This is a genomic window from Sodalis sp. dw_96, from assembly GCF_018449575.1.
In the GTDB taxonomy this organism is placed as follows: domain Bacteria; phylum Pseudomonadota; class Gammaproteobacteria; order Enterobacterales; family Enterobacteriaceae; genus Acerihabitans.
In genome coordinates, this window is record NZ_JAAVUT010000010.1 from 114,309 (window position 1) to 204,082 (window position 89,774).

Sequence of the window (89,774 nt, forward strand, 5' to 3'; positions counted from 1 at the left end):
GTGCTGGATGACGCCCCGCTGGCGAAGATGAATGCGGATAGGGTCCGGCGGGTTTTTCAGCCAAAGGTCTGCGGCGCCTGGAATCTCCACCGCGCCACGGCCGATCGGAAACTGGAGATATTCGCGCTCTTCTCTTCCCTATCGTCGGTTATCGGCACCCCGGGCCAGGGGGCTTACGCCGCGGCCAACGCCTTTATTGAGGCGTTGGCCCGCTATCGGATAGTCAAAGGACTTCCGGCGGCGGCCATAGCCTGGGGACCATGGCGGGGCGGTATGACCACCCGCCTTGACCCGGCGCACCGGCGGAGGTTCGCCGATGCCGGCCTGGGTTTGCTCGATCCGGGCGACGTCATGGCGTGGAGCGTCCGGCGCCAGATACAGAACGCGGCACATCCCATCGTGGCGGATATCACCGCGCCTGACCTGGAAAAACTCCTTGGCCGTGGCCTTACTCCCCAAGAGATCCCAGGGGAAATCACCCGGCGGACACAGGACACGCCGGATATCGTTTGTACCTTGGCGGCGCTCCCATCACCCCAGGCGCGGCATGTGGCCGTCCTGCAATTTTTGCTGCGGGAAATCGGCAAGATGGTCACCGTCGGGCCCCTGAGGGAGGATATGCCGTTGCATTCCCTGGGACTGGACTCGTTGACCGCCGTCGCCATCGTGCAAAATATTCGCAGCCAGACCGGCTTGCCCATTCCCATCGCCCTGCTTTTCGACAGCGATAATGTGCGGGAGGCCGCCGTAAAGCTTGGGTGCATTCTATGGCCGGATGATAAATGAACTCAAAGGAGTGAGCCAACTCATGACAGAACGTCACTTTACTCAAAAACAGCCGGGAGCGGTTAACGCAAAATACAGCGGTGCCCCCCCTGAATGTGAGCCTGCTCTCCGGGAACGCTTTTTAGGCGAATACCCTATCAGTGAGCAGCAGAGATCGTTATGGTTTCTTTCCCGCCTCGCGCCGGACGACGCCTCCTACAATATCGGCCTTGCCTGCCGTTCGACGGGGGAGCTGGATTTTGCCGCCCTGCGCGACGCCATGCAGCGTCTGGCGGGCAGGCATGAGGTGTTGCGCTGCGCCTTTGCCGATGAGGCAGGGGTGCCCAAAGTGATTATCAAAGACGATCTGCGCCCGGCAGTGGATTTTTTCGATCTGCGCGAACGGACGGCGGACCTACGGGATGAGGCTGTCCACGGTTATCATCAAAAACCCTTTGATCTTGTTCGGGGCCCTTGCATCCGGCTGGGCCTGTTTCAATGCGACGAACGTGAATATCTTTGGCTGCTGGGCATTCATCACATTATTGCCGACTTCACCACCCTGGCTCTGGTCATGGACGAACTGGAGGCCTTATATATCGCCGAGACCGGGGGAGATGCCGATACCGCTGTCCCGGAGGGGCGTACCTTTGAAAACTTTATCACCGAAGAACGACGCTATCTTAACGGCGGCGGCTCATCGGCCGCCAAAAAATTCTGGTCTGATCTTTTGGCCTGTCCGCCGCCGCCCCTCCAATGGCAAGGGGTGCAGGATGGCGGAGCGCGGGGAGGAGTCTCGGTATTTTTCACGCTGCCCGGCGAACTTAGCCGGCGGCTCACATTATGTTCACAAGAGTACGGCGTATCGCTATTTGCCCTGATGCTGGCGGCATGGGCGGTTTTTGTCGGGCAACGCACCCTTTCGACGGATATGGTCATCGGCGTACCGGTTTCACGGCGCGACGGTGATTTCCAGCAGACTCTCGGCTGCTTCTTTAATATGCTGCCGCTGCGGCTGTCTATCGCGACCGCCACCTTCAAGTCGCTAACCGCCCAGGTACGCAAGGCATTAGGCGCGGCCTTGGAACATCGTCATTATCCGTTTGGCAAAATCATCGAGGATCTGCGGATTCCCCGCGATCCGCATCGAAATCCGCTGCTGCAAACCACGGTCAATATGCCCGGTTCGACCCAGATGCCCCGGAGCGGCGGTTTGATGCTGGGGGATGACGCGCTGAGCGTCACCTGGGGGAATCTGACGATGCGACCGTACCCTTTACGCCAACAGGAAGGGCAGGTGGATTTGGCGCTGGAATTCGCCGAAGGCCCGTCGGGACTGACCGGCGTTATCAAAGGCCGTAGCGCACTGTTTTCCCGGTCAGATCTTGAGCGGGCGGGGCAGGATTACCTCACGACGGTTCAGCGGCTTATCACCGCCCCGGATGATAATGTGATTGTCGAAGAAGATCCCACTGCTGAAAGCCAGCGGGTTTTTGACGCGATCAATCCTCGGCAATGGGTCGCCCGCGCTGAAGACGACATCGTCAGCCGCGTCGGCCGCTGGGCGCGGGATCAGGGCGATACCGTCGCTGTCACTGATTCTTCAGGGAGCACGACCTATGGGCAGCTGTGGCGGGCATCCATGGCCATAACGCGCCGGCTTGCCCGCTCCGGCGTCGGACCCGGCCATCGTGTCGGCCTGGGCATGGCCCCGGGAGCCGAAGCGCTGGCCGCCATGCTTGCCATTATGCGTACCGGCGCCGCCTACCTGCCCCTGGAACCCATGAACCCCCCGGCGAGAATTCAGGAAATGGCCCGCACCGCCGGTGTACGTGTAATAGCGATCGCCGGTCAGCAACACCGGGCGGCGTTCGCCGGACTTTCCTGCGAAGTGCTGGATATCCAAGAAAAGCCTTCCGCGCCGGACGCCGACCCGGTACCGGCTCATGCCCCGGACTCGGCGGCGCGAGACGACCGAGGACTGACTCAAGACCCGGAGCCGGCGGCGCGAGACGATGAAGGACTGACTCATGAAACGGCTCCGGCGGCACGTGACGAGGCTCATGCCCCGGAGCCGGCAATGGCGGTTGGTGAGGCGCCGAATCGCGCCGCGCCGGGCTTGACGGCCTATACCCTGTTTACGTCGGGATCCACCGGCAGCCCCAAGGGAATAGACGTGCTGCACCGGAATGTCACCGCCTTTCTCGATGCCATGGCGGAAGAGATTTTCTTACCCGCCGGGCAAAAGTGGACCTGGTTTCATGCCCCCAGCTTCGATCTGTCGGTTTGGGAAATCTGGGGCTGTCTGTGTTCCGGCGGCGAACTTATCGTTATATCCCCCGAACTGAGATCCCGTCCCGATGCGCTATTGACGTTTATCCAGCGGTCAAAAGCGCAGATTGTATCCCTGACGCCTTCGGGCCTGCGAGGTTTACTGCCCGAGGTACTCAGGCGGAAAATCGCGCTGCCGGTGCGTCATTTTATGATTTCCGGCGAAGCGTTGCCCGGCAGGATTGCTCGCCTTTTCCTTACCGGCGAGACAAAAATGTGGAACCTCTACGGCCCGTCGGAAACCACGGTGTTCGCCATGATTGAACAGGTCACCGCGGATTTGACCCGCTACGATACCGTGCCCCTCGGCCGACCCCTGCGTTTTGCCACGGTGGCGGTATTGGATGAGCGACTCCGGCCGGTGCCCGTGGGTGAGTCCGGGGAAATCTGTATCGGCGGTCTGGGTGTCAGCCCGGGATATGTCGGACTGCCTGAATTGACCGCTGAACGCTTTGTCATCGATCCTTTCGCCGCCGGAAGCGCCAGAATGTACCGCAGCGGCGATCGCGGCGTTTGGGACGGGCAGCGGCTTCATTATCTGGGCCGCATGGACCAGCAGATCAAACTTAATGGCTATCGAATTGAAATCGGCGAGATAGAAAACGCTCTCGGCGGCTACCCGGCGGTGACAGAGGCGGCGGTGCTGCTTGAAGAGGCTGCCGGCGGCGGTCAGTTGACCGCCGTCATGGTGCTTGACTCACCCTTCACCCAGGTAATGGAGCGGGATTTGCGCCGGTTCCTCGCCGGCCGGCTGCCGTTCTATATGTTGCCGGGGCGACTTCTGCGGGCGGAATCACTTCCCCGTAACGGCCATAATAAACTTGACCGAAAAAAACTGCATGAAGAGGTGGCCCAAGGCCATTTTAACGTCTCGGCGGCGGACGACGCCGGGACGGCAGGGGACGACATGCCGCTGCTGTCCGCTCTGCAGGACATATGGTGCGCGGTGTTGGGCCGCGGGGCGGTGGGCATTGACGATGTTTTTTTCGATATCGGCGGCAATTCGCTGACATTGATGCAGGTCTTTTCACGGCTCGTGATCCTGCCGGAATGCAGCACCCTGACCCCGGCCGATCTTTTCCGTTTCCCCACCATCAGATCCTTGGCCGCGCAACGGGCCACGGCGCCCGTGGCGGATCGGAGCGTCGGCCGGGACGCCGCACACCCGGGACCGGCGTCGCTGGATGCCATGGCGGCGCGGCGCAAAAGGGCACGGGACAACCCATTTTAAAGGACGACATATCATGGACGATCACGCCATTGCCATCATCGGCATGACCCTTCGGCTGCCCGGGGCGGACAGCTTGCCCTCGCTTTGGTCAAATCTTGCCGGCGGACGGGTATCTATCCGGCATTTTCAGCGGGAACATTGCGCCGCGCGGGGCATAGAAAGCCCGCTGTTTGACCATCCACGCTACGTTTTCGCCGACGCCGCGCTGCCGGATATCGACCTGTTCGACGCGGATTTTTTCGCCTTCAGCCAACGTGAGGCGGAGTTGCTCGATCCCCAGCAGCGGATTTTGCTGGAGTGCGCTTGGGAGCTACTGGAGACCGCCGGTTATGGCAATCCGCTCCGGCGTCCGCGCATCGGCGTTTATGCCGGCGCGTCCATGAACACCTACCTGCCGAATGTCATCGGGTCCCGCTGTGATTTGATGTCTCTGGCGGGCACGGAAATAATGCTCACCAACGACAAAGATTACCTGTGCGGCAGGATTTCCTACAAACTCGGTCTCACCGGTCCCAGCGTGACCGTGCAAACCGGCTGTTCCACGGCGTTGAGCAGCATTCACTGTGCGGTGCAAAGCCTGTTGGGCGGCGAGTGCGACATGGCATTGGCGGGCGGCGTCTCGGTACAGGCGGTGCTGCGGCCCGGTTACCTGTACGAACCCAACCTGATGTTCTCGCCGGACGGCATGTGCCGCCCCTTTGATCACGCCGCTTCGGGTACCGTCTTCGGCGATGGCGCCGGCCTGGTGGCGCTGCGGCCCTTAGGCGATGCGAAGGCCGCCGGCGACACTATTCTGGCGGTGATCCTCGGTTCGGCGATGAACAACGAAGGTGACGGCCGGCTCGGTTTCACTGCTCCCGGGGTTTACGGTCAGAGCCGGTTAATCGCGGAAGCCCAGGGAGTCGCGGGGGTTGGCCCGGAGGATATCGGCATGATTGAAGCGCACGGCACCGGCACCGCGTTAGGCGATCCGGTGGAATTTGCCGCGCTGCGGGAGGTATTTCGCACTATCGGGCGTCGGGCGGAACGCTGCGCGCTGGGTTCGATTAAAGCCAATGTCGGGCATTTGGCGGCGGCGGCGGGCATTGCCGGACTGGCCAAGGTGGTCCTGGCGCTGAAACAGGCCATCGTCCCGCCGCACCCGACCTTCAGCCGTGCCCATCCCTCCCTCGGACTGGAGGAGAGTCCTTTTATCATCAACCGGAAGGCCGAGCCATGGCCCCTGAGCGGGACGCGGCGCGCCGGCATCAGCTCCTTCGGCGCCGGGGGCACCAATGTCCATATAGTGCTCGCCGAGGGGCCGCCCGCCGTGGCTAAACGCGCCGGCGCCGGGCTGCGGGCCATCCCGCTCAGCGGCAGCGATCCCGACAGGCTGAAAGAACTCGCCGCCGACATGGCCAGGCATCTCGTTGAGCAGCCGGATATCAGTCTGGACGACATTTACGTTACACTGTCACATGGACGGCGGATTGAGGCCTGTAAAACGCTGCTGTATGCCCATGACCGGAGCGAATTGATCGCGCAGCTCAACGAGGGCGCTTTTGAAATCGCAACGGACGTCGCGGCTCCGCGCCTGATCTTCATCATCGGCGGCGATGTATCTTATGTCACCGCGGCCAATCATCCGGTTTTCAATCGGGAATTGACGGCCCTGCTTGAGCGGTTGAATGAACACCACCCGGCGCTTATCACCCGGCAGGACGTGTTGGACAAGGGTAACGCCGAGGGTGAGCCCTGGGGCCTGGCGCAGGCGTTGGGCAGCCTGGCTTACCTGCTGATGTGGCGGTATGTGATTGCCACGCCGTTGCTTATACTCGCCCAAGAGGATAGCGACGTCAGAGCGGGCGGGATGTTTTCCGTCGCCGATATGGTCCGGGCCATTGCCGGTTCGCCGCCTGGAACGACTGCCCAACCCCGTCATCCGTTGCCGCCAATGACGGATTTGCACTCTTTCATCGGGGATTATTTGACGCAATCGGCCTTCGGGTCCGACAGGGGAACATCCCACCAGGCCGGTTTTTTTTCGCCACGGCTGATCAACGAAGGCGATCGGGTGTTCATCCCGGCGCACCGGGGAGAATTTTCCACGCTGGCCCTGACGCTCTGCCGGGATCGGGGGGCGGAGGCCGTCCACGGCCCCTCGGCCAGCGATATGCCGGCCATGCTGCGCTGTGCGGGCGCCCTGTGGCGCAGGGGTGTGAATATCAACTGGCATAACCTTTGCCATTATCCCGATGCCGGGCGTGTACCTCTGCCGGTCCAGCCGTTACGGCGTCACCGGTGCTGGTATCAACCGGAGCCGGATGAAAAAAACGTTCTTTTCCGCCCCGCGACGTCTGTTGCCGAAGCGTTTTCCCCCTTGGCCACAGACGACCGGCCGCGCCTGTATGTGGAAAGATGGCGTCGCACCGGGCGTTGCGCCGCACAGACCGGTATCAGCGGCCCGTGCCGAAGGCTGATGATAGCCGACCCGGCCTGCCGGTTTGCTTCCCCGCTGATGGATGCGCTGAAAAACCGGGGCGGGCATATCACCAGGGCAACATTGGGCCCCGCTGCGGTTACGGGTCCCGACGAATTCCGCGTGGACCCTCATGACCCTCTGGCCGCCGACCGGCTGGCCGACGTTCTGCTCAAAAATAATCTGATGCCCGATCACCTGTTACTGCTGTTTGGCGACGTCGGGACGGGGGAGGTGACCGACGCGTCGCCCGATGTCGTTTACGTTTTGCTGGAACTGGCCAAAGCGTTTTCACAACACCGCCGGACGCCGCTGCACATCGACATCATCGGTCCGGGTTTTGCCGATGCGCCGGGGAGCGGAATCCTTTGCCCGGAACGCGCCGCCGCCTGGGCGGCATGCCGGTCTCTGATGCAGGAAATCCCGCATATTGTATGCTGCTGCATTGATGTGCGTGAACAACCAGACCACCTTGATGTGCGGGACGTCATGGCGGAATTAACCGGCGCACATCGTCCCTCCATCGTCGCCTTGCGTCACGGCTGGCGATGGGAACGTTATGCCGAGACGCTTCAAAGCGCCGCCGCGCCGACGGACTGGCAAAATCTCACCTGCCTGGTTACCGGCGGACTGGGGCGGGTGGGGTATCAGCTGGCGCGTTTTCTGGCGGTTAATTATCACGCCAAACTGCTTGTCCTTACCCGCACGCCGTTGCACAGGCTGCCGGAGAACGATCGGCGTCAGGAACGGCTGCGGGAACTGAGGTCCGTTGCGCCGGCGGTGGAGGTCATCCACGGGGATATTGCGGATGTCGGGCAGGTTGCCGAGGCCGTCGAACGGGCGGAACAACGGATCGGCCGAATAAACTGCTTTATCCATGCCGCCGGCGTTTCCGGCCCGGCCACGCTGCATTGGGTGCAAAAGTCCACCCGGGAGCAGTGGCAAGGGCTGATGCGGCCGAGTTTTATCGGCGCGTCGGTACTCCATGCCCTATTGGGCCGCCGTCCGCTCAGGTTCGGCTGTTTTACCTCGTCGCTGGCGGCCTATGCCGGCGGATTGGGACTGGCGGCCTACGCGGCGGCTAACGAAGCCTGCGCTTCTTTTGCCCTGCGTCACGGACGCCGGCATCCCTACCTGTGCATCGATTGGGCGGGGTGGCGGGGGTGGGATACCGGCGGCAGCTTAAAATACAGCGCCTCCCGCGACCTTCCGTTAACCGCCCCTGAAGCCGCCGCCGCCTTCGGCCTCTGCCTGGGCAATATGCATCAGGGCCGGTTGGCTGTTTCCATCAGTCCGCCAATCGGGTTTAAGGACTACAGCGCCCCCCCGCAGGGGCCGGAGCAGGCCCCAGCGGGCGCAAGCGGTGATTCTTCTATCGGCGCGGGTGATGTTAACTGTTCTTCTGCCGCCGCGTTGGCTGATGCCAACGGATCTTTTTCCATCGGCCCGGCTGACGTCACCGAAGCCCTGATAGTGATTTGGCGCGACCTGCTGCACTGCGAGGTGGATAACAATGCGAACTTTTTTGATTTGGGCGGCGATTCCCTGGTGGGCGCCGAGCTGGTGCACCGGATAAACGCGCATTTCAACATCATGCTCACCATGGTCGATCTGTTTGAGGCCGCCGCGGTGGAATCCCTGACGCCGAAAATTGTCCGGGCTTTAGCGGCGGCGCTGCCGGCGCGGGAGGCCGGGCGGAGCGAAACCGGCAAAGGAGACGGGGCATGACAGGGGGCAATGATCATTATCTCACCCGTGGCGATATCGCCGTCACCGCCGTCGCCGGGCGTTTTCCCGAGTCTCCTTCGCCTTTGGCGCTTTGGCGGTCATTATTGGCCGGAGGGGAGCTTATCCGCGATTATCCGGCCCGCCGCCTGCCCGACGGGAGGTTGTTTTCCCCTGCCGCCGGGGAGTGTTATGTGCCCCGCGGCGCGTTTCTTGACGATACGGATGCGTTTGATTACGGATTTTTTCATATCACCCCCAGGGAGGCGGTGCGGATGGATCCGCAGCAGCGCATTTTTCTGGAAGTGTGCCATGCGGCGCTTGAATCGGGGGGGTATGGCCGTGGCAGCGACGCGGGCATCGCCTCGGTGTTCGCCGGTAGCCGTAAAAGCGGCTGGGAACCCTATTTGCCCGCCGCTGCCGACGCCACCGATGCCATGCTGGCGCTGGGAGGCAATTGTCCGGATGCATTAGCATCGCGCACCGCCTACAAGTTGAACTGCACAGGTCCGGCGGTCAGCGTCGCGACGTTCTGTTCCGGATCGCTGGTGGCGGTTCATCTGGCCTGCCAAAGCCTGCTGGCTGGCGAAAGCGACCTCGCCATCGCCGGCGGAGCCTGTATCCGTTTTCCTTCCCACCAGGGGTATGTTTATCATCGCGGCGGTATTTTATCCGTCAGCGGACGGGTCCGCGCTTTCGATCAAACCGCGGACGGCACGCTGTTCGCCGATAGCGTGGCCGTCATCGTGCTGCGCCGCCTGGAGGACGCCCAAGGCGCCGGTGAGCCGATATTGGCGGTAATCAAAGGCTCGGCGGTGAACAATGACGGCGCGCGGCGGGCCGGGTACAGCGCGCCGGCGGTGGACGGGCAAGCGTCGGTCATCCAGCGTGCGTGGGATCGCGCGGGCATCACGGCCGATAGGATCGGCATGATTGAAGCCCACGGTACCGGCACCGCCATCGGCGATGCTATCGAACTCAGGTCGCTGCTTCGGGTTTTCGCTCCCGCGGCGGCCCGTGCCTGCGCGCTAGGTTCCCTTAAAACCAACCTGGGCCACGCCGATTGCGCCTCCGGCATAACCGGGCTGATTAAGGTCATTCTGGCGGTCCAACAGGGTATTATTCCGCCGACGCTGAATTGTTCCCGGCCGGTGGACGGATTGACCGGTGCGCACTCGCCTTTTTACCTGCCTCGCGCAGCGTGTCAGTGGGATGCTGCCGACGCGCCCCGGATTGCCGGCGTCAGCTCATTCGGTATCGGCGGCACCAACGCCCATGTGGTGGTGGCTCAACCCCCGGCCTATGCGGCGGGCGATGCCGGCAAAGAACCTGTTCATCTTTTTCCCCTCAGTGCCCGCGGTCCCGGGACATTACGGCTCCTGGCCGAAAATTTGCGTACATACCTGCTCGCCCACCCCCGATCGTCCGCCGATGATGTGGCCTACACCCTTCAGCGCGGCAGATATGCTCTTCCGGTGCGGCGCATAGTCCTCGCCCGGGACGTGCCGGGGCTCCTTTGCGGATTAACGCAGGCGGGGGCGGTGATTGTGGCCAGTGACGGCCCCGTTGATGAAGCTTATCTGGATATGGCCACCGCCTGGCAGCGGGGACGGGAGGCGGACTGGTCGCGTTTTTATACCGGCGAGCGGCGCCTTCGGCTGCCTCTTCCCACCTATCCGTTTGACCGCGGCCGGCTTGGCGGCGACATGAACGGACCGGCTGTATAAGCCTTTGAACGAGTTAAATATAAGGAGTCTCTATGGAAAGCGTAATCTCCATTGAACGGGAACTGGTCAACCTCTTTGCCGCCGCGTTCGGCCTGACCAAAGATGAATTGGATACCGCCACGCCGCTGGTGGAAATGGGCGCGGATTCCCTGCTGCTGTTCGACGTTGCCGACGCTGTGCGGCGGCGTTACGGCGTACGGCTGACGGTCAGGCAATTCTTCGCCGATATCCCCACCATCGGCCGGGTGGCCGAGTACATCTCCCGGGCCGGCGCCGTACCTGGGTGCGATAATGACGAAGCGGCTGTGGAAATGAATGCCGGGGCTGATGCGGAGCCACCCTCTGAATCCGGCGCGTGCTCCCCTCATCTTGCAGCTTTACCCCCTGAAACAGGGTTACCTCCCGCAGATGATGCGGTAATACCATATAACGTCGGTATGCGCTCCATTGATGCTGCCGATTCGGCTGCCGGCACGGTGAGCTATTTCTCTCCCGAGGTGATTTTGCCGGTTCATGGGAGAGCTCATGCTCCAGGCACGATGTCATCGCCACAAAATTTTTCCGCCGGTTCCGAGGCTACCGTGCCCTTCCGCTGGCTGTCGCGCACTCCGCCGCCGTCCGAGACCGCGGCCCGGCGGGACTATCTAGCGGGCTTTATTCCGCGCTATACCGGCAAAACTTCCCGATCCAGGCAGCACGCCGCCGCTGTTCGCCGCATCATGGCCGACAGCCGTTCAGGTATCGGGTTTAAACCCTCGGTCAAAGAGATGCTTTACCCCCTGGTGTGCGACACCTTCGGCGGCGCGGAGGTAGGGGATATCGACGGTAATGGCTATGTCGACATGACCATGGGTTTTGGCGCGCACCTGTTCGGCCATCAGCCGGATTTTATCATCAGCGCCCTGCAAGAACGCCTGACGCACTCCTTTGGATTGGGAACCCGCAGCGAAACGGCACTCACCGTCGCTGGATTGATTACCGAACTCACCGGAATGGATCGGGTGGCCTTCGTCAACAGCGGCACCGAAGCCGTGATGAACGCCGTTCGCGCCGCCAGGGCTTATACCCGACGGGATCATCTGGTTATCTTTACCACCAGTTATCACGGCCATTGGGACGCTGTGCTGGCGACCCCTGGCGACTTTCCCTGCGCCTATGGCGCGCACGCGCTCTCGGTGGGGATACCCCAGAATATGGTGGCCGATGTGTCGGTACTGGCGTTTGGCAGCGAAGCCGCGCTTGAATTTATTGAAAAACACCGCCACCGCATCGCCGCGGTGATGGTGGAGCCGGTACCGACCCGCGACCCCAGGCTGGCATTGCCTGATTATCTGCGCCAGTTGAGAACGATAACGGCCAGTCACGGGATTGTGTTGATTTTCGATGAGATCGTGACGGGATTCCGGGTGCATCCCGCCGGTATTCAGGGGTTGTACGGCATCAAGGCGGATATCGTCACCTACGGCAAAACCATCGGCGGGGGCATGCCGCTCGGCGTCATTGCCGGCCGGGGTAATACCCTTGATGCCATTGACGGCGGCGTCTGGTCTTTTGGCGACGACAGCTACCCGGCGACGGAAGCGACCTTCTTCGGCGGCACCTATTTCCAGCATCCCCTCTCGATGGCGGCGGCCCAAGCCACCTTAACGGCGATCAAGGGGCAGGGCGTTGAATTGTCTCAGGCGCTGGCGAAAAAAACCGACGGGCTGGTGGCGCGGCTGAATCAGCTATTTCGTGAACGCCGTGTGCCAATAACGGCGTGCTCATTCAGCTCATTTTTTCGTTTGATACATCGAGAGAACCTCGACCTGCTTTATTATAATCTTTTATTGCGAGGCATCTATATTTGGGAATGGCGCTGCTGGTTTCTCTCCGCCGCCCATGCGAACAGCCATCTGGATAGGGTGGTTAACGCCTTTCGCGCCAGTTTGGATGAACTGGCGGAATACCGGCTGTTGCCGAACATGACCGACCGGCAAGAGTGATGCGCTCTTCTGCCTAAATAGATTTCTGACTAATAATGGAATGATATATATAATACACGGAGGTTTTATCTATTAATTAATTACTTATTTTGTTCGTTGAGTATTAAATAAATATTGCTTTGTGGACTTAATACCTTATTATTTCCTCATTTTTTCGCCGTATTGGAATATGGCTGTATCCAACGCTGCCTGCAATATTCTTGCGAATGAAATTACTGTCTTTATTATATTAGGTGAATTTGATGCAATCTTCCAGAAGGTGGCTGGTACTGTCCATCGTTTCAGTCGCCTTGGTGCTTGTCACTGTGGACATGACGGTACTTTATATCGCGCTGCCGCAGCTGACTCACGATCTTGCCGCCACCGCGGCCGCCAAACTCTGGATAGTGAATATCTATCCGCTGATTGTTTCCGGCCTGCTGCTGGGCGCCGGTACGCTGGGGGACAGATTCGGTCACAAAAAACTCTTTATGCTGGGTTTGGCGGTGTTTGGCCTGGCTTCATTGACGGCGGCCTATTCCGGCTCCCCAGAACGGCTTATCGCGGCCAGGGCGCTGTTGGGAGTGGGAGCGGCCATGATGATGCCCGCCACCCTGGCCATTATCAGACTGGCCTTTCCCCAAGAGAAGGAGCGGGCGATGGCTATTGGCATCTGGTCCGCGGTGGCATCCGGCGGGGCGGCGGCGGGTCCGCTGGTGGGCGGAGCGCTGTTGGAATATTTCTGGTGGGGTTCAGTCTTCCTGATCAATGTTCCTATTGTCGTGCTGGCGCTGCTCGTGGCAGGGTGGTGTGTTCCCGCCGACTCGGCCGATGGGAGCCGGCCATGGGATCTGCCGGGATCATTGCAGGTGACGATGGCCTTACTTTCCTTGGCATACGCCATTAAAGAATTTGCCAAAGCCGCGCCTTCATACGGTTATCTCCTGGTGGCGATGGGGGCGGGCATCGGGTTGCTGGTCATCTTCATCCGCCGGCAGCGGCGTAGCCGGCATCCGCTCATCGATTTCTCTATTTTTCGCACACCGCTGTTTACGGCCGCCATCATGGCGGCGATGATTTCATCCGCCTGTTTGATGGGCATCGATCTGGTCCTCAGTCAACGGCTGCAACTGGTGATGGGATTGACCCCGCTGCAAACGGGGCTCTTCTTCCTGCCGCTCTCTTTAGCGGCGATTATCGGCAGCCTGCTGGCCGGGTGGTTATTGCCCCGATTAACCGGGCCATGGCGATTTCTTATTGTGGCGCTGTTGCTCTATAGCCTCGGCGCGGCCGGATTTCTCTTCTGCTACGATGCGCCCATAGCGAGCCAGCTGGTATGCCTGCTGCTGTTGGGTGTGGCGGTAGGGGCTACCACTACCAGCGTGTCTAATTTCATTATGCTGAACGCGCCTCCCGAGCGCGCCGGCATGGCGGCCTCACTGGAGGAAACATCTTATGAGCTGGGCGCGGCGATGGGGATCACGGTAATGGGCAGTATCATGTCGGCGGTCTACAGCGACTCGGTGGGGCCGTCCCATGGGGCGGATGTCCGCGACAGTCTGGATCTGGCGTTGATGGTGGCCGAAAGCCTGCCGCCGGACGCGGCGGCGGCAGTCAAATTGCTGGCCAGATCCGCCTTCGACCGGTCATTTTCAGCCGTCATGGGAACGGCGATGACCGTTTTGCTGGTGACCGCCGTGCTGGTCTGGCTCAGTGCCCGCGGCCGGCATCCGGATAGGGCGGAAAGCCCTTATGACGTCGAAAGCCATTGATTGGGGCCACTGAACCCGGTACAAGAACACTGAATACGCTATTCATCGTTTTGCCGATGTTCAAGCAGGGTCATCATTTGATCCATCACCAGATTAAAGAGCTGTTTGCCCAACGTCGCCGATGAACCGGTAGTCCGCGACAACACGCCCTGGGTGGACGCCGAGGCGCGATCAAGGGGGAGCCGGTAAATTCCCGCCATGGGGGGCGAGGGGTGATCCGGCCGTTCCGACCTGACCAGATCGGGATGCAAATACAGCATTAAACTGGTTTCAGTGATGCCCGCATGTTCGGCGTGCCAGCCGGGGAATTCAGGCAGATTGGCCGCTATCCAAGCATCGGGCACCAGGCTCCACCAGCTGAATGCCGTCACCGCTCTATCGCCAAGGGCGCCGTTGCCGTTGAGTTCATCGATGGCCTCGAAAATAAAGGCCTCGTTTTCGTAATGTCCGTTGATAATCACCAGGCGTTTGAACGGCAGACGGCACAGGCCGGCAAGGGTGCGTTGCAGGTAACGGGTAAAGGTGGCGCCGTCGATATATATCGTGCCGGGAAACAGCAAACCGCCGCCGCTTTGTGGCAACGAGCGTGCGGAGAAGGGCTGTACCGGCAGATAAAAGCCATCGATCATCGCTGCCAGGCGGTGGGACAACGCCTCCGGAATAAGACTATCGACGTTTAACGGCAAATGCGGACCGTGCTGTTCAATCCCGCCGATAGGCCAGATCAGGGTCTTGCCCGCCACCGCCCGTTCGATCTCCGCACTGGTCAGTTCCGCCAATGCTTTAGCCGCCACGAATTCCATATCAAATATCCTCCTCTTGACCAGGGACTGCCGGCATGGCGCCCGTTATTGATCGGTATTCATCGATAATGCGTTTTAGCGTCTTGCCGCATTTGTAATGCAATGCGGTATAAACCTGGACGGCATTGGCGCCCGCGAGAAGATAGTCCAGCACATCGCCACCGTTTTGGACACCGCCGGAGCCGAGAATGGGTAATGTGATCCCCTTTTCCCGCAGACGGTATATCGCCGCCAGGACGAAAGGTTTAATACCCGCCCCGGAATAACCGCAAGGCCCACCCAAGGCGGGCTGTCGGGTGACCCGATCAAAAGCCAGGCCGGAAAGGGTATCGCTCAGGGTAATGGCCTGTGCACCGCCGGCGACGGCGGCCTCTACCCGATTCACTAATTCATCTCCCAGAGCAAGTTTTACCGAAAATGGCGCATCGGTATGGCGGCGGACGGCATCGGCGTAACGATAAACCCGATCGGGAGTATCTTCATCGGCGGTAATATCATGGGGACAGGAAATTCCCAGTTCCAGCGGAGCGTCGGTTACCGAGGCGATTTGCCCGGCCATTGCCGCCAGCGCCGCCGGGGTCTTGGCATGCACGGAAACGATAAGGGAAAGGTTTTCCTCGGCAAAGGCCTTCAGCATGAGCAGCCATTGATCCACTGGCCGTTTTGAATAGGTGGTGTTATTCAACATGCCGGAACCGATATGATAAATATTTTCATCATGAGTATCGATGGGAGCGGGATACAGGGTTTTGGTGATTACCGCACCGGCGCCAATGTCGGCAAACTGCCGAATAAGCTTTTCACGATCCGTCAGCAGACCGGAACCCACGATAACAGGATTATTCAAGCGTAAATTCAGAAGAGATGTTGTTGTTAACTGATCCAAGTTTTATTCGCTCCCTTAGGTGATGAAACTGTTTGATACAATAGCGTATTGGAAAATAGCGTTTAAAAATGAATGAGAACGAATGTGGATTTTCAATCCCTTCAGCGGTAAATTTTATTATTACCACATGAAACAAGATCAAGGATTTGGTTAAAAAAACAGGGGTCGGGGTTTTCAATAAAAAAATGGTCTCCCGGCACGGTGACCAGATGAAAAATGTCGGTCGTCAACGCTTTCCATTGCTCCATGGAGGCTTGCGAAGCGATATTATCCCGTTGGCCGCGGAATCCGTAAATAGGAATGGGCAGTTTGTATAACTCCTCCGGCATCCAATTGAGACATAACTCAAAATCTGCCCGGATGATCGGCAGGAAGAGTGAAGCCAGTTCCGGGTGCTGTAAAATTCTCCGTGATGCGGGGTTAAACCTTGCCATAACCGCCAGAGTTTGCGCATCGCTTAATCCGTTCATGAGGGGAATAAGGGCGCGGTCTGCCGGGCAGGCCGCTGAACAAATCATCAGTGATGCCGGCTGCCGCCCGGGGACCAGGCACAGCTTCTGCGCCAGCCGAAAGGCAATCCAGCCACCCATACTCGTGCCGAGCAGAGCAAAACGGGTATTAAAAAAACCGGTCAGCTGGGACAGGATAAGATCGGTTAACTTTTCCATATCCACCATCGGCGGTCGGCCAATGTCTCTTCCCCGTCCCGGCAGCCCGGCCGGATGCAGCTTGACGCCGGGTAAAGCGCTTTGCCAGCGGCGATAAAAATCGGCGCTTGCGCCGGCATAAGGCAAACAGATGAGATTAAGCTTGGCCGGATCGGGCCGGTCCTTGAACATCATGTCCACCTCCTTGTTCCGGCAAGCAGCCGGTTTTCACGGCGGCAATCACTTCCCCCACATCCAGAGCAATCATCTGCAAGGGCTTGGCTTTGCGGTTAAGATCCCGGCTGGAAACTCCCGTTATCGTGCCGGCATCCACCAGGTTGACGATACGGCTGCGGGAGAGATTGAGCTTTTTCGCTAAAATCGCCACCAGACGTACCTGGATAGGGTATTGGAGCTGTATATCGACCTCGAGCCGCGGCGTGCCGGGAAAAGCGGTTATTTCATGGCCGTCCACATCAAAATCCGGCGGCGGTCCCAGAACATTATTGGTGCGCATCAACGCATTGTAATCAAATGCCCGGCGGCATATCTCCTCCTGGTCGTTAGCCAGGAAACGTTCATATAATGCTTGATCTATTCTGCTAATATTTACCCTGGAAACAATATCAATATTCCATGTATATTCACATATTTCGCATTTATAAATACTCCATATATCCAGGACTTTTTTTTGCGCATTCACGCGAAACGTTCCACCGGGGAAAAAATGACGTTTTAAGGCACACCGCGGACAACGTCTGATGAGTGCCTGAAATCCAATAGGCCTGACCAGCCATTGGACACATCCATGTGTCGGAATCAACCCGCACCTCGAATATAAATAACATAAACAAATCGATATTACACAACCGAATTGGCAAATACAATAAATTTAATTTTTAAGGCGGCGGTATTCAGATTCAATATTCTATTTATAGATGCTTCGGTAACGGGTTAATCTATTAATCATAAAGCCGATAAAATTAAAATAACGTTTATATTTATGTCGTTGTTCAATGACAATATATCATTAACAAAAATGACGATGGGATATTAACACTGCTGGAATTATGTCATTAATCTTCGGGAGAGCGCGCCAATGAGGTCGAAGCGGGCGTGGGTTTTTCACCCGTAAATGCCCCATGGCACGTTAGGTCCGCCAACACTGAATCTGAACCAAGCGTGTTAAAGGGAGACCGTGTTTGCTGAGGCCGGGTCGAAGCGGGCGTGGTTTTTCCGCCCGCCGGAGTAGCCGTCTTCCAAGTCAACAACTTTGACAGGGGCTCGCCCACCGCAGCCCAGGCCCGCTGCGCCCGGGCCAAACCACACTAATTTATCGCGGTCTTAAGCTGCTTTACCCAGCTCTCGACCCGCTCGGCGCTCAGATCCGACTGATTATCCTGATCCAATGCCAACCCGACAAAAACATCCTCTTCCAGCGCGGCGGACGCGGTAAAAACATACCCGTCACGCGGCCATTCACCGATAACCGTCGCGCCGGCATCCGCCACGATATCGTACAGTTCACCCATGGCGCTGACAAAATTATCCGGATACGCCTCCTGATCCCCCAGGCCGAACAGCGCCACGGTTTTACCGCTTAAATCCGCCTGCGCCAGCGTATCGGCAAACTCCGCCCATGACTCGCTCTGGCACTCCGCCTCCAGACCGGGCAATTGCCCTTCGCCCAAGGTCGGCGTCCCCAGAATAAGCACCTCATAAGCCAGTAAATCATCAATGGTCGCCCGGTTGATATTAACCGGTTCCGCCGCCTCGCCGTCAAAATGCTGGTGAATCAGCTTGGCAATCTTGCGGGTTTTACCGGTGTCGGTGCCAAAAAAAATGCCGATTTTAGCCATAATACGCTCCATAATAGGTTACTAAGCTCCCGAGATTCTCGAGCTTGCCGCTTTGCCGCAACTCGAAATCTATTGGGTATAAAAAAATAAAAAATCCGTTGTCGGTTCAGACGGCGCTAATCCGCATCGTCATCATCCTCACTGTCTTTTCTGGCGACCGGCAAATAAATCTCCACCCGATCCCCTTCGCTCACCGGCGTATCCGGCGCGCATAAACGACCGTATATTCCGGTACGGTGCGTATCGAGATCCAAATAAGGAAATAATTGCGGCAGCGGCGAGGCCAGGATGGCTTCCCGTACCGTCACCGGCCCATCAAGCTTCATTTGGATGCAGCGGCCCTGGGCGCCGTTAACGTGAGCTACGGAGAATTTCATCAATGACATCCCCCGGCGGGTTCACGGGCCAGCTCAACCGCGCTGGCGCGCTGGGTTAAACGTTTTACCAGCCGGATGCCGCTGAGCAGCATGCCCATCACCACAAATCCTCCCGGCGGCAGCAACATCAGCAAGAAGCCCCGGTAACCCGGCAATAAATGCATCTCGAGAAATTTAAAATGGCTGCCCAGCAACAGCGACGCGCCGCTGAATAACGTGCCGCTGCCGAGGATTTCCCGCACCGCGCCGACGCTGGTGAGGCCCAGGGTAAAACCCAGTCCGGTGGAGAGTCCGTCCAGCGCCGCCGGAATCACCTTGTTATGGGCGGCAAAGGCCTCGGCCCGTCCCAGCAGGGCGCAGTTGGCGACGATAAGGGGGATAAACAGCCCCATCACCTTATGCAGATCGTGCATCCAGGCGTTCATGGTCAAATCCAGAATCGTCACCAGCGAGGCGATGATGGAGATATACACCGGGATGCGAATCTGGGTGGGGGTGATTTTGCGCAGTGCCGACACGATGAAATTCGAGCAGGCCAGCACCATGGCGGTCATCAGTCCCAATCCCAGCCCGTTGGTGGCGGTGGTGGTGATGGCCATCAGCGGGCACAGGCCAAGAATTTGCACAAAGGTGACGTTATTGGTAAAAACGCCGCTGACCATAATGTCCCGCAGCAACGGCTCAGGGCTTACGCTCATGTCCGGCGACGGCGGCCGGCTGTTTTCACCCATAACGTCTTCACGTTCACTCATGGTTTTTTCACTCATTGGGCAGGCTCCTGTTTGCCAAGAAATTGCGCCCGGTACTGGCGATATTGCAGCAGGTTTTCATGTACGCCCTTGACCACCGCCCTTGGCGTAATGGTGGCGCCGGTAAAGGCATCAAATTGGCCGCCGTCTTTTTTCACATGCCACTGCTGTTCGGTGAGATTGCCAAGGGATTTGCCGTTGAAGCTCAAAATCCACGGACTGCGGCTCAACTCGATGGCATCCCCCAGCCCCGGGGTCTCTTTATGGCTGATGACCCGAACGCCGGTGATGGACCCGTCGGCGGCGATGCCGGTAAGCAACTGGATAGGTCCGCCATAACCCTGGGTGACGCTGGTGAGGATGATCCCGCTTGGCCGGCCTTGCAGGCTGGCGCGGTAAAAATGCACCGACTGGTCGCCCATGATCAGGGTCTGTTCCGCGTCCGCCAGCGCATTGTCGTAGCCCGAAGCGGGGAAAACCTGCGACAGCATGCCCTGGGTATCCTCTTTTTCACGCTGGATAATCTGCCCGTGGGTCAGCCACCAGCAGCCGGCCACCAGCAAACAGACAATCAGGGTAAAAGCCCCCAGTAAAAAGGCCTGGGTAATGGGACTTTCCCGTTTCGGTATCAATAAGGTCAACCCCCGGCTTACCATGGCAGCCTCCCGCCATAAACCTGATTCCGGGGCAGGGCCGCCCTATACAACCCGTCGTCACCCATGACATTCATGATGATTTCTCCTTTCCGCCCACGTAGCCATAGGCTTTTGGCTGGGTATAGTTGTCAATCAGCGGGGTCACCGCGTTCACCAGCAGCACGGCGAAGGCCATCCCCTCCGGAAAATTGCCGAAGGCGCGGATGCAATAGGTAATAAAGCCCGCCAGCGCGCCGAAGATCAGCCGGCCGCGTACGCTGCCGGGTCCGGTAACCGGATCGGTGAGGATATAAAACGCTCCCAGTATCAACCCGCCGCTGGTTAACTGAGCCAACGGCGGTACGATGCCGGTGGGGGAGATAAGCCAATGCAGGGTGCCGGGCACCAGGCAGCCGAGCAGCGTCGCCACCGGAATATGCCAGCTGAACACCCGCTGCCATATCAGCCACAGTCCGCCGGCCAGCAGCAGTAAAAAGGAGGTTTCCCCCAGGCTGCCGTTGCGGTTTCCCAGCAGGTTGGCCAGGAGATGCAAGTGTTGGTGGCCGCTTTCCTTAAAGCCGCCCAACAGGGTGGCGCTGGTGACCCCGTCCACTCCCAGGCGGTAAAATGCACCGTCGTAAAAGGCGGCGGGATCCACCCAGCGGGTCATTTCCACCGGGAAGGCAATCAATAACACCACCCGTGCCAGCATCGCCGGATTAAACAGGTTTTGCCCCAGCCCGCCGTAGATATGCTTGCCGAACACAATGGCGATGAAGCTGCCCAGCGCTCCCAGCCACAAGGGGGCATGAGGCGGCAGGCTCAGGGCCAGGATCAGGGCGGTTAAAATCGCCGCTCCGTCCAGCGTATGGCCCTGGGCGTTGGGGTTGAGCTTCAGACAAAGGGCTTCACATACCAACGCCGTAAGCAGGCAGCAGAAAATCAGCAGCACCGACTGGGGGCCGTACTGCAAAAACGCCAGTATCACCACCGGCAACAGGGAGATGTTCACCCGGTACATCAGCGTATCGACACTAAGACCCTGATGGGCGTGCGGGGCGGTTAGCATGAGGGATCCTCCGGTGTCGTGGCGGCCCGGCGGGAACGCCGGGCCGGTTTGGCGGCCAGCGCCGCCGCTTTTTCGGCCGCTTCTTTGGTCAGCCGCGCCTGTCGATTGGCGCTGTTTTGCCTAGTGCGTTCCAATTTTTCTTCCTGCCGTTTCAACAGCCGAAGCTGTTGTTGTCCCCAGTCAAAGAACTGGGTCAAGGGCAGCGCCGCCGGACAGACATAGGCGCATGATCCGCACAGCAGGCAGGCATTCAATCCCTGCTGCTGCGCCTTGGCGAAACCGTCGTTCTTCAGTTCCGCGAACAGGGTCAGGGGCGCCAGACTCATGGGACAGGCATCCAGACAGCGGCCGCAGCGCAGGCAGGCGCTGGGCTTGGTTTGCGGCAATTCGTCCTGGGTCAGCAGCAGCAGTCCGCTGGTGCCTTTATTAATGGGGGCATCCAGGTCGTCCACGGCGCGACCCATCATCGGCCCGCCCAGCACCATGCGGGCCGGCTGGGTTTTCAGCCCGCCGCATTGCCCGATAATCTCCTTGATCGGCGTACCGATGGGCACCAGGAGATTGCCCGGCTGCTCAATGGCCAGACCGCTGACGGTAATCACCCGGTGGGTCACCGGCTTGCCGAAGCGTACGGCATGGAAAATCGCGATGCAGGTGCCGACGTTCTGCACCAGGACGCCCATTTCCGTGGAGCGGCGATTTTGCGGGATTTGCCGGCCGGTCACCGCCTCGATCATTTGTTTGGCCGACCCGATGGGATAAAGGGACGGCAGTATCACCACTTCGATGTGATCTTCCTGCCGGCAGAGTTCGTCAAGCTTGGCGATGGCTTCGGTTTTGTTGTCTTCGATGCCGATATAAACCTGCTTGGCCTTGGTAATGGTTTGCAGATACCGGATACCGCCGATGATAAACTCCGCCTGCTCGCGCATCAGCCGATCGTCGGTGGTGAGATAGGGCTCGCACTCTCCGCCGTTAACGATCAGGGTTTCAATGGGATAACGCAGGCTCATCCTGATTTTATCGGCGGCGGGGAACATGGCGCCGCCCATGCCGACAATGCCCGCCTGTTCGATAAGCGACAGCATGGTTTCAGCCTCGCTTAATCCCTCGGCGGCGGTTAACCGGGGCGCCGGCGCCTGTTCGGCGGAGACCTTAATCTTGATACAGCCCTGATCGCCGGGGGTAACCGACGTCACGACGCCGGACAGGGCGCTGTGCACCGGCGCCGACATCCGCTCGCGTGCTTCGGCAATCAATTGACCGGCGGCCACGCTCTCGCCCTCCGCCACGATCGGCACCGCGGCGGGACCGGTATGCTGGCGTAACGGAATAATAAGCTGGCGCGGAGTCGCCAGCGGACGAATGGCGATTTCGCGGGTCAGGGATTTGTGGCTGTAAGGACGGATACCGCCATGGGGTTTCATCCGGGCGTTAAACATAAGAAGCCTCGCGGATAGTGATGCGGGGTTTGGCCGCCGTAGGCGTCAGCAGGGGATCGGCCCGCAGCTGTATCGCTTGTTGCGGACAGGCGCTGAGGCAGGCGGCGCAGCCGGTGCAATCCTCGGCGAGAATGCCGTGCTGCTGGCGGGTGGCGCCGATAATGGCATCGAAATTACATTTTTTCTGGCAGCGGCCGCAGCCGTCGCAGAACTCGGAACTGATCATGGCCACCATCGGTCCGTCGTCGTCGGCGCCGTCCAGAGGCACATCCAGCAAAGCGGCGATGCGTTTCGCCAAGGCCGCGCCCCCCGGCGTGCAGGCGCTCACCGCCGCCTCGCCGCGCACCATGGCCCCGGCCGCCTGTACGCAGCCGGGAAATCCGCACTGGCCGCACTGGCCGTTAGGCAGCAGCGCCACCACCGATTCGATGCGCGGGTCTTTGTCCACCTTGAAATAAATCGCGGCGAAACCCAGTAAATAACCGATGACCATGCCGATGGCGGGAACCGCCAGAACCGGTAATATCGCATTCATCATTATCTCCTTATCCCGCCAGTCCGGCAAAACCGGTAAAGGCCAGCGCCAGGATGCCCGCGGTGATAAAATTTATCGGCGCGCCGCGAAACAGCAGCGGAGAGGAGGCGTTGCTTTGCCGCTCCCGCAGACCTGAAAAGATCACCATCACCAGGGAATAGCCCAGCGAGGAACTGAAACCGAACACCACGCTGTGCAAAAAACTCAGATTATCGTCCAGCACCAGCAACGCCACCCCGAGCACCGCGCAGTTGGTGGTGATAAGCGGCAGGAAAATTCCCAGGGTGCGGTACAGGGCCGGGCTCTGTTTGGCCAGGAACAGCTCCAACAGCTGCACCAGGGACGCTATCACCATAATCAGCGAGAGCAATCGCAGATATTCCATACCCAGCGGCACCAGGATCCAGTGATAGATCATCCAGCCCAAACCGGCGGACAGGGTGATGACAAAGGTGGTTGCCATGGACATCCCCAGCGCCGAATCCACTTTATTGGTCACGCCCATAAACGAGCACAGGCCAAGAAAGCGCGACAGAACGATGTTATTCACCAGGCCATTGGCCAGAACAATCAGCAAAATCTCTTTCATACCCTTCCCCGACAGCCAAATACTTCTTCACAGAGGTATTGCGAAAGCTGTGCCACAACGCATCGCGCAAAAAATGGGCGATTGTAGTGCAGGATCGTGCTTCATGCTGGCGCGTGCAGGGAGTGTGTCGCGGGAACAAAAAGCGCGGGACAGGGGCAAAAGGGGATTTTCTGGCCCAAAACCCCTGTTTAGATCAATGTTTGTGTCGGTTTTTTGTCGGCAGGTATCAAACTTGCACAATTTACATTGTTAATTGCGCTTCATGTCATCCTGTCGTGATACCTGACAAATTGTCGTGAAACGCACAGCAGATTTTTGACCCAGATCACGCAGGAGTTTTTATGCGTTTACCTTTATTTGATGAGACTTCGCTGCTGGAAAAAACCGCCCACGCGCCGGCATTGTCGGCCCTGCGCCCGGCTCTGTTTTATACAGCGGTGGAGCAATCATCGGTGGCTATCTCTATTACCGACCCCCAGGCGAACATTGTCTACACCAACCTGGCTTTCCGTCAGTTGACCGGCTACAGCGAAGCGGAGCTGACCGGTATAAATCATAATCTGCTGGCCAGCCGCCAGACGCCGAAAAGAAACTACCATGAAATGTGGAACTCCATCACCCAAGGTCTGTCCTGGACCGGGCAACTGATCAACAAACGCAAGGACGGCAGCCTTTATCTGGCTGAGGTCAGTATATCTCCCATCTTTAGCCCGGACGGCCAGATTGAGCATTATCTCGGCATGCATAAAGACATCAGCGACAGCTATGCCCTGATGCAGCGTTTGCGCAATCAAATGTCCCTCATTGCCGCGGTGCTTAATAATGTGCCGGCGCCGGTTATCGTGCTGGATGAGCATGACAACATCGTGATGGATAACCTGGCCTACAAAACCTTATGCGCCGACTGCGGCGGCGGTGAACTGCTGGCGGAACTCGGTTATCCCGCCAACAAAGCCCGGTTGGCCGAAGGCGAGCGCGTTTCGCTGAATATCTGCGGCGTTACCCGTACCTTCGGCATGAGCATCTGGCCGCTGTCGGAGGTAAATGAAGAGGTCAGCCGGTTTTTTATCAATGTCGCGCCGCCCCGTACCCTTATTACCCTAATCGATGACAGCGAGCGACAGCGACAGCGTACGCAACAGCGTCTGGAGCAGCTTAAACACCGCCTGGCGTCCGGGAAACTGCTGGCGGCGATCCGTGAATCCCTGGATGCAGCTATGGTCCAGCTAAGCGGTCCGCTGAATATGCTGGCCGCCGCCCGGCGTCTTAAGCCGGATGACGAGATGCATCCCGGCCTCGACGCCGCCTGGCAAGAGGGCCAACAGGCGTTGGCGCGGCTACAGGCCTGCCGTCCGTCACTGGTACAGGAAGAAAATGATTTCTGGTCGGTGGGAGATATCTTGCAGGATCTGTCGGATCTTTATCTGCCGCGCATCCGTGGGCTGGGCAAGCTTAACTGGCAGTGCCGTCCGGAAATATTGCTGGGCTGGGGACAGCGTCACCAGGTGTTGGCATCCCTGAGCCTTTGGCTGGATCGCTGCCTGACACTGGCGGGAGAGCATCCTTCCACGCCGCTTACCATTACCATCAGCGCCTATGCGCAGGACAACGCGTTCTACTTCGCCCTGCAGGATAACCTGTCGCTGCATCCGGTCCAGACCGTGGTCCAGCCGCAGACGTTCACCACGCCGGGACACGGCATGGAATTGCGGTTGATACAAACCCTGATCGGTAATCATCAGGGCATGATTGATATCCATACCCAGGCGGAGGGCGGGACGCATCTGACCCTTCGCCTGCCTTTGCCTGCCAAGCTGTTCAGGCATCCGGTCATAGCAGGAGAATCCTAATGAATCATCTCCCCACCTCCGAACACGTTTCGCGGCGTTTTGATCTTTCACAGCAGTTTACCGCGCTACATAAAATCAGCGTGGCGCTGAGCCGTTCACTGGACATGGGGCAGACGCTCCAGTCTATGATCCAGGCTCTGTATGAACACGCTTTTATGCAGTACGGCATGGTCTGCCTATTTGACAAAACCCGTAGCGCTTTATTTATCGAAGCGATCTACGGCGCCGACAGTGAAGTGGTGAAGGGATTCAAAAATGTGCGCTACCGTATCGGCGAGGGCATACTGGGGACGGTAATGAGCCAGCAGCGTTCGCTGGTGCTGCCCCGGGTGTCGGACGACCCGCGCTTTCTTGACCGGCTTAATCTTTATGATTATAACCTGCCGTTTATTTGTGTGCCGATTCCCGGTCCTGACGGCATCCCCCTCGGGGTGCTGGCGGCGCAGCCGATGGAACTGCACGAAGACAGGTTGCCGGCCAGCACCCGGTTTCTGGAAATGGTGGCCAACCTGATTTGCCAAACCGTTCGGCTGGTGGGGCATATGAGCGTCGAAACCGAGGCCCTGCGCCAGGAGCGGGATACCCTGCGCCGTAAGGTCAAGCATCAGTACGGCTTTGACAATATGGTGGGTAAAAGCCAGTCCATGCGGCAAATTTTCGATGTCATCCGCCAAGTGGCCAAATGGGATACCACGGTATTGGTGCGCGGCGAGAGCGGCACCGGCAAAGAGCTTATCGCCAACGCGATTCATTATAACTCGCCGCGCACTCTGGAGCCGTTCGTGAAATTCAACTGTGCGGCGCTGCCGGATACCCTGCTGGAAAGTGAATTGTTCGGCCATGAGAAGGGCGCGTTTACCGGTGCGGTGCGCCAGCGTAAAGGACGTTTCGAACTCGCCGACGGCGGTACGCTGTTCCTGGATGAAATCGGCGAAAGCAGCGCCTCTTTCCAGGCGAAATTGCTGCGCATTCTGCAAGAGGGCGAGATGGAACGGGTCGGCGGCGATACCACCATTAAAGTCAATGTGCGGATTATCGCCGCCACCAACCGTAATCTGGAAGAAGAGGTGCGTGCCGGTAATTTTCGCGAAGATCTCTATTATCGCCTGAATGTGATGCCCATCAGCCTGCCGCCGCTGCGGGAAAGGCAGGAGGATATCGTCGAGCTGGCGCAATTTTTAATCGCCAAACTGTCGGCCAAGCAGGGACGTGAACTGCGGGTCAGCGACGGTGCGCTGCGTTTGCTGTTGAGCTACAGCTGGCCCGGCAACGTGCGCGAACTGGAGAACTGTCTGGAACGGGCGTCGGTCATGTCGGAGGAGGGATTGATCGACCGTGACATTATTTTATTCAACCACAGCGAATGCGCCGCCATGTCCGCCCAGGGGGCGCCCCACGGGTTGTCTCAATCTTCGCCGCATTCGGAGTCCCAGGGGGACAGCGATATGGACGACCGGCAACGGCTTATCGCCGCACTGGAAAAATCCGGCTGGGTTCAGGCCAAGGCCGCCCGTTTGCTGGGCATGACGCCGCGTCAGGTCGCCTACCGCATTCAAATTCTTAATATCAATATGCATCGGTTATAAAAAAAGCAACGGTTATAAAAGAGACGTTCCCCGCTGCCGGTATCCGGCGGCGGGGGACGAATATCCCCAGCTAAACGTTGTCTGGTTTATTATCGTACTCTATATCAATTAAATCATATCAACTAAATAAAGAATCACTCATATCAATTATGTTTAAAACTGCGCATTGTTTGAAAGACTCCTGGTAAAAAAGTGTCTATTCATGACAATTCCTGTTATCCTATCCAGAGTAAGCGCAGTGATTTTTCAAAGATAACACCCTCTAAAATAAACGAATGTAAACTTAAAGAATCAAAAATAGATTTTTATGACACTAATTAAAAATAATATTAATTTTTTATTTTCATAAAGTCAGACTATTTAAATTGAACCAGGTAATAAATAAGTTGAAGCATATATTTACTCTTTTGCTGCGAAAAATATATCCCGGCCGGCGTGATTATCCGGCCATTCCGGCAGGCGCCGGGGGATATTTTTTCCCGGCCACCTATCTGCTGTTTGCCGCCTATTTTCTTATCGGAATATTCGGCCGGTTTCCCTGGAAGGCGGATGAGCCTTATTCGTTCAGCATCGTCTGGAACATCCTCCGGCAGGGGGAGTGGCTGGTGCCTTATGTGGCCGGCGACCCTTTTTTGGAGAAACCGCCGCTGATGTTTTGGCTCGGAGCGCTGTTCGCCAAGGCGTGGCCGGGGACGGCGGCATACGAATCCTCCCGCTTGGCGGTGGTCCTGTGCATCTCGGTGACGGTGGGTTCGTTGTTATGGGCGGCGGCATGTCTGCATCGCGAACGGCAACGGGGGCGGCGATGCCCGCTCCCCCTGATGCCGACCCGGGCGGTCTGGCAACTGAGCGCCCTGGCTTTGCTGGTGGGGACGCTCGGCCTGGCGGAGCATGTGCATAAATTTACCGCCGACCTGGGCCAGATGGCCGGCGCCGCCCTGGCGCTGGCGGCACTGGCGGCCGGCATTGCCCGCTGCGCCGTGCCGGTAGAGAGCACGCCCTTGTCGTTGCCGCCGGGAAAGGTGCCTGGGAACAACACCGCCGGTGGCGCCGCGCCGGTAGAGAGCACGCCCTTGTCGTTGCCGCCGGGAATAGCGTTTGGCGCCGGCACGGGTATCGCCTTTCTGTCCAAGGGATTGCTGGTGGCGGGTATCGCGGGCCTGTCCCTGATGTGCTGCCTGGCGTTATTGCCGGCATTCCGGCGACGCGGCGGCCTGAGATTCGCCCTGGCCGCCTTGCTGGCGGCGCTGCCGTTTGCGCTGCCTTGGCCGCTGGCGCTCTACCTGCGGGAACCGGAGCTGTTTATGCAGTGGTTCTGGGTGAATAACGTCGGCCGCTTCGCCGGTTTTACCGAGCTGGGCGGGCATGATAATCCCCTCTCCAATCGCCTGCTGTCGCTGATGGCGGGCGGGGCGCCGCTGTCGTTTTTGCTGCTGGCCGGGCTGGCGGGGGCCGCGGTCCGCACGGTATCCGGCCGCTGTCGGCGTCAGCGATTATATCGCCTGTTGCACCGCCGCCCGGCCTATGCGGCGGTGCTGATCTTCCTGACGGTCGGCCTGGGCACCTTGATCTCTTCCGCCTCCATGCGCGGTATTTATCTGCTGCCGCTGTATCCCGCCATGGCATTGGCCGCGCTGCCCCTGGTAGTGCGGCGGCATCGCCGCGGGACTGAATTCGGCGTGAGGTTAATGCGATGGGTCGGGATAGAACGAAGCGGGTTGGGGCGAACAGTATTGCAATGGTCAACCGGGGGGCGTACGGCCATGGAGCGGTCGGCGCCACGGCGAACGGAACCGCGTTGCGCGGCGTTGTGTCGGATAATAAACGCGCTCTGCGTCGCGCTGCTGGCGCTTATCCTTATTACCTGGCACCAACTGAGCCGCCACGGGGAGCCCTTGTTGTTGCGAATGCTCTGGCCGGGGGTGGGGCGGGTGTTTCCCCAATTCTTTATGCTGCAGACCCATTGGCTGTTGCAAGGGGCGGCGGTGGCGCTGGTTGTCCTCTGGTGGCGGGTTATCCGCGCCCGGAATGAAGTCCGGCTGCTGATGTCCTGGTCCGCCGGGCTGGCAATGCTGTGGGTGACGGCCTTTTTATTGCTGATGCCGTGGTTTGACGCGGCGCGCAGCTATCGCACCACCTTTCAAGCCCTGACGCCCCTGGTTATTCAGGGGAATTGTCTGTCCACCGACGGACTCGGCGAGTCTGAGCTGGGACTGCTGCATTATGTCACCGGCCGGGCCGGGACCCGAATTTATGCCGGCTGGTCAGGTGAAGGTGACGGCGTCACGTTTAACGATTCCTCCTTGCGCTGTAACCTGCGGCTGGTACAGGATTCACTGAAAAATCCGGGTAAAAATCTCCCGCCGGACTGGCGTGAAATCTGGCGGGGACACCGCCCGGCCGACGCCAACGGATTTATCCTCTACCGTCGTAACGGCGGTGATATCTCAAGTCGAGACGCGGGTAGCCTCTCAGATCAAGACGCGGGTAGCATCTTAAGTCGAGACAAGTGCGGCATGTCAGGTCGAAGCGAGAATGATCTCACACGTCGAAACGGGAGCGACAGTTAAGGGCGGCTGGTTTTGTCGTATATAAGACAATGTCGGCAACGGGGGGTTGAACAACACAGGGCCGCCAGCGGTCGGCGTGATCCAACTATAAGAAATATAAGCTATTAAGCCCCCGGATTTCCAGGCATGGCATTTGCAATATGACAGCTATATGTCGTAATGCAAAAGGCGGTTTACATGGCATCTTGTCACTCCTCAGATAATTCGGGCTGCGGTGCGTCCGGTGGAGCGGAATTAACGCCGCTCCAGGCGGAAAAAGTAGCACAACATCCCTGTTATTCCCGCTCCGCCCATCATCGTTATGCGCGCATGCACCTGGCGGTGGCCCCGGCCTGTAATCTGCAATGCCACTACTGCAACCGTAAATATGATTGCAGCAATGAATCCCGGCCGGGGGTGGTATCGGAAGTCCTTTCCCCCGCCCAGGCGATTGCCAAGGCCCGCCATGTGGCCGCCGCCCTGCCGCAGTTGGCGGTTATCGGCATCGCCGGTCCGGGGGACCCGCTGGCGAATATCGCCCGCACCTTCAATACTCTGGAAGGGTTGCGCACGGTGCTGCCGGATATCAAACTCTGCCTGTCCACCAACGGCCTGGCGTTGCCGGAGGTAGTGGATCGACTGGTGGACGTCGGTGTGGATCATGTCACGGTAACGGTCAACGCCCTGGATGTGGACATCGCGACACAAATTTACCCCTGGCTGTGGTTCGACGGCGAACGCCTGGAAGGGAGGGAAGCGGCGGCGCTGCTGCTGGCCCGTCAGGAGGAGGGTATCCGCAAACTGACCGCCCGGGGCATTATGGTCAAAATCAATTCGGTGCTGATCCCGGGCATCAACGATCGCCACCTGCCGGCGGTAAGCGAGAAGGCCCGTGAATGGGGCGCCATGTTGCACAACGTCATGCCGTTGATTTCCCGGCCGGAGCACGGCACCGTTTTCGGTTTACAGGGGCAGCGGGAGCCCAGCGCCCAGGAAGTCGCCGAGGTACGAGCCAACTGCGGCATGTCGATGCCGCAAATGGCCCATTGCCACCAATGCCGGGCGGATGCCATCGGTATGCTGGGTGAAGATCGCAGCCAGAGTTTCCCGCTGTCGGCGATACCGAAAACCGCCGAGCCCTATCTGCCGGTCATGTATCAGCGGGCGCAGATCCAGGCCGGCATCGCCACCGCCGGGGAATCCGAGTCCGCTGATGCCTGTTTGGTGGCCGTCGCCACGCGGGAAGGGGTGCTGATCGACGAACATTTCGGCCACGTACAGCGGTTCCAGATTTACAGCGCGTCGGCGGCCGGCGTGAAGCTTATCGGGGAGCGGTTCACCCCGCCTTTTTGCACCGACAAGACCGAATGCGATGATGAAGTCAGCCGGCATGAGCAGCGGCTTGATGCGGTGGTGGCATTGCTCGCGGATGTCTCCGCGGTGTTTTGCGCTCGCATCGGCATGAGCCCCTGGCAGCGCCTGGAGCAGGCCGGCATCGAGCCTTGTGTATCCGGGGCCTGGCAATCGGTCAGCGAGGTCATTGAGTTATGGTGGCAACAACACCGACTGTTGCCGTCCCCCGCAAAAGACCGCAAGGGGGTGGCCTGATGGTTAAACGACCCACCGAGAATCTGCTGCACGCACCGGCGGAAATCTGGTTGCGGCGCTTAATGATAAACCACCTGGAAGGCCGGGCGCGTTTCCCCGCGGATATGGGCTTGCCGTCCGCCGCTTACCGACAGTTGGCGCAGCGGGTGTTACTCGCTCCCGTTCCCCGCTCGCACGCCCTGCGCCAACAGGACGATTTACTCACCCTGCTGCAACATTCCCGCAGGCCGGAACGACAGGGACTGGCGGAGTGGCTGCAACAATATATGGTGCCCCGCGGCGCGCCGTTAAATCAGCTCATCGCCGGCGGCTCCCTGGGTTTTAATCATCTTTGGCAAGACCTGGGGCTATCGTCGCGGGAGGAATTACGGGAATTGATGACCGACTGCTTCCCGGAGCTGGTGCGCATGAACCATCGCAACATGCGGTGGAAGAAATTTTTCTATCGCCAGCTGTGCCTGGCTGAATCCGGCGAAATCACCTGCCGTTCGCCAAGCTGCGAGCAATGCGTCGAGCAGGAAACCTGCTTCGCCCCGGAAGACTAAGGGGCAACCGTCACTCGCGATCACCGAACGTGACAACAAGCGAGCCAAAGTCAACCTTTGCCACAGTGAGCGCGTATTAAAGGGAGAGCGTGCTGATGGGGTCGAAGCGGGCGTGGTTTTTCCGCCCGCCGGAGTAGCCGTCTTCCAAGTCAACAACTTTGACAGGGTCTCGCCTGCTCCTTTTATTCTATGGCGGCCGTTTATGCATCACTTCAAGCCCAAACGGGGCCCGGTCAGGACAGGATACTGGATCGTAAACACGCCGTGAATACGTCCATGTAGGCTCGATCCGCGCCATCCCTGGCGCGGACGGTTTACTCTTCCAGCATCCTGTCCCTCCCCATTAACTTCATGCACATTGGCCAAATCGAACCCGTGGCCGGGCCCGCCGCACACGGGCCAGAACCGCTATCCCTGCGTCTTACCCCATTCCACCATCATGGTCAGCAGCGCCTTAAGCACCGGCTGCAATGACTCCGCCCGTTCCGGCAGATAATCAAAGGGGATCTCCTCGCGCATATAATTGCACTGCGCCAATTCCAGCTGCACCGCGTGCTGCCGGGCATGGGGCTGACCGTAGGCCCGCGTAATATATCCCCCCTTAAAACGCCCGTTGATAATATAGCTAAAGGGTTGCCCCTGACAAAAGGCGCTTAATTTTTCCCCCAGGGACGAAGCGCAGCTCTCACCCTGATTGGTGCCGAGATTCAGGTCCGGCAAAATGCCGTCAAACAGACGCGGAATCACCGAGGCAATGGAATGAGCATCGAAAAGCAGCGCATAGTCATGACGGGCCTTGATCTCACTCAAACAGTCCTGAATTTTCCGATGGTAGGGATGCCAGATTTCATCCAGATAACGTTTGCGTTCCTGCGGCGAAGGGGCCTTCCCCTCTACAAAGGTCGGGGTGCCGTTAAACAGCGTATCGGGATACAAACCGGTAGTGGCGGTAGCGTAAAGAGGTTTATCGTCCGGCGGTCGGTTAAGGTCGATAACCATACGCGAATAATTCCCCACTAAAATATGGGCGCCCATCTCACGGGCGAAATCGTACAGCCTGGGAATATGCCAGTCCGTATCCGACAACGGCCGGGCCGCCTCGCTAAGACCCGCTTCCACCGCCGGCGTCAGTTTGGTGCCGGCGTGGGGTATGCTCACCAGTAACGGTATCGTCCCGGGTTCATAACTGAAAGCATCTTGAATTTGCATTCCTTGAGTCCTCCTGATTAAGACTTTACCAGCATCTATACCCGTCATCTTTCAAGTTGCAGGCGCGTTGGCTGCGCTCGTTCACCCAAATCACTTACTTCAGTAAGCTCATCGGGGTTCTCTCGCTTGCCGCCTTCCTGCTACTCGAAATCTATTGGGTATAAGATTATTATCGGCGACGTTCGCCACGATATACCACGGTGACCGGCATTTGTCCCCCCAGCCAGTAGGCCAGCTCCGCCGGATGCTTCACCGGCCAATGCACGAAATCGGCCATCTTGCCCGCTTCCAGCGAGCCCAGTGTGTCCCCCAGCCCCAGCGCGCGGGCGGCGTTAAGGGTAACGCCCGCCAGCGCCTCTTCCGGCGTCAGGCGAAACAGGGTACAGCCCATATTGATCATCAAACGCAACGAACAGGCGGGGGAGGTACCGGGATTGATATCGCTGGCCAGCGCCATCGATACGCCGTGCCGGCGAAACAGCGCCACCGGCGGGTGTTGCGTTTCACGCAGCATGTAGCAGGCCCCGGGCAGCAGCACCGCCACCGTGCCGGATAACGCCATGGCGCGGGCATCGTCCTCGGTGGCGTACTCTAGGTGATCCGCCGACAGCGCCCGCCAGCGGGCCGCCAGCGAACTGCCGCCCAGGGAGGATAACTGTTCGGCGTGCAGCTTCACCGGCAATCCCGCCTGGCGGGCGGCGGCAAACACCCGAGCGATTTGCTCCGGTGAAAACGCCAGATGCTCGCAAAAACCATCCACCGCGTCAGCCAGACCAAGGGCCGCCACCTCCGGGATCCAGCGCTCGCACACCAAATCGATAAATTCATCCGCCCGGCCCCGGTATTCCGGCGGCAGCGCATGGGCGGCCAGAAAGGTGGTACGCACCTGGATGGGATATTTTTTGGCAATCCGCCGGGCCACCCGCAGCATTTTTATTTCATCGTCCAGGGTCAGGCCGTAGCCGGATTTTATTTCAATGCAGGTCACGCCGTCGGCCATCAACATGGCCAGCCGGGCTTCCGCCGTCGCCATCAGTTCATCTTCACTGGCGGCGCGGGTGGCGTTCACCGTGGAAAGGATACCGCCGCCGGCGGCGGCAATGTCGGCATAGCTGGCGCCGTGGAGCCGCTGCTCGAATTCCAGGCTGCGATTGCCGCCGAACACCAGGTGGGTATGACAATCGACAAACCCCGGCGTTATCAAACCGCCGCCGAAATCATGCCGCGCCGCGCCAGGGGCCGCGGGCAGGTCGGCCCGCGGGCCGACCCAGGCGATACGCCCTTTCGCCACGGCGATGGCGCCGTCTTTTATCAGGCCGTAATGGCCCTGATGTAACGTCGCGACGTCGGCGCCCAGCCAGATACTGTCGAATTTTAGTGTTGCAGGCATTGCCGGTTCCCCTCTCAAACAGTCAGTTCAGTTAAGCAATAAAGCTGCCAAAAAGTTGATAGCGCGTTCCGGGATAGAGCAGGCGCGCCGACGTCACCACTAATTTGCCGAACCAGGTGCGGCGATGAATCAGCAGGCAGGGCTCGTTATCCGCCAACTGCAACAGCTCCCGCTCCCGGGCGCTGGCGCACACGGCCTCCACCCGATGCTCCCCGGCGGTAAGCGGGGCGGCTTGCGTCAGATAAAAATAGGGGGTGATTTGGCTAAAATCCTGCGCCAGATAATCCGGGGCGGTCAGCGGATTGACGCAGCGATCTTCCAACTGCACCGCGATATCATTTTCATAATGCACAATCATCGAATGGAATAACCGCTGCCCGGGCTGGATACCCAGCGACAACGCTTCCTCGCCGGTGGCGGCGCGGGCGGTCAGCTCCAGCAGCCTGCTGCTGTGGCGATGGCCGCGGGCGGCTATTTCATCGGCGATGTTCCGCACTTCCAGCATGGCGGTTTGCGGTTTAAGCTCGGCGACAAAGGTGCCGACGCCCTGCATACGCAGCAGGTATCCCTCGCTGGTGAGCTCCCGTAAGGCCCGGTTGATGGTCATGCGGCTGACGCTCAGCTCCGCCACCAGCTCGCTCTCCGAGGGGATCCGTTGATGCGGTATCCAGGTGCCGGAGCGAATCTGCTGGACAATGGCTTGCTTGACCCGCTGGTAAATCGGCGCGGGGGAATCACTCATTATGGCGGACAATTGTGCTGCAGACTGTATTTCAGTCACTTTCCAACCTCGTGATGCGGGATCATAATAAAACAGTTTACTGTTAGATTAAGCGTATGTATATGTATAGACAAGTGGATAAGCATTTCGTCTGGATGACCGCATTACCAACCCTTATTTTTAACCTGAACCGGAAACCGCCATGCCCGTTTTTTTTGCTTCCCGAGCGCTGTTGGCGCAGGGATGGACCCACAATGTCCGTCTTACCGTCGATTCACAAGGTATCATAAAAACCGTCGAATTCGACGCCTCGTCCACGGACGCTGTCTTGCTCTCCGGCCCCGTTCTGCCGTCCATGCCCAATTTGCATTCCCATGCCTTCCAGCGCGCCATGGCGGGTTTGACGGAAGTGGTGGGGGACCCCCAGGACAGCTTCTGGACCTGGCGCGATGTGATGTACCGCATGGTGCGGCAACTGACGCCGGATCAGGTGGGGATTATCGCCCGCCAGCTCTATATTGAAATGCTGAAGGGCGGTTACACCCAGGTGGCGGAATTTCATTATCTTCATCACGACGCCCAGGGGCAATCCTATGAGAACCCGGCGGAGATGGCGCTGCATATCAGCCGGGCGGCGGTGGAAAGCGGTATCGGACTGACCCTGCTGCCGGTGCTCTACAGCTATGGCGGTTTCGGCGCCCAGCCGGCCCAGGAAGGGCAGCGGCGCTTTATCCAGCAAACCGAAGGTTATCTGCGTCAGCAGCAGGTGCTGATTAAACATCTGGCGGGTCTGGATGGCCAAAATCTCGGGGTGTGCTTTCATTCGCTGCGCGCGGTGGATGAACGGCAGGTAGCCGAGGTGTTACAGGCGTCGGGACCGGATTTGCCGGTGCACATCCATGTGGCGGAACAGGAAAAAGAGGTCAGCGACTGCCTGAGCTGGTCAGGACAAAGGCCGATTCAATGGCTGCTGGATCATTTCCCGGTGGACGATCGCTGGTGCCTGATTCATGCCACCCATATCGACAGGGCGGAATTAACCGCCCTGGCCCAAAGCGGCGCGACGGCGGGCTTGTGTCCCACCACCGAAGCGAATCTGGGGGACGGAATTTTCCCCGCCACGGATTACCTGGCCCTGAATGGCCGCTGGGGCATCGGCTCCGACAGCCATGTCTCCCTTAACGTGGTGGAAGAACTTCGCTGGCTGGAGTACGGACAGCGCCTGCGCGATCAGCGGCGCAACCGTATCGCCGGCGCGCGGCACAAAGCAGTGGGGGATACGCTGTATCTCGGCGCCCTGCAAGGAGGCGCCAAGGCCTGCGGCGCGCCGTTAGGACAACTGGCCCCGGGATATCGCGCCGACTGGCTGGTGCTGGATGAACGGGATCCCTATATCAGCACCGCCGCCGACCCGGCACTGCTCAATCGCTGGCTGTTTGCCGGCGGACCGGGGCAAATCCGGGATGTGTTTGTCGGCGGACGGCAGCTGATAAGCGACGGGCATCACCGGCTTGAGCAGGAAAGCGCACTGGCTTTCGCCGAGGTATTGCGGGATCTGCGTCAGGAGGCTTTATGAGCCGGCCGCTGCGTTTCTCTTTCGATGAACTGCCGGTAAGCCGCTGGCGCAACGGCGGCGGCGAAACCCGGCAAATCGTCAGCTGGCCCGCGGCGGAGCTGTTGCCCGCCGACGGCGGACCGCTGCCCGCTATTGACGATTTTGCCTGGCGCGCCAGCATTGCCACCATCGACCGGGACGGCGGTTTTTCCGCTTTCCCCGGCGTTGACCGCAGCATAACCCTGCTGGAAGGCAACGGCGTGGTTTTGCATGGGGTGCAAGGCGCGGCCCATGCATTGACACAGCCGGGAGAACCCTACGCCTTCGCCGGTGAGGAGCCGGTTAACGCCGTGCTGGCGGGAGGTCCCAGTCGGGATTTCAATATCATGACCCGGCGTCTGGATTGGCGGGCCGCGGTGGCGCGAATGGATCATGAATTCCCGCTGCCCGCCGGTCACAGCGGCGTGCTGTATGTCCTGGCGGGTAAGTGGCGCCTGCTGGGTGAAAATGATGAAAATAAGGCGGCGGACGACAAGCCGCTGGCGGCGCGGGACGGCTATTGGTGGCACCACCTGCCGTCGCCCCTGGCGCTGCGTCCGCTGTCAACCGGGTGCCTGGCGCTATGGGCGGATATCACCCCCCGGTAATACGTTCACCAAAAGGACGCAAAACACTGCATGATTTCAGTGCGCGACGCGTCATTTTGGTACAGGCCGACGAGATATGGACGCGGCGACAGGCGGTAAGCAAGTCAAATCGGGGTTCCGGCAGCGGCGGGGCGAGATTATAAGGCGCCGCGTCCGTTGACGCCATTCTGGCATAAGCTTTGCTTTGGTTTAGGAACCGGGTCTTGTATAGACAAGTCAATGTGCGTCGCAAGGCCTGGCTTTTAGACGGCCATCTTGACCGCCTGCCAACTCAGGAGTGGGATATGAACAGTGTCGGTACCGGAAAATCATTCGTAGGTCGCGTAAACCTCCTGGCCCTGGTTATGGGCCTGATATTGACCGCGCCGGTTATGGCGGCGGATACCCCGGTGGCTATCGGCCTCTCCGGCTGGACCGGCTTCGCGCCGCTGACCCTGGCGGATAAAGCGGGAATATTCAAACGCCACGGCCTGGATGTCACGCTGAAAATGATCCCGCAAAAAGACCGGCACCTGGCCATTGCCTCCGGTGACGTGCAATGTGCGGGCACCACCGTGGAAACCTATATCTCCTGGAACGCCAACGGCGTACCCATCACTCAGATTGTCCAGCTGGACAAATCGTTCGGCGCCGACGGCCTGGTGGTACGCAACAATATCAACAGCATAAAAGACCTGAAGGGCAAAACCGTCAGCGTCGATGCTCCCGGAACCTCGCCCTATTTTACCCTGGCCTGGATGCTGGATAAAAACGGCATGAGCCTGAAAGACGTCAAGATAACCACCCTGGCTCCGGACGCGGCGGCCCAATCGTTTATCGCCGGCAGCAACGACGCCGCGATGACGTATGAACCCTATCTCTCCTCCGTGCGGAAAAACCCGGCCAAAGGCAAAATTCTCGCCACCACCCTGGACTATCCCATGGTGATGGATACCCTGGGCTGTACCCCCGCCTTCCTGAAAAAGAATCCCCAGGCCGCCAAGGCCCTGGTGGAAAGTTATTTCGATGCGTTGGATATGATCAGGAAAGAGCCGGATAAATCCAATGAGATCATGGGTGCGGCGGTGAAAGAGTCCGGCAAGGCCTTTGCCGAGGAATCCAGCTACCTGCGCTGGCAGGATCGCGGGCAAAACAAGACATTCTTCAACGGCGAGATTAAAAACTTCGAACAGGAAGCGGCCAATCTGCTGCTGCAGATGAAAGTCATTCGTAAAATACCGGATCTCAACACCCTCTATGACGCCAGCTACGTTAATCAATAAAGGGGCGCATCATGTCCGTTGATAAGGATATCGCCGCTCTGGCGGCCAAAGAGCCGGCACCGCTGCCGGCGGCCAGGCAAATCCGCCACAACCCGCTGCTGGTGCCGCTGCGGCCGGTCTCTTCCGGCCAACGTTGGTTCCTCGGCATCAGCTTTTTTGTGCTGTTTTTCGCTTTTTGGGCTCTTGCCACCTTCGGCGGCGGGGTGTCGCCGACCTTTCTGGCCGACCCGGTCACCATGGTGCATGAAGGTTATCTGTTGTTCACGGAATACAATTTTTCCCTGGATATCGGCATGACGGTCATGCGGGTACTGGGGGGCTTTATCCTGGCGGCGGTGCTGGCGGTACCGCTGGGCATCATGATGGGCTCTTACAAATTGGTGGAAGCCTTTGTCGAGCCTTTTGTCTCCTTTTGCCGCTATCTGCCGGCGTCGGCGTTTATTCCCCTGCTGATCCTCTGGGCCGGCATCGGGGAAACGCAGAAAATACTGGTGATTTTCATCGGATCGTTTTTCCAGATCGTGCTGATGATCGCGGTGACCGTCGGCGGGGCGCGGCGGGATCTGGTGGAAGCGGCCTATACCCTGGGGGCCTCCAGCCGCAGCATTGTGCGCCGGGTGCTGATACCGGGCGCCGCGCCGGAAATCGCCGAGCTGCTGCGTCTGGTGCTGGGCTGGGCCTGGACCTACGTTATCGTCGCGGAACTTATCGGTTCCTCCAGCGGTATCGGCCATATGATTGTGGACAGCCAGGCGTTGCTCAATACCGGGCAAATCATTTTCGGTATTATCACCATCGGCTGTATCGGTCTGTTGTCGGATTATTTATTCAAGGCGTTTAACCGCCGTCTGTTTGCCTGGAGCGTGGCGCCATGAATCTTTCAAACAACCACGCCTCGAACTACGGCAAACTCAACATTCGCCAGGTCGCCAGGACCTTCACCGGCCCGAAGGGCCAGCAGACCCAGGCATTATTACCCATCGATTACCGGGTGGAGGAAAACGATTTTATTACCATTCTCGGCCCCTCCGGCTGCGGTAAATCCACCCTGTTGCGCATTATCGCCGGCCTGGACCGGCCGAGCGCCGGCGAAGTGTGGCTGGACGGCGGTCTGATTGACGGTCCGGGAGCGGATCGCGGCATGGTTTTTCAAAGCTATACGCTGTTTCCCTGGCTGACGGTGGAGCAGAATATCTGCTTCGGCCTGCGGGAAAGGGGCCTGGGCAGCGCCCTGCAGCGGGAGCGCTGCGATTATTTTATCGCCAAGGTCGGGCTGCGGGGATTTGAGCAGCACTTTCCTCGTCAACTGTCCGGCGGCATGCAGCAACGCACCGCCATTGCACGCGCCCTGGCCAACGATCCGAAGGTGCTGCTGATGGACGAACCCTTCGGCGCCCTGGATAACCAGACCCGGGTGCTGATGCAGGAGCTGTTGCTCAGTATCTGGGAGTCGTCGCGCAAAACGGTGCTGTTTGTCACCCACGATATCGATGAAGCGATTTTCATGGCCAATAAAGTGGCGATTTTCAGCGCCAGGCCGGGAAGAATTAAAACCGAGGTGGCGGTGAATTTTCCCCATCCCAGGGATTATACTTTGAAAACCACCGCGGAATTTATGGCGCTGAAAGCGCGCGTCACCGAGGAAATCCGCAGCGAAACGCTGCAAAGCCAGACCGGCTGAGGTTGAAAATCGGGGTGGTCCGTTATGCCGCGGCGGCCTCGGTATCCTGATTATGTCGGACTGCGTTTGGCTGACCGGGCCAAAACGTAATGTCCTGGGGTCGCGGAAATCGCGTTAAAACGTAACGCGCCGGAGCGTTCTTTTTTATAGATATAAAAGCGGCTTTACTTGTATAGACAGGAATAGATTATGCAATCTTTATTAACATTGCGCCCTTATCGGCTGGTGCCGGGTGAAGTGGACCTGGCGGCCCTCAGGGCGATTTATCAAGGGGAAGTGGTGCTTTCCCTGGATCCCTCCGCCTGCGAGGCCATTAATCAGGCACAGCGTACGGTGCAGAACATCCTGGCCACCGGCGAGGTGGTCTACGGCATCAACACCGGTTTCGGTAAGCTGGCGCAGACCCGCATTCCCGCCGAACGGCTGGCGGAATTGCAGCGTAATCTGGTTTTGTCCCACAGCGTCGGCACCGGCAATCTGCTGGAAGATAACGTGGTGCGCCTGGTGATGGCCTGCAAAGTGGTAAGCCTGGCGCGCGGCCATTCCGGCATCCGCCTGCCGGTGGTGGAGGCATTGCTGGCACTGTATAACGCCGGCGTGATGCCCTGCATTCCGGCCAAGGGTTCGGTGGGCGCCTCCGGAGATTTGGCGCCCCTGGCGCATATGTCGCTGATGCTGCTCGGTGAAGGACAGGTAAGGGTAAAAGGCCGCTTGATGAGCGCGGTGGAAGGCTTGGCCCTGGCCGGCCTGACCCCGGTGGAGCTGGCGCCGAAAGAGGGATTGGCGTTGCTCAACGGTACCCAGGTTTCCACGTCCCTGGCGCTGGCAGGCCTGTTTGAAGCCGAACGCTGCTTCGCCGCGGGTCTGGTGGCCGGCGCGTTATCCTTGGAAGCCATTAAAGGCTCGGTGAAACCTTTTGATCCCCGTATCCATCAGGCGCGCGGGCAGTCCGGCCAGATTGCGGTGGCGCAAGCGGTGGCGGCGATGCTGGAGGGCAGCGAGATCGTGGTTTCCCATGTCAACTGCGGCCGAGTGCAGGATCCCTATTCAATCCGCTGCGTGCCGCAGGTGATGGGGGCCTGCCTGGACAATCTGGCTTTCGCCGCGCGCACGCTGCGCATCGAAGCCAACGCCGCTTCCGATAATCCGCTGGTGTTTACCGATAGCGGCGAGGTGATTTCCGGCGGCAATTTTCATGCGGAGCCGGTGGCGTTCGCCGCCGATATCATCGCCCTGGCGGTGGCGGAAATCGGCGCCATTTCCGAACGGCGTCTGTCGCTGCTGCTGGATACCGGCCTGTCGGGTTTACCACCCTTTTTAATCAACGAGGGTGGCGTAAATTCCGGTTTTATGATTGCCCAGGTCACCGCCGCCGCCCTGGCGTCGGAAAATAAATCCCTGGCGCATCCCGCCAGCGTCGATAGTTTGCCCACCTCGGCCAACCAGGAAGATCATGTGTCCATGGCCACCTTCGGCGCCCGTCGCCTCGGCGATATGTGTTTTAACACCTCGGTGGTGGTAGGCATCGAAGCCATGGCCGCCGCCCAAGGCATTGATTTCAACCGCCCGCTGCGAAGCACGGCGCTGCTGGAAGAGCAGTTGACCGCCATTCGCGGGCGGGTGGCGTTTATGGAGCGCGACCGGCTGCTGGCCCCCGACATCGAGGCCATGCGCCTGTGGGTAGCGGAGTTCAGCCTGCCGCCGGTGGTGGAGTCGCTATTGCCCAGCTATCAAATGACGTTTTGAATATCATCGTTAATTTTAAGCCATGAAAATGAAGGAACCCGTAATGAAAAAAGATTTCAGCCATGCCGTCGCCCGTCCGGTCAGCGCCCCCCGCGGCACAGAACTGACCTGTAAAAACTGGCTTATCGAGGCCCCGTATCGCATGATCCAGAATAACCTCGATCCGGATGTGGCGGAGCGCCCGGACGATCTGGTGGTGTATGGCGGTATCGGTAAAGCGGCCCGCAACTGGCCCTGTTTTGAAGCGATTCTTGACAGCCTGCGCGAACTGAACGAAGACGAAACCCTGCTGGTGCAGTCGGGCAAGCCGGTAGGGGTGTTCCGCACCCACGTGGACGCGCCGCGGGTGATGATAGCCAACTCCAACCTGGTGCCGCACTGGGCGACCTGGGAACATTTTCACGAGTTGGATCGGGCGGGACTGATGATGTACGGCCAGATGACCGCCGGTTCCTGGATTTATATCGGCGCCCAGGGCATCGTGCAGGGCACGTTCGAAACCTTTGTCGAAGCCGGTCGCCAGCATTACGGCAGCGATCTCAAGGGCAAATGGATCCTCACCGCCGGCCTGGGCGGCATGGGCGGGGCGCAGCCGCTGGCCGGCGTGCTGGCGGGGGCCTGTGTCCTGGCCATTGAATGCCAGGAATCCCGCATTGATTTTCGTCTGCGCACCCGTTACCTGGATCGCAAAGCCTACAGTATCGACGAAGCGCTTAACATGATCGAAACCGCCTGCCGCCAGGGAGAGGTTATTTCCGTCGGCCTGCTGGGCAATGCGGCCGAAATCATGCCGGAACTGGCGAAACGCGCCGCCGCCGGCGGACCCCGTCCCCATATCGTTACCGACCAGACCTCGGCCCACGATCCGCTCAACGGCTACCTGCCGGCGGGCTGGAGCCTGGAACTGTGGAACCAGGCCAAGAAGGCGGATCCGGAAAAAGTCATCAAGGCCGCGCGCCAGTCCATGGCGGTGCATGTACAGGCTATGCTGGAATTCCATAAAATGGGCGTGCCGACGGTGGACTACGGGAATAATATCCGTCAGGTGGCGTTTGAAGAGGGCGTGGAAAACGCGTTCGATTTCCCCGGTTTCGTGCCGGCCTATATTCGTCCGCTGTTTTGCCAAGGCAAAGGTCCCTTCCGCTGGGTGGCGCTTTCCGGCGATCCGGAAGACATCTATAAAACCGACGCCAAGCTCAAAGAGCTGTTCCCGGATAATACGTCACTGCATAACTGGCTGGATATGGCCCGTGAGCGCATCGCTTTCCAGGGCCTGCCGGCGCGGATTTGCTGGCTGGGTTTGGGGGAACGTCATCTCGCCGGTCTGGCTTTTAACGAAATGGTGCGCACCGGCGAATTGAAAGCCCCCATCGTCATCGGTCGCGATCATCTCGACTGCGGTTCCGTGGCCTCGCCGAACCGTGAAACCGAAGCCATGCGCGACGGCTCCGACGCGGTGTCCGACTGGCCGTTATTGAACGTCATGCTCAGTACCGCCGGCGGCGCGACCTGGGTTAGCCTGCACCATGGCGGCGGCGTCGGCATGGGCTTTTCACAGCATGCCGGCATGGTCATCGTTTGCGACGGCAGCGAAAAGGCCGACGAACGCCTGGCGCGGGTGTTGTGGAACGATCCGGCCACCGGCGTTATGCGCCACGCGGATGCCGGTTATCCTGAAGCCATCGCCTGTGCGGAAAAATATGGACTTAAACTGCCGATGATTGGATAGTAAATCCATGAGAACGCAGCAAGACAGGAAGGCCACCGTGGATGTTCATCATCTTGCTTTTCCGGCCCGCGTAGTCCGCGGCGCCGGCGCTATTAATCAACTGGGCGCCCTGTGCGCCGTTCTGGGCCGGCGCGCCATGGTCATCGGCGGCCGTCGTGCCCTGGCCTCAATCGAACAGGCGGTGTTCAGCCAGTTGGTCACCGCCGGCGTAACGCTGGCGGCCATGCAGTGGTATGGCGGTGAGTGCAGTGAAACCCATATCAACCGCCTGGGCCTGGAAGCGAAGGCTGAGGGGATCGATGTCATCATCGGCGCCGGCGGCGGCAAGGCTATCGATACCGCCAAGGCGGTGGGGGCCTCCCTGGGGGTGCCGGTGGTGACGCTGCCCACCATTGCCGCCACCTGCGCCGCCGTGACGCCCTTGACCATTCGGTATTTCGACGACGGTCATTTCCGGGATTTGTTTCCTCTGCCGCAGGCGCCGGCGGCGGTGGTCATCGATACGCAATTATTGGCGCTTTCCCCGCTGCGCTGGCTGGCGGCGGGGCTGGGGGATACGCTGGCCAAATGGTATGAATATCGCTCCATCGCCCATCCCGCCGGTCTCAACGGACTGTCGGCGTCCGCCAGCGCCAATAGCCGGATTTGTTATGATCTTATCCTGCACTACGGAGAGGCGGCCTGCGGCGCATTGACCGAAGGGAAACCCACGCCGGCGCTGGAACAGGTGGCGGATGCCATTTTTATCTTTGCCGGCCTGACCTCCATCATGGGCAGCGGCGCTCACGCCTCGGCGGCCCATGCCATTTATGAAGGGTTTACCGTTAACGACAAAACCCGCCATTTCGGCCATGGGCTGCTGGTGGGTTACGGTAATCTTTGTTTACTGGCGCTGGAGCGGCGCGGTGATGAAGAGCTGCTGGCGGCGGTCCGCCTGGCGAAGGCCTGCGCGGTGCCGACTAGTCTGGCGGAAATTTGCGATGATTTGACCTCCACCGAGCTTGACGCCATTTGCCGATCTTCCGTCGAGGCTCCGGACATGGCCAATATGCCCCATACCGTCAGCGCCGACGATGTCCTGTCGGCCATGATACGGGTGGATGCCTTTGCGGCCATGGCCCGACGATAAACGTTTTGCCGGCCAAGAACCGTGCGGATAATCTGGCGGGCATGGCCTGACGATAAACGTTTCCCGGTCATGAACGTGTAGATAATCTGGCGGCCATGGCCTGACGTTCATCAGCCGTTTTTCCCTTTGCGGGAAAATAGCACCACCGACACAATAATCAACGCGGCCCCGGCGATCATTTTCGCCGTCGGCCGCTCATCAAACAGCCACCAGGCGAACGCAATGGCATAGACCGGTTCCAAGGCAAAAAACACCGATGCCGAACGCGCCTTGACAAAGCGCAGACTGGTCACCATTAAGCTGTGTGCCGCGCCGGTACAAAATACCCCCAGCAGCGCCAGGTAAAACCAATCCATCGCCGCCAGTTGCGGCAGCGCCCGAAAGGCGAACGGCAACATCAGCAGGGATATCACGCCGTTCTGGCACAATGCCGCCTGCACCGGGCGGACGGTAGCGGCGGTGATGCGGTTGCACAGAATCAGGCAGGCCAGCAGCGCGCCGGAAAGAATACCCCATAAAAACCCCAGGGTACTTTGGCTGCTGAAGTTGAAGGACGGACACACCATGATAAGTCCCAGGCAGATGACGCCGATAAGCAACGACTCCCGCCAGGTGATGCGCTCGCGAAACGCCAGGCCTTCAAACAGAGTGGTGAAGGCCGGAAAACTGGCGAAGCCCAGGGTGGCGACAGCAACCCCCGCCGCTTTCACCGAAATGAAAAAAGTGAGCCAATGGCCGGCCAGCACGATGCTGGACACCAGAATCAGCAGCAGCCCCCGGTAGCTGATGCGCTGCCAGCGCAAACCTTTGACGCACAGCATCAGGGCGGTCAGGATCAGAAAGGCAAACCACGCGCGGCCAAAGACGATGGTGGCGGGGGAAGCATTCACCGCCTTGCCTAAAATGCCGGACAAACCGAAAAAAAACGCGGAAATATTCAGTGCGATATAGGCGTGACGTTTATCCATAAAACCCGTTAAGACCCATTAATCATGCCGGCCGCAACCCAACGGCGCAACGGCGCGGCTGATGTTTTGCCGCCAAGGGCAAGGGAAAACACCATGCTGCCTGCCAGTGAACTGTTTTAATAGTCTTTTTTCATTAATTTTATAGGCTGCTATGCTTTAATTCAGGGACCCGTTTTCATCGGATGCCGTGTCAATTCATTGACGAAAAGCATCTACGGTATTTTTTTTACGGAATCCGTTTATGGAGCCTTTTTATGGGATTCCTTTATGGGATTCCTTTATGGGGAGAAACGATGTATCAGCATATTCCCGGCGCGTTGTACCAAAAAATCGATGCCGCTGAGTGGCGCCGGATTTTTATCGTGGGGGATCTACATGGATGTTTTGACCTGTTATTGGAAAAGCTAGAGCGGAACGGATTCGACACCGGGCAGGATCTCCTGGTATCGGTAGGGGATTTAATCGATCGCGGCCGCCAAAATCTGGAATGCCTGTCGCTGCTCAGGGAAAAATGGTTCTGCGCGGTGCGGGGTAATCATGAGCAAATGGCCATGGAAGCTTTGGACAGCAATGACCCCGGACTGTGGCTGGCCAACGGCGGCGAGTGGTTTTCCCGCCTGGATCCGGCGCAGCGGCAGCAGGCGACAGCGCTGATTGCCGACTGCGCCCTGCTGCCGCTGGTGATTGATATTCCCATGGGACAACGGCACGTGGTGGTGGCCCATGCGGATTATCCCGGCGATAACTATTATTTCGACCAGCCGGTGGACAGCGAAGAGCTGGTATGGAGCCGGCGCCGCATTCACAGAAATCAACAGGGGCGGGGCGCGCCCATTACCGGCGCCACACACTTTTTTTTCGGTCATACGCCGCTAAATCGGGTCAGGCATTTTTTCAATCAGTACTATATCGATACCGGCGCGGTGTACGGCGGTTCGTTAACCTTGGTGGAAGTGAATACCCTACCGGTATAGTCGGCTATAATAAATCAGGTTTCTCGTTTTATCCGGCTGCTGGGATAACGCTGAACCGACACTGAGGGTAAAAGGTTATACCCGTCATCCTTCAAGTAGCAGGCGCGTTGGCTTTCCTCGCTCACCCCAGTCACTTACTGATGTAAGCTCCTGGGGATTCGCTGCGTCGCCGCCTTCCTGCAACTTGAATTATGTAGGGTATAGGCGGCTAGCGGATTAGCCAACGACAAAGGAGTTTAACGATGGGCATTTTATCCTGGATTATTTTTGGTCTTATTGCCGGTATTATCGCGAAATTCATCATGCCGGGCAGAGACGGCGGTGGTTTTATTCTTACCGTGATATTGGGGATTATTGGCGCGGTGGTGGGGGGATATATCAGTACCTTCTTCGGTTACGGCCGGGTGGACGGATTTAATGTCGGCAGCTTCGCGGTGGCGGTGGTCGGCGCTATTGTAGTGCTGTTAATCTATCGGCTGGTGGCCCGGGATTGATTCGACGCGATGTGATTTAAAGGTGTTCTGATTCACGGCCGCCGTTATTGCCGATGATTAATAACGGCGGCCGGTTCCTGACAAATGTCTTCGCGCTTCCAGCCTCCTAGAGACTATTTACAGACGCAATTTCTCCGCGCTATTCTCCCGCATAATTTCTTGATACGCTTTACAGGCGTTATTCTCCGGCACTTTTTCTCGATAAACTTAACCGGAACTATTTCCCCGCGCTATCCCAAGGCTCAAGGCGTGTCCTGTGCTAGGCCGCCTGGCTGTTATCAGTGACATCCGTATTGTTCGTCTTCTCTTCGGGCACGGCGCTTAAGACGGCGTCCAGGGCGCGCAGGTGCCGCTCCTGCCAGGAGAGCGTAACCTCATTGCCGGCCACCCAGTTGGGTTCAACCTCGGCGGCGCTGAGCTTCACCATGAAATTGGGCTGGCCCGCCACGTCGGTTAACATCCGCACATGATCCCCCAGATAAATAAATTGCTGGATCCGGGCACTGATTTGCTGGCTGCCGGCGGGAAGCAGGTGCTGCGGCACATTTACCCGAACCCGTTCGGGACGGATGCACAGCATGATTTTACGTCCCGGAGAGCTGGGGCGGACCTTCAGCGCCCTAAGCGTCGTGCCGTCATCCAGGGTGGCGCGATAATAATCGCCTTCGCTGCCGGCCTGGGTGGACAACAGGCTATTGTTCTCACCGATAAATTGCGCCACGAAGGTATTCTGCGGTTCTTCATACAGTTTACTGGGACGGTCGATTTGCTGGATGATGCCGTCGTTGAATACCGCCACCCGGTCCGACATGGTCATGGCTTCGCTTTGATCGTGGGTGACATAGACGATGGTCAGCTCCAGCGCCTGGTGCAGCGCTTTGATTTCCATCTGCATATGTTCGCGCAATTGTTTATCCAGCGCCCCCAGCGGTTCATCCATCAGCACCAGTTTGGGTTCGAATACCAACGCCCGCGCCAGGGCCACCCGCTGTTGCTGGCCGCCGGACATCTGGGCCGGATAACGATTGGCCAGGGCGGTGAGCTTGACGCGATCCAGTACCCGATCCACCTTTTCCTTGATATCGCTGCGGTTCATGCGCCGTATGGATAACGGAAACGCCAGATTTTCCGCCACGGTCATATGGGGAAATAACGCATAGTTCTGGAACACCATGCCGATATCCCGCTGATGGGGAGGCAGGTGGTGCAACGGTTCGCCACGCAGGAAAATTTCCCCCTGGGTCGGGTTTTCAAAGCCCGCCAGCATCATCAGGCTGGTGGTTTTCCCTGAACCGGACGGTCCCAACAGCGTGAGAAATTCACCTTCGGCAATATCCAAATTCAGATTCTTAACCACCAGCTTGTCGCCGTCGTAGGTTTTTTGGATATTTTTGAAGCTTACATAGCTTTTCATGGAAGAATTCTACCCCTCTTAGCGGTATCCCGACGGGCGGCCTTACTGCAATGAATCGTGCATTGGATAATGCGATAAAATGCAATAAAGCGGGTTTTCCCGCCATCGTAAATAGATAGACCGTTACGGAAACGACAACCTGTTAATGGGAGTTAAGCAGGGCGGTCAGTTTGCCGACGAGGTTGTGGCACGGGTTATGCTTAACCCATGGGGGCGGCGGCTTTTCCGCCCGATGCCTCTATCTTTACCACTGGTTTTCAGCGGCGACAAGGAAATTCAGGGGCAACGATAAAAAAACTTCCGGGTTGATGATAATCTATCAACCTGATGATTTTTATTGCTTTTTTAAAGACAAAAACCAACGAATACGACCATCTTGCTCCAGCCTGCGCCGGTCGATGGGAAGCGGCGGCACCATCGCCCTTTTCGGAGCACCGGGCACCAAAATGAGGCAGACAGCAACAGCCGTCAGGCATGTCGACCTTTTCTAAAACTAAACCGACTATGTTAAAGCGGGCCCGCGATCGTCGATCGTGCAACGAGGGTGTTAAAGGGAGACCGTGCTGATGGGGTCGAATCGGGCGTGGTTTTTCCGCCCGACGGAGCGCCCCACAGCGCGGTAGGCCCGCGATCGTCGATCGTGCAACGAAGATGTTAAAGGGAGACCGTGCTGATGGGGTCGAATCGGGCGTGGTTTTTCCGCCCGACGGAGCGCCCCACAGCGCGGTAGGCCCGCGATCGTCGATCGTGCAACGAGGGTGTTAAAGGGAGACCGTGCTGATGGGGTCGAATCGGGCGTGGTTTTTCCGCCCGACGGAGCGCCCCACAGCGCGGTAGGCCCGCGATCGTCGATCGTGCAACGAAGATGTTAAAGGGAGACCGTGCTGATGGGGTCGAATCGGGCGTGGTTTTTCCGCCCGACGGAGCACCACATGGCACGCTAGGCCCGCTATCACCGATTGTGCAGCGAGTCCTTAGAAGTCAGACACCCGATCTATCCGCCCCGCGCCTAAGAACCACCCCCGCCGGTTTGCCGCGCCAGGCATGCCATCAGCACGTTAAACGCCGGTTCGATAGCAGCTTCATCCACGCAGGCATAGCCCAGCAACAGGCCCTTTTTACGCTGCGACGTCAGGTAATAGGTGGAAAGCGGCCGCACATAAATTCCTTGCTGACCCGCGTCCCGTGTCAGGCGCTCGTCATCCACCTCCTCCGGCAGCGACATCACCAAATGCAGGCCGGCGTTACTGTCGTCCCGCAGCGCATCTTCCCCCAGATGCTGCAGGATCAGTCGGCTCAGTACATTGCGCCGTTTGCCGTACAGCAGCCGCATACGGCGGATATGGGAGGCATAATGCCCTTCGGCGATAAACTGCGCCAACACCAGTTGGGTAATCCAGTGCCCGCCGCGATACAGCTCAGCATGGGCCACGCGCATGGGTCCGGCCAGGGCGGCGGGCAGCACCATATAACTGATGCGCAGCCCCGGATAAAGGGTTTTGCTAAAGGTACCGATATAAATGACCGGCGCCTGCGGCGTCAGGCTTTGCAAGGCCGGAATGGGATTGCCGGAGTAACGGAATTCACTGTCGTAATCGTCCTCCACCACCCAGGCGCCGCACTCCTGCGCCAGTGCCAGCAGACGCTGGCGCCGGGTAAGACTCATGACCGCCCCGGTGGGATATTGATGTGACGGCGTCACGCATATCAGGCGCGGCGCGTTGTCCCCCACCGGGGTTTCCGGGAGGTTAATACCCTGATTATCCACGGTAACGGGGACGACCTCGACGCCATTGACGGTCAGCACATTGCGTAATCCCCAATAGCAGGGCTCTTCAATCCAGGCGCGATCGCCAGGATTGCACAGCATCTTCGCCAGTAAATCCATGGCCTGATGGGTGCCCTCCGTGATAATGATTTGCCGCGCCTCGCAGTTTACCGAACGGGCCACCCGCAGATAATCCACCAGCGCCAGTTGCAGCTCCGGGCTGCCCCCCATGCGCGAGTAAGTCAGATAATCCGGCTTGATGCGCCTGATAAGCCGCGAGTGAATGCGCCGCCACAGCCCGTGGGGAAAATTGGACACGTCCGGCACCCCCGGCATAAACGCTCCCCACTGGTGCGGCGACGCACCGGTTTTTGCCAGCAGATACGCTCCTCTTTGTGAAAATTCATCCTCAGCGAGGCGCTGGGAGGCCGGCGGCTGCTCGTTAACCGGCGTCATGGCGCCGTCGGGCATATGATCGGTGACAAAGGTTCCGCTGCCGGCGCGGGTAAAGGTATAGCCCTCCGCCAGCAACTGTTCATAGGCGGTACTTATGGTATTGCGGGACAGCGACAGCGCCCCCGCCAAATCGCGCGTCGGGGGCAAACGGCTGCCGGCGCCGATAACACCCTCCAGAATAGCCAGGCGGATACAGTCGTATAAACGGCGGTGCAGCGGGCCTTGGTTATGGGCGGACAAGCGTTGCAGCAGCATATCGGTAAGAAGCGATCGCAATTGGCACCTTCATTTTTTCAGAACTGGCTCTGGATTATAGAGCCACAACGGGGATTAATAGCAATCGGGAGTTAGGTCAGGGTCTGTGTTCAGCATTTTATGCCGCATCATATCGGGAGTCATCGCAGCATGAACAATAGTGAAATGAATCAACGTCGTCTGTCTGCCACGCCGCGCGGCGTGGGGGTTATGTGTGATTTTTATGCCGCCCGTGCGGAAAACGCCACGCTGTGGGACATTGAAGACAGAGCATTCACTGATTTCGCCGCCGGCATCGCGGTACTGAATACCGGCCACCGCCATCCGAAAATTGTCGCCGCCATCAAGGCTCAGCTGGATCTTTTCACCCATACCGCCTACCAAATCGTCCCTTATGGCAACTACGTGACCCTGGCGGAAAAACTTAACGCCATCGTTCCGGTAGCCGGGCCGGTGAAGAGTACGTTATTCAGCACCGGCGCAGAAGCGGTGGAAAATGCGGTCAAGATAGCCCGCGCCTATACCAACCGTCCCGGCATCATCACCTTCGGCGGCGCCTTTCACGGCCGTACGCTGTTGACCCTGGCCCTCACCGGCAAAGTAGCCCCCTACAAACTGGGGTTCGGCCCGCTGCCGGGACAAATTTTTCATGCCCGCTATCCCAATGCCCTGCACGGCGTCTCCGTTGAACAGGCCATCCAAAGCATCGACTCGCTGTTCCACACCGATATCCCGGCGGATCAGGTTGCGGCCATTCTGTTTGAACCCATTCAGGGGGAAGGCGGTTTTAACGTCGCGCCGCCGGAATTTATCATCGCCTTGCGCAAGCTTTGCGACCAGCACGGCATATTGCTGATTGCCGATGAAGTGCAAAGCGGGTTTGCCCGCACCGGCAAAATGTTCGCCATGGAGTACTGTCCGCAGGTGAAGGTGGATCTGATCACCCTGGCCAAAAGCCTGGGGGGCGGTATTCCCATTTCCGCCGTGGCCGGCCGCGCCGAGGTGATGGATGCCCCCGCGCCGGGCGGACTGGGGGGCACCTATGCCGGTAACCCGTTGGCGGTGGCTTCCGCCCTGGCGGTGCTGGCGGTGATTGAAGAAGAACAGCTTTGCGCCCGCGCCCGGCGCCTGGGGGCCCATTTGATGGAAACCCTGGACAAGGCCCGGGTATCCTGCCCGGCCATCTCCGCGGTGCGCGGTCAGGGATCCATGGTGGCGGTGGAGTTCGCCGATCCCGCCACCGGCGAGCCCGATCCGGTCTTTACCAAGAAGATCCAGCGCCAGGCCCTGGAACAGGGACTGCTGCTGCTGACCTGCGGCGTTCATTACAACGTCATTCGTTTCCTGTATCCGCTCACCATCCCCGATGACCAGTTCACCGCGGCGCTGGACCTGCTGAGCCGGCTGCTTAAATCATAAAAAGACCGAGGAAGACCAAGACTATGCAGCTTAATGACCCGACATTGTTTCGCCATCAGGCCCTGATTAACGGCGAATGGTGCGACGGCGACCACGGCGCCCTGGAAGGCGTGACCAATCCGGCCACCGGTGAGCGGCTGGCGGAGGTGGCGCAAGTGAGCGCCGCACAGACCGATGCCGCCATTCGCGCCGCCGCCAATGCCCTGGTTTCATGGCGCGGACTGACCGGCAAACAGCGGGGGGTGGTCTTGCAAAAATGGGCCGCCCTGATTGAACGGCATCAGGAGGATCTGGCGGCTATCCTGACGGCGGAACAGGGCAAACCCCTGGCGGAGGCCCGCGGCGAAATCGCTTACGCCAACAGCTTCATCACCTGGTTCGCCGAGGAAGCCAAACGGGTGGAAGGAACGGTACTGCAATCACCGCAGGCCCATCAACGCTTGCTGGTGATTAAACAGGCCATCGGCGTGACCGCCGCCATCACGCCGTGGAATTTCCCGGCGGCGATGATCACCCGCAAGGTTGCGCCGGCGCTGGCCGCCGGTTGCACCATGATTGTCAAGCCCGCCGAACAAACCCCGCTCACCGCCTTGGCGTTGGCGGAACTGGCGCAACGGGCCGGTATCCCCGCTGGCGTTTTGCAGGTGGTGACCGGACCGGCGCCGGCTGTGGGCAAAGTGCTGTGCGACAGCCCGGTGGTGCGCAAGCTCAGCTTTACCGGTTCCACGGAAATAGGGCGTTTGTTAATGGCCCAATGCGCCCCCTCCGTCAAAAAGCTCTCCCTGGAGCTGGGGGGCAACGCGCCGGTCATCGTGTTTGACGATGCCGATCTGGACAGCGCGGTGGCCGGCATCATGGCGTCGAAATTCCGTAACAGCGGGCAGACCTGCGTTTGCGCCAACCGTATCTACGTTCAGCGCGGTATTTACCCGGCGCTGGTCGCCCGGCTGGTGGCAAGCGTGGAGGCCCTGTCGGTGGGCAACGGTACTCTGGCGGGTGTTACACAGGGTCCGTTGATTGACCAGGACGCCGTCGGCAAAGTCCGTGCCCATATCGACGACGCCCTGAGCCAGGGGGCTACGCTGCTCACCGGTGGACGGCCGCACGCCCTGGGGGGCACCTTTTTCCAGCCCACGGTTATCGGCGATGTCACTCCGTCCATGCGTTTCGCCCGGGAAGAGACCTTCGGCCCGGTGGCGCCGTTATTTCCCTTCGACGATGAAGAGCAGGCGGTGGCCATGGCCAACGATACCGAATTTGGTTTGGCCGCCTATGTCTTTACACGCGATGCCGCCCGCCAATGGCGGGTGCCGGAAGCGCTGGAATACGGCATGGTGGGCATCAACACCGGCCTGATTTCAAACGAGGTGGCGCCGTTTGGCGGCGTGAAACAATCCGGTCTCGGACGGGAAGGATCCCGATTCGGCATTGATGAATATCTGGAAATGAAATACCTGTGCCTGGATCTTTCCCCGGCGCGGTGAAATAGGGCCGGCGACCGGGGGATTATCCCGTTTGCCGGCCTTTGATCGGTTGCATCCCTAAGGTGCAACCCGGTACGGAATTGCACAGGTTTGACGCACTAAATGTAGGGTTATTCAGCATTACCTCCTCGATTTTCCACCCCAGTGGCCCCCTTCGATAGTTTGCCAAAGTGGCACGAAAGATGCTTGATGTATGATGCATCATTTATCCAGGTAATGCGCCCGGCCGATGATGACGAACCATTAAACACATAAACCTTTTCTGCTCACTTTGTTGGCTGAAATTATAGGGGTAGGGTATGTTCAAAAAATTAGCGGTTACCGCACTTCTCGTTGGATTGGCTTGCCAGGCGCAGGCCGAATCGCTGACGGTCATTTCGTTCGGCGGCCAGAATAAGGATGCCCAGGACAAGGCGTTCTATCAGCCGTTCAGCGCGGCCGGAAAAGGCACCATCGACGCGGGGGAATATAACGGCGAAATGGCCAAGATCCGCGCCATGGTACAAACCGGCCAGGTCAGCTGGGACGTGGTGGAAGTGGAGGGGCCGGAGCTGCGCCGCGGCTGCGACGAAGGGCTGTTCGAACCTCTGGACTGGTCCAAGCTGGGGGATAAAAGCGAATACGTCAACGGTGCCGCCAGCGAATGCGGCGCCGGGATTTTCCTGTGGTCCACCGTCCTGACCTATGACGCGCAAAAACTGAAAAAAGCCCCCACCAGCTGGGCTGATTTCTGGAATGTCAAAGATTTTCCCGGTAAACGCGCGTTGCGCAAGAGCGCCAAATTCACCTTGGAAATCGCTTTGTTGGCGGATGGCGTAAGACGCGAAGATGTCTACTCCCAGCTGGCCACCAAAGTGGGGGTGGATCGCGCCTTTAGAAAACTCGATGAAATCAAACCGCAAATCCAGTGGTGGGAATCCGGCGCGCAGCCCTTGCAATGGCTGGTTTCCGGCGATGTGGTCATGACTTCCGCCTATAACGGCCGCGTTGCGGCAGCGGACAAGGAAGGGCACGATTTCCAGATGGTCTGGGATGACAGCCTGTACGATCTTGATAGCTGGGCGGTAGTGAAGGGTTCCCAACACAAAGCCCTGGCGGAACAATTTATCGCTTTTGCCAACCTGCCGGAAAACCAAAAGGTGTTCGCGGAAAATATCCCTTATGGCCCCACCAATAAAAAGACCATCAGTCTGATTGATCCGGCCATCGCCAAAGGCCTGCCCACCGCCCCTGATAATCTGGTGAACGCCCTGCCGGTGGATACCCAGTTCTGGATCGATCACGGTGAAGAGCTGGAACAGCGGTTCAACGCCTGGGCAGCGAAGTAACCAGGATTTCGCCATGCAAACCGGAGAAAAAGCAATGACAGCCACTGAAATTGTCGCGGCGGGCCAACAGCCCGCCGGCGCGGAAGGCGCCGCTACGCTCAAACAGCAACTGCACCGGTCGCAGCGGGTTTACAAGCGGCGCACCTGGATGCTGGTGGCGCCTTTGCTGGCGTTTATCCTCATTATTTTTGTGGTGCCCATTGCCTCGATTCTGATAAACAGCGTGGCGAATCCGGAAATACGCGACGGCATGCCCGGAGTGACGGCGGCGCTCAAACGGTGGGACGGCGCCGGCGTACCGGATGAGAATACCTTCAGGGCGGTGGTCGTCGATCTGCGCAAGGCGCGGGCCGAGGGGCAGATAGCGTCGGTGGCGAAGCGCATGAGTTATGAAGATTCGGCTTACCGGGGACTGATTATGCGCACCCTGCACGCCGCGCCACAGAACGATGCCGCCCCGGGCACCCGCGAGGCGTTAATCGGCGCGCTGCCGCTGTGGGGTGAAAACGCCACCTGGCGGTCGCTGCAACGGGCGTCGCGCCCTTTTACCAGCTATTACCTGTTGGCGGTTTTCGACCGCAAAGTGGATCCGCAGACCGGTAATATCGTCAAGCTGGCCGATACCGATGCGCTGTTCGTCAACGTGCTGTTTCGCACGCTGCTGATGGCGGCGGTGGTAACGCTGTTTTGCGTGGCCCTGGGGTATCCGCTGGCCTATTGGCTGTCCAAGCAGCCGGCCGGCCGCGCCAATCTGCTGATGATTATGGTGCTGCTGCCGTTCTGGACGTCACTGATAGTCCGTACCGCCAGCTGGATAGTGCTGTTGCAATCCGGCGGCCTGATCAACGGCGCCTTATTGCATACCGGGATCATCGATAAACCGCTGGTGCTGGTGTTTAACCGCGTCGGCGTGTATATCGCCATGACCCATATTTTATTACCCTTCATCGTGCTGCCGCTGTATGCGGTGATGAAGGGTATTTCGCCCAATTACCTGCGCGCGGCCATCTCCCTCGGCGCGCATCCCTTTATCGCCTTCTGGCGGGTCTATGTACCGCAAACCTATGCCGGACTGGCGGCGGGGGGATTGCTGGTGTTCATCATGGCCATCGGCTATTACATCACCCCCGCGCTGCTGGGGGGACCCGGGGATCAAATGCTGAGCTACTTCGTGGCGTTCTTCACCAATACCACCATGAACTGGGGGATGGCGGCTGCGCTGGGCAGCCAGTTGCTGGTTATCGTTTTGCTACTGTATATCGTTTATATCCGGGTGACACGGACCCAGGCGGAACTCGCCGCCCACTGAGAGAGGAGACGACAATGGTCAGGCAACAGGGCACGTTGTTAATGCGGTTATGGGACGGGCTGTTTAATCTGTACGGTGCGGCGGTGCTGCTTTTTCTGGTGGTGCCGGTGCTGATTATCGTACCGTTGTCATTTAATGCCGGTTCCTTTTTAAGCTATCCGTTAAACGGTTTTTCGCTGCGCTGGTACCAGGCGTTTTTTCACTCCCGCGAATGGCTGGGGGCCTTGGGCAACAGCCTGCTGATTGCGCCGCTGGCCACTTTGCTGGCCACCGTGCTGGGGGTTCTGGCCTCGGTGGGACTGGTGCGCGGCGAGTTTCGCGGCAAGTCGCTGGTATTGGCGGTCATTATCTCGCCGATGATTGCCCCGGTGGTGATTGTGGCGGTGGGGATGTTTTTCTTTTTCGCCCGCATAAATCTCCTTAACAGCTACCTGGGCCTGGTGCTGGCCCATGCCATGCTGGGGGTGCCGTTTGTGGTGATTACCGTGACGGCGGTGTTGAAGAACTACGACCTTAATTTAACCCGTGCGGCCGCCAGCCTCGGCGCGCCGCCCTGGCAGGCGTTCAGGCGGGTGACCTTGCCGCTGATTGCCCCCGGCGTATTCTCCGGCGCGCTGTTCGCCTTTGCCGCCTCGTTTGACGAAGTGGTGGTCACGCTGTTTCTGGCCAGCCCATCCCAGCGGACGCTGCCCATTCAAATGTTCGCCGGCATCCGGGAAAACCTCGATCCCACCATCGCCGCCGCCGCGTCGCTCATGGTGGGCGCCGCGCTGATATTACTGCTGGTGATGGAAATGCTGCGCCGCCGGTCGTCCCGTATCCGTGGGAATGCCGGTTAGTGTATAGTTGATGCATCAAGTATCACACCGAGGTGAAGGTTATGGAGCAGAAAACCCTGTTGTTGACCGGGGCCAGCCGCGGGATAGGCCACGCCACCGTCAAATATTTTTATGGGGCGGGGTGGCGGATTTTTACCGCCTCCCGTCAGAGCTGGGTGGAGGAGTGTCCCTGGGCGGAGAAAATGCTCAACCATATCCATCTGGATCTGGAGGACATCGCCGGGGTTGAAGCGGCGATGCCGCTGCTAAAGGAGAAGCTGGGAGGACGCCTGGACGCGCTGGTGAATAATGCCGGTATTTCCCCCAAAGCGGAAGACGGCGGCCGTCTCGGCGTGCGAGAAACCGCCTACGCCACCTGGTTGCAGGTGTTCAACGTCAATCTATTTTCCACCGCCCTGTTGGCTAACGGCCTGTTCGACGAGCTTAACGCCGCCCAGGGCAGCATTATCAACGTCACCTCCATTGCCGGCACCCGGGTCCATCCTTTCGCCGGCGTGGCCTATGCGACTTCCAAAGCGGCCTTATCCGCCCTGACCCGGGAGATGGCCTATGATTTCGGCCGGCACGGCATTCGCGTCAACGCCATCGCGCCGGGAGAAATCGATACGTCCATTCTGTCTGCCGGCACCCAGGACATTATTGAACGCCAGGTGCCGCTACAGCGTCTGGGCAAACCCGATGAAGTGGCTTCGCTTATCTATTTCCTGTGCACTCAGGGCGCCTCGTATGTCAACGGCGCGGAGATACCGGTCAACGGCGGCCAGCATGTCTGAATTCCGCGCGCCCAGGGCGCCTTTTATGTCAAGAAGGCAAAAATGTCGGTGAACGGCGGCCGGCATGTCTGAGCCGGTCGTCGATGCCGGCCTTTTGTCCAGCGATGCGCCGGTGGTTAATGGCGAGGATGCGCGCCGGGCGGCGCGGGAACTGTATGGCCTTGACGCCGTCGCCACGGCATTGGCGGGGGAGCGGGACGCCAATTTTCAGCTGACGGCGGATAGCCGACCGCGCCGGATGGTGAAGCTTATTAATACAGCGCTAGACAGGCCGCGTCCGATGGTAAAATTTACCCTTCCGGCGGAAGACCGTCCCCGCTGGATGCTGAAATTTATTAATCCGGCGGAAAGCCTGGCGGAGAGTAATTTTCAGGACGCATTATTACGCCATGTTGCCCGTAGAGCACCCGGCCTGCCGGTGCCGCGCCTGATAGAGGCCTTACAGCCGGGTGAGGGGCCGTTCTGCTCGGTGGACGGCAGGCCGCTGCGGGTCCGGCTGGTGACCTGGCTGGCGGGAACGCCGCTGCATCAGGTGACGGCGTCACCTATGGTGCTGAACTCACTGGGTTGTGGTCTGGCCCGTCTCGATTTGGCCCTGGCGGAATTTCATCATCCGGCGGCCAAGCGGTCGCTGTTATGGAACAGCAGCGATCCGGGCCGGGTACGGCCTTATCTGGCGGGAATCAAGGAACCGGCGCAACGCCGGCTGCTGGGGGACATCCTGGACCGGTTTGAGGAGCGGGTGCCGCTGCGTCTGGCGGCGCTGCGTCATCAGGTTATCCACAATGATTTTAATCCCCACAATGTCCTGTTAAACCTAGGCGCATCCGATTTGGGGGGAATTATTGATTTCGGCGACGCGCTGTATGCGCCCCTGGTGAATGAACTGGCCACCGCACTGGCCTATCAGGTGAGCGAAGGAGACGATGTTCTGGCCCGAATGCCGCCGTTTGTCGCCGGCTATCACCAACTGTTGCCCCTGTCCGATGAAGAAATCCATCTGCTGCCGATGCTTATCGCCGCCCGTTTGGCCCTGTCGGTTATCCTCACCCAATGGCGGGCGCGGCGCTATCCGGCAAACCGCGCTTATATCCTGCGCCATATGGCGCGGGCCTGGGACGGTGTGCAAAAATTATGGTCGTTAAGCCCGGATGAAATTGCCCACCGGCTGGGCGAGGCGCGTTTCATTAAATGACGGACGCGTCATTTTAGAAAAGGTAAAGCTATGGATAACAATAAAGTGACGACGTCACAAGAACTGCTGGCGCGGCGGGAGAGGGTGCTAGGGGCCAATTATCGTCTGTTCTATCAGGAGCCGGTGCGGGTGGCGCGGGGAGAAGGGGTCTGGCTCTACGACGAACAGGGCCGGCCCTATCTGGATTGCTATAACAACGTGGCGTCAATCGGCCATTGCCACCCGGCGGTAGTGGCGGCTATCGCCGAGCAAAGCGCCCGCTTGAATACCCATACCCGTTATCTGAATGACGCCATCGTGGATTTCGCCGAGGATTTTCTGCGGGAGTTTCCCGATGAACTGGGTAATATTACTCTCACCTGCAGCGGCAGCGAGGCCAACGATTTGGCCCTGCGCATCGCCCGCTTCGTCACCGGCGGCAGCGGCGTGCTGGTAACCCGCTGGGCCTATCACGGTGTAACCGCCGCGGTGGCGGAGCTTTCCCCCGCGCTGGGGGACGGCGTGGCCCGCGGCCCCTCGACGGTGTTCATCGATGCCCCTGACAGCTATCGCCGGGGAACAACCTTTGCCGACACTGTGGCTGAAGCCTTGCGGGAGATGCGGCAGCGGGGCATCAGGCCGGCCGCCTTGCTGGTGGACACCATTTTCTCCAGCGACGGGATATTCCGAGCGTCCCCCGGCCAGCTGCAACAGGCGGTGGAACGGGTGCGCCGGGACGGCGGCCTGTTTATCGCCGACGAAGTGCAGGCGGGTTTCGGCCGCACCGGTAACGACATGTGGGGCTTTAGCCGCCACGGCGTCACGCCGGACATGGTCACCGTGGGCAAACCGATGGGGAACGGCCATCCGGTGGCGGGGGTCGTGGGACGACCGGCACTGTTCGATGCCTTCGGACGAAGCCAACGTTATTTCAATACCTTCGGCGGCAACCCGGTTTCCGCCCGGGCCGCACATGCGGTGCTAAAGGTGATCCGAGAAGAAAAGCTCGCGCAAAACGCCGCCCGGGTGGGGGATTATCTGGCGGCGGGACTGCGGCAACTGGCGACCCGCCACGCCGCCATCGGCGATATCCGCGCCTACGGATTGTTTATCGGCGTCGAGCTGGTGCTCAGCCCGCAAACCAAGGCCCCGGCGGTGGAATTGGCCCTCAAGGTGGTGAATATGCTGCGCGGGCGGCGGATTTTGCTAAGCACCACCGGTCCCCGGGCCAATATTCTCAAAATCCGGCCGCCGCTGGTGTTTCAACCGGAACACGCCGATCTGTTTCTCGAACAGTTGAGTCAGGTATTGGCGCAGTGCGGAGCGTGACCGCCGTTTAAAGCGCGGGGCGGTTTTGCGCAATAAACGCCAGCAGCGTATCGTGACTGTCCATAATATCCTGCCGGATGGCGGATGCCGCGGCGGCGCAGTCCTGGCGGCGCAACGCCGCCAGCAACGCCTGATGATGCCCCACCGCCATTTGCGGGGAGAGCTGCATATAGGCCTGGGCTATCAGCGGACCGATGCGCATCCAAAGCCGGTCGATAAAACTGCTTAATAACGGCATTTCGGCGCTGTGGGCCACCAGTAAATGAAATTCGCTGTTCAGACGCAGCGCGTTGGCCAGATCTTCTTCAGTTATGGCGCGGATATTGCGGCGGATATTCACCGTCAATTGCTGGAGAACGGCGGGGGAGATATGCTGCGCCGCCCGCTGCGCGCCCAATCCTTCCAGGTCCAGCCTCAGGGTGCGAATTTCCATATATTGCTCCTGGGTAAGAGAAGGAACGCGGATATCCTTCGGCGTGCGCATTTCCAGCGCATCTTCCTTTGCCAATTGCAAAATCGCATCCCTGACCGGTGTGACGCTGGTCCCCACCTGAGAGGCCAGTTCCCGGATACGCAGACGTTCATCGGGCTTAAGCTGGCCGGTTATTAATGCCTGACGTAACGTGGCATACACGCTGGAACCCAGATAGGAATGCTCAATTGGACCTGGTTGATAACTCACCTGCTCACCTGTATCAAAGCCGCGGGAACGGCAAAAGAAATTCAGTGCATCGAATATACAACATGATGCGTCAAATGAAAGCCGGCCGCTCCGGCCGAGGTTAAAAACAGCCGGTTCATCTTTTCCGGCGGCACGCCTGCGCCGGCTGATTTTCACCCTGACAGAGCAGGTGCTACTCTATTGCAACCATATTCATTTATCATTAAAGGGCTTAGCATGCCAACGTAAACCCGCTGTGCCGTCGGAAAGCACTCTTGCGATGCCCCGCGCCGCAGCGGCTCAACCATCATAATACGGGGAATTATCATCGATGAAAGCCATTGTTTATACCCGCAACGGGTTACCTATTGAGGATCCGCAATCCCTGTTCGATACCGACCTGCCGAAGCCCACGCCGGGGCCGCGGGACTTGCTGGTGGCGGTTAAAGCCGTTTCCGTCAATCCGGTGGACACCAAGGTCAGGGCCAGAGCGGCGGTTACCGAGCCACGGGTGCTGGGCTGGGATGTGGCCGGTGTCGTTACCGAGGTCGGCCCGCAGGTCACCCTGTTCAAACCCGGAGACGAGGTCTTTTATGCCGGCGCCATCACCCGGCCGGGATGCTACAGTGAATTTCACCTGGTGGACGAACGCATTGTCGGGCATAAACCCGTCAGCCTCGGTTTTGCCGATGCCGCCGCGCTGCCGCTGACCTCGGTTACCGCCGGGGAACTTTTGTTCGAACGTCTGGGCGTCAAGGAAAAGGGCGGCGAAAATGATATTCTGCTGATTATCGGCGCCGGCGGCGGAGTAGGCTCCATCCTTACGCAGCTGGCCCGGCAGTTAACCGCCATGACCATCGTCGGCACGGCGTCGCGGCCGGAAACCCGTGACTGGGTCTCCTCCCTGGGCGCCCACCATGTCATCGATCACAGCCGGAATCTGGTTGAGCAATTGAACACCCTGGGTATAAAAAACGTGACTCATGTCGCCAGCCTGACCCACACCGACAGCTATTACCCACAGCTTATCGACGCGTTGGTGCCCCAAGGACGCCTGGCGCTGATAGATGATCCCGCCACCCTCGACGCCATGCCGCTGAAGGCGAAAAGCCTGTCGCTGCACTGGGAATTGATGTTCACCCGCTCCACCTTCCAGACCGCCGATATGATAGAGCAACACCATTTGCTGGAGCGCATCTCCTCCCTGGTGGACCAGGGCACGTTGAAGACTACCCTGGGCCAGCACTTCGGTGTGATTAACGCCGCCAATCTGCGGCGGGCCCATGCGTTGATCGAAAGCGGCAAATCTCGCGGCAAACTGGTGCTGGAAGGTTTTTAACCCGCCGTTCTTGCTTATAATGCCCTGGGACGTTATGATTGAGTGAATACTCATTTAATAGCCCTGACGCATTATTCCCATGGCCAGACCCAAAAGTGAAGACAAACGCCAGGCCATCCTGGCGTCTGCCATAGCCATATTCGCCGCCCACGGGCTGGGGGCGGCCACGGCGAAAATCGCCCGCCGGGCCGTGGTTTCCGAAGGCACGCTGTTTAATTACTTCAGCAATAAAGACGAATTGCTTAACGCGTTATATCTGGTGCTGAAAGCCGAATTAAGCGAGATCATGTTGCCGGGGTACCCGGATAATCAGGACCTCAGAAGCAAGGCATTTCATATCTGGCGGCGTTATATCGATTGGGGCGTGGACCAGCCGGATAAGCGAAAATGCATGGCGCTGCTGAGTTTGTCCGATCGGGTCGGTGAACAAACGCGGGAGCGGGCGATGGCGGGATTTGCCGAGATCAATCAGGTGATTCACCACAGCGTGGCGGGGGGGGCGTTCTGCGGCCGTTCTCCGGACTTCGCGGGGGCTATCATGGGCGCCCTGGCGGAAACCACCATGGATTTTATCCAGCGGGAACGGGATAACGCCGAATTTTATACTTCAATGGGCTTCGACGCATTTTGGCGGGCCGTGGCCGGTTGATTTTCAATCCTTTTTTTGACCTTTCATTTTAACTCTTCATTTTTAACTGTTCATTTTTAACTGTTCATTTTTACTAAAGCTTTAATGAGTGATTACATACTCATTATGACATCGTCCTATAGGAGGATTTATGAGTCAAGTTTGGTTTATCACCGGCAGCGCCGCCGGATTGGGCCTTTCCATCACCGAAGCCGCGCTGGCGGCGGGACACAAGGTTATCGCCACCGCCCGAAAACCGGAAAGACTCGCCAATCTGGCGGCGGTTTACGGTGACCGGATCCTGCCGGTGGAGCTGGACGTAACGGATTCCGTTGCGGCGCAAAAGGCGGTGGCGGCCGGCATCGCCGCGTTCGGCAACATCGACGTGCTGGTAAATAACGCCGGTTACGGCCATTTGGCGCCCTTTGAACAAACCCAAGAGCAGGCGTTTCGCACGGAAGTGGACACCAATTTTTTCGGCGTGGTAAATGTCACTCGCGCGGTGCTGCCGTTTATGCGGGCGCGCCGCGCCGGCTATATATTCCAGGTATCATCGGTAGGGGGGCGCATGGGCATGCCGGGCATGAGCGCCTACCAATCCGCCAAATGGGCGGTGGGGGGATTTAGCGAAGTACTGGCCAAGGAAGTCAGTCCGTTGGGTATCCGGGTATGCTGCCTTGAGCCGGGCGGCATGAGCACCAACTGGGGCGAACGCGCCGGGCGGGATGTTCCGCCGATAATGCCTGAATACGAAGCATCCGTCGGCGCATTGCAGGTCTTTCTCCAACAATATCTCGGCCATGAAAACGGCGATCCGGCAAAAGTGGCTCAGGTCATCCTGGCTCTGGCCGGACATTCGGCTCTGCCGGAACATCTGCTGCTGGGCAGCGACGCCGTGCAGTATTGCGCCGGGGCCGAGCTGACGCGGCAGCAGGACGCCGAGCGCTGGATCAAGGTGAGCAATTATCCTGATAAGGGCAAAGAGATTCCCTTGGAACTGCCTTAAAATCGAGCTCGTCGTTAAAGCGCCCGGTGGGGACGGTTTACTCTTCAAGCATCCCGTCCCGCCTTTTTGACGCCGCGCAAGTTTGTCAGCAAGCCGCAGCGGCCGGTTTGCGATTTAGTGAGACCTGTCAAAGAAAGCGGGAGCGATCTCCGATACGTTAGCAACGTTATACTTGACCCGGGTCAAGTGTCGTTTGCGTGGTATATACCCGTCACACTTCAAGTTGCAGGGGCGTTGGGTTTCCTCGTTCACCCCAGTCACTTACCCAAGTAAGTTCCTGGGGATTCGCTGCGTTGCCGCCTTCCTGCAACTTGAATTATTTAGGGTAAAGATCGAGCCTCTGATGCACGAGTTCAATTTAGTCTTACTGCTGTTACAGCAGATGTGTGTATATCTGGTTATTGCTTACCTGCTGAGTAAAACGCCGCTGTTCATTCCCCTGATGCAAGTGACCGTCCGCCTTCCCCATAAGCTTTTATGCTATGTCATGTTCTCCATGTTTTGCATTATGGGCACCTATTTCGGCCTGCACATCCAGGATTCCATTGCCAACACCCGCGCCATCGGCGCGGTGCTGGGGGGCCTGCTGGGAGGGCCTCTGGTGGGCGTTCTGGTGGGATTGACCGGCGGTCTGCACCGTTACTCCCTGGGAGGAATGACCGCCGTCAGCTGCATGATTTCCACCGTGGTGGAGGGCTTGCTGGGAGGGTTGGCCCACCGGCTGCTCATCAGGCGCGGGCGTATCGACCGCCTGTTTAATCCCATTACCGCCGCCGGCGTGACCATCACGGCGGAAATCCTGCAGATGCTGATTATTCTGGCGGTGGCCCGCCCTTACGATGAGGCCCTGCGCCTGGTAAAAAGCATCGCCCTGCCGATGATAGTCACCAACAGCGTCGGCGCGGCGATGTTTATGCGCATCCTCCTGGATCGCCGGGCAATGTTCGAAAAATACACCTCGGCGTTTTCCGCCCGCGCGTTAAAAATCGCCATCAGTACCGAAGGTTTTTTGCGCCAGGGCTTCAACCAGGAAAACAGCATGAAGGTGGCCCAGGTGATTTACCAGGAGCTGGATATCGGAGCGGTGGCCATTACCGACCGGGAAAAGCTTCTGGCGTTCATCGGCATCGGCGATGACCACCATCTGCCGGGAACGCCCATCGCCTCGGCCCATTCCCGCCGGGCTATCGATAATAACGAAGTGGTCTATGCCGATGGCAACGAAACACCCTATCAATGCTCATTGCAGCGCAACTGCAAGCTGGGATCGACGCTGGTTATTCCGCTGCGGGGCGAAAACGAACAGGTGATTGGCACCATCAAACTCTACGAAGCCAAGAACCGCCTGTTCAGCTCCATTAACCGCACCCTGGGGGAAGGCATCGCCAGCCTGCTGTCGGCCCAGATACTCGCCGGCCAGTATGAACGGCACAAGCTGCTGCTGACGCAATCGGAAATCAAACTACTGCATGCCCAGGTCAATCCCCATTTTTTATTCAACGCCCTCAATACCCTGGTGGCGGTGATTCGCCGCGACAGCTCCCAGGCCGGACAACTGGTGCAGAATCTCTCCACCTTCTTTCGCAAAAACCTTAAACGATCGGAAGAGGTGGTGACCCTGGCGGACGAAATCGAGCATGTCACGGCTTACCTGGAAATCGAAAAAGCCCGTTTTCAGGATCGCCTGCAAATTCGCTTCGAGCTGCCGCAGCCGCTGCTGAGCCTGCGGCTGCCCGCGTTTTCCCTGCAACCCATCGTTGAAAACGCCATCAAACACGGCACCTCCCATTTGCTGGGGCCGGGCATCATTACCCTGCGGGCGCAACAACTGGAAAACCACCTGGTGCTGAGCATCGAGGACAATGCCGGCCTGTATCGGCTGACGCCGGGCAATACCGGGTTGGGCATGAACCTGGTGGATAAACGCATTCGCGTGCGTTACGGCGACGATTATGGCGTCAGCGTAGAATACGAACCGGAACATTTCACCCGTATCATCTTAAGCCTGCCGCTGGAGGACCACGCCTTATGCTGATCTGGAGCCTGCCGCTGGAGGAGCATGCCTTATGCTGACCGTGCTGATTGTGGACGACGAACCCCTGGCCCGGGACAATCTGCGGGTACTGCTAGAGCAGGACCCGCGGGTTTCGGTGATCGGCGAATGCGCCAATGCGGTGGAAGCCATCGGCGCGGTGCATCGGCAGCATCCCGACGTGATATTTCTCGATATTCAGATGCCGCGCATCAGCGGACTGGAAATGGTGGGTATGATTGACCCGGCCTGCATGCCCTATATCGTATTTCTCACCGCTTACGACGAGTACGCGGTAAGGGCTTTTGAAGAGCATGCCTTTGATTACCTGCTTAAACCCATCGAGGCGCCAAGACTGACGAAGACCCTGAATCGACTGCACGAGGCGCGCCCCGAACAGAACCTGCGGGCTCTGGAGGGTGAGGAAACCGGTCTGCAATATATTCCCTGCACCGGCCATAGCCGCATCTATCTGTTGAAAACCGACGAGGTGATTTTCGCCAGCTCCCGCCTGAGCGGCGTGTTTGTCACAGGCTTGGAAGGGGGAGAATGCTTTACCGAACTGACGCTGAAAACCCTCGAAAGCCGCACGCCGATGGTGCGCTGCCATCGCCAGTTCCTGGTGAATATGGCGCATTTGCGGGAAATCCGCCTGGAAGAGAGCGGCCAGGGGGAAATTGCCCTTAGCAATGGCTATTCCGTGCCGGTCAGCCGCCGCTATCTGAAATCCCTTAAACAGCTGCTGGGCCTGAAAGGCTAGTCCCAAAAAAACGAGGGAATCTCCGGCGAGGGCAACCCTACCAGGCTGTTTCGCCCTCGGTGTCCGCCGTCCCGGTAAGTTTTGCCCGAAGCGGGCCCGCCCTGATATTGCTTGCTCGTCTTACTGCCTGAAGTCGCTGTGCAGTCTCGCTGTAAGCCTGACCTTCTCAGGTCAACGCCGCCCAAAGGAGCGAAAGACCGGAGCACAACAGCAACGCGTCGAGAAGAAATTCAAACGAACGAACGCTTAGACGCAGCACCACGGCCTTTCCGGCAAACGAGCCGGCCATCACCGATGCCCCGATAATGAGGCCCTGCCAGAGCGCGGCGGGTGGAAGCGCGCCCAACTGCCGGAAGGTCACCACTTTGCTGACCATCAGGGTAAGCGAACTGGCGGCCTCCGTTGAAAGAAACGCGCCCTTCAGCAAGCCATAGGCGGTAAAGGCCGGCACACTGAGCGGCCCGGTTGAAAGCACTATGCCGGTGATGTAACCGATAACCGCACCCGCCACTGCCAACTGCCATAGCCGGATGTGGAGGCGACGCGCATGAAGCCAGCGCCGGGTCGGGATCATGACAAGAAAAAAGGCGCCGAGCGCGATGTTAACCCAATGCGAAGGCAGGACCAACAATGTGCGCGCACCGAGCGCGGCCGCCGGCACACCGGGAATGGAGTAGGCGAGGAATGCCCGCCAATCGATTTCTCGCCACCACGCCACGGCTTTCGCGATGTTCGACATCAGGGCCGCCACCGCCATAATCGGTATCGCCTGCTTTGGCCCGTACTGGTACACCAAAACGGGAAGCAGCATGATAGACGAACCGGTTCCGATGATGCCGCTAAGGGCGCCGGCCGCAAGGCCCACAATCAGGACAAAGAGATACGCCACACTGATTATTCCAAGGTTAGGAGAGACGGCCCAGACCCTTATTCCTTGCGCAGTTCCGTGCGCAGAAGGGAAAGAGAGGATAGCGTACACAGGGTCAATAGAATAGATATCTGAACATATTTTATGCAGTATTCAACAGTCTCTAACGCCGGTCACCTTTCGATCCCTCCCCGGGATCAATAAAAAATGCCACTCTGGCGGCATATGGCGTCAACTCCCTTAATGTGCTCCCGCGCAGGATCGGGCAAATATCAGAGAGATTTGCACAGGGAAAATCCTGGGGTCTGCTGCATAATTCAATGAGTCGCTTTTTATACGGCAGCGCCATTCTATGGCCCGAAGCGTTAAGACGTTTCGTCTATCACATGAGGATTTTCCAATGCGCTACAAAAAATTCGGTAACACCGGTCTGTTTGTTTCGGAACTGTGCCTGGGTACCATGACCTTTGGCGGCGAAGGGGGCATGTGGGGTAAAATCGGCAACCTCCAGCAAGGGGAGGTGGATAAACTGGTGGGTCATGCCCTGGACAACGGCATCAATTTCCTGGATACCGCCAACGTCTATTCCGAGGGGCGCTCGGAAATCATGACCGGCCAGGCCCTGAAAAATCTTAAAGTGTCCCGTGAAAACGTGGTATTGGCCACCAAAGTCTTCGGCGAAACCGGCACCGGCGGCATCAATTCCCGCGGCTCTTCCCGCTTTCATATCATGGAATCGGTAAAGGCCAGTCTCGGCCGGCTACAGCTTGATCATATCGATTTGTATCAGCTGCACGGTTTTGATCCCGCCACCCCCATTGAAGAGACGCTGCGGGCCTTGGACGATTTGGTGCGGGAAGGGCATATCCGTTATGTCGGCGTATCCAATTGGGCCGCCTGGCAGATCATGAAAGCCCTGGGCATCTCAGAACGGCTCGGCCTGGCCCGGTTTGAATCCCTGCAGGCCTATTACACCGTGGCCGGACGGGATCTGGAACGTGAACTGGTGCCGCTGCTGCAAAGTGAAAACGTCGGGCTGATGGTATGGAGTCCCCTGGCCGGCGGCCTGCTGAGCGGCAAATACGGCCGCAATGTGCAGGCGGAAGAGGGCAGCCGGCGCGTCTCCTTTGATTTCCCGCCGGTTAACCAGGAGCGGGCTTATGACTGTATCGACGCCATGCGGGTTATCGCCGATCGCCACGGGGTATCTGTGGCGCAAATCGCCCTGGCCTGGCTGCTGCATCAGCCGGTGGTGTCCAGCGTGATTATCGGCGCCAAACGGCTGGAACAGCTGGAGGACAACCTGGCCGCCACCGGCATTACCCTCAGCGATGAGGAGCTGAGCGCCATTGAGCAGGTCAGCGCCTTGCCGGCGGAATATCCCGGCTGGATGCTGGAACGCCAGGGCGCACCCAGAAGACAACAATTAAGCGAAGGAGAATAATCCCTTCACCGGCACGGCCCAGATGTTGCTGGGCCGTGACACTAAGCACACATTATTATCCCGCGCCATTTTCGATATAAAGAGCCCTTGGATTGACTTTGTATACCATCAGATGGTCAAAACTGAAGGGTGCAACCCTGAGCGGGTAAGTCGGTTAGGCGGGCGCGGCGCACACTCATCACCACGAATGGCGCCGTTTAACGTCTACTCGCTTATAAAATGAACGCTGAACCACACAGGCGCGTGTTCGTCGCCCTTCATGCTATAGCAATCGTTGATCACCGCCCTAGACCGCTTCCACGCCATCCAAAAAGCTCGCCACGATTTGCCGGCTTTCTCCCAGATTACGCAGCTTCTCATCCAGCTTCTCCACCTCCTGCCGCAACGCCGCCCGAACTTCGTTGCAGGGGACAAAACGCGGCTGGTTGTCCAGAATGCAAGGCAACAGGATGCGGATGGTCTCGATCTTTAAACCTGCCGCACTGAGCATACGAATGCGCTGGGCAGCCTGTATTTGGGCGGCGCCATAGTCACGATAGCCCGATTCTGTTCGCACCGGCTGCAGCAACCCCTCCTGTTCGTAATAACGCAGCATCCGCTCGCTGACACCGGTACGTCTCGCCAACTCACCAATTTTCATTCTCTCCCCCTTCATTTTTTGCTTGACCTTAACAGCGCTGTCAAAGTTTAGCCTGAATTCCTCGTTTCAAAAAGCAGGGCTTAAGCTGATGGCAATTATTGAGATCGCAGGCGCACAGGTTTCCTATCAGGTAGACGGCCATGGACCCGGCCTGGTTTTCGTGCATGGAACCGGTGGGGATTCGCAAAGCAACTGGGGCCATTTGGTGGAACGTTTCTCCGGGCAGTGGACGGTGGTACGGCCCGACTATGCCGGTTCAGGCGCCACCGTGGACGATGGACAGCCACTCTCGCTGGCGGCCCTGGCCGCGCAGGTGGTGGGAGCGGCGAGAGCCGCGGGCGCGCTGCCGTTCCATCTGGTGGGATTCTCGCTGGGGGCAAGTATCGCCGCCTATATCGCCGCCGAGTATGCCGATGAAGTACGCTCCGTCGTGCTGCTGGCGGGATTTGCCTCAGGTGCGGACGGGCGTATGCAGCTGGAGTTCAGCCTGTGGCGAGGCCTTATCCGCAGCGATCGCCGGTCCATGGCCCGATTATTGCTGCTGACGGGGTTTAGTCCCGATTTCCTGCGCAGCCTGAGTCAGCAACAGATTGAGGAGACCGTCGACGCCATCATCTCCGGCAATCAGTGGGAAGGCATGGGGCGCCAGGTAGAGCTTGATCTCAGCCTGGATGTGAGCGAACAGGTCAAGCGCATCGCCAAACCCACGTTGGTGATCGGCTGCGCCCACGATTACATGGTGCCGCCGGCCCACGGGCGGGCGCTGGCGGCGGCGATCCCCGGCGCGCGCTACGCGGAACTGGACAGCGGACATTTGGCAACCCTGGAGCGTCCCGATGAGTTCACTCGGCTGGTGACGGACTTCCTGCGTGAGAGTGAGCAATAAATGCGCCGGCACCGCCATGTTCGCACTCTCGGTATTGGTAGTGGACGTGGCGGGCGCTGAACCCGTCGCCATGCAACCGCGCCGTTGGAGCGCAACGGCTGGTGGGTCCAGTGCATGCCGTGTGCCGCTAACGACATCAGAACCTTGGCGAGATTGGGGCAAGGGCACCGCTATTTTGCCAGGAAGCCGGCGTCCCGGGGGCTTGGCTTATGCCGCGGCAAAAGCCGGCGTGCAAGGCTTTACAGCGAGTCTTGCGCGTGAATTGGCGCCTCGAGGCATCACGGTCAATACGATTACGTCTGGGTTGATTGCAGGAACAGGGTTCTTCGGCGCGGCGGGTATTCCCCCAGAACGAATGGCGGAAATAGTCAGTGAAATTCCCGTTGGACGCGCGGGATGTCCTGACGATGTTGCCGCGACGACCGCATGGCTTGCAAGCGGTGAGGCGGCATTTGTCACCGGAGCCACCATCCCGGTAAATGGCGGATGGAGGATTAATTAACCTGGCAAAAGGAGTTAAATGTATTGCCTATCGGTGGGGGTAGGGAGAACCATTGCTTAGGTTTTATTTTTGTCACTGGCGTAAATTGCCGCCATAAAGATTCGCCTCTGGTTCACTTACCAGTAAATCGCATCCAAGTCGGGGCTGTGCGGCTTGCCCGCTATTGACATTAACCTCAGTCTGCCGCATAAATTTTCCCTTTGTTGAGGCTTTCTTACGAGGTAATAAACCATGGCAATAATCCGTCCCGCCGTGCTTTCGGACGCATCCGCCATTGAATCGCTGCTTTCGGATCTCGGTTATCCAGGCACCAGTGGATTTATACAAGATAGGATTCAACAGCTTCTTGCACATCCTGATGAGGAACTGCTGGTTGCGGAAGAGGGCAACAGGATCTTGGGCGTTATTTCTCTGCATTTCATTCCTCAATTGGCGCTGGCAGGCGACTTTTGCCGGATTAGCTATTTTTGCGTGGACTCGGCTGCCCGAGGAAAGGGAATCGGAAGTCTGCTTGAATCCCGTGCGGAAGAATTGGCCCGTGACCGTCACTGCGACAGAATCGAGGTCCATTGCCATGCCAGACGTACCGATGCCCACCGTTTCTATGACCGGCAGTGGTATATTGAATCGCCTAAATATCTCTGTAAACCGCTCAAAAAAAATCTTTGAAGCGTAACGAATTGAACCGTCATTAAATACATGCATTGCCGGCCGTTTTTCCTGCCGCCATCTTCATCATATCAAAGGGTATCGACGGGGGCGATCGTCTCCGGAAGAAAAGCCTTCTTTATGCTTGCTTTTATGCTAATCATTGGGTGAATAGGGCCCGGCGCACTAAGTTGCCGTCAGCGGAACTTTCGCCGCGTTCAGATACGCACAGATCATCAACGTCAGCTGCGATTGCAGGCTGCCGTCGATAAATAATTCTGACTGATCCCTTTCGAATACGGTGCGAACGGTTCCACGCAGGACATTAGACAGCGTCAGGTTCACCCTGGTGAGGTCCTGGAACTTCGCGTCCGGGGCGCTGGCAAACATGGCCTCGCTCGCCGCTTCGACGCGCCTCGACATCGACTCCACCAACTCGGCGACATTCACCTCGGCCGCCGCACGATAAAGCGCGCTGGTCACATCGCGCCGCTCAATTTTGACCTTGGTATAGGTACTCACCAGCGCATCGACCATCTGCGCATAGGGCTTTCCATGATGGGTGAGGCAGGCCGCCTCCACCCGCTCCGCCAACATGTTCAGGTACCTCTGGTTCAGCGCATAGAATAAAGCCTGTTTGTTGGGGAAATACTGGTATAGCGAACCGACGGAGACTCCCGCTCTTTCGGCAACAAGCGTGGTGGTCAGACGAGACGGCCCTTCAGCAAGCAAAACCTGAATCGTTGCTTCGTATATGGCCTCCACAGTGCTGGTGGATCGCGCCTGCTGTGGCGTTTTGCGGGCATTTACGGCCAGTGTCTGTTTAGGAATCATATGCGAATTCAAAACCTGAAGGATTCTTCTTATTCTTAATGTGACCGGATTAATCGACTTTTTCAAGGAACTTCATATGACCAATAATACTGACCACGTTGCGCTGGTGACCGGCGCCAATAAAGGCATCGGCTACGAAATCGCCAGACAGCTTGCTTTAACCGGGGTCTCTGTCCTGTTGGGGGCACGGGACGCCGGCCGGGGCAAATCCGCGGCCAAGGAACTGGTTTCCCAAGGTCTCAATGTGGCGTTTATTCAGATTGATATTTGCGACGGGGAGAGCATTGCCGCCGCCGCCGCCAAAATAGATGCCGAGCATGGCCGGCTCGATATTCTGGTGAATAATGCCGGCATTGCCGACTATACGGACGGCGCGCCCAGCGTTGCCGCCCTGGATACGGTGCGTCGCGTCTATGAAACGAATTTCATCGGCGCGCTGGCGGTCACACAATCGATGCTGCCGCTGCTGCGCAGGTCCGAAGCCGGGCGTATCGTCAATATGTCCAGCAGCTTGGGCTCATTAACCCTTAATGGCGATCCTAGCTGGCAATTCTACGACGTAAAGCTTATCGGCTACAACGCGTCAAAGGCCGCGTTGAACATGCTGACGGTTCAGCTTAACGCCGAGCTGAGGGAGACCAAAATCACCGCGGTGTCCGCCTGCCCGGGCCTGGTAAACACCGAACTGAGCGGAAATCGCGGCGATCGAACCCCCGCCGAGGCGGCGGTGTTTGTGGTGCGACTGGCCCGGCTTACAGACCATGATGCTCTTGGGGCTTATCAAAGCGAGCAGGGCACAGTTCCTTGGTAGTGATTATCGGTTTTAAGCATTCAGACGAACATTAAACCGCAAGCAGCGAGATGGAGAAGGATTCGTCTCATATTATTTATTCCGATCATTTATAAGAACACTGACAATAAGCGCTTGCCACCGGGAACGTTCAATAGATCATAGTGGAAAAGTCCTGTAAAATTGTTAAAGCATAAATATTAGGTTTATTCCAAGAGGCTTATTGTCAATATTTTGAGTGGTGCGAATTTGTCCGGAGTAAACCTGACCGATGCAAATCTGACCGGGGCTGACCTTAAAGCGGCAGATCTGACCAACGCAAACTTGACCGGGGCGGACCTGACGGGTGCAAGAATTTCAATCAACGTTAAAAATTGGCGAAGTTTTCTTTCCGTAAGTCCATCGCCAAAACAGTTTGCTGGAGCAAATATAACGTTGGAACTGCCGGAAAAATGGGAAGGTAATATGCTCGACCGTAATTTAAATTACCTCAACTATCCCGACAAGTTTAGCCTGTTGATAGCTATAGATAGTCTTGGCGATGACAAACAGAAGGTTGCTTGGGCTTTGGAATTGATAAAATCATTCAAAAAAATAGATGTAACGGGTATTGCCACACCTTTACTGGCTGTTTTAGACACATTGCCTTATACCGGTAATGAGGATCTTTCGGCGTGGCTAAAAAAATTACGCGCTGAATTGGATTATAGATTGCAACCATTGAAGTGGACTGACGAATAGCAGGTAACGATTTTCCATAACGGCGGTTATCTATCTGCTGGTGTCATTCAATTTCTCATTCTCAGACTGTTAGATATAGTAGGTCAGACGAATTAGAACAGAGGGTGAAATAATACTGTAATTGCATCATTCATTACGCATGAAACTAATATTTACTTAAATTTACTTCAGCCAAAATGATAATAAATTATACAATTAAACATTATTCTATCGGAAGTAATATCACACATTGCTGAATTTACCTTTGAACATAAAGCCTATATAACCTATTGATTATATTAACTTAGCAACTGATTTTTTTGTTATTAACCTTTGTCTTATCGAAAAATAATCCGTTATTATAGCCCGGCATTATTCTTTTAATGCAGGGACCCTCACTCCCTAATCCACAAACGGCATAATATGCAGGTTGTGTTATGTCGTTTTCTCAGTAATCATTGCGCAGCGAGCTAATACTCGTTCGTCATGTCAATGGTGGCTCAGGTCGTGCAGCTTAAGAGCTGGCCGTTTTGTGGAGCGGTAGTGAGATCCCGATTTGGGCCACCGCCATTAATTTCTTTTACGCGGTGGCGCTTGTAACTGAGGCCACAGTACCTGTTTTCCTGCTTGCCATGAGTGAACATCTACGCTTTACCTCCTTGTATCAGGAGCCTTACCAAGGAAGACCTTATCAAATCGCCGAGCCTTGTTTTGACGACGTGCAGTGCCAATGTCAGGCGCTGGCCTGCGCGGCGTATAAAATCGAAGATGAAGATGTCCGGGAGCTGCTGTTATTTACCTTGATAGAAAAACAGCAGCAACTGGAAACGCTGTTACCGGCTACCCAACCCATAAAGGTCGAGTCGTTGTATTAACGCAGCTGCTTTTATGCCCCTGTAGGTCCCATAATGAGAGGGGTGGAGTGCAGCCCCCGGCTAGGACGCCATACTGCGAAGCGCATCAAAAATAATAGCACTTGATGTAAAACGGAGGTTGGAACTGATTTACGAAACAAACGACGAGTGGCAGAATTGAGATAACGATTAATACAATGTCATAAAATAGAAATATACCTATAGGCAAGAGAAAATGATTGAATTTGAAATGGCGATTGATGTGGCGAAAAAAAACGTTAAAAAGCTTCTGCCGCATAATTAAGAAGATGATTGCATTTTAATTAATTTTTTTAAAATTATTTTAAAAATACTTAAAAATAATGAATCTACTTTAATCCACGCATGCGCGTGGTTTGAAGAGCCGCAAATAATACAATGCACTCTGTTACGTTACCTTCTTGTTATCGTTGCCAGGCCGATTTGTCAGGATGGCGCTCGTAATAATATGAAAAAGATGCTCCCCCCGTGGCGCGAATCCGGGCTGGCCGACGAGCCAACCGAGCGCCGACATCAGGGCGAACAGGTCGTCCGCATCCATATCAGCGCGCGCCGTTCCCTCGGCCTGGGCACGGAGCAGTAGTCGCGCGCCCGCTGAGCGCACCGCTGTGCATGGAGCGTAAAGCGCGGAGTTCGGGTCCGCGTGGGCGCTCGCCATCAAGGCGACGACGCCGCTGTAGCTATCAACGAACGCCACCCCTTCGCGAAACCAGGACACCAGTGCGTCACCAGGTGGATTCGACGTTTCGAGTTCGATTGCCTTCTGCGTCAGAGCATCCAGATTGGTACGCAGCAACGCTTCGAACAAAGCTTCTCGCGTCGGGAAATGGCGAAGCAGTGTGGCCAACCCGACGTCGGCCCGGCGGGCTATATCTCGCATGGACGCCTCGGCGCCATGCTCGGTGACGACGTCGCGCGCGACTGCGAGTACATGGCTGTAATTTTTTCTGGCGTCGGCTCGCATAAGTCACCTTGACAAGTGGATCAGTGATCCGTATATTCGGATCAGTGATCCGGATTGCTGGGTTAGGATCTGGATCGGTGATCCACAAGATACATCGTCCTTGTGCCAATGGCAACAAAGACGCTGTCCGACACGATAAAAGGTGAAAAATCATGGGAAAGCTGGAAGGTAAGGTTGCAGTCATCACGGGTGGATCGAGCGGCATGGCGCTGGCGAGCGCCATGCGGTTCGTCGAAGAAGGCGCCTACGTTTTCATCACGGGCCGGCGGCAGGAGACGCTGGATGAGGCCGTCAAGCTGATTGGCCGGAATGTGACCGGCGTACGCGGTGACGCGGCCAATCTTGACGACCTCGACCGCCTGTTCGATACGGTCAAGCGGGAAAAAGGCAACATCGACGTCCTGTACGCGAGCGCCGGCACGGGCGAAGCCGTCCCACTGGGCGAGATAACCGAGCAGCACTTCGATACGGCCTTCAACCTGAATGCGCGCGGCACGCTGTTTACGGTTCAGAAGGCGTTACCGCTGTTCAACGATGGCGGATCGATCTTCATGACCGGATCAATTGCTTCGATCAAGGGTTTTCCCGGTTTCAGCGTGTATGCGGCCAGCAAGGCGACGTTGCTCGCATTCGCACGCGGGTGGCTCAACGAACTGAAGGGCCGGAAAATCCGGGTGAACGTGCTGAGCCCGGGGCAGATAGCCACACCGATTCAGGAGCAAATTTTTGACGAGGAGACGCAGCGGTATTTCGAATCTCTGGTCCCGCGTGGAAAGATGGGTCGTCCTGAGGAAATTGCGGCAGTTGCGCTGTTTCTTGCTTCAGACGAATCAAGCTTCGTGAATGGGGTGGAACTGTATGTCGACGGCGGCACCTCGGCCATCTGACATCGCGTCGAAAAGCGTGCAGAAGGACCTGTCAGCTCGACGACGATGACGCAAGTTGTGTCGATAAATAGAGATTCCTTATCAATACTGAATGGAGAATCCCCATGAGCTATTCGATTATTGGCTTTGGCGCGGTAGGTCAGGCGCTCGCCCGGGCGTTTGCAAGAAAGAACATCGAGGTGATCGTCGCCAGCCGGCGTCCTCCCGAGGCCTTGATGCAGCAGGCGCGAGCGATCGGCCCCACCGTTGTCCCCAAGTCGCTGCGGGAGGCGATCGCGTCCGACACAATCTTCCTGGCGGTTCCGTTCTGGGAACATCGCGAAGTCGCGAAGCAGATCGCAACCTGGCACGGCAAGACCATCATCGACGCGACAAATGCTTTGGGTGTTCCCGTTGAAGACCTGGAAGATCAACCGTCGTCCGCGGTTGTCGCCAAAGCGTTTACCGGCGCCAGGTTCGTAAAGGGCTTTAACCATCTGCCCGCTGCCGTTTTGGCTGCTGATCCGAGCGTGAAGGGCGGCAGCCGCGTCGTGTTTTTGTCCAGTGATGACGAAAATGCGGTGGCACCGGTCGCGGTTCTGGCAGAACAACTGGGTTTCTCGCCGATTGCGCTAGGACCGCTAAAGGATGGCGGCTCGCTCGTCCAAGCCAGGGGCAATACCTGGGGTAAGCTGATCTTCAAGGATCTCGTCAAGTTCAAATAGCGGCGCTTCACGAAACAATGGGAAACTGAGAGAGTTTCCCTCATTTTTGACTGCGCTTACACGAGACAATCTGAGACGCTATAAAAAGAAAAACCCACGAAAACGCGTGGATTTTATTGGGTTTGTAAGCCTTCATGAGATTCAGTGGGAACCCATGAGACAACGAAAATTATTTTAGACGTTAAACAGGAAATTCATCACATCACCGTCTTTGACGATGTATTCCTTGCCTTCGGATCGCATCTTGCCGGCTTCTTTCGCCCCTTGTTCGCCTTTGTAATGGATAAAGTCGTCAAAGGCGATGGTCTGGGCGCGGATAAAGCCTTTTTCAAAATCAGTGTGGATTTTACCGGCCGCCTGCGGGGCGGTGGCGCCCACCGGTATGGTCCAGGCGCGCACTTCTTTTACCCCGGCGGTGAAATAGGTTTGCAGATTGAGCAACTCATAGCCGGCGCGGATCACGCGGTTCAGCCCGGGCTCTTCCAGGCCCAGCTCCGCCATGAATTCGGCCCGTTCGTCCTCTTCCAATTCGGCGATATCGGATTCCACCGCCGCGCAAACCGGCACCACTACTGAACCCTCTGCTTCGGCAATCTTGCGCACGGTATCCAGGTACGGGTTGTTTTCGTACCCATCTTCAGCCACGTTGGCAATATACATGGTGGGTTTCAGCGTCAGGAAACTCAGGTAGCGGATGGCTTCTTTTTCTTCATCGGTCAAATTCAGCGTGCGCAGCATACCGGCCTCGCTTAGATGGGGCAGGCATTTTTCCAGCGCGGCCAACTCGATTTTGGCGTCTTTATCGCCGCCCTTGGCGCGTTTTTGCACCCGGAACAGCGCCCGTTCGCAGGCTTCCAGATCGGACAGCGCCAGCTCGGTGTTGATGACGTCGATATCTTCAGCCGGATCGACCTTGCCGGCCACGTGGATGATATTGTCGTTTTCAAAACAACGCACCACGTGTCCGATGGCTTCGGTCTCGCGAATATTGGTCAGGAATTGGTTGCCCAGTCCTTCGCCTTTTGATGCTCCTTTAACCAGTCCGGCGATGTCCACGAATTCCATGGTGGTGGGCACGATACGCTGCGGTTTGACGATGGCGGACAGCTGGTCCAGGCGAGCATCGGGCATCGGCACCACGCCGGTATTCGGCTCAATGGTACAGAATGGGAAATTTGCCGCCTCGATCCCCGCTTTGGTCAGTGCATTAAACAGCGTGGACTTACCCACGTTCGGCAGCCCCACAATTCCGCATTTGAAACCCATGGTTAAATCACCTTAAATAACTTTATTATCAACCGGTTAATATTGGCCGGCATCTTAATCCACAGTCTAGGGCATTATTATACACATAAACCGGCCATAACTCGATTGGCGGCACGGCGCCGCCGGGCTGAAGAGCGGTTCATTCGGCCTTGAAGGTATGCAGACGGTTCATGGCCTTAACCGCGCCGTCGGTGATGAGTATCGGCGTGCATTTCACCGCCTCGTCAATGGCCTGATCGATCAGGCTCTGTTCACTTAACGGCGGTTTGCCCAGGACAAAACCCACCACTTTGTTTTTATCACCGGGATGGCCGATGCCGATGCGCAGCCGGTGGAACTGCTGGGTATTGCCCAGACAGCTGATAATGCTTTTCAAACCGTTATGGCCGCCGGGGCCGCCCCCGAGCTTCAGGCGGGCGTTGCCCGGCGGTAAATCCAGCTCGTCATGGGCCACCAATATTTCTTCCGGTAAAATGCGGTAAAAGGTCGCCATGGCCGCCACCGCTTTACCACTCAGGTTCATGAAGGTGGTGGGCACCAGTAAGCGGATATCCTGTCCGGCGATCAGCAGGCGGGCAGTGTAGCCGTAAAATTTGCTCTCTTCCTTGAGATCGAGGCGGTAGTCCCGGGTTAGCGTATCGACATACCAGGCACCGGCGTTGTGTCTGGTGGCGGCATATTCCGCACCGGGATTGGCCAGACCCACAATTAATTTGATCGACATGACGTTTACATTCTCAATATGAACAACTTTAAAACAGGCTTAGGTTAGCGGCGTGCGGCTGATGCCGCTTGGACGACGCAGGGTAAGAAAATCCGGCGCTTATGGTAGCAGATTTCGACCCCGACGGTTCAAGTCTAAATCAGGACATTCAAGAGCCGTTGCGGTCCGCCGCCGATAGCAATAAAAGTACAATAAGACAGGTCTCATTGTGTATAATCGAATCACCCCTCGGCAGAGCTAACACCACAATCTGTGAGTGCCGGAGATAAGCGCCGGAGAGGGGGTCCTTCCATGCTCCGGCCTCGTGCCGGTTTTTTTTGTATCCATGGCGGTCGCAGGGTCAATAGTTAAAAATCCTTACTCGATTCGAATGTTACCTTTTGATACGTTCTATAATTTGATATGTCATCGCTGACATCTTTTTATCCAACTGCTCTCAAAAGCGCAAGAGGGAGTCCTGCCCGGGCCTTTCCAGTCCTGCCTTGTCCAAGCGTTAAGAAATTGGCAAGAGAAGTTCAAAAGTATTAAATTGTATGACTAAATTTTCACATTGTGATCGGATGCACGATGTTTATCGTCACTTACTGTCTATACTTTAATCAGTAGGACTCAATGAGATACAAGATTGCCGATTTCATTGATGAACCCGGAGGTGGACGATGAAACGTAAATCAGCATTAATGATGGGAAATGGTTTGATGGGCGTCGGGATGGTCATGATGATAGCCGGGCTCGCCTGTTCAGTCATGAATCAGTTACCCCAGTTGAATATGAATCCGCTGCTCGCCAATGGCGCAATCTTCGGCATATTTGTCGGCGCGCTATTGTGGTTAACCGGTGCCCGCATCGGCGGACATGAACGCGTAACCGATCGCTACTGGTGGCTGCGCAAATTTGACGAACGCTGCCGCCGCACTGGCCATCATTAACGGGTCATTGATATTGCTATCATGAGTAACCCTGCGTCAATTATGCCATAGGGTTGCGCAATCATCTTGACTTGCGCCCGAAAAGCGTAAGAGCTTATCCCCTTGTCCCGAACTTGTATTGCAGGTTCGGGCTATATTCCCAGCTTTAAACCAGCCGTAAATTTTTTTTAAAACTGCTACTGCCGGCGCCGAATTCTCGACTGACTGCGGTAACGTCCGGTAATCACGGACTCTCCCGCAGACAGCTCTCTGAAAACAACCCCGTTAATCATTAATGTTCGAACATGGCGGAAATCGATTCTTCATTGCTGATACGACGTATGGCTTCGGCCAGCATGCCTGACAATGTCAACGTGCGGACATTGGGCAGGGCTTTGATAGCGGGCGCCAAAGGAATAGTATCGCAAACAATCACTTCATCAATAACCGAGCTTTTGATGTTTTCATACGCATTGCCGGAAAAAATAGGATGGGTGGCATAGGCGAAAACACGCTTGGCGCCACGGTCCTTCAACGCTTCAGCCGCTTTGCACAAGGTACCGCCGGTATCAATCATGTCATCAACCAAAACACAATCACGGTTCGCCACGTCGCCGATGATATGCATCACCTGCGAAACGTTGGCGCGCGGACGGCGTTTATCGATGATGGCCATATCGGTATCATTGAGCAATTTGGCAATAGCACGGGCACGAACCACACCACCGATATCCGGAGAAACGACGATGGGGTTTTCCAACTCCTGCTGTAGCATATCTTCCAGCAGGATCGGACTTCCGAACACGTTATCCACCGGCACATCGAAAAAGCCTTGAATCTGCTCGGCGTGCAGGTCTACCGTCAGAACACGGTCGACGCCCACGCTTGACAAAAAGTCGGCCACGACTTTTGCGGTAATGGGAACCCGGGCGGAACGTACGCGACGATCCTGGCGGGCATAACCAAAGTAGGGGATAACGGCGGTAATACGTCCGGCGGAGGCCCGGCGCAACGCATCGACCATGACCACCAGCTCCATCAGGTTATCGTTGGTAGGCGCGCAGGTGGATTGGATGATGAAAATATCCCCACCGCGCACGTTCTCATTGATTTGCACGCTGACTTCGCCGTCGCTGAAGCGGCCGACGGCGGCGTCCCCTAGGCTGGTGTATAAACGGTTGGCAATACGTTGCGCTAGTTCCGGGGTGGCGTTACCAGCAAAAAGCTTCATATCAGGCACGAGAAGAACCTCAGGCTTGCGTCCAGAGAAGGTATTGCACAGGATAACACTCAGGACCGGAGCGCCATACAGGGCAATGCCACACGGGTATAAATTATTGAGATATACCCGTCATACTTCGAGTCGCAGGTGCGTTGGCTTTCCTCGCTCACCCCAGTCACTTACCAATGTAAGCTCCTGGGGACTCGCTGCGTTGCCGCCTTCCTGCAACTCGAATTATTTAGGGCATAAACCGCTATGGCCGCCGGGGTTGAGACGGCAACAGAGCGGGAAATCTCAATTCGCCCCGGCCAACGTGTCATGCAATGAAGAAACGTTGACGCCACGCGCTACAAAACCATGCATCCATGCCGGGGCTTGCTCAAGCACCTGGCGGGCATCGGTCTCGGTATCGAATTCAGCGAATACACAAGCGCCGGTGCCAGTCAGTCGCGACGGCGCGTATTCTAACAGCCATGAAAGATGCTGTTCAACCTCGTAAAAACGTTTTCTTGCGATTGGTTCACAATCATTATGAAACGGCTCACGTAATAACGTCTCCAGGGAGCGTACCGGCGAGTCTCTTTTCAGCGCCGGATCGGCAAAGATAGCCGGGGTTGAAACCGAGACTTGCGGCACCGCCACCAGATACCATTTTTCCGGCGGCGCGGCGGGGGTCAATATTTCACCGATACCCTCGGCAAAGGCCGCGTGGCCTCGCACGAACACCGGCACATCGGCGCCCAGAGACAAGCCGAGGCGGGCCAATTCCCCATCGTCCAAACCACATTGCCACAAATTATTCAGGGCTACCAGCACCGTTGCCGCGTTGGACGATCCGCCCCCCAAACCGCCCCCCATGGGCAGTCTTTTCTCCAACCATATATCGGCGCCGGGGCGGGAAAATTTATTTTTTGCGGCAACGGGGTGTCGCCGTAATAACTCCGCGGCCCGGACAATGAGATTATCGGCTTCGTTCACGCCGGGAAGCGGGGTGAGCAGCCGGACGACGCCGGTGTTCACCGGCTCGATGGTCAGTTGGTCGCCATAATCGAGGAACTGAAACAGCGTTTGCAGCAGGTGATAACCATCGGCCCGGCGACCGGTGATGTAAAGGAAGAGGTTAAGTTTACCGGGTGACGGCCAGCGATGAATCATTTCAGGTTCCAGCTATCCATTTTGAGCTTGATACGCTGATCGCCCTGGAGCAGTTGCATATTGCCCGGCATCGACGGGCGGGTATCGTCGAGGTAGTCCTGGTAGGTCACCGTCCATTGCTGCCCGCCCTGGCTGTAATTGACCTGTTTGAGCTGTCCCTTGTCGTCCAGGGTGAAATCCCGCGCGTCCCCCGGCAGGCCGAGCATCCACTTGCGCAGATTATCCAGCGGGATATCCATGCCGGTCAGTTTATGGATCATCAGTTGTGCATCGTCGCTGACATATTTTTTGCCGTCGCTGTTGATGACCTGGGCCATGCCGGGCTGAACGCTGAGATCCATTTCAGTGCTGCCCAGGGGACTGGTGAGCAGCAGCCGGTAGCGATCGGGGCCGGTTTGCTGCCAGTTGAAACGGGCATAGACTTTTTGCTTGCTGGAAATATAGGCAAAAGAGCCGCGGGTTTGATAATGGGTCAACTGTGATACCGCTTGTTCATGTTGCCGCCATTCCGGTGAGGTTTGGCTTTTCGCCGGACCGGTGGGCGTACGAACACTACAGGCCGCCAGGAGCAGGGCGGCCAGCGGAAGTACCCGGTAACAGGCTGGAATACGCTTCGGCATGGGGAACAGCTTCCTTATTTATTTGCTGATTTTATGGTTTTCATCACGCTAACGAACCGCAAGGATAGCGTCAATTTCTTTGATAGGTGGTATTTTAATTCCACACAAGTTATACCCGTCATCTTTAACGTTGCTGCGGTGTTGGCCGCGCTTGCTCACCCGAATCACTTACCAACGTAAGCTCTTCGGGTTCTCTCGCTTGCCGCCTTGCCGCAACGTGAAAGCTATAGGGTGATATAGTTTAACAAGCTAAACCGTCTAGTGGTGCGAAAATGCGGTGCGACTTTTCTTGAAAGCCGGCATCAAGTAGAATGCACTTAAACCATAACCATACAATTACTCGTATTATTTATCAGCCGTATTCTATGACTTTGCTGGCCTTAGGCATCAACCATAAAACAGCGCCGATCGCACTTCGCGAGCGGGTGGCATTTGCCCCCGACACCCTTGATCAGGCCCTGGCAAGCTTGCTTCAGCAGCCGCTGGTGCAGGGAGGTGTCGTGCTGTCCACGTGCAACCGCACCGAATTATACCTCAGTGTGGACCAGCAAGATAATCTTCAGGAAGCGAATCCTCGGCAGGCCGTTCTCCAGGGAAACGGACTTCAGGAAAACGTTCTTCAGGAAAAATTGCTGCGATGGTTATGTGATTATCAAGGCCTATCCCCGGAAGACCTGCGCCAAAGCCTGTACTGGCACCTCGGCGACGAGGCGGTCAGTCACCTGATGCGGGTGGCCAGCGGCCTGGATTCGCTGGTGCTGGGGGAACCGCAGATTCTCGGGCAGGTTAAAAAAGCCTTTGCCGACTCCCAGCTCGGCCACGCCCAAGCCGGTGAACTGGAGCGGATGTTCCAGAAAGCCTTTTCCGTGGCCAAGCGGGTACGCACCGAAACCGAAATAGGTTCCAACGCCGTGTCGGTGGCGTTTGCCGCCTGTACGCTGGCGCGGCAGATATTTGAATCCCTCGCGGAGGTGACGGTGCTGCTGGTGGGCGCCGGGGAGACTATCGAACTGGTGGCGCGGCATCTGCGTGAGCATAAGGTCAAATCCCTGATTATCGCCAACCGGACCCGGGAGCGGGCGCAGCGCCTGGCCGACCAGGTCGGGGCGGACGTTATCGGCCTGGGGGATATAGACAGTATGCTCGCCCAGGCCGATATCATCATCAGTTCAACCGCCAGTACCCTGCCTATCATCGGCAAGGGCATGGCCGAACGGGCCATGAAACTGCGCCGCAATCAGCCGATGCTGCTGGTGGATATCGCGGTTCCGCGGGATATCGAACCGGAAGTGGGCAAAATCCCCAATGCCTATCTGTATACGGTGGACGATTTACAGGCCATTATTGAAAAAAACATGGCCCAGCGGCAATCCGCGGCCGTCCAGGCGGAAACCATCGTTGAGCAGGAATGTCTTGATTTCATGGGCTGGCTGCGCGGGCAAAACGCGGTGGAAACCATTCGCGATTACCGCAGCCAGGCCGATACCCTGCGGGCCGATATTGAAGCGCGCGCCCTGGCCGCCCTTAGCCTTGGCGCCGATCCACGAGACGTGATTCGGGAAATGGGTCATCGCTTGACCAACCGCCTTATCCACGCACCAACCAAATCACTGCAACAAGCCGCCCGAGACGGTGACGTCGAGCGGCTGCAAATCCTGCGGGACAGTCTGGGACTGGACTAGCTCATTATACTTATAAGGTAAAACCACCACCCATGAAGCCTTCTATTGTTGCCAAACTGGAAGCATTACAAGAGCGCCAGGAAGAAGTCGAGGTTTTCCTCGGCGATCCCAGCGTTATTACCGATCAGGAGCGTTTTCGCGCGCTGTCCCGAGAGTATGCGCAACTGACCGATGTTACGGCGTCCTTTCAGCGCTGGCGGCATGTGCAAGACGATATCGACACGGCGGAAATGCTGCTGGACGATCCGGAAATGCGCGATATGGCGCAAGAGGAGCTGAAACACGCCAAATCCGTGCAGGAAGAGCTGGAGCAGGAATTGCAGCTGCTTTTGCTGCCCAAAGACCCGGATGATGAGCGCGGCTGTTTTCTCGAAGTGCGGGCGGGCACCGGCGGTGACGAAGCCGCCATCTTTGCCGGCGATCTGTTTCGCATGTACAGCCGCTATGCCGAAGCGCGCCGCTGGCGCATCGAGATTGTCAGCGCCAGCGACGGCGAGCAGGGCGGCTATAAAGAGGTCATTGCCAAAATAGACAACGATGGCGCCTACGGCCAGCTTAAATTCGAATCGGGCGGCCACCGGGTGCAGCGGGTGCCGGAAACCGAATCCCAGGGCCGCATCCACACCTCCGCCTGCACGGTGGCGGTGATGCCGGCCATCCCGGAAGAGGAATTGCCGGAAATCAATCCCGGCGATTTGCGCATCGACACCTTCCGCTCCTCCGGCGCCGGCGGCCAGCATGTGAATACCACCGACTCCGCCATCCGCATTACCCATTTGCCCACCGGGCTGGTGGTGGAATGCCAGGATGAGCGCTCGCAACACAAAAATAAAGCCAAAGCGCTGGCGGTGCTGGGGGCGCGGCTGCGTGCCGCTGAAATACACCGGCGCCAGCTGGAGGAGGCGTCTACCCGCCGCAATTTACTGGGCAGCGGCGACAGGTCCGATCGCATCCGCACCTATAACTTCCCCCAGGGACGGGTGACGGATCATCGTATCGGCCTGACGCTGTACCGGCTGGATGAAGTTATCGAAGGCAAGCTGGATATGCTGATCCAACCGATCATGCAGGAGTACCAGGCCGATCAGCTGGCGGCGCTGGCGGATCAGTCCTGATGGAGATACGCGAGTGGCTGAATGCCGCCGTCCGGCAGTTGGCGGCGGGCGAAAGCCCCAAACGCGACGCCGAGATTTTGCTCGGTTTTGTTACCGGCCGCCCGCGTACCTGGTTACTGGCTTTTGATGAAACGCCGCTCACGGCACAGCAGGTCTTATTACTGGCGGATCTGCTGGCCCGTCGCGAAGCCGGCGAGCCCATAGCCTATCTTACCGGCGAGCGTGAATTCTGGTCCCTCAGGCTTAAAGTCTCGCCGGTGACGTTGATTCCACGCCCCGATACCGAATGCCTGGTTGAGCAGGCCCTGGCGCTGGTGCAGGAGCCGCTGGCGGATGTGCTGGATTTGGGTACCGGCACCGGCGCCATTGCGCTGGCGTTGGCCAGCGAGCGTCCGGGCTGGCGGCTGACCGGTATTGACGTGCAGTCCGGAGCGGTAGCGCTGGCGCGGGAAAACGCCCGTAATCTTGGTTTGAGCAATGCCGCATTCGAGATCGGAAGTTGGTATAAATCATTGCAGGGACAGCGCTATACCCTTATTGTGAGTAACCCCCCCTATATTGATGCCGATGACCCGCATTTAGGCCGTGGCGATGTACGTTACGAGCCGCTCGGCGCCTTGGTGGCCGCTTCCTCCGGTCTGGCGGATCTGGCCGCCGTTATCGACGGCGCCGGCGCCCATTTGCAGCCCGGCGGCTGGCTGGCGCTGGAGCACGGCTGGCAGCAGGGCGAGGCTGTGCGCGGCCTGTTGTTCCGGGCCGGTTTTCATCGGGTCGGCAGCCGGAACGACTATGGCGGTAATGAACGTGTTTCAATGGGACAATGGCCGGCGTGAGACGCCGATCATGACGACGATGAAGGAGCGATGATGAGTAGTGCTTATAGGGCAATCAAGTACTTTCATTTAACGGCGGTATGGAGAATCCTTTCCCTTTTTTCCCTGCGCTTAGGTTGGCGCTGTCGCTTTTCTCTATCATTTACCGTCTGGCAACCAGCAAACAGCCTTTGCTGACAGGATTTTTATGAGTAATATTGCGGATTTTGAATACAATCTCTCACCGCTCAGCGAGGGTGTCATACGTATCTCTCTTGCCATCCGCCAGGATTTTCCCGCCGATAACGTCCGTCAGCAGTTGGCAACGCTGACCGAAGAAGCGCGGGAATATATCCCCGACGACATGCGACCGGATCAACAGCTCGATTTATTGCTGAATTTATTCTACCGCATCTGGGGTTTCGGCGGCGTGGGGGGTGTTTACCGCTTATCCGACGCGCTGTGGCTGGACCAGGTGCTGGAACGCCGCCAGGGGCTGCCCACATCCTTAGGCATTGTCCTGCTGCATATTGCTCAGGGCCTGGGAATTCCTCTGCTGCCGGTGATATTCCCCACCCAGATGATCCTGCGCGCCGGTTGGCTGGACGGCGAAATGTGGCTTATTAATCCCATTAACGGCGATACCCTGGATGAACATACCCTCGATATCTGGCTACGCGGCAATATCGGCACCGGTATAGAGCTGGTGGACGAGGACCTGGAGGAAGCGGACAATAGCACCGTGGTGCGAAAATTGCTGGACACCCTGAAATCCGCGTTGATGGATGAAAAACAAATGGAGCTGGCGTTGGGCGCCAGCGAGGCCATGCTGGAATTCGATCCCGACGATCCCTACGAAATCCGCGATCGGGGTTTGATTTATGCGCAGTTGGAATGCGATCATGTGGCGTTATCCGATCTCAATTATTTCGTTGAGCAATGCCCCGAAGATCCCATCAGCGAAATGATCAAAGTGCAAATCCACTCTATCGAGCAGAAATCGGTGACGCTGCATTGATCCCCATAACGCTATACCCCAGATAATTCCAGTTGCGGTAAGGCCGACATACCCGCGACTTGATGTATGAGGGGTATATACCGCCGGCAGTTCGATTTACGATAATAAGGCCCTGATATGAAGCAAAAAACAGTTAATATTGGCGAAATTCCCGTGGCGAACGATCGTCCCTTTGTCCTGTTCGGCGGCATGAATGTGCTGGAGTCTCGCGAACTGGCCATGCGTATCTGCGAACATTATGTGACCGTCACGCAAAAATTGGGCATTCCGTACGTCTTCAAGGCGTCATTTGACAAAGCCAACCGTTCCTCTATCCACTCCTACCGCGGTCCGGGACTGGAAGAAGGCATGAAAATCTTCCAGGAGCTGAAAGCGCAATTCGGCGTCAAAATTATCACCGACGTGCACGAAGCGGCACAGGCGCAAGCAGTCTCTGAAGTGGTGGATGTAATTCAGCTGCCGGCGTTCCTGGCCCGTCAAACCGATCTGGTGGAGGCTATGGCCCGCACCGGCGCGGTGATTAACGTGAAAAAACCGCAATTTATCAGCCCCTCCCAGGTGGGTAATATTGTCGATAAATTCCATGAGGCGGGTAACGATCAGGTTATCTTGTGCGACCGCGGCAGCAATTTCGGTTACGACAACCTGGTGGTGGATATACTGGGCTTCAACGTGATGAACCGCGTTTCCGGCGGCTGTCCGGTGATTTTTGACGTCACTCATGCCCTGCAAACCCGCGACCCGTTCGGCGCCGCTTCAGGCGGCCGCCGCGCCCAGGTGGCGGAATTGGCCCGCGCCGGCATGGCGGTGGGCATCGCCGGTTTGTTTATCGAGGCGCACCCGGATCCGGAACATGCCAAATGCGACGGCCCTTCGGCGCTGCCGCTGGATAAGCTGGAGCCTTTCCTGGCGCAGATGAAAGCCATTGATGAGCTGGTGAAAAGTTTTCCGGCGCTGGATACCAGCCGATAAGAGGAACTGGATACCAAGGTATCCGGTCAGACTGCTGACTAACATACTCGGAGTCGATAAGGCGGGACAGGCTGCTAGAGGAGTAAACCGTCCGCGCCAGGGATGGCGCGGATCGAACCCCCAGGGAAGGGTTCACGGCGTGTTTACGATCTAGCAGCCTGTCTCGACCGGGCACTTTGTCAGCAAACTCACTGGATACCAAGGTATCCAGTCTAATTGACTCCGAGCGGCCCATGGCGCTGGGCCCGCAATCGTCGATCGTGCAGCGAGCCTGTTAAAGGGAGAGCGCGCCAATGTGGTCGAAGCGGGCGTGGTTTTT

General features: G+C 57.9%; 77 protein-coding genes (1 of these 77 only partly in view). 49 read left to right on the top strand and 28 right to left on the bottom strand.

The genetic code is table 11. The features are described 5' to 3' along the window. From HB631_RS16165 to HB631_RS16190, 6 genes are all read left to right on the top strand, one after another. Window positions 1-786, top strand: partial view of a type I polyketide synthase gene (locus tag HB631_RS16165; protein ID WP_213992196.1) — the end only. It extends 4,521 nt beyond the left edge of the window; 786 of the gene's 5,307 nt are visible here — the last part of the coding sequence; its start codon lies off the left edge, out of view; it ends in the stop codon at window positions 784-786. Between the two features lie 22 nt (window positions 787-808). Next, window positions 809-4,327: a non-ribosomal peptide synthetase gene (locus tag HB631_RS16170; protein ID WP_213992197.1), complete on the top strand. Its 3,519-nt coding sequence runs from the start codon at window positions 809-811 to the stop codon at window positions 4,325-4,327. A gap of 13 nt (window positions 4,328-4,340) precedes the next feature. Beyond that, complete coding sequence (locus HB631_RS16175) at window positions 4,341-8,513, top strand: SDR family NAD(P)-dependent oxidoreductase (RefSeq protein WP_213992198.1); 4,173 nt, start codon at window positions 4,341-4,343, stop codon at window positions 8,511-8,513. Continuing rightward, window positions 8,510-10,237, top strand: coding sequence for a polyketide synthase (locus tag HB631_RS16180; RefSeq protein ID WP_213992199.1), 1,728 nt, complete (start codon window positions 8,510-8,512; stop codon window positions 10,235-10,237). The genes HB631_RS16175 and HB631_RS16180 overlap by 4 nt, the downstream gene beginning before the upstream one ends. A gap of 32 nt (window positions 10,238-10,269) precedes the next feature. Further along, window positions 10,270-12,222, top strand: a complete 1,953-nt coding sequence (locus HB631_RS16185) for an aminotransferase class III-fold pyridoxal phosphate-dependent enzyme (protein ID WP_213992200.1) — start codon at window positions 10,270-10,272, stop codon at window positions 12,220-12,222. A 242-nt stretch (window positions 12,223-12,464) separates the two neighbouring features. Next, on the top strand, window positions 12,465-13,973 hold the full coding sequence (locus HB631_RS16190; protein WP_213992201.1) for an MFS transporter: 1,509 nt from the start codon (window positions 12,465-12,467) through the stop codon (window positions 13,971-13,973). Between the two features lie 38 nt (window positions 13,974-14,011). Here HB631_RS16190 and HB631_RS16195 read toward each other — a convergent pair whose 3' ends face one another. From HB631_RS16195 to rsxA, 12 genes are all read right to left on the bottom strand, one after another. Continuing rightward, window positions 14,012-14,776 (bottom strand): creatininase family protein, encoded by a 765-nt coding sequence (locus tag HB631_RS16195; RefSeq protein WP_213992202.1) that lies wholly within the window; start codon window positions 14,774-14,776, stop codon window positions 14,012-14,014. A 1-nt stretch (window position 14,777) separates the two neighbouring features. Beyond that, the gene (locus HB631_RS16200; RefSeq protein ID WP_213992203.1) at window positions 14,778-15,662 is read right to left on the bottom strand and encodes a dihydroorotate dehydrogenase; all 885 of its coding nucleotides are present in this window, start codon (window positions 15,660-15,662) and stop codon (window positions 14,778-14,780) included. 101 nt (window positions 15,663-15,763) lie between these two features. Further along, window positions 15,764-16,504 carry an alpha/beta fold hydrolase gene (locus HB631_RS16205; protein ID WP_213992204.1) on the bottom strand — a complete coding sequence of 247 codons (741 nt, stop codon included), beginning with the start codon at window positions 16,502-16,504 and terminating at the stop codon, window positions 15,764-15,766. Then, on the bottom strand, window positions 16,467-17,012 hold the full coding sequence (locus HB631_RS16210) for a DUF1062 domain-containing protein (protein WP_345945716.1): 546 nt from the start codon (window positions 17,010-17,012) through the stop codon (window positions 16,467-16,469). Before HB631_RS16210 ends, HB631_RS16205 begins: the two co-directional genes overlap by 38 nt. A 625-nt stretch (window positions 17,013-17,637) precedes the next feature. Then, window positions 17,638-18,168 carry a flavodoxin gene (locus HB631_RS16215; protein ID WP_213992205.1) on the bottom strand — a complete coding sequence of 177 codons (531 nt, stop codon included), beginning with the start codon at window positions 18,166-18,168 and terminating at the stop codon, window positions 17,638-17,640. 116 nt (window positions 18,169-18,284) lie between these two features. Then, window positions 18,285-18,545: an RnfH family protein gene (locus HB631_RS16220; RefSeq protein WP_213992206.1), complete on the bottom strand. Its 261-nt coding sequence runs from the start codon at window positions 18,543-18,545 to the stop codon at window positions 18,285-18,287. Then, window positions 18,545-19,312: an electron transport complex subunit E gene (locus HB631_RS16225; RefSeq protein ID WP_255557052.1), complete on the bottom strand. Its 768-nt coding sequence runs from the start codon at window positions 19,310-19,312 to the stop codon at window positions 18,545-18,547. Before HB631_RS16225 ends, HB631_RS16220 begins: the two co-directional genes overlap by 1 nt. Beyond that, window positions 19,309-19,950, bottom strand: coding sequence for an electron transport complex subunit RsxG (rsxG, locus tag HB631_RS16230; protein WP_213992207.1), 642 nt, complete (start codon window positions 19,948-19,950; stop codon window positions 19,309-19,311). Before rsxG ends, HB631_RS16225 begins: the two co-directional genes overlap by 4 nt. Window positions 19,951-20,020: 70 nt before the next feature. After that, complete coding sequence (locus tag HB631_RS16235; protein ID WP_213992208.1) at window positions 20,021-20,998, bottom strand: RnfABCDGE type electron transport complex subunit D; 978 nt, start codon at window positions 20,996-20,998, stop codon at window positions 20,021-20,023. After that, complete coding sequence (rsxC, locus tag HB631_RS16240; protein ID WP_213992209.1) at window positions 20,992-22,440, bottom strand: electron transport complex subunit RsxC; 1,449 nt, start codon at window positions 22,438-22,440, stop codon at window positions 20,992-20,994. The genes HB631_RS16235 and rsxC overlap by 7 nt, the downstream gene beginning before the upstream one ends. Then, window positions 22,433-22,978 carry an RnfABCDGE type electron transport complex subunit B gene (locus tag HB631_RS16245; protein WP_213992210.1) on the bottom strand — a complete coding sequence of 182 codons (546 nt, stop codon included), beginning with the start codon at window positions 22,976-22,978 and terminating at the stop codon, window positions 22,433-22,435. Before HB631_RS16245 ends, rsxC begins: the two co-directional genes overlap by 8 nt. A gap of 7 nt (window positions 22,979-22,985) precedes the next feature. Next, window positions 22,986-23,564 (bottom strand): electron transport complex subunit RsxA, encoded by a 579-nt coding sequence (gene rsxA / locus HB631_RS16250; RefSeq protein ID WP_132921701.1) that lies wholly within the window; start codon window positions 23,562-23,564, stop codon window positions 22,986-22,988. A gap of 341 nt (window positions 23,565-23,905) precedes the next feature. Between rsxA and nifL the strand changes: the two genes are divergently transcribed. The 5 genes from nifL (at window position 23,906) to HB631_RS16275 (ending at window position 31,702) form a co-directional block, all read left to right on the top strand. Then, window positions 23,906-25,414 carry a nitrogen fixation negative regulator NifL gene (gene nifL, locus HB631_RS16255; protein WP_213992211.1) on the top strand — a complete coding sequence of 503 codons (1,509 nt, stop codon included), beginning with the start codon at window positions 23,906-23,908 and terminating at the stop codon, window positions 25,412-25,414. Then, the gene (gene nifA, locus HB631_RS16260; RefSeq protein WP_213992212.1) at window positions 25,414-27,000 is read left to right on the top strand and encodes a nif-specific transcriptional activator NifA; all 1,587 of its coding nucleotides are present in this window, start codon (window positions 25,414-25,416) and stop codon (window positions 26,998-27,000) included. Before nifL ends, nifA begins: the two co-directional genes overlap by 1 nt. Before the next feature lie 386 nt (window positions 27,001-27,386). Beyond that, window positions 27,387-29,570, top strand: coding sequence for a hypothetical protein (locus tag HB631_RS16265; protein WP_213992213.1), 2,184 nt, complete (start codon window positions 27,387-27,389; stop codon window positions 29,568-29,570). Window positions 29,571-29,747: 177 nt separating this feature from the next. Continuing rightward, window positions 29,748-31,157 (top strand): nitrogenase cofactor biosynthesis protein NifB, encoded by a 1,410-nt coding sequence (nifB, locus tag HB631_RS16270; protein WP_213992214.1) that lies wholly within the window; start codon window positions 29,748-29,750, stop codon window positions 31,155-31,157. Further along, window positions 31,157-31,702 carry a nitrogen fixation protein NifQ gene (locus HB631_RS16275; protein WP_213992215.1) on the top strand — a complete coding sequence of 182 codons (546 nt, stop codon included), beginning with the start codon at window positions 31,157-31,159 and terminating at the stop codon, window positions 31,700-31,702. Before nifB ends, HB631_RS16275 begins: the two co-directional genes overlap by 1 nt. A gap of 408 nt (window positions 31,703-32,110) precedes the next feature. On the opposite strand, the gene hutG is transcribed toward HB631_RS16275, so the two are convergent. The 3 genes from hutG to hutC form a co-directional block, all read right to left on the bottom strand. Further along, window positions 32,111-32,911 (bottom strand): N-formylglutamate deformylase, encoded by an 801-nt coding sequence (gene hutG / locus HB631_RS16280; RefSeq protein WP_213992216.1) that lies wholly within the window; start codon window positions 32,909-32,911, stop codon window positions 32,111-32,113. A 169-nt stretch (window positions 32,912-33,080) separates the two neighbouring features. Continuing rightward, entirely contained in the window at window positions 33,081-34,301 is a 1,221-nt protein-coding gene (gene hutI / locus HB631_RS16285; RefSeq protein WP_213992217.1) for an imidazolonepropionase, read from the bottom strand. 31 nt (window positions 34,302-34,332) lie between these two features. After that, the gene (hutC, locus tag HB631_RS16290) at window positions 34,333-35,043 is read right to left on the bottom strand and encodes a histidine utilization repressor (RefSeq protein ID WP_213992218.1); all 711 of its coding nucleotides are present in this window, start codon (window positions 35,041-35,043) and stop codon (window positions 34,333-34,335) included. 181 nt (window positions 35,044-35,224) lie between these two features. On the opposite strand from hutC, the gene HB631_RS16295 reads away from it, so the two are divergent. From HB631_RS16295 to HB631_RS16330, 8 genes are all read left to right on the top strand, one after another. After that, window positions 35,225-36,598, top strand: a complete 1,374-nt coding sequence (locus tag HB631_RS16295; RefSeq protein WP_213992219.1) for a formimidoylglutamate deiminase — start codon at window positions 35,225-35,227, stop codon at window positions 36,596-36,598. Continuing rightward, complete coding sequence (locus tag HB631_RS16300) at window positions 36,595-37,224, top strand: HutD family protein (protein WP_213992220.1); 630 nt, start codon at window positions 36,595-36,597, stop codon at window positions 37,222-37,224. The genes HB631_RS16295 and HB631_RS16300 overlap by 4 nt, the downstream gene beginning before the upstream one ends. A 284-nt stretch (window positions 37,225-37,508) precedes the next feature. Continuing rightward, complete coding sequence (locus HB631_RS16305) at window positions 37,509-38,486, top strand: ABC transporter substrate-binding protein (protein ID WP_213992221.1); 978 nt, start codon at window positions 37,509-37,511, stop codon at window positions 38,484-38,486. Between the two features lie 11 nt (window positions 38,487-38,497). Continuing rightward, window positions 38,498-39,361 carry an ABC transporter permease gene (locus HB631_RS16310; RefSeq protein ID WP_213992222.1) on the top strand — a complete coding sequence of 288 codons (864 nt, stop codon included), beginning with the start codon at window positions 38,498-38,500 and terminating at the stop codon, window positions 39,359-39,361. Further along, window positions 39,358-40,167, top strand: coding sequence for an ABC transporter ATP-binding protein (locus HB631_RS16315; RefSeq protein ID WP_213992223.1), 810 nt, complete (start codon window positions 39,358-39,360; stop codon window positions 40,165-40,167). The genes HB631_RS16310 and HB631_RS16315 overlap by 4 nt, the downstream gene beginning before the upstream one ends. A gap of 189 nt (window positions 40,168-40,356) precedes the next feature. After that, window positions 40,357-41,913 (top strand): histidine ammonia-lyase, encoded by a 1,557-nt coding sequence (gene hutH, locus HB631_RS16320; protein WP_213992224.1) that lies wholly within the window; start codon window positions 40,357-40,359, stop codon window positions 41,911-41,913. 43 nt (window positions 41,914-41,956) lie between these two features. Further along, on the top strand, window positions 41,957-43,642 hold the full coding sequence (hutU, locus tag HB631_RS16325; RefSeq protein WP_213992225.1) for a urocanate hydratase: 1,686 nt from the start codon (window positions 41,957-41,959) through the stop codon (window positions 43,640-43,642). A 37-nt stretch (window positions 43,643-43,679) separates the two neighbouring features. Beyond that, window positions 43,680-44,771, top strand: a complete 1,092-nt coding sequence (locus tag HB631_RS16330; protein WP_213992275.1) for an iron-containing alcohol dehydrogenase — start codon at window positions 43,680-43,682, stop codon at window positions 44,769-44,771. Between the two features lie 110 nt (window positions 44,772-44,881). Here HB631_RS16330 and HB631_RS16335 read toward each other — a convergent pair whose 3' ends face one another. Then, entirely contained in the window at window positions 44,882-45,739 is an 858-nt protein-coding gene (locus tag HB631_RS16335) for a DMT family transporter (RefSeq protein WP_213992226.1), read from the bottom strand. A 317-nt stretch (window positions 45,740-46,056) separates the two neighbouring features. Between HB631_RS16335 and HB631_RS16340 the strand changes: the two genes are divergently transcribed. Both HB631_RS16340 and HB631_RS16345 read left to right on the top strand, forming a co-directional pair. Beyond that, complete coding sequence (locus HB631_RS16340) at window positions 46,057-46,713, top strand: metallophosphoesterase (protein ID WP_213992276.1); 657 nt, start codon at window positions 46,057-46,059, stop codon at window positions 46,711-46,713. 242 nt (window positions 46,714-46,955) lie between these two features. Further along, window positions 46,956-47,207: a GlsB/YeaQ/YmgE family stress response membrane protein gene (locus HB631_RS16345; RefSeq protein WP_213992227.1), complete on the top strand. Its 252-nt coding sequence runs from the start codon at window positions 46,956-46,958 to the stop codon at window positions 47,205-47,207. Window positions 47,208-47,466: 259 nt separating this feature from the next. On the opposite strand, the gene HB631_RS16350 is transcribed toward HB631_RS16345, so the two are convergent. Then, window positions 47,467-48,621, bottom strand: coding sequence for an ABC transporter ATP-binding protein (locus HB631_RS16350; protein ID WP_213992228.1), 1,155 nt, complete (start codon window positions 48,619-48,621; stop codon window positions 47,467-47,469). Between the two features lie 1,009 nt (window positions 48,622-49,630). Further along, window positions 49,631-51,121 carry a PLP-dependent aminotransferase family protein gene (locus HB631_RS16355; RefSeq protein ID WP_213992229.1) on the bottom strand — a complete coding sequence of 497 codons (1,491 nt, stop codon included), beginning with the start codon at window positions 51,119-51,121 and terminating at the stop codon, window positions 49,631-49,633. 129 nt (window positions 51,122-51,250) lie between these two features. Here HB631_RS16355 and HB631_RS16360 point away from each other — a divergent pair, with 129 nt between their 5' ends. The 8 genes from HB631_RS16360 to HB631_RS16395 all read left to right on the top strand — a co-directional run bounded on the left by HB631_RS16360 (window position 51,251) and on the right by HB631_RS16395 (window position 60,755). Then, window positions 51,251-52,519 (top strand): 4-aminobutyrate--2-oxoglutarate transaminase, encoded by a 1,269-nt coding sequence (locus HB631_RS16360; protein ID WP_213992230.1) that lies wholly within the window; start codon window positions 51,251-51,253, stop codon window positions 52,517-52,519. Window positions 52,520-52,542: 23 nt separating this feature from the next. Next, a complete protein-coding gene (locus tag HB631_RS16365) occupies window positions 52,543-54,003 on the top strand; it encodes an NAD-dependent succinate-semialdehyde dehydrogenase (protein WP_213992231.1) in 1,461 nt (486 codons plus the stop codon). A 299-nt stretch (window positions 54,004-54,302) separates the two neighbouring features. Next, complete coding sequence (locus tag HB631_RS16370) at window positions 54,303-55,331, top strand: ABC transporter substrate-binding protein (protein ID WP_213992232.1); 1,029 nt, start codon at window positions 54,303-54,305, stop codon at window positions 55,329-55,331. A 34-nt stretch (window positions 55,332-55,365) separates the two neighbouring features. Then, the gene (locus HB631_RS16375) at window positions 55,366-56,640 is read left to right on the top strand and encodes an ABC transporter permease (protein WP_213992233.1); all 1,275 of its coding nucleotides are present in this window, start codon (window positions 55,366-55,368) and stop codon (window positions 56,638-56,640) included. Window positions 56,641-56,654: 14 nt separating this feature from the next. Next, a complete protein-coding gene (locus tag HB631_RS16380) occupies window positions 56,655-57,479 on the top strand; it encodes an ABC transporter permease (protein WP_213992234.1) in 825 nt (274 codons plus the stop codon). 41 nt (window positions 57,480-57,520) lie between these two features. After that, window positions 57,521-58,252 carry an SDR family oxidoreductase gene (locus HB631_RS16385; protein ID WP_213992235.1) on the top strand — a complete coding sequence of 244 codons (732 nt, stop codon included), beginning with the start codon at window positions 57,521-57,523 and terminating at the stop codon, window positions 58,250-58,252. Window positions 58,253-58,316: 64 nt separating this feature from the next. Continuing rightward, the gene (locus HB631_RS16390; protein WP_213992236.1) at window positions 58,317-59,447 is read left to right on the top strand and encodes a phosphotransferase; all 1,131 of its coding nucleotides are present in this window, start codon (window positions 58,317-58,319) and stop codon (window positions 59,445-59,447) included. A gap of 30 nt (window positions 59,448-59,477) precedes the next feature. Continuing rightward, window positions 59,478-60,755 carry an aminotransferase class III-fold pyridoxal phosphate-dependent enzyme gene (locus tag HB631_RS16395; RefSeq protein WP_213992237.1) on the top strand — a complete coding sequence of 426 codons (1,278 nt, stop codon included), beginning with the start codon at window positions 59,478-59,480 and terminating at the stop codon, window positions 60,753-60,755. Window positions 60,756-60,762: 7 nt separating this feature from the next. Here HB631_RS16395 and HB631_RS16400 read toward each other — a convergent pair whose 3' ends face one another. Next, on the bottom strand, window positions 60,763-61,437 hold the full coding sequence (locus HB631_RS16400) for an FCD domain-containing protein (RefSeq protein WP_213992238.1): 675 nt from the start codon (window positions 61,435-61,437) through the stop codon (window positions 60,763-60,765). A gap of 310 nt (window positions 61,438-61,747) precedes the next feature. Here HB631_RS16400 and HB631_RS16405 point away from each other — a divergent pair, with 310 nt between their 5' ends. The 5 genes from HB631_RS16405 (at window position 61,748) to btsR (ending at window position 67,181) form a co-directional block, all read left to right on the top strand. Further along, window positions 61,748-62,755: a zinc-binding alcohol dehydrogenase family protein gene (locus tag HB631_RS16405; protein ID WP_213992239.1), complete on the top strand. Its 1,008-nt coding sequence runs from the start codon at window positions 61,748-61,750 to the stop codon at window positions 62,753-62,755. Between the two features lie 79 nt (window positions 62,756-62,834). Then, a complete protein-coding gene (locus HB631_RS16410) occupies window positions 62,835-63,404 on the top strand; it encodes a TetR/AcrR family transcriptional regulator (RefSeq protein WP_213992240.1) in 570 nt (189 codons plus the stop codon). A gap of 130 nt (window positions 63,405-63,534) precedes the next feature. Next, complete coding sequence (locus HB631_RS16415) at window positions 63,535-64,389, top strand: SDR family NAD(P)-dependent oxidoreductase (RefSeq protein ID WP_213992241.1); 855 nt, start codon at window positions 63,535-63,537, stop codon at window positions 64,387-64,389. Window positions 64,390-64,732: 343 nt separating this feature from the next. Beyond that, window positions 64,733-66,424, top strand: coding sequence for a sensor histidine kinase (locus tag HB631_RS16420; protein ID WP_213992242.1), 1,692 nt, complete (start codon window positions 64,733-64,735; stop codon window positions 66,422-66,424). Window positions 66,425-66,455: 31 nt separating this feature from the next. Next, the gene (gene btsR / locus HB631_RS16425) at window positions 66,456-67,181 is read left to right on the top strand and encodes a two-component system response regulator BtsR (RefSeq protein ID WP_213992243.1); all 726 of its coding nucleotides are present in this window, start codon (window positions 66,456-66,458) and stop codon (window positions 67,179-67,181) included. A gap of 166 nt (window positions 67,182-67,347) precedes the next feature. Here btsR and HB631_RS16430 read toward each other — a convergent pair whose 3' ends face one another. Next, on the bottom strand, window positions 67,348-68,070 hold the full coding sequence (locus HB631_RS16430; RefSeq protein WP_213992244.1) for a TSUP family transporter: 723 nt from the start codon (window positions 68,068-68,070) through the stop codon (window positions 67,348-67,350). Between the two features lie 379 nt (window positions 68,071-68,449). On the opposite strand from HB631_RS16430, the gene HB631_RS16435 reads away from it, so the two are divergent. Then, window positions 68,450-69,493 (top strand): aldo/keto reductase, encoded by a 1,044-nt coding sequence (locus HB631_RS16435; protein ID WP_213992245.1) that lies wholly within the window; start codon window positions 68,450-68,452, stop codon window positions 69,491-69,493. 286 nt (window positions 69,494-69,779) lie between these two features. Here the strand turns inward: HB631_RS16435 and HB631_RS16440 are convergent, their stop codons facing one another. Next, window positions 69,780-70,133, bottom strand: a complete 354-nt coding sequence (locus tag HB631_RS16440; RefSeq protein ID WP_213992246.1) for a MerR family transcriptional regulator — start codon at window positions 70,131-70,133, stop codon at window positions 69,780-69,782. A gap of 88 nt (window positions 70,134-70,221) precedes the next feature. On the opposite strand from HB631_RS16440, the gene HB631_RS16445 reads away from it, so the two are divergent. The 3 genes from HB631_RS16445 (at window position 70,222) to HB631_RS16455 (ending at window position 72,190) form a co-directional block, all read left to right on the top strand. Continuing rightward, entirely contained in the window at window positions 70,222-71,019 is a 798-nt protein-coding gene (locus HB631_RS16445; protein ID WP_213992247.1) for an alpha/beta hydrolase, read from the top strand. Between the two features lie 202 nt (window positions 71,020-71,221). Next, the gene (locus HB631_RS16450) at window positions 71,222-71,521 is read left to right on the top strand and encodes an SDR family oxidoreductase (RefSeq protein ID WP_213992248.1); all 300 of its coding nucleotides are present in this window, start codon (window positions 71,222-71,224) and stop codon (window positions 71,519-71,521) included. 231 nt (window positions 71,522-71,752) lie between these two features. Continuing rightward, window positions 71,753-72,190, top strand: a complete 438-nt coding sequence (locus HB631_RS16455) for a GNAT family N-acetyltransferase (RefSeq protein ID WP_213992249.1) — start codon at window positions 71,753-71,755, stop codon at window positions 72,188-72,190. Window positions 72,191-72,355: 165 nt separating this feature from the next. Here the strand turns inward: HB631_RS16455 and HB631_RS16460 are convergent, their stop codons facing one another. Continuing rightward, window positions 72,356-73,003: a TetR/AcrR family transcriptional regulator gene (locus HB631_RS16460; RefSeq protein ID WP_213992250.1), complete on the bottom strand. Its 648-nt coding sequence runs from the start codon at window positions 73,001-73,003 to the stop codon at window positions 72,356-72,358. 76 nt (window positions 73,004-73,079) lie between these two features. Between HB631_RS16460 and HB631_RS16465 the strand changes: the two genes are divergently transcribed. The 3 genes from HB631_RS16465 (at window position 73,080) to HB631_RS16475 (ending at window position 75,388) form a co-directional block, all read left to right on the top strand. Next, a complete protein-coding gene (locus HB631_RS16465; protein ID WP_213992251.1) occupies window positions 73,080-73,814 on the top strand; it encodes an SDR family oxidoreductase in 735 nt (244 codons plus the stop codon). 228 nt (window positions 73,815-74,042) lie between these two features. Then, window positions 74,043-74,534 (top strand): pentapeptide repeat-containing protein, encoded by a 492-nt coding sequence (locus HB631_RS16470; RefSeq protein ID WP_345945717.1) that lies wholly within the window; start codon window positions 74,043-74,045, stop codon window positions 74,532-74,534. Between the two features lie 611 nt (window positions 74,535-75,145). Then, window positions 75,146-75,388, top strand: a complete 243-nt coding sequence (locus HB631_RS16475; RefSeq protein WP_213992252.1) for a hypothetical protein — start codon at window positions 75,146-75,148, stop codon at window positions 75,386-75,388. A gap of 406 nt (window positions 75,389-75,794) precedes the next feature. Here the strand turns inward: HB631_RS16475 and HB631_RS16480 are convergent, their stop codons facing one another. After that, on the bottom strand, window positions 75,795-76,370 hold the full coding sequence (locus HB631_RS16480) for a TetR/AcrR family transcriptional regulator (RefSeq protein WP_213992253.1): 576 nt from the start codon (window positions 76,368-76,370) through the stop codon (window positions 75,795-75,797). 149 nt (window positions 76,371-76,519) lie between these two features. On the opposite strand from HB631_RS16480, the gene HB631_RS16485 reads away from it, so the two are divergent. Together HB631_RS16485 and HB631_RS16490 are read left to right on the top strand one after the other, a co-directional pair. Continuing rightward, the gene (locus tag HB631_RS16485; RefSeq protein ID WP_345945718.1) at window positions 76,520-77,257 is read left to right on the top strand and encodes an SDR family oxidoreductase; all 738 of its coding nucleotides are present in this window, start codon (window positions 76,520-76,522) and stop codon (window positions 77,255-77,257) included. Between the two features lie 104 nt (window positions 77,258-77,361). Continuing rightward, the gene (locus tag HB631_RS16490) at window positions 77,362-77,961 is read left to right on the top strand and encodes an NADPH-dependent F420 reductase (RefSeq protein ID WP_213992255.1); all 600 of its coding nucleotides are present in this window, start codon (window positions 77,362-77,364) and stop codon (window positions 77,959-77,961) included. Window positions 77,962-78,135: 174 nt separating this feature from the next. Here HB631_RS16490 and ychF read toward each other — a convergent pair whose 3' ends face one another. Both ychF and pth read right to left on the bottom strand, forming a co-directional pair. Beyond that, window positions 78,136-79,227: a redox-regulated ATPase YchF gene (gene ychF, locus HB631_RS16495; protein WP_213992256.1), complete on the bottom strand. Its 1,092-nt coding sequence runs from the start codon at window positions 79,225-79,227 to the stop codon at window positions 78,136-78,138. Between the two features lie 139 nt (window positions 79,228-79,366). Continuing rightward, the gene (gene pth, locus HB631_RS16500) at window positions 79,367-79,951 is read right to left on the bottom strand and encodes an aminoacyl-tRNA hydrolase (protein ID WP_213992257.1); all 585 of its coding nucleotides are present in this window, start codon (window positions 79,949-79,951) and stop codon (window positions 79,367-79,369) included. A gap of 659 nt (window positions 79,952-80,610) precedes the next feature. On the opposite strand from pth, the gene ychH reads away from it, so the two are divergent. Next, complete coding sequence (gene ychH, locus HB631_RS16505) at window positions 80,611-80,880, top strand: stress-induced protein YchH (RefSeq protein ID WP_213992258.1); 270 nt, start codon at window positions 80,611-80,613, stop codon at window positions 80,878-80,880. A gap of 271 nt (window positions 80,881-81,151) precedes the next feature. On the opposite strand, the gene prs is transcribed toward ychH, so the two are convergent. From prs to lolB, 3 genes are all read right to left on the bottom strand, one after another. Continuing rightward, window positions 81,152-82,099 carry a ribose-phosphate diphosphokinase gene (prs, locus tag HB631_RS16510; RefSeq protein ID WP_213992259.1) on the bottom strand — a complete coding sequence of 316 codons (948 nt, stop codon included), beginning with the start codon at window positions 82,097-82,099 and terminating at the stop codon, window positions 81,152-81,154. A 276-nt stretch (window positions 82,100-82,375) separates the two neighbouring features. Continuing rightward, the gene (gene ispE / locus HB631_RS16515) at window positions 82,376-83,236 is read right to left on the bottom strand and encodes a 4-(cytidine 5'-diphospho)-2-C-methyl-D-erythritol kinase (RefSeq protein WP_213992260.1); all 861 of its coding nucleotides are present in this window, start codon (window positions 83,234-83,236) and stop codon (window positions 82,376-82,378) included. After that, complete coding sequence (gene lolB / locus HB631_RS16520; RefSeq protein WP_213992261.1) at window positions 83,233-83,856, bottom strand: lipoprotein insertase outer membrane protein LolB; 624 nt, start codon at window positions 83,854-83,856, stop codon at window positions 83,233-83,235. The genes ispE and lolB overlap by 4 nt, the downstream gene beginning before the upstream one ends. A gap of 365 nt (window positions 83,857-84,221) precedes the next feature. Between lolB and hemA the strand changes: the two genes are divergently transcribed. The 5 genes from hemA to kdsA all read left to right on the top strand — a co-directional run bounded on the left by hemA (window position 84,222) and on the right by kdsA (window position 89,455). Further along, a complete protein-coding gene (gene hemA / locus HB631_RS16525) occupies window positions 84,222-85,538 on the top strand; it encodes a glutamyl-tRNA reductase (RefSeq protein WP_213992262.1) in 1,317 nt (438 codons plus the stop codon). A 32-nt stretch (window positions 85,539-85,570) separates the two neighbouring features. Continuing rightward, a complete protein-coding gene (gene prfA, locus HB631_RS16530) occupies window positions 85,571-86,653 on the top strand; it encodes a peptide chain release factor 1 (RefSeq protein WP_213992263.1) in 1,083 nt (360 codons plus the stop codon). Beyond that, entirely contained in the window at window positions 86,653-87,486 is an 834-nt protein-coding gene (gene prmC / locus HB631_RS16535; protein ID WP_213992264.1) for a peptide chain release factor N(5)-glutamine methyltransferase, read from the top strand. Before prfA ends, prmC begins: the two co-directional genes overlap by 1 nt. Before the next feature lie 187 nt (window positions 87,487-87,673). Continuing rightward, window positions 87,674-88,483: an invasion regulator SirB1 gene (sirB1, locus tag HB631_RS16540; RefSeq protein ID WP_213992265.1), complete on the top strand. Its 810-nt coding sequence runs from the start codon at window positions 87,674-87,676 to the stop codon at window positions 88,481-88,483. Window positions 88,484-88,600: 117 nt separating this feature from the next. Then, window positions 88,601-89,455, top strand: coding sequence for a 3-deoxy-8-phosphooctulonate synthase (kdsA, locus tag HB631_RS16545; RefSeq protein WP_213992266.1), 855 nt, complete (start codon window positions 88,601-88,603; stop codon window positions 89,453-89,455). Window positions 89,456-89,774 lie beyond the last annotated feature (319 nt).

Excerpts from the sequence above, each read along its gene's own strand:
- HB631_RS16220 (WP_213992206.1), bottom strand. The coding sequence starts at position 18,545 with ATGAAATTCTCCGTAGCTCACGTTAACGGCGCCCAGGGCCGCTGCATC.
- HB631_RS16245 (WP_213992210.1), bottom strand. The coding sequence starts at position 22,978 with ATGATGAATGCGATATTACCGGTTCTGGCGGTTCCCGCCATCGGCATG.
- kdsA (WP_213992266.1), top strand. The coding sequence starts at position 88,601 with ATGAAGCAAAAAACAGTTAATATTGGCGAAATTCCCGTGGCGAACGAT.
- HB631_RS16275 (WP_213992215.1), top strand. The coding sequence starts at position 31,157 with ATGGTTAAACGACCCACCGAGAATCTGCTGCACGCACCGGCGGAAATC.
- HB631_RS16435 (WP_213992245.1), top strand. The coding sequence starts at position 68,450 with ATGCGCTACAAAAAATTCGGTAACACCGGTCTGTTTGTTTCGGAACTG.
- HB631_RS16445 (WP_213992247.1), top strand. The coding sequence starts at position 70,222 with ATGGCAATTATTGAGATCGCAGGCGCACAGGTTTCCTATCAGGTAGAC.
- HB631_RS16410 (WP_213992240.1), top strand. The coding sequence starts at position 62,835 with ATGGCCAGACCCAAAAGTGAAGACAAACGCCAGGCCATCCTGGCGTCT.
- HB631_RS16370 (WP_213992232.1), top strand. The coding sequence starts at position 54,303 with ATGTTCAAAAAATTAGCGGTTACCGCACTTCTCGTTGGATTGGCTTGC.
- HB631_RS16420 (WP_213992242.1), top strand. The coding sequence starts at position 64,733 with ATGCACGAGTTCAATTTAGTCTTACTGCTGTTACAGCAGATGTGTGTA.
- HB631_RS16460 (WP_213992250.1), bottom strand. The coding sequence starts at position 73,003 with ATGATTCCTAAACAGACACTGGCCGTAAATGCCCGCAAAACGCCACAG.
- pth (WP_213992257.1), bottom strand. The coding sequence starts at position 79,951 with ATGTCGATCAAATTAATTGTGGGTCTGGCCAATCCCGGTGCGGAATAT.
- hutG (WP_213992216.1), bottom strand. The coding sequence starts at position 32,911 with ATGCAAATTCAAGATGCTTTCAGTTATGAACCCGGGACGATACCGTTA.
- sirB1 (WP_213992265.1), top strand. The coding sequence starts at position 87,674 with ATGAGTAATATTGCGGATTTTGAATACAATCTCTCACCGCTCAGCGAG.
- btsR (WP_213992243.1), top strand. The coding sequence starts at position 66,456 with ATGCTGACCGTGCTGATTGTGGACGACGAACCCCTGGCCCGGGACAAT.
- rsxA (WP_132921701.1), bottom strand. The coding sequence starts at position 23,564 with ATGAAAGAGATTTTGCTGATTGTTCTGGCCAATGGCCTGGTGAATAAC.
- hutC (WP_213992218.1), bottom strand. The coding sequence starts at position 35,043 with ATGAGTGATTCCCCCGCGCCGATTTACCAGCGGGTCAAGCAAGCCATT.
- ispE (WP_213992260.1), bottom strand. The coding sequence starts at position 83,236 with ATGATTCATCGCTGGCCGTCACCCGGTAAACTTAACCTCTTCCTTTAC.
- HB631_RS16365 (WP_213992231.1), top strand. The coding sequence starts at position 52,543 with ATGCAGCTTAATGACCCGACATTGTTTCGCCATCAGGCCCTGATTAAC.
- HB631_RS16185 (WP_213992200.1), top strand. The coding sequence starts at position 10,270 with ATGGAAAGCGTAATCTCCATTGAACGGGAACTGGTCAACCTCTTTGCC.
- HB631_RS16490 (WP_213992255.1), top strand. The coding sequence starts at position 77,362 with ATGAGCTATTCGATTATTGGCTTTGGCGCGGTAGGTCAGGCGCTCGCC.
- HB631_RS16205 (WP_213992204.1), bottom strand. The coding sequence starts at position 16,504 with ATGATGTTCAAGGACCGGCCCGATCCGGCCAAGCTTAATCTCATCTGT.
- HB631_RS16215 (WP_213992205.1), bottom strand. The coding sequence starts at position 18,168 with ATGGCTAAAATCGGCATTTTTTTTGGCACCGACACCGGTAAAACCCGC.
- nifL (WP_213992211.1), top strand. The coding sequence starts at position 23,906 with ATGCGTTTACCTTTATTTGATGAGACTTCGCTGCTGGAAAAAACCGCC.
- HB631_RS16350 (WP_213992228.1), bottom strand. The coding sequence starts at position 48,621 with ATGAAAAGCTATGTAAGCTTCAAAAATATCCAAAAAACCTACGACGGC.
- hutH (WP_213992224.1), top strand. The coding sequence starts at position 40,357 with ATGCAATCTTTATTAACATTGCGCCCTTATCGGCTGGTGCCGGGTGAA.
- rsxG (WP_213992207.1), bottom strand. The coding sequence starts at position 19,950 with ATGGTAAGCCGGGGGTTGACCTTATTGATACCGAAACGGGAAAGTCCC.
- HB631_RS16455 (WP_213992249.1), top strand. The coding sequence starts at position 71,753 with ATGGCAATAATCCGTCCCGCCGTGCTTTCGGACGCATCCGCCATTGAA.
- HB631_RS16315 (WP_213992223.1), top strand. The coding sequence starts at position 39,358 with ATGAATCTTTCAAACAACCACGCCTCGAACTACGGCAAACTCAACATT.
- hutU (WP_213992225.1), top strand. The coding sequence starts at position 41,957 with ATGAAAAAAGATTTCAGCCATGCCGTCGCCCGTCCGGTCAGCGCCCCC.
- hemA (WP_213992262.1), top strand. The coding sequence starts at position 84,222 with ATGACTTTGCTGGCCTTAGGCATCAACCATAAAACAGCGCCGATCGCA.
- ychH (WP_213992258.1), top strand. The coding sequence starts at position 80,611 with ATGAAACGTAAATCAGCATTAATGATGGGAAATGGTTTGATGGGCGTC.
- prfA (WP_213992263.1), top strand. The coding sequence starts at position 85,571 with ATGAAGCCTTCTATTGTTGCCAAACTGGAAGCATTACAAGAGCGCCAG.
- HB631_RS16180 (WP_213992199.1), top strand. The coding sequence starts at position 8,510 with ATGACAGGGGGCAATGATCATTATCTCACCCGTGGCGATATCGCCGTC.
- HB631_RS16195 (WP_213992202.1), bottom strand. The coding sequence starts at position 14,776 with ATGGAATTCGTGGCGGCTAAAGCATTGGCGGAACTGACCAGTGCGGAG.
- lolB (WP_213992261.1), bottom strand. The coding sequence starts at position 83,856 with ATGCCGAAGCGTATTCCAGCCTGTTACCGGGTACTTCCGCTGGCCGCC.
- HB631_RS16440 (WP_213992246.1), bottom strand. The coding sequence starts at position 70,133 with ATGAAAATTGGTGAGTTGGCGAGACGTACCGGTGTCAGCGAGCGGATG.
- hutI (WP_213992217.1), bottom strand. The coding sequence starts at position 34,301 with ATGCCTGCAACACTAAAATTCGACAGTATCTGGCTGGGCGCCGACGTC.
- HB631_RS16415 (WP_213992241.1), top strand. The coding sequence starts at position 63,535 with ATGAGTCAAGTTTGGTTTATCACCGGCAGCGCCGCCGGATTGGGCCTT.
- HB631_RS16385 (WP_213992235.1), top strand. The coding sequence starts at position 57,521 with ATGGAGCAGAAAACCCTGTTGTTGACCGGGGCCAGCCGCGGGATAGGC.
- HB631_RS16190 (WP_213992201.1), top strand. The coding sequence starts at position 12,465 with ATGCAATCTTCCAGAAGGTGGCTGGTACTGTCCATCGTTTCAGTCGCC.
- HB631_RS16310 (WP_213992222.1), top strand. The coding sequence starts at position 38,498 with ATGTCCGTTGATAAGGATATCGCCGCTCTGGCGGCCAAAGAGCCGGCA.
- nifA (WP_213992212.1), top strand. The coding sequence starts at position 25,414 with ATGAATCATCTCCCCACCTCCGAACACGTTTCGCGGCGTTTTGATCTT.
- HB631_RS16235 (WP_213992208.1), bottom strand. The coding sequence starts at position 20,998 with ATGCTAACCGCCCCGCACGCCCATCAGGGTCTTAGTGTCGATACGCTG.
- HB631_RS16335 (WP_213992226.1), bottom strand. The coding sequence starts at position 45,739 with ATGGATAAACGTCACGCCTATATCGCACTGAATATTTCCGCGTTTTTT.
- HB631_RS16480 (WP_213992253.1), bottom strand. The coding sequence starts at position 76,370 with ATGCGAGCCGACGCCAGAAAAAATTACAGCCATGTACTCGCAGTCGCG.
- HB631_RS16300 (WP_213992220.1), top strand. The coding sequence starts at position 36,595 with ATGAGCCGGCCGCTGCGTTTCTCTTTCGATGAACTGCCGGTAAGCCGC.
- ychF (WP_213992256.1), bottom strand. The coding sequence starts at position 79,227 with ATGGGTTTCAAATGCGGAATTGTGGGGCTGCCGAACGTGGGTAAGTCC.
- HB631_RS16390 (WP_213992236.1), top strand. The coding sequence starts at position 58,317 with ATGTCTGAGCCGGTCGTCGATGCCGGCCTTTTGTCCAGCGATGCGCCG.
- HB631_RS16405 (WP_213992239.1), top strand. The coding sequence starts at position 61,748 with ATGAAAGCCATTGTTTATACCCGCAACGGGTTACCTATTGAGGATCCG.
- nifB (WP_213992214.1), top strand. The coding sequence starts at position 29,748 with ATGGCATCTTGTCACTCCTCAGATAATTCGGGCTGCGGTGCGTCCGGT.
- HB631_RS16360 (WP_213992230.1), top strand. The coding sequence starts at position 51,251 with ATGAACAATAGTGAAATGAATCAACGTCGTCTGTCTGCCACGCCGCGC.
- HB631_RS16305 (WP_213992221.1), top strand. The coding sequence starts at position 37,509 with ATGAACAGTGTCGGTACCGGAAAATCATTCGTAGGTCGCGTAAACCTC.
- HB631_RS16170 (WP_213992197.1), top strand. The coding sequence starts at position 809 with ATGACAGAACGTCACTTTACTCAAAAACAGCCGGGAGCGGTTAACGCA.
- prmC (WP_213992264.1), top strand. The coding sequence starts at position 86,653 with ATGGAGATACGCGAGTGGCTGAATGCCGCCGTCCGGCAGTTGGCGGCG.
- HB631_RS16375 (WP_213992233.1), top strand. The coding sequence starts at position 55,366 with ATGACAGCCACTGAAATTGTCGCGGCGGGCCAACAGCCCGCCGGCGCG.
- HB631_RS16345 (WP_213992227.1), top strand. The coding sequence starts at position 46,956 with ATGGGCATTTTATCCTGGATTATTTTTGGTCTTATTGCCGGTATTATC.
- HB631_RS16465 (WP_213992251.1), top strand. The coding sequence starts at position 73,080 with ATGACCAATAATACTGACCACGTTGCGCTGGTGACCGGCGCCAATAAA.
- HB631_RS16475 (WP_213992252.1), top strand. The coding sequence starts at position 75,146 with ATGAGTGAACATCTACGCTTTACCTCCTTGTATCAGGAGCCTTACCAA.
- rsxC (WP_213992209.1), bottom strand. The coding sequence starts at position 22,440 with ATGTTTAACGCCCGGATGAAACCCCATGGCGGTATCCGTCCTTACAGC.
- HB631_RS16380 (WP_213992234.1), top strand. The coding sequence starts at position 56,655 with ATGGTCAGGCAACAGGGCACGTTGTTAATGCGGTTATGGGACGGGCTG.
- HB631_RS16225 (WP_255557052.1), bottom strand. The coding sequence starts at position 19,312 with ATGAGTGAAAAAACCATGAGTGAACGTGAAGACGTTATGGGTGAAAAC.
- HB631_RS16175 (WP_213992198.1), top strand. The coding sequence starts at position 4,341 with ATGGACGATCACGCCATTGCCATCATCGGCATGACCCTTCGGCTGCCC.
- HB631_RS16395 (WP_213992237.1), top strand. The coding sequence starts at position 59,478 with ATGGATAACAATAAAGTGACGACGTCACAAGAACTGCTGGCGCGGCGG.
- HB631_RS16295 (WP_213992219.1), top strand. The coding sequence starts at position 35,225 with ATGCCCGTTTTTTTTGCTTCCCGAGCGCTGTTGGCGCAGGGATGGACC.